At 70.0% G+C, this 110,501-nt stretch carries 116 protein-coding genes and 3 pseudogenes (2 of these 119 cut by a window edge); 55 read left to right on the plus strand and 64 right to left on the minus strand.

The window, feature by feature from the left end; genetic code table 11:
• Nucleotides 1-614, plus strand: the 3' portion of a protein-coding gene (locus M2283_RS28860) for a nucleotidyltransferase family protein (RefSeq protein WP_280879337.1). 130 nt of this gene lie to the left of the window's left edge; 614 of the gene's 744 nt are visible here — the last part of the coding sequence; its start codon lies beyond the left edge, outside the window; its stop codon occupies nt 612-614.
• Nucleotides 615-737: 123 nt separating this feature from the next.
• Here M2283_RS28860 and M2283_RS28865 read toward each other — a convergent pair whose 3' ends face one another.
• From M2283_RS28865 to M2283_RS28890, 6 genes are all read right to left on the minus strand, one after another.
• The gene (locus tag M2283_RS28865) at nt 738-2,357 is read right to left on the minus strand and encodes a DoxX family membrane protein (protein ID WP_280879338.1); all 1,620 of its coding nucleotides are present in this window, start codon (nt 2,355-2,357) and stop codon (nt 738-740) included.
• A gap of 117 nt (nt 2,358-2,474) precedes the next feature.
• Nucleotides 2,475-3,416 (minus strand): 23S rRNA (guanosine(2251)-2'-O)-methyltransferase RlmB, encoded by a 942-nt coding sequence (gene rlmB / locus M2283_RS28870; protein ID WP_280879339.1) that lies wholly within the window; start codon nt 3,414-3,416, stop codon nt 2,475-2,477.
• Nucleotides 3,417-3,524: 108 nt separating this feature from the next.
• Nucleotides 3,525-4,922: a cysteine--tRNA ligase gene (gene cysS / locus M2283_RS28875; RefSeq protein WP_280879340.1), complete on the minus strand. Its 1,398-nt coding sequence runs from the start codon at nt 4,920-4,922 to the stop codon at nt 3,525-3,527.
• 95 nt (nt 4,923-5,017) lie between these two features.
• Nucleotides 5,018-5,533, minus strand: coding sequence for a 2-C-methyl-D-erythritol 2,4-cyclodiphosphate synthase (gene ispF, locus M2283_RS28880; RefSeq protein WP_280879341.1), 516 nt, complete (start codon nt 5,531-5,533; stop codon nt 5,018-5,020).
• Entirely contained in the window at nt 5,523-6,275 is a 753-nt protein-coding gene (gene ispD / locus M2283_RS28885) for a 2-C-methyl-D-erythritol 4-phosphate cytidylyltransferase (RefSeq protein WP_280879342.1), read from the minus strand. Before ispD ends, ispF begins: the two co-directional genes overlap by 11 nt.
• A 296-nt stretch (nt 6,276-6,571) precedes the next feature.
• Nucleotides 6,572-7,054, minus strand: a complete 483-nt coding sequence (locus M2283_RS28890) for a CarD family transcriptional regulator (protein ID WP_003953493.1) — start codon at nt 7,052-7,054, stop codon at nt 6,572-6,574.
• A 627-nt stretch (nt 7,055-7,681) separates the two neighbouring features.
• On the opposite strand from M2283_RS28890, the gene M2283_RS28895 reads away from it, so the two are divergent.
• A complete protein-coding gene (locus M2283_RS28895) occupies nt 7,682-8,365 on the plus strand; it encodes a DUF461 domain-containing protein (RefSeq protein ID WP_280879343.1) in 684 nt (227 codons plus the stop codon).
• A 78-nt stretch (nt 8,366-8,443) separates the two neighbouring features.
• Here the strand turns inward: M2283_RS28895 and M2283_RS28900 are convergent, their stop codons facing one another.
• Both M2283_RS28900 and M2283_RS28905 read right to left on the minus strand, forming a co-directional pair.
• A complete protein-coding gene (locus M2283_RS28900) occupies nt 8,444-9,124 on the minus strand; it encodes a response regulator transcription factor (protein WP_015659563.1) in 681 nt (226 codons plus the stop codon).
• The gene (locus M2283_RS28905; RefSeq protein ID WP_280879344.1) at nt 9,121-10,383 is read right to left on the minus strand and encodes a sensor histidine kinase; all 1,263 of its coding nucleotides are present in this window, start codon (nt 10,381-10,383) and stop codon (nt 9,121-9,123) included. Before M2283_RS28905 ends, M2283_RS28900 begins: the two co-directional genes overlap by 4 nt.
• A 232-nt stretch (nt 10,384-10,615) precedes the next feature.
• Here M2283_RS28905 and phoU point away from each other — a divergent pair, with 232 nt between their 5' ends.
• The 3 genes from phoU (at nt 10,616) to M2283_RS28920 (ending at nt 12,270) form a co-directional block, all read left to right on the plus strand.
• Nucleotides 10,616-11,317: a phosphate signaling complex protein PhoU gene (gene phoU / locus M2283_RS28910; RefSeq protein ID WP_280879345.1), complete on the plus strand. Its 702-nt coding sequence runs from the start codon at nt 10,616-10,618 to the stop codon at nt 11,315-11,317.
• A gap of 237 nt (nt 11,318-11,554) precedes the next feature.
• Complete coding sequence (locus M2283_RS28915; protein WP_280879346.1) at nt 11,555-11,707, plus strand: hypothetical protein; 153 nt, start codon at nt 11,555-11,557, stop codon at nt 11,705-11,707.
• Nucleotides 11,708-11,793: 86 nt separating this feature from the next.
• On the plus strand, nt 11,794-12,270 hold the full coding sequence (locus M2283_RS28920) for a GNAT family N-acetyltransferase (RefSeq protein ID WP_280879347.1): 477 nt from the start codon (nt 11,794-11,796) through the stop codon (nt 12,268-12,270).
• Between the two features lie 32 nt (nt 12,271-12,302).
• On the opposite strand, the gene M2283_RS28925 is transcribed toward M2283_RS28920, so the two are convergent.
• The gene (locus M2283_RS28925) at nt 12,303-12,491 is read right to left on the minus strand and encodes a hypothetical protein (protein WP_280879348.1); all 189 of its coding nucleotides are present in this window, start codon (nt 12,489-12,491) and stop codon (nt 12,303-12,305) included.
• 197 nt (nt 12,492-12,688) lie between these two features.
• Here M2283_RS28925 and M2283_RS28930 point away from each other — a divergent pair, with 197 nt between their 5' ends.
• The gene (locus tag M2283_RS28930; protein ID WP_280879349.1) at nt 12,689-12,901 is read left to right on the plus strand and encodes a hypothetical protein; all 213 of its coding nucleotides are present in this window, start codon (nt 12,689-12,691) and stop codon (nt 12,899-12,901) included.
• A gap of 123 nt (nt 12,902-13,024) precedes the next feature.
• Here M2283_RS28930 and M2283_RS28935 read toward each other — a convergent pair whose 3' ends face one another.
• On the minus strand, nt 13,025-13,786 hold the full coding sequence (locus tag M2283_RS28935; RefSeq protein WP_280879350.1) for a phosphoglyceromutase: 762 nt from the start codon (nt 13,784-13,786) through the stop codon (nt 13,025-13,027).
• Nucleotides 13,787-13,971: 185 nt separating this feature from the next.
• On the opposite strand from M2283_RS28935, the gene M2283_RS28940 reads away from it, so the two are divergent.
• Nucleotides 13,972-15,231: an MDR family MFS transporter gene (locus M2283_RS28940; protein WP_280879351.1), complete on the plus strand. Its 1,260-nt coding sequence runs from the start codon at nt 13,972-13,974 to the stop codon at nt 15,229-15,231.
• Nucleotides 15,232-15,287: 56 nt separating this feature from the next.
• Here M2283_RS28940 and M2283_RS28945 read toward each other — a convergent pair whose 3' ends face one another.
• Nucleotides 15,288-15,749, minus strand: a complete 462-nt coding sequence (locus M2283_RS28945; RefSeq protein WP_280879352.1) for a DUF2000 domain-containing protein — start codon at nt 15,747-15,749, stop codon at nt 15,288-15,290.
• A gap of 49 nt (nt 15,750-15,798) precedes the next feature.
• Here M2283_RS28945 and M2283_RS28950 point away from each other — a divergent pair, with 49 nt between their 5' ends.
• Nucleotides 15,799-16,626: a helix-turn-helix transcriptional regulator gene (locus M2283_RS28950; protein ID WP_280879353.1), complete on the plus strand. Its 828-nt coding sequence runs from the start codon at nt 15,799-15,801 to the stop codon at nt 16,624-16,626.
• Between the two features lie 21 nt (nt 16,627-16,647).
• Entirely contained in the window at nt 16,648-17,295 is a 648-nt protein-coding gene (locus M2283_RS28955) for a class I SAM-dependent methyltransferase (RefSeq protein ID WP_280879461.1), read from the plus strand.
• A 1-nt stretch (nt 17,296) separates the two neighbouring features.
• Here the strand turns inward: M2283_RS28955 and M2283_RS28960 are convergent, their stop codons facing one another.
• Complete coding sequence (locus tag M2283_RS28960; RefSeq protein ID WP_280879354.1) at nt 17,297-18,976, minus strand: glycosyl hydrolase family 28-related protein; 1,680 nt, start codon at nt 18,974-18,976, stop codon at nt 17,297-17,299.
• Nucleotides 18,977-19,181: 205 nt separating this feature from the next.
• Between M2283_RS28960 and M2283_RS28965 the strand changes: the two genes are divergently transcribed.
• On the plus strand, nt 19,182-19,658 hold the full coding sequence (locus M2283_RS28965) for a hypothetical protein (RefSeq protein ID WP_280879355.1): 477 nt from the start codon (nt 19,182-19,184) through the stop codon (nt 19,656-19,658).
• A gap of 18 nt (nt 19,659-19,676) precedes the next feature.
• On the opposite strand, the gene M2283_RS28970 is transcribed toward M2283_RS28965, so the two are convergent.
• Nucleotides 19,677-20,177: a YbjN domain-containing protein gene (locus M2283_RS28970; RefSeq protein ID WP_280879462.1), complete on the minus strand. Its 501-nt coding sequence runs from the start codon at nt 20,175-20,177 to the stop codon at nt 19,677-19,679.
• 52 nt (nt 20,178-20,229) lie between these two features.
• Entirely contained in the window at nt 20,230-21,648 is a 1,419-nt protein-coding gene (locus M2283_RS28975) for a glycosyltransferase (RefSeq protein ID WP_280879356.1), read from the minus strand.
• 238 nt (nt 21,649-21,886) lie between these two features.
• Between M2283_RS28975 and M2283_RS28980 the strand changes: the two genes are divergently transcribed.
• From M2283_RS28980 to M2283_RS28990, 3 genes are all read left to right on the plus strand, one after another.
• Nucleotides 21,887-22,681 (plus strand): class I SAM-dependent methyltransferase, encoded by a 795-nt coding sequence (locus M2283_RS28980; RefSeq protein WP_280879357.1) that lies wholly within the window; start codon nt 21,887-21,889, stop codon nt 22,679-22,681.
• A gap of 174 nt (nt 22,682-22,855) precedes the next feature.
• Nucleotides 22,856-23,983, plus strand: a complete 1,128-nt coding sequence (locus M2283_RS28985) for a C40 family peptidase (RefSeq protein WP_280879358.1) — start codon at nt 22,856-22,858, stop codon at nt 23,981-23,983.
• Nucleotides 23,984-24,295: 312 nt separating this feature from the next.
• Nucleotides 24,296-25,597: a PP2C family protein-serine/threonine phosphatase gene (locus tag M2283_RS28990; protein WP_280879359.1), complete on the plus strand. Its 1,302-nt coding sequence runs from the start codon at nt 24,296-24,298 to the stop codon at nt 25,595-25,597.
• Nucleotides 25,598-25,668: 71 nt separating this feature from the next.
• On the opposite strand, the gene M2283_RS28995 is transcribed toward M2283_RS28990, so the two are convergent.
• The 4 genes from M2283_RS28995 to M2283_RS29010 all read right to left on the minus strand — a co-directional run bounded on the left by M2283_RS28995 (nt 25,669) and on the right by M2283_RS29010 (nt 28,882).
• Nucleotides 25,669-26,004, minus strand: coding sequence for a DUF2516 family protein (locus M2283_RS28995; RefSeq protein ID WP_280879360.1), 336 nt, complete (start codon nt 26,002-26,004; stop codon nt 25,669-25,671).
• A gap of 153 nt (nt 26,005-26,157) precedes the next feature.
• Nucleotides 26,158-26,853, minus strand: coding sequence for a hypothetical protein (locus tag M2283_RS29000; RefSeq protein WP_280879361.1), 696 nt, complete (start codon nt 26,851-26,853; stop codon nt 26,158-26,160).
• Nucleotides 26,854-26,965: 112 nt separating this feature from the next.
• The gene (locus M2283_RS29005; RefSeq protein WP_280879362.1) at nt 26,966-27,553 is read right to left on the minus strand and encodes a helix-turn-helix domain-containing protein; all 588 of its coding nucleotides are present in this window, start codon (nt 27,551-27,553) and stop codon (nt 26,966-26,968) included.
• Nucleotides 27,554-27,763: 210 nt separating this feature from the next.
• Nucleotides 27,764-28,882 carry an FAD-dependent oxidoreductase gene (locus M2283_RS29010; protein WP_280879363.1) on the minus strand — a complete coding sequence of 373 codons (1,119 nt, stop codon included), beginning with the start codon at nt 28,880-28,882 and terminating at the stop codon, nt 27,764-27,766.
• A 53-nt stretch (nt 28,883-28,935) separates the two neighbouring features.
• Between M2283_RS29010 and M2283_RS29015 the strand changes: the two genes are divergently transcribed.
• From M2283_RS29015 to M2283_RS29025, 3 genes and pseudogenes are all read left to right on the plus strand, one after another.
• The gene (locus tag M2283_RS29015; RefSeq protein ID WP_280879364.1) at nt 28,936-29,628 is read left to right on the plus strand and encodes a TetR/AcrR family transcriptional regulator; all 693 of its coding nucleotides are present in this window, start codon (nt 28,936-28,938) and stop codon (nt 29,626-29,628) included.
• Nucleotides 29,629-29,883: 255 nt separating this feature from the next.
• Nucleotides 29,884-30,078, plus strand: a pseudogene (locus M2283_RS29020) (ATP-binding protein); the annotation flags it as partial.
• Between the two features lie 28 nt (nt 30,079-30,106).
• Nucleotides 30,107-30,961 carry a GNAT family N-acetyltransferase gene (locus M2283_RS29025; protein ID WP_280879365.1) on the plus strand — a complete coding sequence of 285 codons (855 nt, stop codon included), beginning with the start codon at nt 30,107-30,109 and terminating at the stop codon, nt 30,959-30,961.
• A gap of 2 nt (nt 30,962-30,963) precedes the next feature.
• On the opposite strand, the gene M2283_RS29030 is transcribed toward M2283_RS29025, so the two are convergent.
• Nucleotides 30,964-31,701 carry a helix-turn-helix domain-containing protein gene (locus tag M2283_RS29030; RefSeq protein ID WP_280879366.1) on the minus strand — a complete coding sequence of 246 codons (738 nt, stop codon included), beginning with the start codon at nt 31,699-31,701 and terminating at the stop codon, nt 30,964-30,966.
• Between the two features lie 243 nt (nt 31,702-31,944).
• Between M2283_RS29030 and M2283_RS29035 the strand changes: the two genes are divergently transcribed.
• Complete coding sequence (locus M2283_RS29035; RefSeq protein WP_280879367.1) at nt 31,945-32,616, plus strand: DUF4097 family beta strand repeat-containing protein; 672 nt, start codon at nt 31,945-31,947, stop codon at nt 32,614-32,616.
• Between the two features lie 90 nt (nt 32,617-32,706).
• Here the strand turns inward: M2283_RS29035 and M2283_RS29040 are convergent, their stop codons facing one another.
• The 4 genes from M2283_RS29040 to M2283_RS29055 form a co-directional block, all read right to left on the minus strand.
• Complete coding sequence (locus M2283_RS29040; protein ID WP_280879368.1) at nt 32,707-33,246, minus strand: hypothetical protein; 540 nt, start codon at nt 33,244-33,246, stop codon at nt 32,707-32,709.
• Nucleotides 33,243-34,733: a rifampin monooxygenase gene (rox, locus tag M2283_RS29045; RefSeq protein WP_280879369.1), complete on the minus strand. Its 1,491-nt coding sequence runs from the start codon at nt 34,731-34,733 to the stop codon at nt 33,243-33,245. The genes M2283_RS29040 and rox overlap by 4 nt, the downstream gene beginning before the upstream one ends.
• A gap of 88 nt (nt 34,734-34,821) precedes the next feature.
• Nucleotides 34,822-35,316: an HAD domain-containing protein gene (locus M2283_RS29050; RefSeq protein WP_280879370.1), complete on the minus strand. Its 495-nt coding sequence runs from the start codon at nt 35,314-35,316 to the stop codon at nt 34,822-34,824.
• 179 nt (nt 35,317-35,495) lie between these two features.
• Nucleotides 35,496-36,119: an RraA family protein gene (locus M2283_RS29055; protein WP_280879371.1), complete on the minus strand. Its 624-nt coding sequence runs from the start codon at nt 36,117-36,119 to the stop codon at nt 35,496-35,498.
• A gap of 204 nt (nt 36,120-36,323) precedes the next feature.
• Here M2283_RS29055 and M2283_RS29060 point away from each other — a divergent pair, with 204 nt between their 5' ends.
• Nucleotides 36,324-37,220, plus strand: coding sequence for a nitroreductase/quinone reductase family protein (locus tag M2283_RS29060; protein ID WP_280879372.1), 897 nt, complete (start codon nt 36,324-36,326; stop codon nt 37,218-37,220).
• Nucleotides 37,221-37,273: 53 nt separating this feature from the next.
• Here M2283_RS29060 and M2283_RS29065 read toward each other — a convergent pair whose 3' ends face one another.
• From M2283_RS29065 to M2283_RS29085, 5 genes are all read right to left on the minus strand, one after another.
• A complete protein-coding gene (locus M2283_RS29065) occupies nt 37,274-39,370 on the minus strand; it encodes a HelD family protein (protein ID WP_280879373.1) in 2,097 nt (698 codons plus the stop codon).
• 41 nt (nt 39,371-39,411) lie between these two features.
• Entirely contained in the window at nt 39,412-40,047 is a 636-nt protein-coding gene (locus tag M2283_RS29070) for a TetR family transcriptional regulator (RefSeq protein ID WP_280879374.1), read from the minus strand.
• A gap of 37 nt (nt 40,048-40,084) precedes the next feature.
• Nucleotides 40,085-40,972 carry a hypothetical protein gene (locus M2283_RS29075; protein WP_280879375.1) on the minus strand — a complete coding sequence of 296 codons (888 nt, stop codon included), beginning with the start codon at nt 40,970-40,972 and terminating at the stop codon, nt 40,085-40,087.
• Nucleotides 40,973-41,054: 82 nt separating this feature from the next.
• Entirely contained in the window at nt 41,055-43,247 is a 2,193-nt protein-coding gene (locus M2283_RS29080) for a phosphotransferase (protein ID WP_432423137.1), read from the minus strand.
• Nucleotides 43,248-43,565: 318 nt separating this feature from the next.
• Complete coding sequence (locus M2283_RS29085) at nt 43,566-44,438, minus strand: winged helix-turn-helix domain-containing protein (protein WP_280879376.1); 873 nt, start codon at nt 44,436-44,438, stop codon at nt 43,566-43,568.
• 171 nt (nt 44,439-44,609) lie between these two features.
• On the opposite strand from M2283_RS29085, the gene M2283_RS29090 reads away from it, so the two are divergent.
• The gene (locus M2283_RS29090) at nt 44,610-44,792 is read left to right on the plus strand and encodes a hypothetical protein (protein WP_280879377.1); all 183 of its coding nucleotides are present in this window, start codon (nt 44,610-44,612) and stop codon (nt 44,790-44,792) included.
• Here M2283_RS29090 and M2283_RS29095 read toward each other — a convergent pair.
• On the minus strand, nt 44,783-45,490 hold the full coding sequence (locus tag M2283_RS29095) for an HAD family hydrolase (protein WP_280879378.1): 708 nt from the start codon (nt 45,488-45,490) through the stop codon (nt 44,783-44,785). The genes M2283_RS29090 and M2283_RS29095 overlap by 10 nt on opposite strands.
• A 29-nt stretch (nt 45,491-45,519) precedes the next feature.
• Nucleotides 45,520-46,401 (minus strand): winged helix-turn-helix domain-containing protein, encoded by an 882-nt coding sequence (locus M2283_RS29100; protein WP_280879379.1) that lies wholly within the window; start codon nt 46,399-46,401, stop codon nt 45,520-45,522.
• A gap of 216 nt (nt 46,402-46,617) precedes the next feature.
• Here M2283_RS29100 and M2283_RS29105 point away from each other — a divergent pair, with 216 nt between their 5' ends.
• Nucleotides 46,618-46,806, plus strand: coding sequence for a hypothetical protein (locus M2283_RS29105; RefSeq protein WP_280879380.1), 189 nt, complete (start codon nt 46,618-46,620; stop codon nt 46,804-46,806).
• Between the two features lie 39 nt (nt 46,807-46,845).
• Here the strand turns inward: M2283_RS29105 and M2283_RS29110 are convergent, their stop codons facing one another.
• Entirely contained in the window at nt 46,846-47,703 is an 858-nt protein-coding gene (locus M2283_RS29110) for a winged helix-turn-helix domain-containing protein (RefSeq protein WP_280879381.1), read from the minus strand.
• Between the two features lie 229 nt (nt 47,704-47,932).
• Between M2283_RS29110 and M2283_RS29115 the strand changes: the two genes are divergently transcribed.
• Nucleotides 47,933-48,115, plus strand: coding sequence for a hypothetical protein (locus tag M2283_RS29115; protein WP_280879382.1), 183 nt, complete (start codon nt 47,933-47,935; stop codon nt 48,113-48,115).
• Nucleotides 48,116-48,332: 217 nt separating this feature from the next.
• Here M2283_RS29115 and M2283_RS29120 read toward each other — a convergent pair whose 3' ends face one another.
• The 3 genes from M2283_RS29120 to M2283_RS29130 all read right to left on the minus strand — a co-directional run bounded on the left by M2283_RS29120 (nt 48,333) and on the right by M2283_RS29130 (nt 51,411).
• Complete coding sequence (locus M2283_RS29120; protein ID WP_280879383.1) at nt 48,333-49,586, minus strand: GNAT family N-acetyltransferase; 1,254 nt, start codon at nt 49,584-49,586, stop codon at nt 48,333-48,335.
• Nucleotides 49,587-49,694: 108 nt separating this feature from the next.
• Nucleotides 49,695-50,678 (minus strand): asparaginase, encoded by a 984-nt coding sequence (locus M2283_RS29125; protein ID WP_280879384.1) that lies wholly within the window; start codon nt 50,676-50,678, stop codon nt 49,695-49,697.
• Between the two features lie 103 nt (nt 50,679-50,781).
• Nucleotides 50,782-51,411 (minus strand): aerial mycelium formation protein, encoded by a 630-nt coding sequence (locus tag M2283_RS29130; protein WP_280879385.1) that lies wholly within the window; start codon nt 51,409-51,411, stop codon nt 50,782-50,784.
• Between the two features lie 157 nt (nt 51,412-51,568).
• Between M2283_RS29130 and dtd the strand changes: the two genes are divergently transcribed.
• On the plus strand, nt 51,569-51,994 hold the full coding sequence (gene dtd / locus M2283_RS29135; RefSeq protein ID WP_280879386.1) for a D-aminoacyl-tRNA deacylase: 426 nt from the start codon (nt 51,569-51,571) through the stop codon (nt 51,992-51,994).
• Between the two features lie 22 nt (nt 51,995-52,016).
• On the opposite strand, the gene M2283_RS29140 is transcribed toward dtd, so the two are convergent.
• From M2283_RS29140 to M2283_RS29170, 7 genes are all read right to left on the minus strand, one after another.
• Nucleotides 52,017-52,982 (minus strand): YgfZ/GcvT domain-containing protein, encoded by a 966-nt coding sequence (locus M2283_RS29140; protein WP_280879387.1) that lies wholly within the window; start codon nt 52,980-52,982, stop codon nt 52,017-52,019.
• Between the two features lie 10 nt (nt 52,983-52,992).
• Nucleotides 52,993-53,430 (minus strand): Fur family transcriptional regulator, encoded by a 438-nt coding sequence (locus tag M2283_RS29145; RefSeq protein ID WP_280879388.1) that lies wholly within the window; start codon nt 53,428-53,430, stop codon nt 52,993-52,995.
• Between the two features lie 148 nt (nt 53,431-53,578).
• Nucleotides 53,579-54,694: an RNA-guided endonuclease InsQ/TnpB family protein gene (locus M2283_RS29150; protein ID WP_280879389.1), complete on the minus strand. Its 1,116-nt coding sequence runs from the start codon at nt 54,692-54,694 to the stop codon at nt 53,579-53,581.
• An 81-nt stretch (nt 54,695-54,775) separates the two neighbouring features.
• A complete protein-coding gene (locus M2283_RS29155) occupies nt 54,776-55,351 on the minus strand; it encodes an FABP family protein (RefSeq protein WP_280879390.1) in 576 nt (191 codons plus the stop codon).
• A gap of 234 nt (nt 55,352-55,585) precedes the next feature.
• Nucleotides 55,586-56,545 (minus strand): hypothetical protein, encoded by a 960-nt coding sequence (locus M2283_RS29160; protein WP_280879391.1) that lies wholly within the window; start codon nt 56,543-56,545, stop codon nt 55,586-55,588.
• Nucleotides 56,542-57,495: a hypothetical protein gene (locus M2283_RS29165; protein WP_280879392.1), complete on the minus strand. Its 954-nt coding sequence runs from the start codon at nt 57,493-57,495 to the stop codon at nt 56,542-56,544. Before M2283_RS29165 ends, M2283_RS29160 begins: the two co-directional genes overlap by 4 nt.
• Nucleotides 57,492-58,229, minus strand: a complete 738-nt coding sequence (locus M2283_RS29170) for a hypothetical protein (RefSeq protein WP_280879393.1) — start codon at nt 58,227-58,229, stop codon at nt 57,492-57,494. Before M2283_RS29170 ends, M2283_RS29165 begins: the two co-directional genes overlap by 4 nt.
• Before the next feature lie 101 nt (nt 58,230-58,330).
• On the opposite strand from M2283_RS29170, the gene M2283_RS29175 reads away from it, so the two are divergent.
• Nucleotides 58,331-58,693: a DsrE family protein gene (locus tag M2283_RS29175; protein ID WP_280879394.1), complete on the plus strand. Its 363-nt coding sequence runs from the start codon at nt 58,331-58,333 to the stop codon at nt 58,691-58,693.
• Here the strand turns inward: M2283_RS29175 and M2283_RS29180 are convergent.
• From M2283_RS29180 to M2283_RS51985, 3 genes and pseudogenes are all read right to left on the minus strand, one after another.
• Nucleotides 58,687-58,875 (minus strand): DUF397 domain-containing protein, encoded by a 189-nt coding sequence (locus tag M2283_RS29180; RefSeq protein ID WP_280879395.1) that lies wholly within the window; start codon nt 58,873-58,875, stop codon nt 58,687-58,689. The two genes, M2283_RS29175 and M2283_RS29180, sit on opposite strands and share 7 nt — an antisense overlap.
• Before the next feature lie 35 nt (nt 58,876-58,910).
• Nucleotides 58,911-59,352: pseudogene (locus M2283_RS51980) on the minus strand (Scr1 family TA system antitoxin-like transcriptional regulator).
• Between the two features lie 72 nt (nt 59,353-59,424).
• Nucleotides 59,425-59,598 (minus strand): annotated as a pseudogene (locus tag M2283_RS51985) (helix-turn-helix domain-containing protein); the annotation flags it as partial.
• 191 nt (nt 59,599-59,789) lie between these two features.
• On the opposite strand from M2283_RS51985, the gene M2283_RS29190 reads away from it, so the two are divergent.
• From M2283_RS29190 to M2283_RS29210, 6 genes are all read left to right on the plus strand, one after another.
• Complete coding sequence (locus M2283_RS29190) at nt 59,790-60,191, plus strand: hypothetical protein (RefSeq protein ID WP_280879396.1); 402 nt, start codon at nt 59,790-59,792, stop codon at nt 60,189-60,191.
• Between the two features lie 185 nt (nt 60,192-60,376).
• A complete protein-coding gene (locus M2283_RS29195; RefSeq protein ID WP_280879397.1) occupies nt 60,377-61,117 on the plus strand; it encodes an LmeA family phospholipid-binding protein in 741 nt (246 codons plus the stop codon).
• Nucleotides 61,118-61,341: 224 nt separating this feature from the next.
• Complete coding sequence (locus tag M2283_RS51990; protein ID WP_350751515.1) at nt 61,342-61,422, plus strand: Ms5788A family Cys-rich leader peptide; 81 nt, start codon at nt 61,342-61,344, stop codon at nt 61,420-61,422.
• Nucleotides 61,423-61,546: 124 nt separating this feature from the next.
• The gene (locus tag M2283_RS29200) at nt 61,547-62,386 is read left to right on the plus strand and encodes a sulfurtransferase (protein WP_280879398.1); all 840 of its coding nucleotides are present in this window, start codon (nt 61,547-61,549) and stop codon (nt 62,384-62,386) included.
• Nucleotides 62,387-62,428: 42 nt separating this feature from the next.
• The gene (locus M2283_RS29205) at nt 62,429-62,716 is read left to right on the plus strand and encodes a DUF1416 domain-containing protein (protein ID WP_004986406.1); all 288 of its coding nucleotides are present in this window, start codon (nt 62,429-62,431) and stop codon (nt 62,714-62,716) included.
• A gap of 102 nt (nt 62,717-62,818) precedes the next feature.
• Nucleotides 62,819-63,079, plus strand: a complete 261-nt coding sequence (locus M2283_RS29210; protein WP_280879399.1) for a DUF3099 domain-containing protein — start codon at nt 62,819-62,821, stop codon at nt 63,077-63,079.
• Between the two features lie 226 nt (nt 63,080-63,305).
• Here M2283_RS29210 and M2283_RS29215 read toward each other — a convergent pair whose 3' ends face one another.
• The 3 genes from M2283_RS29215 to M2283_RS29225 are packed head-to-tail and all read right to left on the minus strand — an operon-like array spanning nt 63,306 to nt 65,655.
• A complete protein-coding gene (locus M2283_RS29215) occupies nt 63,306-64,451 on the minus strand; it encodes a hypothetical protein (RefSeq protein WP_280879400.1) in 1,146 nt (381 codons plus the stop codon).
• Nucleotides 64,452-64,453: 2 nt separating this feature from the next.
• Nucleotides 64,454-64,708: a MoaD/ThiS family protein gene (locus M2283_RS29220; protein WP_280879401.1), complete on the minus strand. Its 255-nt coding sequence runs from the start codon at nt 64,706-64,708 to the stop codon at nt 64,454-64,456.
• 56 nt (nt 64,709-64,764) lie between these two features.
• Nucleotides 64,765-65,655 carry an alpha/beta hydrolase gene (locus tag M2283_RS29225; RefSeq protein WP_280879402.1) on the minus strand — a complete coding sequence of 297 codons (891 nt, stop codon included), beginning with the start codon at nt 65,653-65,655 and terminating at the stop codon, nt 64,765-64,767.
• 180 nt (nt 65,656-65,835) lie between these two features.
• On the opposite strand from M2283_RS29225, the gene M2283_RS29230 reads away from it, so the two are divergent.
• The 6 genes from M2283_RS29230 (at nt 65,836) to M2283_RS29255 (ending at nt 71,678) form a co-directional block, all read left to right on the plus strand.
• Nucleotides 65,836-66,615, plus strand: a complete 780-nt coding sequence (locus tag M2283_RS29230; RefSeq protein ID WP_280879403.1) for a response regulator transcription factor — start codon at nt 65,836-65,838, stop codon at nt 66,613-66,615.
• A 115-nt stretch (nt 66,616-66,730) separates the two neighbouring features.
• Nucleotides 66,731-67,756 carry a LacI family DNA-binding transcriptional regulator gene (locus tag M2283_RS29235; RefSeq protein WP_280879404.1) on the plus strand — a complete coding sequence of 342 codons (1,026 nt, stop codon included), beginning with the start codon at nt 66,731-66,733 and terminating at the stop codon, nt 67,754-67,756.
• A 173-nt stretch (nt 67,757-67,929) separates the two neighbouring features.
• A complete protein-coding gene (locus M2283_RS29240) occupies nt 67,930-69,159 on the plus strand; it encodes a S1C family serine protease (protein ID WP_280879405.1) in 1,230 nt (409 codons plus the stop codon).
• Nucleotides 69,160-69,194: 35 nt separating this feature from the next.
• Nucleotides 69,195-69,383: a hypothetical protein gene (locus tag M2283_RS29245; protein WP_280879406.1), complete on the plus strand. Its 189-nt coding sequence runs from the start codon at nt 69,195-69,197 to the stop codon at nt 69,381-69,383.
• A 100-nt stretch (nt 69,384-69,483) separates the two neighbouring features.
• Nucleotides 69,484-70,215, plus strand: coding sequence for a response regulator transcription factor (locus M2283_RS29250; protein ID WP_123996621.1), 732 nt, complete (start codon nt 69,484-69,486; stop codon nt 70,213-70,215).
• Nucleotides 70,212-71,678, plus strand: coding sequence for a sensor histidine kinase (locus tag M2283_RS29255; protein ID WP_280879407.1), 1,467 nt, complete (start codon nt 70,212-70,214; stop codon nt 71,676-71,678). The genes M2283_RS29250 and M2283_RS29255 overlap by 4 nt, the downstream gene beginning before the upstream one ends.
• Nucleotides 71,679-71,941: 263 nt before the next feature.
• On the opposite strand, the gene M2283_RS29260 is transcribed toward M2283_RS29255, so the two are convergent.
• Nucleotides 71,942-72,124: a hypothetical protein gene (locus tag M2283_RS29260; protein ID WP_280879408.1), complete on the minus strand. Its 183-nt coding sequence runs from the start codon at nt 72,122-72,124 to the stop codon at nt 71,942-71,944.
• 176 nt (nt 72,125-72,300) lie between these two features.
• On the opposite strand from M2283_RS29260, the gene M2283_RS29265 reads away from it, so the two are divergent.
• Nucleotides 72,301-73,005 carry a response regulator transcription factor gene (locus M2283_RS29265; protein ID WP_280879409.1) on the plus strand — a complete coding sequence of 235 codons (705 nt, stop codon included), beginning with the start codon at nt 72,301-72,303 and terminating at the stop codon, nt 73,003-73,005.
• Here the strand turns inward: M2283_RS29265 and M2283_RS29270 are convergent.
• Nucleotides 72,995-74,779: an ABC transporter ATP-binding protein gene (locus M2283_RS29270; RefSeq protein ID WP_280879410.1), complete on the minus strand. Its 1,785-nt coding sequence runs from the start codon at nt 74,777-74,779 to the stop codon at nt 72,995-72,997. The genes M2283_RS29265 and M2283_RS29270 overlap by 11 nt on opposite strands.
• Nucleotides 74,780-75,257: 478 nt before the next feature.
• Nucleotides 75,258-77,066: a bifunctional metallophosphatase/5'-nucleotidase gene (locus tag M2283_RS29275; protein WP_280879411.1), complete on the minus strand. Its 1,809-nt coding sequence runs from the start codon at nt 77,064-77,066 to the stop codon at nt 75,258-75,260.
• Between the two features lie 157 nt (nt 77,067-77,223).
• Between M2283_RS29275 and mshD the strand changes: the two genes are divergently transcribed.
• Nucleotides 77,224-78,150, plus strand: coding sequence for a mycothiol synthase (gene mshD, locus M2283_RS29280; protein WP_280879412.1), 927 nt, complete (start codon nt 77,224-77,226; stop codon nt 78,148-78,150).
• 54 nt (nt 78,151-78,204) lie between these two features.
• Here mshD and M2283_RS29285 read toward each other — a convergent pair whose 3' ends face one another.
• From M2283_RS29285 to M2283_RS29305, 5 genes are all read right to left on the minus strand, one after another.
• Nucleotides 78,205-78,855 (minus strand): ABC transporter, encoded by a 651-nt coding sequence (locus M2283_RS29285; protein WP_280879413.1) that lies wholly within the window; start codon nt 78,853-78,855, stop codon nt 78,205-78,207.
• 118 nt (nt 78,856-78,973) lie between these two features.
• Nucleotides 78,974-80,503, minus strand: a complete 1,530-nt coding sequence (locus M2283_RS29290) for an ABC transporter permease (protein WP_280879414.1) — start codon at nt 80,501-80,503, stop codon at nt 78,974-78,976.
• The gene (locus tag M2283_RS29295) at nt 80,500-81,363 is read right to left on the minus strand and encodes an ABC transporter ATP-binding protein (protein WP_280879415.1); all 864 of its coding nucleotides are present in this window, start codon (nt 81,361-81,363) and stop codon (nt 80,500-80,502) included. The genes M2283_RS29290 and M2283_RS29295 overlap by 4 nt, the downstream gene beginning before the upstream one ends.
• Nucleotides 81,360-82,175: a zf-HC2 domain-containing protein gene (locus tag M2283_RS29300; protein ID WP_280879416.1), complete on the minus strand. Its 816-nt coding sequence runs from the start codon at nt 82,173-82,175 to the stop codon at nt 81,360-81,362. Before M2283_RS29300 ends, M2283_RS29295 begins: the two co-directional genes overlap by 4 nt.
• The gene (locus tag M2283_RS29305; RefSeq protein WP_280879417.1) at nt 82,172-82,726 is read right to left on the minus strand and encodes an RNA polymerase sigma factor; all 555 of its coding nucleotides are present in this window, start codon (nt 82,724-82,726) and stop codon (nt 82,172-82,174) included. The genes M2283_RS29300 and M2283_RS29305 overlap by 4 nt, the downstream gene beginning before the upstream one ends.
• Before the next feature lie 111 nt (nt 82,727-82,837).
• On the opposite strand from M2283_RS29305, the gene M2283_RS29310 reads away from it, so the two are divergent.
• From M2283_RS29310 to M2283_RS29350, 9 genes are all read left to right on the plus strand, one after another.
• Entirely contained in the window at nt 82,838-83,227 is a 390-nt protein-coding gene (locus M2283_RS29310; protein WP_432423140.1) for a GntR family transcriptional regulator, read from the plus strand.
• Nucleotides 83,224-84,129: an ABC transporter ATP-binding protein gene (locus tag M2283_RS29315; RefSeq protein ID WP_280879419.1), complete on the plus strand. Its 906-nt coding sequence runs from the start codon at nt 83,224-83,226 to the stop codon at nt 84,127-84,129. Before M2283_RS29310 ends, M2283_RS29315 begins: the two co-directional genes overlap by 4 nt.
• A gap of 205 nt (nt 84,130-84,334) precedes the next feature.
• Nucleotides 84,335-85,324 carry an ABC transporter permease gene (locus tag M2283_RS29320; RefSeq protein ID WP_280879420.1) on the plus strand — a complete coding sequence of 330 codons (990 nt, stop codon included), beginning with the start codon at nt 84,335-84,337 and terminating at the stop codon, nt 85,322-85,324.
• Complete coding sequence (locus M2283_RS29325; RefSeq protein ID WP_280879421.1) at nt 85,321-86,100, plus strand: hypothetical protein; 780 nt, start codon at nt 85,321-85,323, stop codon at nt 86,098-86,100. The genes M2283_RS29320 and M2283_RS29325 overlap by 4 nt, the downstream gene beginning before the upstream one ends.
• 316 nt (nt 86,101-86,416) lie before the next feature.
• Nucleotides 86,417-88,648 carry an RNA degradosome polyphosphate kinase gene (locus tag M2283_RS29330; protein WP_280879422.1) on the plus strand — a complete coding sequence of 744 codons (2,232 nt, stop codon included), beginning with the start codon at nt 86,417-86,419 and terminating at the stop codon, nt 88,646-88,648.
• Nucleotides 88,629-89,684, plus strand: coding sequence for a CHAD domain-containing protein (locus tag M2283_RS29335; protein ID WP_280879423.1), 1,056 nt, complete (start codon nt 88,629-88,631; stop codon nt 89,682-89,684). The genes M2283_RS29330 and M2283_RS29335 overlap by 20 nt, the downstream gene beginning before the upstream one ends.
• On the plus strand, nt 89,654-90,103 hold the full coding sequence (locus M2283_RS29340) for an NUDIX hydrolase (RefSeq protein ID WP_432423138.1): 450 nt from the start codon (nt 89,654-89,656) through the stop codon (nt 90,101-90,103). Before M2283_RS29335 ends, M2283_RS29340 begins: the two co-directional genes overlap by 31 nt.
• A 258-nt stretch (nt 90,104-90,361) precedes the next feature.
• Nucleotides 90,362-91,195, plus strand: coding sequence for a hypothetical protein (locus M2283_RS29345; RefSeq protein WP_280879425.1), 834 nt, complete (start codon nt 90,362-90,364; stop codon nt 91,193-91,195).
• A gap of 110 nt (nt 91,196-91,305) precedes the next feature.
• Nucleotides 91,306-91,485 (plus strand): hypothetical protein, encoded by a 180-nt coding sequence (locus M2283_RS29350; protein WP_280879426.1) that lies wholly within the window; start codon nt 91,306-91,308, stop codon nt 91,483-91,485.
• A 17-nt stretch (nt 91,486-91,502) separates the two neighbouring features.
• Here M2283_RS29350 and M2283_RS29355 read toward each other — a convergent pair whose 3' ends face one another.
• Entirely contained in the window at nt 91,503-91,853 is a 351-nt protein-coding gene (locus tag M2283_RS29355; RefSeq protein ID WP_280879427.1) for a metal-sensitive transcriptional regulator, read from the minus strand.
• 200 nt (nt 91,854-92,053) lie between these two features.
• On the opposite strand from M2283_RS29355, the gene M2283_RS29360 reads away from it, so the two are divergent.
• Complete coding sequence (locus M2283_RS29360) at nt 92,054-92,674, plus strand: DUF47 domain-containing protein (RefSeq protein ID WP_026151758.1); 621 nt, start codon at nt 92,054-92,056, stop codon at nt 92,672-92,674.
• Nucleotides 92,675-92,681: 7 nt separating this feature from the next.
• Nucleotides 92,682-93,680, plus strand: coding sequence for an inorganic phosphate transporter (locus M2283_RS29365; protein WP_280879428.1), 999 nt, complete (start codon nt 92,682-92,684; stop codon nt 93,678-93,680).
• 127 nt (nt 93,681-93,807) lie between these two features.
• Here M2283_RS29365 and pstB read toward each other — a convergent pair whose 3' ends face one another.
• The 4 genes from pstB to pstS form a co-directional block, all read right to left on the minus strand.
• A complete protein-coding gene (gene pstB / locus M2283_RS29370; RefSeq protein ID WP_280879429.1) occupies nt 93,808-94,584 on the minus strand; it encodes a phosphate ABC transporter ATP-binding protein PstB in 777 nt (258 codons plus the stop codon).
• A 50-nt stretch (nt 94,585-94,634) separates the two neighbouring features.
• On the minus strand, nt 94,635-95,699 hold the full coding sequence (gene pstA / locus M2283_RS29375) for a phosphate ABC transporter permease PstA (protein WP_280879430.1): 1,065 nt from the start codon (nt 95,697-95,699) through the stop codon (nt 94,635-94,637).
• The gene (gene pstC / locus M2283_RS29380; RefSeq protein WP_280879431.1) at nt 95,696-96,703 is read right to left on the minus strand and encodes a phosphate ABC transporter permease subunit PstC; all 1,008 of its coding nucleotides are present in this window, start codon (nt 96,701-96,703) and stop codon (nt 95,696-95,698) included. The genes pstA and pstC overlap by 4 nt, the downstream gene beginning before the upstream one ends.
• Nucleotides 96,704-96,841: 138 nt before the next feature.
• Nucleotides 96,842-97,972: a phosphate ABC transporter substrate-binding protein PstS gene (pstS, locus tag M2283_RS29385; RefSeq protein ID WP_280879432.1), complete on the minus strand. Its 1,131-nt coding sequence runs from the start codon at nt 97,970-97,972 to the stop codon at nt 96,842-96,844.
• A gap of 338 nt (nt 97,973-98,310) precedes the next feature.
• Between pstS and M2283_RS29390 the strand changes: the two genes are divergently transcribed.
• On the plus strand, nt 98,311-99,867 hold the full coding sequence (locus M2283_RS29390) for an FAD-binding oxidoreductase (protein WP_280879433.1): 1,557 nt from the start codon (nt 98,311-98,313) through the stop codon (nt 99,865-99,867).
• Between the two features lie 81 nt (nt 99,868-99,948).
• On the opposite strand, the gene M2283_RS29395 is transcribed toward M2283_RS29390, so the two are convergent.
• From M2283_RS29395 to M2283_RS29410, 4 genes are all read right to left on the minus strand, one after another.
• Entirely contained in the window at nt 99,949-100,641 is a 693-nt protein-coding gene (locus M2283_RS29395; protein WP_280879434.1) for a phosphatase PAP2 family protein, read from the minus strand.
• 221 nt (nt 100,642-100,862) lie between these two features.
• Entirely contained in the window at nt 100,863-101,870 is a 1,008-nt protein-coding gene (locus tag M2283_RS29400) for a bifunctional lytic transglycosylase/C40 family peptidase (RefSeq protein ID WP_280879435.1), read from the minus strand.
• A gap of 106 nt (nt 101,871-101,976) precedes the next feature.
• Nucleotides 101,977-102,738: a trypsin-like peptidase domain-containing protein gene (locus M2283_RS29405; protein WP_280879436.1), complete on the minus strand. Its 762-nt coding sequence runs from the start codon at nt 102,736-102,738 to the stop codon at nt 101,977-101,979.
• A 46-nt stretch (nt 102,739-102,784) separates the two neighbouring features.
• Entirely contained in the window at nt 102,785-103,270 is a 486-nt protein-coding gene (locus M2283_RS29410) for a MarR family winged helix-turn-helix transcriptional regulator (RefSeq protein WP_280879437.1), read from the minus strand.
• A 137-nt stretch (nt 103,271-103,407) separates the two neighbouring features.
• On the opposite strand from M2283_RS29410, the gene M2283_RS29415 reads away from it, so the two are divergent.
• From M2283_RS29415 to M2283_RS29440, 6 genes are all read left to right on the plus strand, one after another.
• Nucleotides 103,408-104,373: a quinone oxidoreductase family protein gene (locus tag M2283_RS29415; RefSeq protein ID WP_280879438.1), complete on the plus strand. Its 966-nt coding sequence runs from the start codon at nt 103,408-103,410 to the stop codon at nt 104,371-104,373.
• A 243-nt stretch (nt 104,374-104,616) separates the two neighbouring features.
• A complete protein-coding gene (locus M2283_RS29420) occupies nt 104,617-105,978 on the plus strand; it encodes a S53 family peptidase (protein WP_280879439.1) in 1,362 nt (453 codons plus the stop codon).
• 400 nt (nt 105,979-106,378) lie between these two features.
• Nucleotides 106,379-107,692, plus strand: a complete 1,314-nt coding sequence (locus tag M2283_RS29425) for a S53 family peptidase (RefSeq protein WP_280879440.1) — start codon at nt 106,379-106,381, stop codon at nt 107,690-107,692.
• 360 nt (nt 107,693-108,052) lie between these two features.
• The gene (locus M2283_RS29430) at nt 108,053-108,361 is read left to right on the plus strand and encodes a hypothetical protein (RefSeq protein WP_280879441.1); all 309 of its coding nucleotides are present in this window, start codon (nt 108,053-108,055) and stop codon (nt 108,359-108,361) included.
• Between the two features lie 180 nt (nt 108,362-108,541).
• Entirely contained in the window at nt 108,542-109,375 is an 834-nt protein-coding gene (locus M2283_RS29435; protein ID WP_280879442.1) for a hypothetical protein, read from the plus strand.
• A protein-coding gene (locus M2283_RS29440) for a hypothetical protein (RefSeq protein ID WP_280879443.1) crosses the window boundary here: on the plus strand, nt 109,365-110,501 show its 5' portion. Its footprint extends 189 nt past the window's final position; only the first 1,137 of its 1,326 coding nucleotides appear in the window; the start codon lies at nt 109,365-109,367; the stop codon falls past the right edge of the window. Before M2283_RS29435 ends, M2283_RS29440 begins: the two co-directional genes overlap by 11 nt.

The following is a 110,501-nucleotide window of genomic DNA, read 5'->3' on the forward strand; positions in this document are numbered from 1 at the left end:
CGATCATCGGCCATCAGCTGTCCTGGCTGGCCGAGGAGGGCGTCACGGACGTGGTGATCAGCTGCGGCCATCTCGCCGACGTCCTGGAGAAGTGGCTGGCGACCGCCGATCTGCCGGTGAACGTCAAAACGGTCATAGAGACCGAGCCGCTGGGGCGGGGCGGCGGTCTGAAGTACGCGGCCGCGCGTCTCCCCCACCCGGAGCAGCCCTGGTACGCCACCAACGGTGACATCTGGACCCGGTTCTCCCTGCGGGACATGGCGGACTTCCACGCCGAGCGGGACGCGGTCGCGACGCTGGCGCTCGCGCGTCCGCGGATTCCCTGGGGCGCGGTGAAGACGGACGGGTTCGGGCACATCACGGACTTCATCGAGGCGCCGCCGACGACGTACGAGATCAATGCGGGTGTGTACGTGTTCGCGCCCGGGTTCTCGGAGCTGCTGCCGGAGCGGGGGGATCACGAACGGACCACGTTTCCGCATCTCGCCCGGGAGCGGCGACTGGCCGGGTTCCCGATTCCGCACGGGGCGTACTGGCGGGCCATCGACACGGCGAAGGACCTGACGGAAGCGGCGAAGGAGCTGGCCGCTCTGGGGCGTCGAGAGACCACGTAAGCCATAAGCCATAAGCCAAAAGGGGTCCCGCGCCTGAGACTTGGCGCGGGACCCCTCGTATTTCTGCTCTTCGGGCGATGGTTCAGCCGGTGGGCTTGCCCAGGATCTTGCCCACCGGCTCCGCTACCCCAACAGGCCGCCCACCAGGCCCGGTTGGCCGGAGGACGTGCCTCCGGTGCCGGTGCCGCCTGTCGAGCCGGTGCCGCCTGTCGTGCCGCCGGAGGTGGGGCCGGAGCTGGTGCTCGGGGCGCTGCCGCCGGCGGGCGAGGACTGCTGGGGCGGGGCCTGGCCGCCGGTGCCCTGGGTCTGGCTCGGGGCGCCGCCGCCACTGGAGGTGGAGCGGGTCGCACCCGGCGTGGTGGCCGTACCGGACGGGGTGGAGCCGGCCGTCGCGCCCTGGGTGGGCGTGGTGGAGGCCGACGGCGACTTGCTGTGCTTCTTGCCGGGCTTCTGCGGGAGCGGGGAGCCGGGCAGTTCGTTGCGCGGGGCCTCGCCGGGTCCGGGGACGACCACGCGGTCGGCGTCGCGGACCGCGCCGCCCAGCAGGGAGCCGAGCAGCAGGGTGAGGCCGGTGACGATCGCGGTGACGAGGATGCCGCGGCGCAGCACGTACTGGCGCAGCTCCCAGATGTCGGCGCGGGGTCCGAGGCGGCGCCAGGCGCTGCCCGCGAGGCGGCCGTCGACGGAGTAGACGGGGGCGCCCGCGATGATCAGCGGGGACCAGGCGGCCAGGTAGATGATGTCGGGGGCGTCGTAGGCGGGGACGGTCTTCCAGCTGACGGTGACGATGAGCGCGGCCGACAGCAGCGCGCCGAAGACGGCGGCGACCCGCTGCCAGCAGCCCAGCACCGTCAGGACGCCGACGACGACCTGCGCGAAGGCGATGACGAGGCCGGAGCCGACCGGGTGGTGGAGGGCGAACTGGCGCAGTGGCTCGGCGACTTCCCACGGGTGCAGGGTGTTGAGCCACTTGACCATGGAGCCGCGCTTGCCGCCGTCGAAGTAGACGGGATCGCACAGCTTGCCCATGCCGGCGTAGATGGAGATGAAGCCGAGGAAGATGCGGAGGGGGAGGAGGACCACGCCGAGGTTCATGCGGCGGCCGGGGTAATAGGCGTGCCGGGCCGGGTCGACGCCGGGGCGCCGGGCCGGTCGGCCCTCCCCCGTGCCGTCCTCGAAGTCCTCGAACTCCTGGTCCCCGTAGGCGGGTTCCTCGTCGTAGGCGCTGCCGACGGGCCGCATGTCGGGCAACAGGCGGGTGCCGCCGGTGTCTTCGCGACTGCGCTGGGCGCCGACGATCGGGGTCTCGACGGTCTGGTCGAGCGAGTCGTAGACGTCGTCGTAACCGCCGACGTCCACGCGCGGGATGACCTGGGTGGCCCCGGCGTCGCCCGACGACTCGTCCGGATGGCCGACGCTGCCGCTGCGCACGGCCTGGAGCAGGCGGTGGGCGCCGGTGTCGTCGGGGGCGGCGCTGCCGCTCCACACGACGGGGCGGCGGCGCGGCGCGCGACCTGCGGCGGGGATCCGGGCGTTGTCCTCTGCGGGGCCCAAGTGCCGTGCGATCCGCGGCGATTGGGAACCTCGGGTCGAGGCGCCCAACTGCACGCGGAAGCTCGCATGATTGACGATGACCTGCGCCGGATCGCTCGGCACCTTCACCATGCTCAGCGCGGGAGCGTCGTCGAATCCCGACGGGCCGTCCCCCGTGGGTGTGCGGGGTGTTCTGGTGTCCACACTCATCTAACCGAGTGACGTGTGTTTAGGACACTGCTTTGACTGGGCGGATCTGTCCGGACTCCGTCAAGGTTGCCCTCCTCGCCCGGATTGACCCGCAAGGGTGAGGAGGGGCACGCCTGTTCAGGCCCTGCGGCGCGCCGCCTCGTAGAGGACGATCCCCGCAGCCACACCCGCGTTGAGCGACTCGGCGCCACCCGGCATCGGGATCCGCACCCGGTAGTCGCAGGTCTCGCCGACCAGTCGGGACAGGCCCTTGCCCTCGCTGCCGACCACGATGACGACCGGGCCGCCCAGGGCCGCGAGTTCGCCGATCTCGTGCTCGCCGTCGGCGGCGAGGCCGACGATCGCGATGCCCGCCTTCTTGTACGCCTCAAGGGCGCGGGTGAGGTTAGTGGCACGGGCGACGGGCGTACGGGCCGCGGCGCCGGCGGACGTCTTCCAGGCACCGGCCGTCATACCGGCCGCGCGCCGCTCCGGTACGACGACGCCGTGGCCGGCGAACGCGGAGACCGAGCGGACGACGGCGCCCAGGTTGCGCGGGTCGGTGACGCCGTCGAGGGCGACGATCAGGGGGTCCACACCGGCGTCGTAGGCGGCGTTCGCCAGGTCCTCGGGGTGCGCGTACTCGTACGGCGGGACCTGGAGGACGAGCCCCTGGTGGTTGAGGCCGTTGGTCATGCGGTCGAGCTCGGGGCGGGGGGCCTCCATGAGGTTGATCCCGCCGCGCTCGGCCGCGAGCTGGAGGGCCTCGCGGACGCGCTCGTCGTTGTCGATGAACTGCTGGACGTAGAGCATGGACGCGGGCACGCCCTCGCGCAGCGCCTCCACGACCGGGTTGCGGCCGACGACCAGTTCGGAGGTGGACCTGCCGCCGCGGCCGCGGGCCGTGGGGCGGCGTACGGCCTGCTTCGCCTTGGCGTTGGCGACGCGGTTCTTCTTGTGGCCCTTGCGCACCTCGGCGGGCGGGGTCGGGCCCTTGCCTTCCAGACCCTTGCGGCGCTGGCCACCACTGCCGACCTGCGCGCCCTTCTTGCCGGACATGCGGCGGTTGTTAGCGGCCATGACCTACCTGTCTGTATGAAGCGTTCGGACGTACGTATATGGATTGTGCCGCCCGGTGGGCCGGACGGCACAATCGATCAAGAGATCGGTCGGGAGGTCGGGAGCCGATCAGCGCGGCCCGAGGCTCCAACGGGGCCCCTGCGGACCGTCCTCGATGGCGAGCCCGGACTGCCCGAGCTGGTCACGGATGGCGTCCGCGGTGGCCCAGTCCTTACGGGCGCGGGCCGCCTCACGCTGGTCGAGCACGAGTCGTACGAGGCTGTCGACCACGCCGTGCAGGTCCTCGCCGCGGTCGCTCTCGCCGGCCCAGTGCGGGTCGAAGGGGTCCAGGCCGAGGACGCCGAGCATGGCGCGCACCTCGGCGAGGCGGGCCACGGCGGCTTCCTTGTCGTCGGCGGCCAGCGCGCTGTTGCCCTGCCGGACGGTGGTGTGCACGACTGCGAGGGCCTGCGGGACGCCCAGGTCGTCGTCCATCGCCTCGGCGAAGGCGGGCGGCACCTCGGCGGAGGGCTCGACGGAGCCGGCCTTCTCCACCACGCGCTGCATGAAGCCCTCGATCCGCGCGAACGCCGACTCGGCCTCGCGCAGCGACTCCTCGCTGTACTCGATCATCGAGCGGTAGTGCGGGGTGCCCAGGTAGTAGCGCAGCACGATCGGGCGCCAGGCCTTGACCATCTCGCTGACCAGGACGCTGTTGCCCAGCGACTTGGACATCTTGTCGCCGGCCATGGTCACCCAGGCGTTGTGCACCCAGTACTGGGCGAAGTCGTCGCCGTAGCCCTTGGCCTGGGCGATCTCGTTCTCGTGGTGCGGGAAGATCAGGTCGAGGCCGCCGCCGTGGATGTCGAAGGCGGGGCCCAGGTACTTGTGCGCCATGGCCGAGCACTCCAGGTGCCAGCCGGGACGGCCGCGGCCCCACGGGGTCGCCCAGGTCGGCTCGCCCGGTTTCGCGGCCTTCCACATGGCGAAGTCGCGGGGGTCGCGCTTGCCGGTCTCGCCCTCGCCGGAGGGCTGGAGCAGGTTGTCGAGCTCCTGCCGGGACAGCTGCAGATAGCCCGGGAAGGAGCGCACGTCGAAGTAGACGCTGCCGTCCACCTCGTAGGCGTGACCGCGCTCGATCAGGCCCTGCATCATCTCGACCATCTCGGTGACATGCCCGGTGGCCCGCGGCTCGTAGGTGGGCGGCAGGCAGCCGAGGGCGGTGTAGCCGTCGTTGAAAGCGCGCTCGTTCTCGTAGCCGATCGACCACCACGGGCGGCCCTGCTCGGCCGCCTTCGTGATGATCTTGTCGTCGATGTCCGTCACGTTCCTGACGAACGTCACCTCGTAGCCGCGGTAGGCGAACCAGCGGCGCATGATGTCGAAGTTGAGGCCCGAACGGATGTGCCCGATGTGCGGGGCGGCCTGCACGGTGGCACCACACAGGTAGATCGAGACACAGCCCGGCGTGAGCGGGATGAAGTCGCGAATCTGCCGAGCGCTGGTGTCGTACAGGCGAATAGTCACGACTCCAGGGTAGTGGGCCGCAGGCGATGCATTGCACCGGACTTGTAACATCACGCGCGCCCACGAGCGACCCGGTCGGCGCTGGTGATCCACACTCAGCCGGTGCGCACCACCAAGGCCGTGGCCACCGCCATCAGCCCCTCCTCGCGCCCTGGGAAACCGAGCCCGTCCGTCGTCGCTCCCGACACCGAGACCGGCGCCCCGGCCGCCTCCGACAGCAGCTTCTGGGCCTCGTCGCGCCGCTTGCCGATCTTCGGGCGCGGGCCTACGACCTGGACGGCGATGTTCCCGACGCGGAAGCCTGCCTCGCGGACGATGCGGGCGGCCTCCGTCAGAAGCGTGACGCCGGAGGCGCCGGACCACTCGGGGCGGCCGGTGCCGAAGTGCTGCCCCAGGTCACCGAGGCCCGCTGCGGAGAAGAGCGCGTTGCACGCGGCGTGCGCGACGACGTCCGCGTCGGAGTGACCGGCCAGGCCCGGCCCCTCGCCCTCCCACTTCAGGCCCGCGCACCACAGCTCGCGGCCCTCCTCGAAGGCGTGGATGTCGGTACCGATGCCGACCTGGGGCAGCGGGAGGGAGCCGTACGGATCAGCGGCCGTCTCAGAAGCCATCGTTGAGCCTCCTGCGGGCCAGGACCGCCTCCGCGAGGACCAGGTCGAGTGGGCGCGTCACCTTGAAGGCCTCCTCGTGACCGGGCACCAGCAGCACCGTCTTGCCGAGCTTCTCGACCATGCTCGCGTCGTCGGTGACGTCCTCGGTGACCGTCTCGTGGGCGCGGATCAGGGTGGCCCGGTCGAAACCCTGGGGCGTCTGTACGGCGCGCAGCCGGGCCCGCACCGGCGTGGCGACGACGGGCTCCGGCTCGCCCGGGGTGCCGGCCGGCTCGACCTCCTTGACGGTGTCGGCCAGCGGCAGCGCGGGCACGACGGCCGGCGCCCCGGCTCGTACGGCCTCGATCACCGCGTCCACCGTGTCCACGGGGACCAGCGGCCGGGCGGCGTCGTGCACCAGCACGATGTCGTAGTCGGGCGGCAGCGCGTCGAGGCCGAGCTTCACCGACTCCTGGCGGCTCTCCCCGCCCGGAACGACGAGGAAGTCGGTCCGGTCGGGCAGCGCGTGCGCGTCGAGGAGCGACTTGACCTCCGGCGAGCCGTCCGGCGGGGCCACGACGACGACCAGGGAGACGGCGCGGGACGCGGCCATCGCGCGCACCGCGTGGATCAGCATGGGGGTTCCGCCCAGCGCGCGGAGCGCCTTGGGGGCGCCCGGACCAAGGCGTACGCCCCGGCCGGCGGCCGGAATCACGGCAGCCGTCCGGGCTCCCGCGGGCGAAGTGCACGAATCGTCAGACATCGGTTCCTGTCAGGTTTGTGTGCTCGGCCTACGTGGGTATGGCCTGGGGAGTGCCGGGCGCGACGGCCCTGACCGGACCCTTCCGTGACCCTGGTCGAGCCGACTGCCCGGGCCCGGCACGCCAAGTATCGGGGGAACCTCCCCGAGTGGGACGTGCGAAGTCGTACGGAAGTCGTATGCAGGCGGAAGCGTCCGGGCATGAACATGCCGCAGCGCCCGGCGACAGTAAATACGTCATCGGGCACCGCGGCATTTCAATGTACTGAGTGCTGAAGCAGGCTTGCGCCTACATCAGTTCAGGACGCGAGAACCTCGTCGAGCAGGGCCTCGGCCTTGTCCTCGTTCGTGTTCTCCGCGAGGGCGAGCTCGCTCACCAGAATCTGGCGGGCCTTGGCGAGCATCCGCTTCTCACCCGCGGACAGTCCGCGCTCGCGCTCACGACGCCACAGGTCACGTACGACTTCCGCGACCTTGATGACATCGCCGGAGGCGAGCTTCTCCAGATTTGCCTTGTAACGACGGGACCAGTTCGTGGGCTCCTCGGCATACGGCGCGCGCAGCACCTCGAAGACCCGGTCCAGCCCGTCCTGACCGACCACATCACGTACGCCGACGAACTCCGCATTGTCCGCTGGCACACGTACCGTCAGGTCACCCTGGGCGACCTTCAGCACCAAGTAGGTCTTGTCCACGCCTTTGATCTGGCGAGTTTCGATAGCCTCGATCAGCGCGGCCCCGTGATGGGGATAGACCACGGTGTCGCCAACCTTGAACGTCATGTGACAGGTACCCCTTCCGTGGCTATCCAGAGTAACACGGAAACGGCGGGTTCTGAATGGCGTTTTCGCAGGTCAGGGCGCATCTCGGGGCTTGACAACTGCAACAGGAACGTGCTGCGGAGGCCGAACGGAAGAAGGTATTCGCAGGTCGGAGCGGCTCTCCGGGGGAGGAGAAACGCGCACGTTACACACATCCGGAGGCCCCGCCAAGTGGACTAACGTCCGCATATGTCCGCTTCCAAGTGTGCGACTTCCGCTACTCCGTTCGGTGCACGGAAGACGCTTCCGCGTCGATTCCGAAATTGATCACGGTCAGACTGTGCGGTCGGTTGATGCGTGGGTTGATGCGTGGGTTGTTGGGCCGCCGGAGATCCTTCGCGTGATCAATTCCGGGACGTCCGCGCATTCCTTCACGGAAAATTTGCGCGCCGTGCTCTGGCGTATCCGGGAAGGGGTTATGTGAATGCCGGACGTACGTACGGGCTACCCCTGCCGAGGGAAGCCGAGGCCCCGCGGGGGAGGGTCGGGTGCGGCGGTGCGGGAACGGCTCGGTAACCTAAGGCCGCTGACAGACACTTAGGGCGGCTTTATGAGCCGCCACGTTCGAGTCAAGGAGTTGCCGCCGCCGTGAGCAGCAGCCTTCGACGGGGCGCACTCGCCGCCGCCGCCATCGCGTTCTCGATCGCCTCGCTCGCCGCGTGCGCCGCCGGCAACGACGCCCAGACCCTGGAGGTCAAGCCGGACAACGCGGCGGTGACGGTGGGCGACATCAAGATCCAGAACGCCGTAGTCATCACCCAGCCCGACCTCGAGTCGACCGGCCCGGCCGTGATCTCCGCGACCCTGTTCAACAACGGCCGCACCGCCCAGACCCTGGACTCGATCACCCTCCCCGGCTCCGGCAAGACCGCCGAGCTCAAGCCGGCCAAGGGCAACGGTCCGCTGACCCTCCCGGCCGGCGGCCACGTCGTGCTCGGCGGCAAGGGGAACGCCTCCGCGGTCCTGGCCAGCAGCCGTGAGGCCGTTCAGGACGGCAACGCGCAGAAGGTCACCTTCACCTTCAGCACGACCGGCGACGTGAGCCTGCGTGCCTTCGTGGTGCCCGCCGACAACTACTTCAGCAAGTGGGGCCCGACCGAGATCCCCTCGGCCCCTGGTTCCACGCCCACGGCCACGGACACGGGCACGGGGAAGCCGAGCGACGACACGTCGGCCACGCCGTCGGACAGCGCGAGCGCGACGGCGACCGAGACCGAGGGCGGCACCCCGACGGACGCGGCCTCGGCCAGCGCGACGGCCTCCGGCAACTGAGCGGCCGTACGCAAGCCGAAGGGCGGGCCTCCTCCGGGAGGACCCGCCCTTCGTTCTTCACGGCTTACGGCTGTCGGCTTACGGCTCGAACTTGTAGCCGAGGCCACGCACCGTCACCAGATACCGCGGCGCGCCCGGGTCGGGCTCGATCTTGGCGCGCAGGCGCTTGACGTGGACGTCGAGGGTCTTGGTGTCGCCGACGTAGTCGGCGCCCCAGACGCGGTCGATGAGCTGCATGCGGGTCAGTACGCGGCCCGCGTTGCGCAGCAGCATCTCCAGGAGGTCGAACTCCTTGAGAGGCAGGTCGACCTTGGAGCCGGAGACGGTGACCACGTGACGGTCCACGTCCATCCGGACCGGACCGGCCTCCAGTGCGGCCGGAGTGACCTCTTCGGGCTCGCCGCGGCGGCGCAGGACGGCCCGGATACGGGCGACCAGTTCGCGGGACGAGAAGGGCTTGGTGACGTAGTCATCGGCTCCTATTTCCAGGCCGACGACCTTGTCGATCTCGCTGTCCTTGGCGGTGACCATGATCACCGGGACGTTGGAGCGGCCGCGCAGCTGGCGGCAGACCTCCGTGCCGGGCAGGCCCGGCAGCATCAGGTCGAGGAGGACGAGGTCGGCGCCATTGCGCTCGAACTCGTCGAGTCCGTCGGGCCCGGTGGTCGCGACGGCGACCTCGAAGCCCTCCTTGCGGAGCATGTAGGACAGGGCGTCGGAGAAGGACTCCTCGTCCTCGACGACGAGCACTCGGGTCACGGAAGGACCTCCGGGGCGGGAAGCGGTTCATACGGGGATGACTCTGGGTGTGAGTCTGGCTGACCGGCCTCGTCGTCGAGGTCCGGGTGCTGCTGTGCGCGGTCGCGGGCAGCCCCCGCCTCCGGCAGCCGCAGGGTGAACGTGGAGCCCTGTCCCTCAGAGCTCCACACCGTGACCTCCCCGCCGTGCGAGGCGGCCACGTGCTTGACGATCGCCAGGCCCAGGCCCGTGCCGCCGGTGGCACGGGAGCGGGCCGGGTCGACCCGGTAGAAGCGCTCGAAGATGCGCTCCTTGTCCTTGTCGGTGATGCCGATTCCCTGGTCGGTCACGGCCACCTCGATGTGGTCGCCGCCGGGCGCGGTCACCCGGCGGGCGGCTATGCCCACCCGGGTGCGTGCCGGGGAGTAGTTCACGGCGTTCTCCACGAGGTTGCCGAGCGCAGCGGCCAGCTGCCCCCGGTTCCCGTAGACGTGCAGGTCGGCGGTGCCGCCTGCGGCCATGGTGATCTGCTTGGTGCCGGCCGCGTGCCGGCAGCGGTCGATGGCCTCGGCGACCAGTTCGTCGACCCGGACCGGCTCGGCGTCCTCCAGGGGGTCGTCGTTCTGCACCCGGGAGAGGTCGATGAGCTCCTGGACCAGGTTGGTCAGGCGGGTCGCCTCGATCTGCATGCGCCCGGCGAAGCGCTCCACGGCCTCCGGGTCGTCGGAGGCGTCCATGACGGCCTCGGACAGGAGGGAGAGCGCGCCGACGGGCGTTTTCAGCTCATGGCTGACATTCGCGACGAAGTCGCGGCGTACCGCCTCTATCCGTCGGGCCTCGGTGAGGTCCTCGACGAGCAGCAGCACCAGCCGCGACCCGAGGGGCGCCACGCGTGCGGAGACGGCGAGCGCCTCCCCCCGCCCGGTGCCCCGCCTGGGCAGATCCAGCTCGACCTGCCGTATCTCTCCGTCTCTTCTGGTGTCCCGGGCCATCTGCAGCATCGGCTCGACCGAGAGCCTGCCACCGCGCACCAGTCCCAGGGCGTACGCCGCGGAGCTGGCCTTGACGACGGCGTCGGCCTCGTCCAGGACGACGGCCGAGGAGCGGAGCACGGACAGGACGGTGTCCACACCCGGCGGAAGCACCGGGTCCGTGTGCAGAGAGGTGCGAGTGGGGCGCTTCTGCTCCCGCTCGCTCCAGCGGAACGCCAGCATGGCGATGACACCGGTGAGTACCCCGGCGATCGCTGCCGCTGCGGCGACCGCCGCGTTCACGTCCATGCACCCAGGTTAGGCATGCGGTACGACATCCCCACAGCCATCGAGGTGCGACCTCGAACACTCGTCGCCCAGAGTTCACCTAGGAGCTAGGGGTGATTCATTTGAGAGGGCGGAAACGGACGCGTACAAGCCAGATCGTGGGAGCGTGGGTGCGAAGCGCCGGTTTTCGGAAACCTGACGCACGGGCCCCTGCCCCGGCAGCCCCGAAGAACACGTACGAGAGGGAACCCTGATGCGGGACGCGTACCACGAGGAACTTGATTCGATCGGCGACGGTCTGGTGGAGATGGCCCGGCTGGTCGGTTCGGCGATCGGGCGCGCCACGACCGCCATACTCGACTCCGACCTGAAGCTGGCCGAGAGCATCATCGAGGGCGACAAGAAGGTCGACGAGCTCCAGCACGACCTGGAGGCCAAGGCGATAGCCCTGCTGGCCCGCCAGCAGCCGGTGGCGACCGACCTCCGTATCGTCGTGACGTCGCTGCGGATGTCCGCCGACCTGGAGCGCTCGGGCGACCTGGCCCAGCACGTGGCGAAGCTCGCCCGGCTGCGCTTCCCGGAGCGCGCCATCCCGCACGACCTGCACGCGACCATCCTGGAGATGGGCCAGCTCGCGCAGCGTCTGATGGCGAAGGCGGCCGAGGTCATCATCACCAAGGACGTCGACCTCGCGCTCCAGCTGGAGTCGGACGACGACGAGATGGACCTGCTGCACCGCACCCTCTTCCAGCACCTCCTGGACGACCGCTGGAAGCACGGCATCGAGACGGCCGTCGACGTCACCCTCCTCGGCCGCTACTACGAGCGCTTCGCCGACCACGCGGTCGCCGTCGCCAAGCGCGTCGTCTTCCTGGTGACCGGCGAACACGCGGACGACCTCCAGCCCGACATCCAGCCGGAGATCCAGCCGGCGGGGGCGATCGAGGAGGCGTAGGGCTTTCGGCGGGGGCGGGCCGGCGAGGGGGACGTACCCCGTTCGGCGGCGGAGGCCAGGAGAGACGTAACCCTCCCGGTCTCCCCCTCCCCAGAAACTCACGCCCCTCGCGTCCCGGGCGTCACGCCATGCCACGCCATGTCGCTCCACGGGGCACGTGAGCGCCACCGTGCGCCGTTGATGCGCCCAGCGGAACGGGCATGCAATGGGCACAGGCACGAGCCTCTAGGAGGACCCATGGCCGAAGCCCCCACCACGCCCGACCCGACGCAGGAGCGCGAGACGGACCACCCCGCCGAGATCAAGAGCCTCCCGCTCTTCGGCGCATGCGGCTGCGGCTCGGGCTGCGGCTGCGGGTGCCAGTCGGGCAACCCCTGCCAGTGCGGCTGAAAACGTACGACGAGGAAGGGTCCCGGTGAGGTTGCCGGGACCCTTCCTCGTGGGCACTGTCAGTGGCCGGTGCCAGACTCGCGGGTATGGGCGAAGACGTGCGGCTGAGGGATGTCGAGGAAGGCGATCTGGAGGTCTTCTTCGCGCAGGAGCACGACGCGGAGGCGGTTCGGCGATCCAGGTTCGCTCCCCGCGAGCGGGAGAGATTCATGACCCACTGGGCCACGAAGATCCTGGGCGACGACACCGTCTTCGTGCAGACGGTCACCGTGGACAGCGAACCGGCGGGTCACATCGTGGCCTGGTGGGAACAGGAACGGCGGTTCGTCGGCTACTGGTTGGGCCGCCGGCACTGGGGCCGGGGAACGGGCACCAAGGCCTTGACGCTCTTCCTCCAACGGGAGAGAGCACGCCCCCTTTACGCCGACCCCTTCGCCGGAAACACGGGATCAGTACGGCTGTTGGAGAGACTCGGCTTCCAACGCACCGGCACGGTGCGGCACGGTGACGACGAGCACCTCATGCTCGTACTGGACGAGGAACACGGAGCCGACTGCTCCTGACGGAACCGCGGGGGCGTCACCCACAGCCACGGCTACCGCTTCCGCGCCCGATACCGCTTCATCAGCTCCACGATCCGCGCTTGGTCAGCCTGCGCGTTGAGCTCGGCCAACAAATCGTCGGGGCACAACTCGTAGAGGTCGCCCCACCATCGACGTCCTCGGTTGTCCCAAATCCGGTAACCACCCGGTACGCCCCGGGCAACGTAACGTCTCCTGCCCACAGTCCCCCTCCTCGCTGGATTCGATCACCCCGAGAGACCAGAGTGAAGGTGAAGGGGGGGCGAGCGGCCCTCTGGGGGTGCAGCCACCTACACCCTCGATCCGGTAGGTCACGCCATGGTTCCGGAGGGCGGCCGACGGCATCGTTGAACCCAACGGATCCCAGAGGTTCGCAGTCCCCAGCCGGAAGGAAAACGCCATGAAGTCGCTGCTCTCCTCCACGACGAGCACCACGCTGGACGACCCGACCGAGACCACCGGCGAGAACGCCCTCGCCCCGCTCCTCACCGCCTGGGACCTGGCCCACCCCACCGTCACCGACCCGGAGTGGCGCCACCTCCTGGACGAACTCGCCCACCCGCGGACCACCCAGGCGTTCCACCACCTGGCGACGGCTGCGGCTACGGCTTGAGCGCCTGCGCGGCGGCGTGCCGGCCGGCCGGCGTCGACATCAACTCCATCGACTGTTGCGGCTACCTCGACGCGAGAGGCCCCGGATTCCTCCGGGGCCTCTTTCCTGCTTGATCAGCTTGGGCTACTTCTTCTTGCCCTGGTTCTTGACCGCCTCGATGGCCGCCGCAGCCGCGTCCGGGTCGAGGTACTTGCCGCCCGGGGTGATCGGCTTGAAGTCGGCGTCCAGTTCGTAGGCCAGGGGGATGCCCGTGGGGATGTTCAGGCCTGCGATGTCCGCGTCCGAGATGCCGTCGAGGTGCTTGACGAGGGCGCGGAGGGAGTTGCCGTGGGCCGCCACCAGGACGGTGCGGCCGGCGAGGAGGTCGGGGACGATGCCGTCGTACCAGTACGGGAGCATGCGGACGACGACGTCCTTCAGGCACTCCGTGCGGGGGCGCAGCTCCGGGGGGATGGAGGCGTAGCGCGGGTCGGCCGACTGGGAGAACTCCGTGCCGTCCTCAAGGGGCGGGGGCGGGGTGTCGTAGGAGCGGCGCCACAGCATGAACTGCTCCTCGCCGAACTCCGCGAGGGTCTGCGCCTTGTCCTTGCCCTGGAGGGCGCCGTAGTGGCGCTCGTTCAGGCGCCAGCTGCGGTGGACCGGGATCCAGTGGCGGTCCGCGGACTCCAGCGACAGCTGGGCCGTGCGGATCGCGCGCTTCTGGAGGGACGTGTGGACCACGTCGGGGAGGAGGTCGGCGTCCTTCAGGAGTTCGCCACCGCGGACCGCCTCCTTCTCGCCCTTCTCGTTCAGGTTGACGTCCACCCAGCCGGTGAACAGGTTCTTCGCGTTCCACTCGCTCTCGCCGTGGCGGAGGAGGATCAGCTTGTACGGTGCGTCGGCCATGGGTCAGAGCGTAATCGACGGGTTCGGGGCGCAGGGTGCCCGCCCGGTGGGCGGGACGGCCAAGGGACAGTTGACGGGAATCGTTAATCGAGTGGTCATCCGGAGCCCCTCCTTCGTAAGTTGTGCCCGCGGCTTTAGCCACTTACCGGCTAGCGCTTACCGCTTGCGTCCGTGGGGGGACTCCTATGCCACTCGTCAGTCTGCGGCGTGCCGCCCGTGAGTCCGTCTCCGGGCTGCCCCGCGAGTTCTGGTGGCTGTGGACCAGCACCCTGGTCAACCGGCTCGGCGCCTTCGTCGCCACCTTCATGGCGCTGTATCTGACGCTGGACCGGGGCTACTCCGCCACCTACGCCGGTCTCGTCGCCTCCCTCCACGGGCTCGGCGGGGTCGCCTCCTCCCTAGGCGCCGGGGTGATGACGGACCGGCTCGGGCGGCGGCCCACCCTGCTGATCGCGCAGGGGTCCACCGCCGCGTCCGTCGCGCTGCTCGGCTTCATGCACGACCCCGTCGCCATCGCCGCGGTCGCCTTCCTCGTCGGCATGGCCTCCAACGCCTCCCGGCCGGCCGTGCAGGCGATGATGGCCGACATCGTCCGGCCCGAGGACCGGGTGCGGGCCTTCTCGCTCAACTACTGGGCCATCAACCTCGGCTTCGCCGTCTCCTCCATGGCCGCCGGGTTCATCGCCGAGTTCAGCTACCTCGCCGGGTTCCTGATCGAGGCCGGCATGACGGCGCTCTGCGCGGTCGTCGTCTTTCTCAAGCTGCCGGAGTCCCGGCCGCAGCGCACCCCGGCGGAAGCCGGTGCCAAGGACGACGTCCGGCTCGGCACCGTGCTGCGCGACGGGCGCTTCATGGGCGTGGTCGGGCTGTCGTTCCTCGTCTCCGTGATCTTCCAGCAGGGCTCGGTCGGGCTGCCGGTCGCGATGGGCGAGGCCGGGTTCACCCCCGCCGACTACGGCATGGCCATCGCCGTCAACGGTGTGCTGATCGTCGCGTTGCAGATCCCGGTCACCCGGTTCATCGAGCACCGCGATCCGCGGCGGCTGCTCGTCGTGTCGTCCGTCCTCGCCGGATACGGCTTCGGGCTCACCGCCTTCGCCGGGTCCGTCGGCGTCTTCGCGCTCACCGTCTGCGTGTGGACCCTCGCCGAGATCGTCAACGCGCCGACCCAGACCGGCCTCGTCGTCCGCCTCTCCCCCGTCCACGGGCGCGGCCGCTACCAGGGCATGTACACCCTGTCCTGGGCGGTGGCCGCGCTGGTGGCGCCGCTGATGTCCGGGTTCGTCATCGACCGGTTCGGGGCGGAGTGGTTGTGGGGGGTGTGCGCCGTGATCGGGACGGTGGCGGCGGTCGGGTACCACGTACTGATGCGGGGGCTGTCGGCCGAGGGAGCGGTGGCCGCCGGGGCGCCCACGGAGGCACAGGCCGAGGTCGGTGCCTCGTAGATCATCCGGGACGCGGAAGTCACGTGGACTGTGGACTGTGGACTGTGGACTGTGGACTAAGGGTGCATCCGCGCGCCCTTGATCACCTTGTCCACCGCGTTCTTCGGTCCGTACACCGCCAGCCCCACCACATCCAGCTCGGCCGTGGCGACGGCCCGTACCGCCGCCCGGTTGTCCCGGTCGTTGCCGGTGGCGAAGAGGTCCGACGTGAAGACGGCCCGGGGCAGCGCACGGCCGAGCGCCCTGCCGTGGGCGGCCACCAGGACCTCCTTCGTGCCCTCGAAGACCAGCACGGGCTGCCGGAACATCGGCAGGTACAGCACCCCGTCCGCATCCTCGTACGGCTCCCCGATCACCTCGGGATTCTGCGATCCCAGGCCGCTGACCAGGAAGGACGTGACGTTCAGCCGCTGCCAGGGCTCCAGGTCGTCCCGCAGCAGGACGGCGATCTTGGTGTCGAAGCGCACCGGTTCGGTGAACGTGTCAGTGGTCGTGTCGGCGGTCGCGTCAGTGCTCATACGTCGAGACTGCCGACCGCCTCACGACTTCGTCTTGTACGTTCTTTGCATGGCCCCGCAGCCCGGCCCGTCCCGCCCCGAACAGGAAGTCTCCGCCTGGCGGCCCCGCATCCCCGGCGTCGTCGAGGTGTTCCACGCCCACTTCACCGAGTACGCGTACCCGATGCACGTGCACGACGCGTGGACGCTGCTGATCGTGGACGACGGAGCCGTACGGTACGACCTCGACCGGCACGAGCACGGCACCCCGCACGACACGGTGACGCTGCTTCCCCCGCACGTCCCGCACAACGGCTCCCCCGCCACCCCGCACGGCTTCCGCAAGCGCGTCCTCTATCTCGACGGCACGCACCTCCCGGACGCCCTCATCGGTTCCGCGGTCGACCAGCCGGACCTCCGCGATCCCGAACTCCGGCTGCGCGTCGGCCAGTTGCACACCGCACTCGACCACCCCGGCGACGAACTGGAGGCCGAGAGCCGCCTGACCCTCATCGCCGAACAACTGCACGCCCGCCTACGGCCGTCCGGCACCCCCTCCCCCACACCGGGCCCCACCCTCGCCCGCACCCTCCGCGAACTCCTCGACGAGCACGTCACCGAAGGCATCTCCCTCGACGAGGCCGCGCGGCTCGTGCACGCCCATCCCGCCCATCTGGTACGGGCGTTCAGCGGTGCGTACGGCATCGCACCGCACCAGTACCTGATGTCCCGCCGCGTCGACCGCGCCCGCCGCCTCCTCCTCGACGGCCGCCCGCCGGGCGAGGTGGCAACGGTGACCGGGTTCTACGACCAGTCCCATCTCACGCGCCATTTCCGCAAGTTGGTGGGCGTGACGCCGGGCCGATATCCACGCGACGAACATCGACTCCGCGGCTAGCCTCGCGCCATGGAATCGCGCATGGACTGGCACGAGTGGCATGACGCCTACGACTCCCCCGACTCCTACCTCAGCCGCCGGTTGGCCCTCATCCAGGAGCGCATCCGGCTCGCCCTCGACACCGCCCCGCCGGGCCCGCTCACCGCGATCAGCCTCTGCGCGGGACAGGGCCGCGACCTGATCGGCGTACTGGCCGACCATCCCCGCGGCCCCGAAGTCCGCGCCCGGCTGGTCGAGTTGGACGAGCGGAACGTGGACGTCGCGAAACGGGCGGCCCGGGCCGCCGGCCTCCCCGGCGTCGAAGTCGTCGCCGGAGACGCCGCGTTGACGGATCAGTACGCCGATCTCGTCCCCGCCGACCTCGTCCTGGTGTGCGGCCTCCTCGGCAACATCTCCGACGCCGACGTCGAGCGCGTCCTCGACCACTGCACCGCGCTGTGCCGGCCGGGCGGCACGCTCGTCTGGACGCGCAGCCGCGACCTGGCTCCCGACCTCGTCCCCCAGGTCTGCGCCTGGCTGGAGGAGCGCGGCTTCGAGCGACTGTGGGTCTCCGACCCCTCGATCCCCCAGTCCGTCGGCGCCCACCGCTTCACCGGCGAGCCCCGCCGACTCCCCACCGGCACCCGCATGTTCGACTTCATCGGCTACGACGTCCTGCGGTGCACGTGAGTCACAACTCCCGCTGCGCCTCGTACAGGTTCCGTGGCCGTACGACATCCGTCGTGCCGTAGAGCTCCAGCCGTGCGTGCAGGTCGCCGGTGAAGTCGGGGACGTCGATCTGGTCGAACTCGGTGACCGTGTTGAGGCCGACCGTGGCGCTGTACGGCGCCAGTCCGTCGATCTTCATCAGGCCCGCGCGGGCGTTGGTGACGCGGACGTTCCAGTGGGTGAAGCGGGCGCCGAACAGCGGGCCGGCGATGGCGTCGCCGCCGTGGCGGCCGTTGTTCTCGACGGTGATGTCGGTGCGGACGTTGGCGAAGGGCAGGCCGCGGTGGCTGTCGAAGGTGCCCATGCGCATGTCGCCGCCGGACCAGACGTTGTAGGAGGAGAGGCCCTCGACGTTGATGCCGTGCAGCTGGGTGTCCGGCGAGGCGGGGACCGTGCGCTGTTCGATCGTGAAGTCCTCGATGAGGTTGTCGTGGGAGCCCTCGCGGCAGAAGTACGGGTGGTGGGAGCCCCGGCCCGCCACCGTCGTGCCGCGCAGGGTGCATGCCGACGCCGCCACCAGGCCGAAGCCGTTGTCCACGTGCCGGACCGTCACGTCGTCCACCCAGCAGTCGTAGGCGCATTGCAGTACGACGCCGTTGTAGCCCTTGTCGAGGAGGTGCGGGGATTGGGGGGTTTCCACTGCCTCCAGGGTCAGTCCCTCTACACCCGAGCCCGTCAACTCCCTTACATGGGTCACTAGTTGCGGGGTCCACTCCGGGCGTATGTCCAGTGGGAGCGGGCGTTCCAGGGTGACTCGGCGGCCGTGGATGTGGGTGACGCGGACCGGCCACTCGTAGGGGACGTACGAGGTCAGTTTCGTCTTGTCGTCCCAGTAGTACGCCTCGGGGCCCGGGCCGCCGCCCGACATGTGTTCCAGGAGGGTGTGGTCCGCGTCGTCGGCCAGACGGAGGAGGACCAGGGCGCCGGGGTGCAGGTGGGAGGGGTCCGCGACCTTCACGGTCCATGCGCCCTGGCGGGCCGGTTCCACCGTGGTCAGGGACTTCCACTCGTCACGCTTGTTGCCCGTCCAGCCCTCGAAAGGCCAGGCCTTGGCCCGGATCGCGGTGACCAGGGAGTTCCAACGGGCCTCCGGGGCAAGCCAGATGAGACCGCCCGCCCAGGACCAGGACGACTTGTCGCCGCCGTAGCGCGAACCGTAGACGCCGATCAGCTCGGTGAGGTTCTTGGTCGCGTACAGCTTCGTACGGCCGCTGCCGGCGCCGCGCAGGACGACGTTCGAGTGGCCGATGCGGATCAGGTCGTCGATGCGGAAGGTGCCGGGCGGGATGGTGACCGTGCCACCGCCGGCCCGACCGGCAGCGGCGATGGCACGGTTGATCGCGGGGGCGCAGTCGGTGACGCCGTCCGCCACCGCGCCGAAGCGGGTCACGTCGGCGACGACCCTGCGGCGTGGGAGACGGCGTGCACCAGCGTGGGCGCCGGCCCGTCCGACGTACGGGATCTGGGGGTGCGTGAACGGGGTGCGGGTGAACTCTCGCCAGATGGACGGGACTTCGCCCTTGGCCACAGTGGTGGCCCGCGCTGTCCCCGTTCCCGTTGTCGCCGCCAGTGCCACGGCCGTGGCTCCGCCGAGCAGGGTCCGTCTGGTGAAGTGTGCGGTGCTCTTGTCCGAGGTGCTCATGTCCCACCGTCCTTCCATGCGACTCTTCATGGATGTGAACGTTGTTCAGATGTGCGATGGCGGAGAGCATGTCATCGCCAACCCGTGGCGGGGAAGAGGTAGGGCGGAGTCAGTCCGCCGGAATTCCGTTCACCTATACGAACATCGGCTCGGGAGCTCGGTGGAAGGCCTCCGTCCGGTGATCGCCGCCGGTTAGCGTCACCTCATGGATGACACACAGGACGCACCGGAGCCTCAGACTCCTCGCGCTTTATCCACCACCAACCGCCGTTCTCTGCCCCTCAGACGCTTCTCCACCGCCGTCGCGGGCGCGACCGCCCTGGTCGCCCTCAGCGTCGGCGTCGCTCTCGCGGCGACCTCGGACGACGATCCCGCTCCCGAGCCGACCGTCTCGACCTCGTCGGGCCCGTCGGACCCGGACACCGGCAGCACGACCGGTGGCAGCACCGGCGGAGACGATCCCGTTCCGAGTCCGTCGCCCACGGATGTGGACGACCCGCCGACCCCCGGCGGCGATCCCTCGCCCACCGACGAGCCCTCCACACCGGCCGACCTCGACGAGTTGAACCGGCGGATCACCGAACTCGACCACAAGGTCGACCAGTTGCCCACCAAGAAGGAACTGGCCGACGCCCTGCGGGCGTTCGCCGACGAGCTCGATGAGAGCGGCGGCTCCCAGTAGTACGCCCCGATCCCTGGGTCAGTCGGCCGAGCGGCGCGTCAGGTGCTCGAACGCGTCCAGGTTCCGCGTCGACTCGCCCCGGGACACCCGCCACGCGTACTCCTTGCGGATGGCGGCGGCGAAGCCCAGTTCCAGCAGGGTGTTGAAGGCGCCGTCGGCCGCCTCCAGGACCTGGCCGAGCAGCCGGTCGAGTTCGTCCGGGGTGACGGTGACCAGGGGGAGGCGGCCGGTGACGTAGACGTCGCCGAGCTGGTCGACGGCGTAACTCACGCCGTACAGCTTGAGGTTGCGCTCCAGGAGCCAGCGGTGGACGCCGGACTCGTTCTCGTCGGGGTGGCGGATGACGAAGGCGTTGAGGGAGAGGGAGTGCCGGCCGACGAGGAGCGAGAGGGTCGTCGACAGCTTGCGGGTGCCGGGGAGCTTGATGACGTAGGAGCCGGGCTCCGGGCTCTCCCACTCCAACTCGTCGTCCTTCAGGACGGCTTCGATGACCGACGCGGCTCGCTGCGCCGCGGTCATCTCCGGGGCCGGCTTCCCCTCCGCCGAATTCCCCATCGCCGAATTCCGCGCATCACCCATGGTGGGAGCGTACGTGACGGCGGTGCGAGTGCATCGCGGCCGTGTAGACGTCCGCCGTGGCGGCGGCCGCGGTGTCCCAGCCGAAGGACTTGGCGTGCCGGGCGGCCGCCGCGCCCATGCGGTCCGCCAGCTGCGGGTCGTCGGCGAAATCGGCCAGCACGCGCGCGTAGGCGGCGGGATCGTGGCCCTGCACCAGGAAGCCGGTCCGTCCGTCGCGTACGGCGACCGGGAGGCCGCCGACCGAGGCCGCGAGCACCGGCGTACCGGCCGCCTGCGCCTCTATGGCGACCAGCCCGAAGGACTCGCTGTACGAGGGCATGACCAGCACCGACGCGGCCCGGAACCAGTCCGCGAGCTGGTCCTGGCCGACGGGCGGGCAGAACCGTACGACATCCGCGATGCCGAGCCGGGACGCCAGTTTCTGCAGGCCCTCCGGCTTGGCGAGGCCGCTGCCGCTGGGGCCGCCGACGACGGGGACCAGCAGGTGGGAGCGGAGTTCGGGGCGCTCGTCGAGGAGGACGGCGATCGCGCGCAGCAGGACGTCCGGGGCCTTCAGGGGCTGGATGCGGCCCGCGAAGAGCGGGATCAGGGCGTCCTGCGGGAGGCCCAGGCGGGCGCGGGCGGCGGCGCGGGCGGTGGCAGCGGAGGACGCGGTGGGGGCGCTCTCCGCGGGGCCGAGGTCCACGGCCCCCGGGAACAGCGTGTCGAGGTTCTTGGGGAACGGACAGAAGCGGTCGAGGTTGACGCCCGGGTGGACGACCGCGACCTTGCCGAGGTCGGCGCAGTAGTGCTGGACGAGTTCGTCGGCCTCGCCCGCCGTGTTGGCGATCAGCCGGTCCGCGGCGGCGACGATCTGGGTCTCGCCGATGACGCGGGCGGCGGGCTCGGGGGTGTCGCCGGCGGCCAGGTTGGCGTTCTTGACCTTGGCCATGGTGTGCATGGCGTGCACCAGGGGGACGCCCCAGCGCTGGGCGGCGAGCCAGCCGACGTGGCCGGAGAGCCAGTAGTGCGAGTGGACCAGGTCGTAGTAGCCGGGGCGGTGGCCGGCCCACGCCTGCATCACGCCGTGTGTGAACGCGCAGAGCTGGGCGGGGAGTTCTTCCTTGGCGAGGCCCTCGTAGGGGCCCGCGTCGACGTGCCGGACCAGGACGCCGGGGGCCAGCTCGACGGTCGGCGGGAGGGCGGCCGTGGTCGCGCGCGTGAAGATCTCGACCTCGATGTTGATCGCGGCGAGGCGCTGCGCGAGCTCCACGATGTAGACGTTCATGCCGCCGGCGTCGCCGGTGCCCGGCTGGTGCAGCGGTGAGGTGTGCACGGAGAGCATGGCGACGCGGCGCGGGCGACGGTGCAGCCGAAGCCGCGAGGACGCCGCCTGTGAGCGACGCCCGAGCCTGCCGACGTACTGGCTCACGTGGCGTTCCTCCTCGCTGCGGGCATGCCTGAGGGAGGACCTGAAGCGCCCTCCAAGGGAGGCAACAGCGGAGGAAGGCATTCCCATTCCAGGGGCGCCGACTTTTGCCGAGTCATTACCGACTGTCGCTCAACCGTTCGATGCGTGAGTGCGTCGAGTGCCCCAAGGGGGACGACGGGGGTGTTGGGTCACGTGCCGCCGCCTGCCCGCCTCCACGCAGCCACCTACCCTCGTACGTATGACAGCCCGCGCAGCACACCGCCCCGTGGGCACGGTCACGCGCGGGACCACGAACCCGAACCGGCTGCGCCGCATGGACCGCTGGATCGCGACCGCCCACGGCGCCGAACTGCGCCGCGCCGACGACCCCGTGGCCGTCGACCTCGGGTACGGGGCGGCGCCCTGGACGGCCGTCGAACTGCTCGCCCGGCTGCGGACCGTGGCTCCACGCGCGCGTGTCGTGGGCGTGGAGATCGAGCCGGCCCGGGTCGCGGCGGCGAAGCCGTACGAGCGCGACGGCCTGGTCTTCCGGCACGGCGGCTTCGAGATCCCCCTCCCCCGGCGGCCGCTGCTGATCCGCGCCGCCAACGTGCTGCGCCAGTACGACGAGTCGGAGGTCGCCGCGGTCTGGGAGCGGCTGTGCGCGCGGCTCGCGGACGGCGGTCTGCTCGTCGAGGGGACCTGTGACGAGATCGGGCGCCGGCACGTCTGGGTCGCCCTCGGTCCGGAGGGGCCGCGGACCGTCACCTTCGCGACCCGGCTGGGCTCGCTTGAGCGCCCGTCGGACCTCGCCGAGCGCCTCCCCAAGGCGCTCATCCACCGCAACGTGCCCGGCGAACCGGTGCACGCCTTCCTGCGCGACTTCGACCGCGCCTGGGCCGCCGCCGCGCCCTACGCCTCCTACGGCGCCCGCCAGCGCTGGATCCGCTCGGTGCGGGACCTGGCCGGCGACTGGCCGGTGACGGACGGGCCGGGGCGGTGGCGGCAGGGAGAAGTGACGGTGGCGTGGAGGGCGTTGGCGCCGGCGGACTGACCTGGCGGGAACGATCTCGGTGAGTCGTTCGTCACAAAGGCGGGGAGATCGAATACGGGAGCGAGAAGGGGGAAATCCGACTTCCGTACACCTCTGTCGATTTGCGCGCGACCGTGGCACGATCCCCGGGCGGCCGTAAGTTACTGACGGTAAATCAGATCTGGGGGCAGAGGTATGGGACCGGGCAAGCGCACCCTCCCGCTGACCGTGGGCAAGTGCAGTGCGTACGCGTGCGTGACCTTGGTCTGTGCGGTCACCGTGCTGGCCACCTCAGGCACCGCGTTCGCGAGCCCCACACCGGCCCCGTCGGCCTCCTCTTCCTCCTCGACCTCCGCGAGTTCCCCCACGGCCTCGACTCCCGCGCCGAACAAGGACCTTGAAGCCGTCCGCGAGAAGCTCGACACCCTCTACCACGACGCCGCGGTCGCCACCGACTCCTACAACGCGGCCGAGGAGAAGGCCCAGCAGCAGTCGGCCGCGATCGTCGATCTGGCGAACAAGATCGTGCAGGGCAAGAAGAAGCTGGACGAGTTGAAGGAGCGCGCGGGCGCCGCGGCCGCCGCCCAGTACCGCAACGGCGGACTGCCCGACGAGGCCCACCTGTTGCTCAGTGACAATCCGCAGCAGTTCCTCGACGGAGCCGGCCGGGTGCTGCAGGGCCAGCGCGCCACCAAGGGCCTGATCGCCGAAATGACCCGCACCCAGCAGGACTTGGAGCAGTACGCCGCGGACGCCTCCACCCAGTGGAAGCAGCTGGAGGCCAACCGCAAGGCGAAGGGCGCGGCCCGCAAGAAGATCAAGGCACGGATCGCGGCGGCCGAGAAGCTTGAGTCCAAGCTGGCGAAGGCGGAGAAGAAGCGCCTCGCCGAGCTGGAGGAGGAGGCCGCCTACCAGGCACAGACCTCCTGGCTCAGCTCCGGAATCCTCGACGAGATCAACGGCAAGGCGTCCGCGCAGGGCAAGAAGGCGGTCGCGTTCGCCACGGCACAGATGGGCAAGGCGTACGAATGGGGCGCCGAGGGCCCCAAGACGTACGACTGCTCGGGACTGACGTCCCAGGCTTGGCTGAACGCCGGGGACCCCATCCCGCGTACGTCACAGGAGCAGTGGAAGCAGCTCAAGCACATCGATGTGAAGGACATGCGGCCCGGCGACCTGATCATCTACTTCGACGACGCCAGCCATGTCGGGATGTACATAGGCGACGGCGCCATCGTGCACGCCCCTCGGCCGGGGCGGACGGTGACGGTCACGGGGGCGGGGTCGATGCCGATACTCGGGGTGGTGCGGCCGGACGCGTAGATCCGGGGCGGGCGAGGTGTGGGGCGGGTGGAGCGCGAGTCCTGGACGCCCCGCCGCCTGAGACCGCGGTCACGTGACCCACGGCACCCCCGCCCGCTCCCAAACCCCCCGCCGACGTGATGTTCGTCATCCCCCCAGGTGGGGCACCCTGTCCAACTGCGGTACAGAACGCGGCATATGACAGCGGCGGGTGTGCGGGCGACGTGGCCCACACCATTCCGTTCGCCCGCCGAATACCGCTATGGTCCCCGTCGGTGGATCGAGGTCCCTCGCCCCACCGCGCCCTCGGGGGGAGGGAAGGAACCCAAGACGATGCCCGTACCCATACCGCGGCAGAGAGCGATCCCGGCCGCGGAGAGTGGTCAGGCGCAGGCCGTGCTCACAGACGGCCCTTCCAAGGAAGAGACCCCGCGCAAGGAAGCCACGGTCGACAACAACGCCGCCACCCACCTGACGCTGCTGCTGATCGAGGACGACCCCGGCGGCGCCACGGTCGTGCCCGAACTCCAGGACGCGACCGGCCGCCCGTTCCGGGTCCGCAGCGCCCGCAACCTCACCGAGGCCGAGCGGCTGCTGACCGACGACGTCCACTGCATCCTGCTGGACCTCGCCCTGTCCGAACCCGGCCAGGGCGCGGACGACGACGAGCTCGCCGTACTGAGGCAGGTCCTGGAGCTCGCGCCCCGGCACGCCGTGCTCGCGCTCACCGCGTCCGGTGACGCCGAGCGCGGCGCCGAAGCCGTGCGCGTGGGCGCGCAGGACTATCTCTTCCGGGACGAGCTGGACGCCCGTCTGCTGAGCCGGGCGATCCGGTACGCCGTGGAGCGGAAACGTTCCGACACGGCCGAGCGCCGGCTCGCCGAGGGCCGCGTACGCGCCCAGGAGAACCGCCGGCTGGAACGAGGGCTCCTGCCGACGCCGCTCCTTGAGGGCTCGTCCCTGCGCTTCGCCGCCCGCTACCGCCCCGGCCGCTCGCGCGCGCTGCTCGGCGGTGACTTCTACGACGTCGTACGCACCCCCGACGGCACCGTGCACGCCATGATCGGCGACGTCTGCGGCCACGGCCCGGACGAGGCCGCGCTCGGCGTGGAACTGCGCATCGCCTGGCGCGCGCTGACCCTGGCGGGCCTGTGCGGCGACCAGCTGCTGGGCACCCTGCAACAGGTGCTGGAGCACGAGCGCTCCGACGACGAGATCTTCGCGACCCTCTGCACGGTCGACATCGCACCGGACGGCCACCGCGCGGGCCTCTGCCTGGCCGGCCACCCGTCCCCGCTGATCGCCCGCCCCGGCCGCCCCGCGAAACTGCTCCCCTACGACAACAACGGCCCCGCCCTCGGCCTCCTGCCCGGCGCCCGCTGGCCCCGGATGCAGGTCGAACTCGGCCGCGAGTGGAGCCTGATGCTCTACACCGACGGTTTGATCGAGGGCCGCATCGGCGCGGGCCGCGAACGGCTCGGCCAGGACGGCATGGTGGCGATGGTGCGCAGGCAACTCGCGGAGGGGCTGCGCGGAGAGGCGCTACTGCGGTCGTCGGTCAACGAGGTGCGGGAGCTGAACGGCGGCGAGCTGACGGACGACGTGGCCGTGCTGCTGCTGGACCGGGTGCCGTAGGCGGGGCGGGGTTCTGGGCCGTACGGGATTGGATGCCGTACGGCGTCCTGTCCCGTACGGCACCCAGGTGCTTACCGTCCGCCGTTGTACGGCCCGTACGGACCGTCGCTGCTCGAACCACCGCGCCGGCTGCGGCCGCCGCCGGACAGGCCGCGCAGCGCGGGGCGTACGTCGACCATGTACACGATCGTCGCGACGAGCCCGATGATGGGCAGGAACGACAGGATGTTGAAGATCAGGTTCACCACGAAGGCGAGCCCGAGGACGATCAGCCAGAAGACCTTGGTCTTCTTGTCGGCCGCGCGGTAGGCGTCCTCGCGGCGCGTGGCGGCGTCGATCAACGCGAAGCCGCTGAACAGGATCAGGGCCACACTCAGCAGCCACATGAACCCTGCGAACCCCTGCATCAGCACTACGTCCACCACCAGACTCGGCTTGTCTTTACGCCGCTCACCGTACCCGTTCCCACCGGCCCTCTACCCGAAGAACGGGCCGGGCTCTCATGGAGTGCCCGGCCCGGCTCGACTACGTGCCCTGCTCAGTGCTTGGTGCTCAACGGACTACTTGGCGGGCGGAGTCGTCTTCTTGGCCGTCGTCTTGCGGGCGGGAGCCTTCTTGGCGACGGGCTTCTTGGCGGTGGCAGCCGCGGGAGCGGCCTGGGCGGCGACCGGCTTGGTGGCGGCGGGCTTGGCGGTGGCGGGCTTGGCGGCCTCCGCCTTCTCCTCCTTGACCGGGACCGGCGTCGGCTCGGGCTCGACGGCGATCGCCAGTTCCTCGATCTCGTCGGCGGCCTCGCCGCGCCAGGTCTTCACGGCCTGCTCGCCGTGCTCGGCGACCTTCTCGTAGGCCTCACGGGCCTTGACGGCGTACTCGGCGGCGACGCCGACACCGCGCAGCGCGAAGTCCTGCGCGCTCTCGCCGAACTTCTTCAGGTCGGCGTCGAAGGTGGCGCCGAGCTTCTTGAAGTCGCCGTCGAGGGAGTTGATGAACTCGTTGACCTTGGACTGCAGGGTCTCCTGCGCCTCCTTGGCCTTGGCGGAAGCCTCCTTGGCACGGGCAGCGGCCTTCTCCTGCACGGCCTTCGGGTCCGCGGTGCCACGGGCGGCCTCGAAACGGGCCGGGGCCTCGGTGCGCAGCTGCTCCACCAGTCCGGGCACCTTCTTGGCCTGCTGAAGGGCCAGGTCGGCGGTGCCGGCGGCGAAGTACAGCGGCGTCGGGTCGCTGAGGGTCTTACGGAGATCGTCGGTGATGGCCATGGTGATGGTCCTCCCGGGTCGCTTTCAGCTGAGGGTTTTGGGTTCCCGCGTAACAGGAGCCCGGCCGATCGCTCGCTACGTGCTGGCTAGCCACTAACCACCAGCCACTGGATCAACCGGCCGACTGCTGCGGGTCGGCATCGCTGCCGCCGTCCGCACGGGTGCGGGTCGTACGGGCCTTACGGGTACGTCGCTCAGGGGCGTCGGCGGCCGGCTGAGCGGCTGCCGCGTCGTCATCGACGAGGTCAGCGCTCTGGACCGCGTCGACGGCCGGGACGACATCTACGATCTCGACCTCGTCCTTGTCGTTGAGGTCGACCTCGACGTCGGCGTCGCCCTCCGTCCCGATCCCGAACCCGTTCTCCTTGCGGAAGGACTCGTAGATCTGGAGCAGGACCTGCTTCTGCCGCTCGTTCAGCGTGGGATCGGCGATGATGACGGCACGCGTCTCCACCTCGTCCCGGTCCCGCTCGGCGTCGAGAATGCCGGCCCGGACGTACAGCGTCTCGGCGGAGATCCGCAGCGCCTTGGCGACCTGCTGCAGCACCTCCGCGCTCGGCTTGCGCAGCCCGCGCTCGATCTGACTCAGATACGGATTGGACACCCCGGCGGCATCGGCGAGCTGCCGCAGCGACAGCTGCGCGGTGCGCCGCTGGTCCCGCAGATACTCACCAAGATTGCCGACGTTGAGCGATGCCATGGCCCCACTGTGCATCACCCGCGCTAACTATTGCAAGCAGACGCTTGCAAAAGTGCGCCATGCCACTTGAACGGCCGTGGGTATCTGGACCTGGGTGACCGTTCCGTGCGTTCGCCCAGCGGTGGTTTTGCCGGAAGGGACCGCGGCGGTGCCGTACTGTCCCGTGAATCCGCGGCGAGCCGTTGGTGCTGGTGCTCTCGCGCTTGGCGGTCAGGATGGCTGGACCTGGTCGAAGAGGGCGAGGGCTTCGGCGGGGTCCGGGCTCACGAGGCGTTCCAGACCGGCCGTCGTGATCTTCGCCCACCTGCCGGCCCGCGCCCACATCTGCACCTCGAAGGCCCGGACGGCCTCGTCCAGATCTTCAGGGCCGGTGGCGATGGACTCGGCGAGCTCGGCGCCTTCCAGCATCGCGAGGTTCGCGCCCACCCCCAACGGGGGCATCAGATGGGCGGCGTCGCCCAGCAGCGTCACCCCGGGGACGTGGGTCCAGGTGTGGGACACGGGCAGGACGTAGAAGGGGCGGTGGACGAAAGCGGTGCCGTGGCGAAGGAGGTCGAGGACGGGAGCGGCCCAGCCGTCGAACAGAGCCAGCAGGCTCGATCGCACGGCCTCGACGTCGGCCAGGTCCAGGTTCGTGTGCCACTCCAGCGGCGCACGGAATTTGGTGTACACCTTCACGTGGCCACCGCTGTTGCGCTGGGCGACGAGGCTTCGGTTCACACCGTACACAGCCACTGAACCGTCGCCGATCAACCGGGCGAGGTCAGGGTGGCGGATGTCGACGTCGTCGAGGGAGGTCTCGACCGAGGTGACGCCGGTGTAGTGCGGCGTCACCGACGAGACGGCCGGGCGGACCCGGGACCAGGCGCCGTCCGCGCCGACCACGAGGTCGAACGTCTCTTGCCGTCCGTCCGCGAAATGGACCCGTACGCCGTCCCGGGCCCCCGGCACCACCTCCGTCACGCCCTGCCCCCACTGGATGTCGAGAGGACCGAGCAGCAGGTCACGGAGTTGTCCGCGGTCGATCTCGGGATTGGCCCGGTCGTCCGGACGGGGTTGCCAGTCGCGCAGCACGGTCCCGTCGGTGTCCAGGATGCGCATGGCCTGCCCCTCGGGCCGGGACAGTACCTCGAACTCCGCCCGTAGCCCCGCCTTGTCCAGCGCGAGCTGGCCCAGCCCTTCGTGCAGGTCCAGCGTGCCGCCCGGGGGGCGGGCGTCGGGGGCGGGATCGCGTTCGAGGACGGTGACGGGGTGGCCATGACGGTGCAGGACACGGGCGAAGGTAAGGCCGGCAGGGCCGCTCCCGACCACTGCGATGCGATGTCTCATGCCGATACACTGTATTGCTCGTATACGGTGCATCGCAACGGTACGGTGTGAGCATGACTGTCTGGGACCGGCCGGAGCCGCCGACTCGCCCCGTGCCGCTCGACCGGGAGCGGATTGTCGCCGCCGCCATCGCACTGGCCGACGAGGGCGGGCTGGAGGCGGTGTCCGTGCGCAAGGTCGCGGCCCGCCTGGACGCCGGCCCGATGCGGCTGTACGGATACATCTCCACCAAGGAGGAGCTGTTCGACCTCATGGTGGACGAGGTCCAGGCCGAGATTCTCCCCGAGGAGCAGCCCGGCGACGGGCGGGAGGCGCTGCGCATCCTCGCCCACCGCACCAGGCAGGCCGCTCTCCGTCACGAATGGCTGGCCGACCTGCTCGGCGGCCGCCCGGTCCTGGGCCCGAACGGCCTCGCCGTGGCCGAGGCCACGTTGGCCGCCCTCGACGGCCTCGCCGACATCGACACCGTCATGCGCGCCGTGGAGACCGTCAGCGCCTACTCCACCGGCGCGATCCGGCGCGAAATCGCGAACCTGCGGGCCGAGCGCGCCACGGGCCTGTCCAAGCACGACTGGCAGCGCGCCTCCGGCCCGCATCTGACGAGAATGCTGGCCACGGGCCGCTTCCCTGCGCTGACCAAGGCCGTGTACGACGGCACGGACGTGGACGCCGAGACATCCTTCGCAACCGGCCTGGACTGGGTCCTCGACGCCGTGGCCGCCAAACTGACCCGGCCACCGACGTGACGCTCGGCTCCTGCCGAATGTGAGCGAGGTCGGGGTCGGAATCCACGGGCCGTGCGGGGCTTGCGCCACCACCACTTCATGACACGGGCCAGCGACGGGGGATCGCGCCGGACTGCGTAACCACCCGGACGAGGGGTTTGGTCCCATTCGAGCTGCCCAGTCCCTGCAGGTCTGCAGAGTGGATACATGGGGCTGGGTGTGCTGGAGGGGGCGAAGCCGTCACACGCAGACGGCTTCGAGGTCGGCTGGCGGGACGACCAGGAGACCCTTCGCGGGCGCATCGCGGGCGACACCGTCGTCGGCCCCGACTCCTCGTTCCGTCTCCGATACCTGGAGCCGTACGCCGAGGCGGCCCGCACGTGGTTGCACGGTGAGGCCGAGGTCGTCGACACCACGTATCTGACGCCTGCCGAGGCCGCGTTGCAGATTGCGGAGGCCGTCAAGAATTGAGGTCCTCCGCTCTGGGGAGTGATGACGCATGCGACCGGATGACTGGTACCTCACCGAAGACGTCGACGACTTCCTCGCCCGCGCCGGAGACTTCCTGCGCTCGCACCCCGGCCTGCACGTCATGCAGCTGACCTGGGCGGAGAGGGTACGAAAGCGTGGGGCGGAGGCGTTCGCGGGCGCACCCCTCTTCGGCGTACTGGAGGAGGCGGGCGAGGTGCAGGCCACCTTCTACCGCCTCCCGCCCGGTTCGCTCGGCCCCTCCCCGCTCACGCCCGAGCAGGCCGACTCCCTCGCCGCCCGCCTGGCCGACCTCGGGCACTCCCTGCGCTCCGTCAGCTCGGGCCAGGACACGGCCACCGCTTTCGCCGAGGCATGGCAGCGGCACACCGGGGCGACGCCGACGATCCGTGCCACACAGGTTCGTCTGTACGGCCTCGGCACACTCACCCCGCCGGAGCCGCTGCCGGCCGGCCGGGCTCGCGTGCTGGGCGAGCAGGATCTGGACGAAGTCATGTACTGGTGCGGCGAGTTCGCGAGGGCCGTCGGCGAGGACGTCTCCATCAACGCCGACACCTGGGCCGACACCCGCTACGCCGACAAGCGCTACACCCTCTGGGAGACCCCGGACGGCACCCCCGTCTCCGTCGCGGGCATGAACCCGGTGATCGGCGGCCAGATCCAGGTGGACGTCGTCTACACCCCGGCCCACCTGCGCGGCCACGGCTACGCGGGCGCCGTGTCGGCCGAGGTGAGCCGGGCCGCGCTGGCCGCGGGCGCGAAAGATGTCGTCCTGTTCGCGGACGTCGCCAACCCGACCAGCAACGCCCTTTACCAGCGCCTCGGTTATCGCACGCTCACCGAATGGGCGGCGTACGACTTCTAGATCTACGACTTCTCGATCGGGGGCGTTTCAGGCTTCGCGTAGAGGATGTCGCGGGCCTGCTCCGCCGCACGCGTGAGGTTCTCGGAGACGAAGTCGAGGAAGCGGGCGATGTTTTCGAGGCGGACGGCGGCCGGGGTGCCCGGGCCGAGGACGGCGACGCCCTGCCGTGCGGTGCCGACGAGTTGGGCGGTGGACCGGGCGCTGGCCATCATCGAGTCGTACCAGACGTCGTCGTCGACGAAGTAGCGCTCGCGCCGCCGTTCGTCGCGTTCCCTGCGGACCAGGCCCTGGCTCTCCAGGAACGCGATCGCCTTGGAGATGGATGCCGGGCTGACCTGGAGGCGCTGGACGAGTTCGGACGCGGTGAGGCTGCCCGCGTCGGTGGTGTAGAGGCAGGTCATCACGCGGGCCGTCATCGGGTTGGACAGGCCCGACTGCATGAGGACGGTGGTGAACACCTCCTCGTACTCGCGCACCGCCTCCGCGTCCCGCCCGTGCGGCTGCGGGGGCGTCTGCGCGCTCCGGGGCGCGGCCGGCTTGCGGCGGTGGGCGCGGTGTTCGGTGGCGCGGTGGGCGAGGTCCGCGCGGTAGGCGGTGGGGCCGCCGTTGCGCATCACCTCGCGCGTGACCGTCGAGGTCGGCCGGTCGAGGCCCCTGGCGATCTCGGCGTAGGCAAGCCCGTCGGCCAGCCCCAGCGCGATCTGCTGACGCTCCTGCTGAGTGAGCCTGCCTCCCGGCATCACGGCCTCCTTCGTGCGTACATACGGTGCCGTGCGGTGCGACGGTGCCGCGAGCGTAGCGTTCGCTTTCATTTCATTGCAACGGATGGAGTGAGCGACGTTGCATTCGACTTCATTCCATTGCAATGAAATAGCAGCTTTAACCTGCAGAGATGCAAATCATGCGCAACAAGTTCGTTGCCAGACCAGTGAATGCAACGTAGCGTTTCTCTCATCGGAAACAAGGAATCCAAGGAGCGCACGATGCAGAAGTTCGACACCACCGCCCCGATCTCCGCCGTCCTCGACATCCCCGCGGGACTCATCCGGTTCATCGCCGCCGACCGGGCCGACACCACGGTCGAGGTCCTGCCCGCGGACCCCTCCAAGAGCCGTGACGTGAAGGCGGCGGAACAGATCACGGTCGCATACGACGATGGCGTGCTGCGGATCGAGGCCGCACCGGCGAAGAACCGGGTCCTCGGCTCGTCCGGATCCGCCGAGGTGACCGTCCAACTGCCCGCCGGCTCCCGTATGGAGGCGAAGGCGGCCAGCGCCGAGTTCCGGGGCGTCGGACGGCTCGGCGATGTCGTGTTCGAGAGCGCGCAGGGCACGGTCAAGCTGGACGAGGCCGCGAGCGCGCGCCTCACCCTCCTCGCCGGTGACATCTCGGTCGGCCGGCTGGGCGGTCCCGCGGAGATCAGCACGCAGAAGGGCGACCTCCACCTCGCCGAGGCCGTGCGCGGCACGGTCGTGCTGCGCACCGAGAAGGGCGAGATCTCGGTCGGCGCCGCCCGGGGCGTCTCCGCCTCCCTCGACGCGGGCACCAGCTACGGCCGGATCCACAACTCCCTCCAGAACGCCGACGGCGCCGGCGCCGGCCTGGAGATCCACGCGACCACCGCGTACGGCGACATCACCGCCCGCAGCCTCTGAGCAGGTGCGGTGAGGTGAGGTTGCCGGCCCGCATGGACGCGACGCACCCGGAAGAGGCCCGCCCTACGGCCCCTTCCGGGTGCGTCCGGCTCAGCCCTGGTCAGGCACCCCGGCCCGTCCCTGGACCGCCCGCCACCGCGGCGCCTCGTCGTCCGGGACGTCCGGGGAAGCGAAGTGGAAGGGCACACCGAGGTGTTGGGCCAGGGCGTGTCCCGCCTCGGCGGCTGCGGTGCCTGGCGAGGTCCCATCAGGGCGGTGGTACACGGTCGCCAAGTGCCCTTCCCCAGAAGGCCCGGACGGGTTGTTCAGGATCGCGACCAGGACCACGAACCAGTCGTGGACGGTGTCGCCGTCCCAAAGAGCCTCGATCGCGGCCACCCGCCCCGGGTGCGCGGCCGCACGCGCCGCCAGCGAGGCGACATCGAGCGGATCGGGCTGCGCACGCCGCACGCGGTCGCCGAGAAACTCGTAGCGACCATGCACCACCCGCTCCGCCTCGATCAGTCCCAACCCCAGTGGCCGCAACGCCTCCCACACGGCCTTGACCGCGAGCAGCCGGCGGTCGCACAGGACGTTCGCGTCGACCTCCTGGCGGGTCCGCTCCTCCAGGTAGGCCCACCAGCCGCTCACTGGCCGCTCCAGCCGCTCACCGGGCGCACCGACCGCTCACCGGGGCCGAACCACCTCGGCAGCTGCCCGAGCAGCTCCCCCTGGTCCTCGCCGGCCCACGCCACATGGCCGTCCGGCCTCAACAGCACGGCAGGCGCGTCGAGTTCCTCGCTCACGTCGACGACGTGGTCGACCCGGTCCGCCCAGCCCTCCACCGAGAGCTCGCCGGTCTGGTCGAGGAGCAGGCCGCGTCCCTCGTGCATGAGTGAGTAGAGGCGTCCGTGCTTCAACTCCACGTCCCGCATGCGCCGGCCGAGCAGTTCATGGCCCTCGCCGAGGTCGTAGCGGACGTCGACGGCGGTGATGATCCCGGTGATGTACCGGTTCACCTCCTCGAAGTCCATCAGCTTGGAGAACAGCTCGCGCAGCGCGGTCGGACCCGGTTCGGATCCCAACATGGTGATCTGCGCACGGGTGTTGTCCAGGACGCGGGCCGCCACCGGGTGCCGTTCGGTGTGGTAGCTGTCCAACAGCCCTTCCGGGGCCCAGCCGTTGACCTCGGCGGCCAGTTTCCAGCCGAGGTTGAAGGCGCCCTGGACACCGAGGTTGAGGCCCTGTCCGCCGGTCGGCGGGTGGATGTGCGCCGCGTCGCCGGCCAGCAGCACCCGGCCGACCCGGTAGCGCTCGGCCAGCCGGGTGGCGTCGCCGAACCGGGACAGCCACTGCGGTGAGTGCACGCCGAAGTCGGTGCCCCCGAACGCCCGCAACTGCTTCTTGAACTCGCCGAGGGTCGGCGGGTTCGCACGGTCCTCGGCCACCCCGTCGGCGGGCACGACGACGCGGTACGCCCCGTTCTCGACGGGCGCGAGGCCGTACCGCAGTTGGGTCTTGTGGACTTCCGCGACGACGGTGGTGATCGTCTCCGGATCCGCGGTCGCCTCCATCACCCCCAACAGCGTCTCGACCTTGGCGGGTTCACCGGGAAACCCGACACCGAGCAGCTTGCGCACGGCACTTCGGCCGCCGTCGCAGCCGACGAGGTAGCGCGAGCGGAGGTGCGTACCGTCCGCCAACTCGACAGTCGCACCGGCCGCTTCTGCATCCCCGTCCCCGTCCCCGTCCCCGGACTGGCTCAGCCCGACCACCTCACAGCCCCGCCGGATCTCCGCACCGAGTTCGAGGGCGCGTTCTTCGAGGAGCCGTTCGGTGAGCGGCTGAGGGGTGGCGACGCCGAACGGGTGCGCCGTGTCCAGGCGGTCCGGCCACGGCTTCACGATGCCGCCGAAGAGCCCGCCCGCCTGGAACTTCCTGCTGACCGCGAGGAACCGGTCGAGGAGGCCGCGCTGATCCATGATCTCGACGCTGCGCGCGTGCAGACCCTGCCCGCGGGACTCCCCGGTCCGCTCGGTCAGCTTCTCCAGCACGACCACCCGCACGCCGTGCAGCCGCAACTCACAGGCCAGCATCAAGCCCGTCGGTCCGCCACCGACCACGATCACGTCGATCATGAAATCCCCCTGCGTTCAACACGATTGCCCTTACGTCGAGGGCAGCGGACGATCATCGCAACTCAGCGATTTGCGCAGCGCGCCCACCTCACCGCCTGGCCCGACTCGCTCCGATCCACTCCTCCAGCACGCTGAAGTCCGCGTCGGTGAGCCCGCGCCGGTGGTCGACGCGGTGCAGCAGGGCCCGTTCGGGATGGTGGCCGGCGACCCAGGCCCGGTCCGCGTCGGTGATCTCGTCGTCGACCCAGACGAAGGGCCGCCCGGCCGCCCAGTCCACCAGGGGCCGCGTCTTCCAGTGCAGCGGCGCCGGGAACTCCTCCTCGTCCGGCCAGTCCACCAACGGCAGTTGGGGCAGACCGAGCCACGGCGCGAGGCAGACGTTCGCGTCATCCATCCAGGTCGTGGCCCACACCAACTCGCAGTCCAGCGCAGCCAGTCGAGCCCCGAGCGCCGGATCCACACGGCTCAGCAGTGGATGCGAGTCCCGCACCCCCGGCACCTCGAAGCGCGGCGCGTACGCCGGATAGGCCCCGGCCGCGCCGAACGGGAGCAACGTTCCGTCGACGTCGAGGAAGAGAAGCATCAATAACAGGATCGACCAGGAGGGGGGTCGGCGAAAGCGGTACGGCGACTATGGCGACCACGGCGGCAGACGGCACGTGTACCGCGGGGCGGATACGACGGACGGGCTGGGCTCCGGCCGATCAGCCCTCGGACCCTCGCCCGTCAGCTCCCGCTCTCTCCCCCTCCCCCTCTCGCCCGTCAGCCCTCGAATCCCCGCTCCGCCAAGATCTTCTCGACCCGAGCCCGATGCGCCGCCTCCCAGTCGTCCAGCGTCCCGTCGGCCTCCTTCGCCAGCTTGGCCAGGGCCGCGTCCAGCACCTCGGCCCGCCGTGCGGCCGGCACCGCCACCACGCCCTCCTCGTCGGCCACGATCACATCGCCGGCCTCGACCCGCACCCCACCGCAGGTCACCGGCTCGCCCAGCGGTGCTACGGCCGCCTTGGCGCCCGGGATCGGGATGACACCCCGCGCGAACACCGGGAACCGCGCCTCCCGCACCTCGGCGAGGTCGCGGATCAGCCCGTCCAGGACGAAGGCCGCGACGCCCCGGCGCTGGGCGATCGCGCAGACGTTGCCGCCGGCCAGCGCCCAGTCGAGGTCGCCGGACTCCACGACGATCACCGAGCCGGGCTCGGCGCGGTAGATGGCCGTGTGGAGCATCAGGTTGTCGCCGGGTGCGCAGCGCACGGTGTACGCGGGTCCGGCCACCCGCCCGACCGGCCCCCACAACGGCCGGATGCCGAAGTCCATGATCCGGTCGCGGTCGAGGAGTTCGCCGAGGGTGGTGGTGGGAATGCGCTGGAAACCGGTGGCGTCAGTCATGCACCGGACGCTACCGTCCCTCCCATGACTGCCGGGTCGGCCTTGAGCCGTGAGCGAGTCGGGTACCCGGCCTCTGAGTGAGGCCGGGGCGGGTCAGAGGCCCGCCGTCTCTTTCTCTTCGCGTTCCGCATCACCGGAACACCAACGGAACACACCGGAGCACCTCCGGAATCCAGCGACAGAGAAAGAGAAGAGAGAGAAGACTTGCCCGACGCCAACAGCGAATCCAATGCCGTCGCCACCTCCAACGGTGTCAACGACTTCAACAAGCAGGTCATCGACGAGTTCCGCGCCAACCGCGGCCGTGTCGGCGGCTACTTCGAGGGCGCCCGCCTGCTCCTGCTGACCACCACCGGCGCCCGCACCGGCACCCGCCGCACCACCCCCGTCGGCTACCTCCCCGACGGCGGCGAACGCGTCCTGGTCATCGCCTCGGCCGGCGGCTCACCCCGGCACCCGGACTGGTACCGCAACCTCCTCGCCGACCCCCAAGTCACCGTCGAGAGCGGGGTGTTCACGTACGAGGCGCAAGCCGTCGTACTGGACGGCGAGGAACGGGACCGCGCCTGGGCGCGAGCGGTGGAGGCCGACCCGGGCTGGGCGGCGTACCAGAAGAAGACCGATCGCCTGATCCCGGTGGTCGCCCTCTACAACACCACGCAGTCCGGCCCGGGGAACATCAACGCGTCCCCGATCGGCGAGGCGATCAAGGTGGTCCACGACGCCTTCCGCCGCGAACTCGCCCTGATCCGCGAGGAGATGAGCAAGGCCGACGGCGGGGGCGCCCTCGGCGCCCAACTACGCGTCAACTGCCTGACCTTCTGCCAGGGCCTGCACAACCACCACACCGGCGAGGACCAGGCCCTCTTCCCGTTCGTGGCCGACCGCCACCCCGAGACGGCGCCGGCCATCGCGCGACTGCGCGAGGAACACGAGCAGATCGCCACGCTCGTAGAGGAGTTGCGCCGAACCCTTGCCGCCGAGACCGGGGCCCCGGGCACGGCGCGCGCCGAGGTGGAGCGACTGACGCTCGCGCTCGAAGCCCACCTGGATTACGAGGAAGGGGAGTTGATCCCGATCCTCGACGGTTCGGCAGCCTGAACCACCGGGCGGCCGTTGCAATCCTGCCCCTTCCTGAGAACGGTGTCCCGTCCTCAGAACGGCAACGGCCGCCCGTGCACCACCTCCAGCCGCGACACCGCCCGGGTCAGCACGACATACAGCCGGTGCAACCCCCGCGCCTCCGCCTCCGCGATCGCCGCCGGCTCGACGGCGACGACATGGTCGTACTCCAACCCCTTGACGAGAGAAGCCGGTACGACGGTCACCCGGGCCCGCAGCTCATCCATCCCACCCACCCCGACCCCGGCCGCACCGAGCGCACCCCGCACCCACTCCACGTCCGCATCCGCGGCGACGACCCCGACCGACCCTTCCCGCCCAAGCGCATCGCGTACGGCGGTCACGACCACCCCCGCCACATCTCCGCCGTCCCCGACCTCGCGCACCCTCAACTCCCCGTCCCGGCGAAGGGACTTGCCCGGCGCCACGTCGACGTCGAGCCGGGTCAGCAGCCGGTTGGCCAGGGTGACGACGGCTTCGGGCACGCGGAAGCCGATGGTCAGCGGTACGACGGCCGCGTCAGGCTTGCCCAGGTGCCGCAGGGAGGTGTCCCAGGAGCGCGCCGCCCAGGGCGTGGTGCCCTGCGCCAGGTCGCCGAGGACGGTGAGCGAACCGAAGGACGCGCGCCGTGCGATGGCCCGGCACTCCATCGGGGAGAGGTCCTGCGCCTCGTCGACGACGATATGGCCGTATCCCTCGGGGTGTTCGACGAGCCCGGCCACCTCGTCGAGCAGGACGAGATCGGCGGCCGACCAGCGCGCCGACTTCCACGACCGCGGTGGCCGCTCCCACAGCACGGCCTCCTGCTCGTCGGCATCCAGCAACCCGTCGGCCGCCACGCTCAACACCTCCTGCTCGCCGAGAAGTTGGGCGACGACCTCCTCGGGCCGCACCCGAGGCCACACGGCATCGACGTACGCGGAGACCGCCCGCGCCCGCGAGATCTTCTGCACCCACGCACCCGACCGCGGCCCGCTCCGCCGCTCGGCCTGCAACTGCACACTCCGCACGACCCGCGACCGCACCCGCTCCCGCCCGATCCCGTAAGGCGGTTCCTCGGCCCGCACCCCTTCGACGATCCGCGCGAGTTCACCGGCGCCCACCCGCCACTGATACGAACCGTCCGGAATGGCAAGGGAGTTGACCACATCTCCGGAGACATGGGCGTACAGCGTGCGGCGCAGCACCTCCGCCATCCGGGCATCGTGCTTGACGACGGCGGCCCGCTCGCTGTCGGTCCCCCGCACAGGATGGCGGGCGATCTCCTCCCCCAGGGTCGACTGGCGTACGCCGGTCTCGCCGAGGGCCGGGAGCACCTCGGAGATGTAGGAGAGGAAGGTGCGGTTGGGGCCGAGGATGAGGAGGCCGGCGCGGCGGATGCGCTGGGCGTGGGTGTAGAGGAGATAGGCGGCCCGGTGGAGCCCGACGGCGGTCTTGCCGGTGCCGGGGGCGCCCTGCACGCACACCGACAACCCGATGTCCCCGCGTACGAGATCGTCCTGTTCGGGCTGGATGGTCGCGGCGATGTCCCGCATGGGCCCGACGCGGGGCCGTTCGATCTCGCGGGCGAGCATGTGTCCGGTACCCGACTCTCCCCGCCCCAGCCGCTCGTCCTCCATCCCGGTGAGGTCGACCGAGTCACCCTTGCTCCCCGGCGCCCATCCGAAACGCCGCCGCACCTCGACGCCCTGCGGATCGCGGGCGCTCGACTGGTAGAAGGCACGGGAGACGGGGGCGCGCCAGTCGACGACGAGGGGTGGGGCGGCGGGGTGTTCGGAGATGCGCAGTCGGCCGATGTAGTAACGCTGGCCGATGTGATGCCGCTGCCGGGCTGCATCAGTGCTGTGGGCATCAGCGCCGTGGGCGAAGTCCAACCGTCCGAAGAACAACGGCCCTTGCGGAAGTTCCCCCAACTCCTTGGCCTTGCTGCGCAGCTGATAGCCGAGCACCTCGGCATCGGCACCGGAGGCGGAGACGTCCTCGCCGGTGACGACGTGTTCCTGGGCGCCGGCGACCATGGCGTCGAAGGCGGTACGGCAGCGGTCGTGGTGGGCGCGTTCGCGGTGGAGGGATTCTTTGAGGGCGGAGTGAGCGGCTCGGGCGGGGTCGGTGGGGTGGGCTGACGTCATGGGACGACCGTACCCAAAAAAACGTAACCGAGTTATAAATTTTACCCAGTCTCAGTCTCGGTCTCATCCTGGCTGAAGTGCGGCAACCCGGCCGCGAGCAGCCCGAACGCCCGCTCCGCCGCGGCAACCGCATCCGCCCGCACGTCCTCCACGCGCTCCCCGTCGGCGATCCGCCGCCAGTTCTCCATCGCGAGAATCCGCCGCACGGCAACGATCTGCCCAGCCGCAAGCCGCGCGTCCAGCCCGCCGCCGAGCGCCTCGGCGAGCGTGTCCTCCGCCTGCTCCTGGTAGCCGTACACGCGGGCGACCAGGGCGGGAGTCCCGTAGAGGAGGGAGTGAAATGCGAGCACGTTCGGATGCTCATTCAGCCCGGTGACGGGGTCGCACCGCGCGAGCCCGTCGAGAAAGTGCCGCCGCAACGCGCGGATCGGCACGTCCTCCGCCTCGACGACCACCCGCGCGGCCTCGTCCTGATGATCGGCGATCCGGTGCAGGACGAGGTCTTCCTTCGCCGGGAAGTAGCGGAACAACGTCGGTTTCGAGATCCCGGCCGCGGCGGCGACCTCGGCGACGGAGACGGCGTCGAAGCCCTTCTCCATGAACATGCGGATGGCGATGTCGGAGACGTCTTGGTACATCCGCTGTTTTTTGCGTTCGCGGAGGCCGGGGGTGGTCATGGGTGGGAGCCTAACCAGCCGTCCGATCCTGCATGGGTCAGGCAGCCGTTCCTCGCCGCCACTCGGGCACCTTCGCGAGCGCCCAGAGGTCGTCGAAGTGCTTGTTCCAGATGGTGACGGCCTCTCCCGCGGCAGCGGTCCCCTCCCGGGACCAGACGTTGAGGTCGGTCCGATAGCCCTTCGGATCGTAGAACTCCGGGCCCATGTGGATCAGTCGCGTGCGCGCCGAGAGGTCGTAGAGGCCCTGCAGGACCTGCTCCCGGTTGAAGATGCAGATCTTGTCGCGCGGGATACCGGGGTAGAAGCGGTACTCGCACTCCACAGACACCCGGCTGGTCGCAGTGAGCCGCTCCGCGAGTTCCGAAAGGATGCCGTCGTACTCACGGCAGCGCTGCTCCACCCGCTTGCGGAAGTCGGGATCATCCGTCGGACCACCGTCATCACCGACCCTGGCGGGCACGATCATCGGCTGCCCGAAATCCGGTACCAGCATCCGGATCAACACCCGCCGGGTTGGTCCCGGGTCGTCGAAGAGGCCTTCGAGTTGGTGGTACAGGGTGTGATACAGAGTCTCGCCCGTATAGCCGAGAAAGCTGATCTCCACTCTGCGTGCCTGGAATGCCTCGCTGACGAAGCTGCCCAGTTGGCTGGAGTTCACGAGAGCACGTGTCGGCACCCGGATGGACGAGACCAACTCCTTCACCTGGTCGTACAGCACGTAGCCGACGAGGCTGAGTAACGCCCCGCCCAGATAGGCCTTTCCCTCTAGGGCGTCGCCGACCGGCTTGACGAACTGCGCGGTCAGTCCCGTGACGAAGATCCCGAGCAGCAGAAACCTCGTTACGACGGATTCGAACCGTTCCTGGTAGCGCCTCAGGTGCCGACCTAAGCCGTTCTCGGCCTGCCTGTTCCCCCGCTCGGCCATGCGCACCCCTCCCCCGTCGGCGTGTCCTGGGCACTGTCATGTGCCCACGGACATACCGGCCTGTGGTGGAGTCATGGTCTCCCTATGCCAGGGCGGCAGCAAGATACGGGTTCGCCGCCGGGCGGCGCCGCAGGCCCAGGGACGCGGTGGCCGCGGCGAGGGTCATGGCGTACGAGTCCACAGCGCGCCGGACGTTCGGGGCGTCCAGGCTTGCGCCCGTCACCAGCCGGTCCAGGTCGACATATGCGGACCGTACGATCTCGATCCACCGGTAGACACGCCAATCCTGCCGCCACGCTGTCGTGTGCTCGGGTGGCAGTAGCCGTTCCCACCGGCTGAACATACGATCGCGGATCTCGGGCCGGGTGGGCGTCAGATGCATGTGGCGGACCAGGTCGTAGAGAGGGTCGCCGACTAGCGCCATCTCCCAGTCGATGATGGTCAGCGCTAGGTCGTCATCGCGGCGGACGAGGTTCCACGGGTTGAGGTCTCCGTGCAGCAGCGCCGGCGCCCGGTCACTCACCGTGTGCCGAGCCAGGATCTGCGCCAGCACGCCCGCGTCGGGCAGCCCCAGGAAGCGGGCCAATTGCTGTGACTGCTTGGGCAGTTCCCCGACCATGGCCACCAACTGTTCGCACAGCCACTCGTAGAAGCGTCCCTGACCGGCCAGCGGGTCGACCTGGAGAAAGTCCACCTTCGTCAGAGCACGGAGCTGATCGACGAGCTTGTCCGCCTCGCGTGGCAGCAGTCCGTGCACCGGATGGTTGGGAGGGCGTTCGGTGTCGCTCGGTCCCTCATAGGTGTGGATGGCGAAGGGCTGTCCGTCATGGCTCCAGCCCAGGGCGAGGATCTTCGGCGCGGCCACGCCAACACCCGACTTCTCGATGGTTCGTAGAACGGCGTGCTCGCTCAGGAAGAAGCCGCGTTCGCGTCTGCGGACGTCAGCCACCATGCGCCGCACCACGACGCTGGAGTCAAAGCCCGACACGCCAACCACCGTGTTCAGGTGTGCGGTTCCCTTGAACACCCTGCTGGCCGGCGCCGCGCCCTCTGCCAAAAGGGCGTCCTGCACTGCCTGTTGAGGGAAGTCGTCGCGCTCCGGCACGCGTTCGTCCCGGTCCCAGTCGAACGCCCCGGCGCTGAAGCTGCGGCCGCCGCCGAAGCGAGCGGCCGCCCAGCGGAGGAGGATCTGCTTGATCTGCCGCTCACTGGGGACGTTGCTCAGCCTCAGCGGCTCCGCTGCCGCCTCCAGTGCCCGCCATACCGATTCCGTTGCCGCGTCAAGGTGCTTCTGATCGGCGGAGCCCTCCAGCGAGCGTGCGGCGCGCATCACGTCCGGGTAGACGGACTGCGCCCGCTCAAAGGCGACGTAGTGACGGAGATCCCTGGCCACACCGTTGACGGCAGCGGGGCGGACCTCCCGCATGGCGTCGACCCACGAATCGATGACCTCGTCCCACTGGTGCGCCGGATACTGCATCCGGACCAGGTGTGTGGCCAGGTCGTGCAGGGGGTCACCGTAGGTGGCCAGTTCCCAGTCGACGCAGATCAGCGGGTGATATCCGCCGTACGACATGATGACGTTGTCGCGATGAAGGTCCGCGTGGAGCAGGCTGTAGGGGCGCCGCGCCATGGCCGGTACTCGGTCGGCCAGGCGGAGCAGGGCGTCCTCGGGGATGCCGAGCGCCGCGAACAGGCCTCCGAAGTTGTGCCAGTTGGGGCGCCGGATCTGCTGGTCGGCCAGCTGCGCGAGCGTCTGCAGGAAGCCACGGCTGTCGTTGTGGTTGCTGGGCCAGCTGGCCGGCAGCGCCGGCAGCGCTCCGCTGCGTACCTGCGCCGTCTCCGCCAGGAGGGCCGCCAGCGCCTTAATGAGCAGGGTGTCGACCGGCTTGCCGTTGCCGCAGACGCTCGAAAGAGGTACGCCTTCCACATAGCTGTGGATGGCGAAGCCGTCCCCTTCGAAGAGGCACTCCGGCACGTTGGGCAGGACGCCCTTGATGGCGCGCAAGATCTCCGCCTCGTTCTGCCACGTCCTGATCACCACCGGCAGCGCGTCGGAGCGCCGGACCCGCACGATGACCGACGTACCGGGAGCACGGGCCACCAGATGCGCCATGGGCTGCGTCAGCGGCAGCACGTGGTTCTGATTGTGGAAGCCGTTGCTCGCCTGCCCCAGTTGCTCGGCACGCCCCAGGAACGCCTTGTAGACGGCGTCCGGCCGGACCCGGGCGACATGCCCCACAGCCGGAAAAGGGGAGACAGACGGTGTACCCACTGGCCGCTCCGGGGTATGTGACTCGACGGGTGGAAAGGGTCGGGGCCCTCTAAACGCAGCGTGATGCACAAAAGACCCGGAGTGACAGTGGAAATGGCCACAACGGGTGGTTTGCCACACATCTGTACCCGGACGCTCAGGGCTGGCGTGTTCGCCTAGCCCCTATTACGCACGAACGTGAGTGGTTACTCAGTCGAGGTTCGGGGATCGTAGCGCATGGAACCCCTGCCCCGATCACCACCCCCCTCCTACCGTGGCACACTATGTGACCAGCGAGAACACACTCGGTCACATGCCCGAGGCGCAAGCGGATTGCCCCTACTCGGCAAGCAGGTCCCATACCGAGTCGAACCACGTCTGCATGGTGTCCACGAATACGGATCCGGGTGACTCAGGATCATGGTCCTTCACGTGATGCGTCAGCGTTGCTCCGAGGCCGAGGACGTCGAGGGCCGTGACCACCTCTCCGTCCGGCCCGAGCTGCATCGGACGCTCGATCACTTCGTACATTCCGTGCAGGACTTCAACCCCGTTGAGCAGGTAGAGCTTGAACGTGGGGATCAGCGGCGCGTGGCGAACCTGCACGTCGACGGAGTCCACCAGTCGCTCAGTCTGCAAGTCCTCCAGCAGCCCCTGTAGTGAATCGGTGGCCCGCTGCGTGATGGCCTGCAGCCGCTCTCGTGGGCGGGGGTCGTCCTTGTCACCTTTGACACGCGGATAAGGCAACGGCATCGACTCGTCAGGCAGGAGCATGCGTAGGGCGATGCGCTCCGGTCTGATCACACCGCCATGGATGCGCTCGCCCTGGAGTCGGATGTGCATGTCCAGCGACTCCGACGTCAAAGTCTGTACGTCCAGGGTGACTTCGGGCGCTTCGAAGGCCTCGCTTATGAGGGGCCCCAGCGTCATGCCGCGCCGCGTCCGGGTGGCCCTGGGGGTCGAGGACTGTATGCGCTGGATTCTGATGACGCGTGAGCCGCTGCCCTGCCGGGACTCGATCCATCCCTCGTCCACCAGTTCCCGAATGGCCCGCTGGACGGTGTCCCGGGAGACCCCGAACTCCTCGGCGAGATCACGCTGGGACGGCAGGAAGGAACCCCGCACGTACGTCCCGTCGGTCATCCGGACACGCAACTCGTCCGAGACCCTTTGGAACTCCCTGCCACCGCCCTCGGCGCTCTGTCCGTCCACACTCCGACCGTACCCGCACCCTTCCACCAGCACACCAATTTCAGTCAACTCTCGGCCAACCTGACCGGCCGGTTAAGGGATCAGCCGGGGTGGGCACATCCACTTCAAGTCAACCAGTCCAATTGGACGGGTAGTTGATCGGTTCACCGGAAGTGGAAGGGAGGTGGGGGCATGCTCCTGTTGCAGTCACTTGGAGGGCTCGCCGAGCTCTTCATAGGCATGCTGGCGCAGGCGAGGCTCGGCGTCGTCGGTGTGGTGCTCCTGTTCCTGATCGGCGTAGGCATCCGCGCGCGGCACAACGGGCTGGTCTTCTGGGCCGCCGCGCTCTTCACCCTGCTGATGGTTCAGGCTTGACTCCGCAGCGTGCGCAGCACCGGCAACAGCGAATCCACGATGTTCAGCGCCCCCGCGTCCTTGAGCAGTTGGAACTTGTACTCGTTACGCGCGTAGCCAAGGAACGGCACTCCGGCCCGCTCGGCCGCGTACAGGTCGGTGGGGGCGTCGCCGATCATCAACGCGGCGGAGGGGGCGGCGCCCATGGCGTTCAGGGCGCGGTTGAGGCAGTGCGGGTCCGGCTTGAGGAGGTCGAGTTCGCCTGTGCGGCCGTAGACGTGCGGGGCGAAGCAGCCGGCCAGGCCGCGGTCGGTGAGGTAATTGGACACCGTGCGGGGGGAGTTGTTGGTGGCGACCGCCAGTCTGCTGCCGACGGCGGACCAGGTGCGTATGAGCGGATCCGCGTACGCCGTCGGCATGGCGGAGATCACCGCCTTCAGCTCTTGCTGGGTGAGTCTCTCCTCCAGTTCCGCCACCAGATCGCTGTGCGGGTGGCGTCTGTTGACCGCGTAGAGCACGACCATCGGGTCCGGATGGCCTCGCTCCTCCTCGGTCAGCAGTCCGCGCAGGCCCTGCCCCTCCAGCCAGTCGACGAGTTCCTTCGCCACCTGCTCCGCCTTGTGTCCCGCGAAGAGTTGGCAGATCGGGCCGTCGAAGTCGAACAGGACGAAGCGGGCGTTGGTGATCAGTTCTCGCAGGTTCCCTGTCTCTACCGTCACCAGTTCAGTCTGCGTCGTATCAGGAGTCACTAGGAGAGTGTCAGGTCAGTGGTGATGGTTTCCCAGAGGGCGTCGAACCACTTCTGGGATTCCTCCACAAACGCCGCGTCCCGCTGACCGGCCCGGGTCTCGAAGGAGAAGAGGAGGGACTTGGAGCCGAGGGCGTCATACATCTCCAGTGTCTGGCTCTCGTACTCCTCCTCCCGTGCGGTCAGGACGTAGTACCCGAGCAGGACCTCTTCCTGGTTGAGGATGTACAGCTTGACCGGCGGGGTGAAGGGGAGGGCCCGGAAGGCGACATGGACGTCGATGCCGTGCGTGGAGCGCAGGGCCTGCAAGTTGTGACGGAGAACGTGGATCTGTGCGTTGCGCATCGCCAACCACCGTTGGTGGACCGCGCCTTCCTCGCCCGGCTCCTCCTCCACCAGCCTCGGAAACGCCAGGTCGATGTCGCGCGACGGCAGCAGGATGCGGACGTCGATGGACTCGGGGCGGGCGGTGCCCTCGTGGATCTGGCGGACCGATTCGCCGAGGGCGATCATCAGGGTCTCCGCGGTGTGGCATACGACGTCTATGCGGACGTGGGGCAGGGCGAACGCCTGGGTGAGGCGCGGTGCCAACCCCACCATCGTCGGCTGTGGCTCCCCGCTCGTCGCGGGGGGTTCAGCGATGCGAGGCGGACTGCCCTTGCTGACGTTGCTCAGGAGGCCGTCCTCCTGGAGGGCTCGGAGGGCCTGGCGGACGGTGCCGCGTTCCACACCGAACTCGTCGGCGAGTTCGGCCTGGGTGGGCAGGCGGTCTCCGGCTTTGAGGTCGCCGGTGCGGATGCGGTCCCTGAGGATGTCGGCGATCTCCTGGGGGGAGAGCTTTCTGCTGCCGTTCACTGCCACGTTCTCCTGTGTCACGACCAAACGCTACAACTCGAATCCATCTACGGGGAGTTGTTGGTGACTTGTTTATGAGTAGGTACCAAGTGGGGATAACTTAGGTGGAGTTGGTTGCCAACTTGGTTGAGTTGGCGGAAGTTTTGCTTCCTTTAACCGTCTCACCGTCCACCCCGCCTCATCGCCCCACCGCACCACCCCCCACGCACCGTCCCGCCCGCGAAGCCTGAAGGGGGAACCACCGTGCCTGTCCTCGCTCTCCTCTCCGCCGTCTTCGTCGTCGGCATCGAGCAGACCCTCCAGTGGAAGTACGGCGTCACCGGGATCATCGGGCTGCTCATGCTCACGATAGGCATCAAGGCCAAGAACCCGGCCGTCAGCTCCATCGGCGCCGTAGTCCTCGCCCTGCTGGTCACGGGCCCGGCTCTATGAGCGGAGCACCAACCGTCCGGCCTCTCACCGTGGGAGACGTCAGGTCGTGAGCGTCAGCTCCGAACTGATCGTCTCCCACAGCGCGTTGAACCACAGGTGGGACTGCTCGACGAAGGTGGTGTCGCGCAGGCCGGCACCCTGCGCGAAGGAGAACAGCACGGACTGCGTGCCCTCGGCGTCGTACATCTCCAGGTGCTCCTCGCCGATCTCCTCCTCGCGCCGCGTGAGCGTGTAGTACGCGAAGAGCGCCTCCGTGCCGTTGACCAGATACAGCTTCACCGGCGGGGTGAAGGGCAGGGCGCGGAAGGTGACGTGCACGTCGATGCCGTGCGTGGCGCGTAACGCCAGCAGGTTGTGCTGGAGCACCTGGCCCTGGGCATTGCGCTGGGCCAGCCAACGGCGTTGCAGCCGGTCGTCGGTGGAGTCGTCGTCCACGGGGGTCGGGAACGCCAGGTCGATGTCCCGCGACGGGAGCAGGACGCGCACATCCACCTTGGCCGGATTTAGCTGTCCCGCGTGGATCTGGCGCAGCGGTTCGCCCATCGCCAGGGTCAGCGAAACCGAGGTCAGACACAGGGCGTCTATCTCGACATGAGAGGTCGCGAACGCGGCCGCCACGCGGGGAGCGAGGGCGACGGTGGTGAGCTGCGGGGGCGCTGCGGGGCCGGTCAGGGCGTTGCCGAGTCCCGGGTCGAGGGCCACGGTCGCGGGGCTTCCCTTGGACACGTTGGTCAACAGGTGCTCGGACTGCAGAATCCGCAGCGCCTGGCGCACGGCACCCCGCTCGACGCCGAACTCGTCGGCCAACCTGGCCTGGGTGGGCATCCGTTGGCCCGCACGCAGCGCGCCGCTGGCTATCCGGGCGCGCAGCTCGTCGGCCACGTCGTGATGGGACATCTGTGGCCGCTGTGACCTCGTCCGCCCATTGACGGAGCCGTGTTTCGGGTCCACGACCAAACACTACAACTTCCCGCCATCTTTGGGCAGTTCCCCCGAAGGTGGTTATGAGACGCTTCCAAGCGGAGATAAGTAAAGTGAAGTTGGTCGCCAACTTGAGCAACATGGTCAAACTTCAGGAGGGTTGGCCACCGGGGTCCGCCTCCCCGTCCCGAAGGAGGGACCGTTCATGCCGCTCGCACTCTTCGTCGCCGCCCTCGCCATCGGTTTCGAGCAGCTCGTCCAGTGGCGGTACGGCCCGATGGGCATCATCGCCATCGTCGCGCTGACCGTCGGACTCAAGGCCCGCTCCACCCTGATCAGCGGCATCGGAGCGGTCATCCTCGTGATGCTGCTCGCGCAGTCCGGCTGAGCCGACACAGTCCGGCTGACCGGGCTCCCTTCCGGAGGGGAGCCGGGAGCTTGGTCAGTCTGCACCAACCGCACAGCCACAACTGAACACCGACAACTGAACAGTTCCACCGGCACAGCCACAACTGAACAGGCACAACCGCACAGCCACAACTGAACAGCACAGCTACGGATGAGTACCGCAACAGCCCTGAATCACCGTCGGAAGAAGGGAGACCTCAGAACATGTCCGGGCACCAAGGACGCCTGGACGTACGCAGCAGGGCGTCGGCCGACCGGCCGGCGCCCGCTCGTTCTTCCCGCACCCGGCCCAGCGCGGCAAGCCGCACCGCCGACTCGTCACCGAGCCACAGCGTCGCCAACTCGGCCACGTCGAGGGAGAGTTCGGCGCTCTCGGTGGTCGGCACGCAGGACGAGCCCTGCGGCGACGCCTCCAACCGGTAGCGCCCGCCCGTAAGGCCGGCCCGGTCGGCCACCTCAAGGACCAGGGACCCCGTCCCCTCGTACGTACGCGCCTCCAGCGCCCGTACGACATCCAGGATCCGTACCCAGAACCAGTCCGACTGCGTGGTGATGCGGGCGGCGCGCGGGTCGGGCAGGAGGAGGGGGAGCAGGTCGTCGGGGGCGCGGGGGCCGGACTTCACCTGGGTCACCCAGTCGATCGAGCAGAGGTAGTGCCACAGGGCCCGCTCGGCGGCCGGCGTCGCCGCGCTCAGCCAGCGCACGGTCGCCGTGTCCAACGGCTGCTTGGCGTCACCCCAGTTGTCGTCCACCTCGTAGGCCGCGAGGCCCTCGACCGTGCCGTCCGGCGCGCGGTACGCGACGAAGAACGGGACCGTCCACTTCGGTTCGACGCGTACGGCGCCCGTCCTGAGCTGCCACCACCAGTCGTCCCGGCTGACGGCACCCGGCAGCCCGCGACGCACCCGCTCATGCAGCTCCGGGCCGATCTTGCGTACCTCCTCGGGCTCCAAGAGGTCGATGCGTCCGCCGTCCGCCGGGCCGGACCAACGCCGGTCGAGCCCGGTGCGCGGCACGTCGACGACCCACTCGGCCGTCGAGGCGGCGGGCCCGAAGCCGTAGCGCCCGTAGATCGGGTACTCGGCGGCGATCAACGTAGCCACCACATCGCCCCGCTCCTTCGCGGCCGCGAGATCCTGGTTCATCATGCGCGTGAGCAGTCCGCGCCGGCGATGAGTGGCCGTGACGGTGACACCCGTGACGGCGTCGGCGGCCACCGGGGCACCCCCGACCGCCGTGACCTCCTGCGCGAACGACCGGAACGTCGCCACACACCGATCCCCGTCGAACGCCGCCAGATACCGCCCCGCCTCGAACTGCGTACGCCGAGCCGCCAACTCGGCCTCCCCCACCACCGGTTCCCGAAGGAACCCGGTGTTCACCGCACGCAGCCAGTCGGGAAACTCGGCCTCGGTGATCGGACGGACGTCGATATTCGCGGGTCGGCTCATGAGATCACCGTAGATCTACGGCGGTGAGGTCGTCGCGCGGATTTTCGAGACGCACCCTGGACACAGGGGCCTCCCCCTGGGAACCCGCCCGGACACCGGGCCCCCTCCTCAGAACCCCGCCCGAATCTCCCCCACCTCTCGCCCACCGCCCGACAACGGCACCCGCCCGATCCGCTCCACCACCGGCGACTCGACCCCCAGCAGGGTCAGCGCCCGGGCCAGTACCGGCCGCAGTGCCCGTACCGCCCCGTCCTCGACCTTGAAGGCGAGGGCGCGGCCGTCCGGGAGGGCGACCGCCTGGACGCCGTCCGCGCCCATCTTCGAGAGGACGCCCGGGACCTCGCGCATGAGCCAGGTGTCGTGGCGGTGGGTGCCGGCGACGTATTCGGGGTGGGCGCGCATGGCGTCGGCCACCCGGCGTTCGGGGGTGTCGGGGGCGGACAGGACGAAGGTGCGGTAGGCGCGGGCCAGGCCGGTCAGGGTGATCGCCATCAGGGGCGCCCCGCAGCCGTCCGTGCCCGTCGCCGCGACCCGCTCGCCCGACGCTTCCTCCACAACCCTGTGGATGAGTTGCTGGAGCGGGTGGGCCGGGTCCAGGTAGGTCTCCAAGGGCCAGCCGCGCAGGGCGGACGCGGCGAGCATCGCGGTGTGCTTGCCGGAGCAGTTCATGGTGACGCGGTCGCGTACGGCGCCGGCGGCGAGGTAGGTCTCGCGCTCCGCCTCGTCCAGCGGGAGGTCGGGCGGGCACTGGAGTTGGCCCGCGTCCAGTCCGTGCTCGTCGAGCATCTTCTGGACGAGGTCACGGTGGAAGGGTTCGCCCGAGTGGCTGGCGGCGGCCAGTGCGAGCCGTTCGCCGCTCAGGTCGAGGCCTGCCCGCAGTACTCCGGCCGCCTGCATCGGCTTGTTGGAGGAGCGCGGGAAGACCGGCTCCGTCACCTCGCCCAGCGCCAGTTCCACCGCCCCGTCCGCGTCCAGGAGGACCAGGCTGCCCCGGTGCCTGCTCTCGACGAACCCGGAGCGGACGACCTCGGCGAGGACCGGAGGTATGCCGGAGGGGGAGGGAGAAGGGGAGACGGATGCGGGGACGGACATCGGCGGTGGCCTTCCGGAGAGGGTCCCGGGTGAGCCCTGACACACCCGGATGGAGCGGACCCGCCCGGAGGCCCGGCGCACCCGGGATCGCCGGGGCCCCGCCTCACATCAGCAGGTCGTCGACTTGCGCTTCCCCTTCACGGTACCTGCGGGCGATCTCCCCGCTGCAGCCGTCCGCCGTGCGCTGCAGCCGCTGCCGGCGCCGGGAGACCTGCTGCTCGTAGCGCACGAGGCGGCCCATCGCCGTGTTCAGTTCCAGGTCCGTACGGGCGTCCAGGTCCGACAGCTCGACCTCCGCGAGCATGTCCGCGGCCAGCAGCCGGTACTCCTCGCCGTGCGGCGTACCCAGCGTCACGTGGCGGGCCGAGGAGCGGTGCCGGGCCGGGGCGTCGGTCAGGATCTCACCGAGCCGCTCGACCACGACCATGGAGGCGGCGCCCGCCGGGGAGCGCCGGGCCAGTTCCGCGCGGAGGATGTCGATACGGCCCTGGAGCAGCCGCCGTACATAGCTGAGGTCGGCCTCGTCGCGCTGCGCGTCGCGGCGCAGCGTGCGCAGCTCGGGCAGGCTCAGCACGGTCAGGTCGGGTTCGGGCGGATCGGCGGGCAGACCGGTGCTGTCGATGCGCTGTCCTGGGCTGTCGGTGCGCTGCGTGGGCGGCCGTAGCGGTGTGCGGTGCTCGTCACGGATCAACGAGACCGCCCCGGGTGGCTGCCCGGTACTCGGTGTGCTCATGTGCCTCTACCGTCCCCTCGACCGGATGTGGAAGCATCGTGCCACCCCAAGTGGCCGCTATGTGACCGAGTGCCCCCGATCGGCCCCAGATGGGGGGTTAAGGAGCAAAAAGAAGCCGGCTTCGAATGGTTCCGGCGGGCACGGCATCATGGTCGGCATGCGAGCAGTGGTGCAGAGGGTCGACGGCGCGAGTGTTGTCGTAGAAGGCGAGACGGTCGGGGCGATCGAGGGCGAGGGCCTGTGCGTCCTGGTCGGCGTCACGCACGAGGACACCAAGGAGAAGGCGGCCCAACTCGCCCGCAAACTCTGGTCCGTTCGCATGCTGCACGACGAGAGGTCGTGCAGCGACATCGACGCCCCGCTCCTGGTCATCAGCCAGTTCACCCTGTACGGCGACGCCCGCAAGGGCCGCCGCCCCACCTGGAACGCGGCCGCCCCCGGCGACATCGCCGAACCCCTGGTCGACGAGGTCGTCGCCCAACTCCGCGCCCTGGGCGCGACGGTGGCGACGGGCCGCTTCGGCGCGCAGATGCGGGTCTCACTGACGAACGACGGCCCGTTCACGGTCCTGCTGGAGATGTGAGCGTCGCCCCGCCCCTGAAAACCTACGGCTCTACGACGACTTCCTGGGCCGCGGCCGTGGCGTCGGCGAGCAGCCGCGCGTCCAGGGGCACGTTCCGCTTCACCAACGCGAGGGCGATCGGGCCCAGTTCGTGGTGCCGTACGGCCGTCGTGATGAAGCCGATCTTGCGGCCGTCGGGCCCCTCGTCGGCGACCCGGAGTTCCGTGCCCGCGGCGGGCAGATGGACCTCGCTGCCATCGAGGTGGAGGAAGACCAGCCGGCGCGGGGGCTTGCCCAGGTTCTCGACGCGGGCGACGGTCTCCTGGCCGCGGTAGCAGCCCTTCTGCAGATGGACCGCCGAGCCGATCCAGCCCAGCTCGTGCGGGATGGTGCGGTGGTCGGTCTCGAAGCCGAGGCGGGGCTGGTGGTGCTCGACGCGCAGGGCCTCGTAGGCGAGGATCCCGGCCGGGGGGCCGGCCTTCGCGGCGAAGGACTCCAGCTCGGTGCTCGGCACGAAGAGATCACGGCCGTAGGGCGTCTCGCGTACGACGACGCCTTCGGGCACCTCGGCGATGGACCCGGCGGGCAGGTACACCACCGCGAACTCGTCGCTCCGGTCGGCGACTTCGACCCGGTAGAAGAACTTCATCGACTCCAGGTAGGCGATCAGCGCCTCCTGGGTGCCGGGCTCCACGTGCATCCAGACCGTCGTGCCGTCGTCGACCAGATACAGGGCGTGCTCGATGTGGCCGTGCGCGGAGAGGATCAGCGCCTCGGTGGCGAGGCCGGCCGGCAGGTCGCTGACGTGCTGGGTGAGCAGCAGGTGCAGCCAGCTCAGCCGGTCCGCACCGGTGACGGCGACGACACCCCGATGGGAGAGGTCGACGAATCCGGTGCCGTCGGCGAGGGCACGCTGCTCGCGGAACAGGTCGCCGTAGTGGGCGGCGACGCTTTCGTCCACGCCCTCGGCGGGAACCGCGCCGGGCAGGGACAGCAGAGGGCTCTTCATGCGCACAAGCCTACGACTCGGTAGTTGAACTCTTGAGCGAGCAGTCCCGGCAGCGACCGAAGATGGCGAAGTGCTTCATGTCGGTCTCGAAGCCGAAGGTCTCGCGGAGCTTGGCCGTGAACTCGCCGGCCACCGCCACGTCCGTCTCGATGACGTTGTCGCAGTCCCGGCAGACCAGGTGGATGTGATGGTGTCGGTCCGCGAGGTGGTACGTCGGCGCCCCGTGCCCGAGATGCGCGTGGCTGACCAGCTGGAGCTCCTCCAGGAGCTCCAGGGTCCGGTACACGGTGGAGATGTTGACCCCCGACGCGGTCTTCCGTACTTCGCCGAGGATGTCGTCGGGGGTCGCGTGCTCCAGGGTGTCCACGGCTTCGAGCACGAGTTGCCGCTGCGGCGTCAGCCGGTAGCCGCGCTGCCTGAGGTCACTCTTCCAGTCGGTGCTCACCACACTGGAAGTGTAGGACTACGTCAGCCACCCGGGCAGGCGTCCCGGGTTTGCAGCTCGGTCCGTCGACGGCTTCGACGACCCGGCCGCGTCCAGCCTCACACCACGAGTGCGAGAGCAGGGGCCGCTGACCTGGCCCGCGGACCCACACTCACCAGCCGCGTGCGGCGATGTTGTGGGACGCATTCAGATCCGCGTGCTCAGCGAAGCCGCAGTATCCGCAGACGAACACGGCCTGTGACGGCCGGTTACGCCTGTCGACGTGATGACACCGGGAGCATTCCCGGCTGGTGTGGGCCGGATCGACTTGGACGACCGGCACCCCGACCCGCTTGGCCTTGTAGGCGATGAACTGGCCGAGCCGATGAAAAGCCCAGGAGTGCAACCTGACGCGCTGGGGCTTCTTGAGCCGTACCCGCTCGCGGATGCCGCCCAGATCTTCCAGAGCGATCCCACGACCAGTGCGTTGAGCCTCCGCCAGGATGCACTTACTGATCTTGTGGTTGATGTCGCGAGCCCGGCGCGCTTCCCGCCCCGCATGTCGTTTCGCCCGCCGCTTGGCAGACTTGGTGCCCTTCCGCTGCAGCTTGCCGCGGAGTTTCCGGTCCTGTTCGCGGCACCGATTCAAGCGGCGTCCACGGTGTCGTTTCCCGGTGGAGGTCGTGGCGATGTTCACGATCCCCAGGTCCACGCCGATGAGCCCGGCAGGACTCTTGTTCTCGTCGACTTCGGGGATCTCGCAGGTCGCTGTCAGGTACCACTGACCGTTTCGGTACAGCAGATCCGACTCGCCGCGTCGGTAGCGGGCCAGCAACTCCACCTGCTTCGGATGCCCCGCAAAAGCGATGCCCTTCAACCGCCCACCGACAGTCCAGGTCGACACCGTGGCGGCGCTCACCTGCCAGGACAGACAGCGGTCGTCGAACGGCTGGGCCGCCCCCGAGCCGAACGTGATCGGCTTCGAGGTGGACCGGGCACATCGTTCAGAACCGGGCGCACCCAGATTCCCCGCCCACACCTTTGCCTTCAGGGCGGCGTAGGCGTCGGCGACCTTCCGCACCACATGGAGCGCGGGCTGCGCCGACAGCCCCCGCGCCCGGAGATCCGCGTAGGCGCTGGCCTGCAGGCCCGCCCGGGAGGTCACCTGCTGAGTGAACGCTTCGGAGGACAGCCAGTTGGCCGCCTCGTTGCAGGCACGCAGGGTTGCCTCAAGCGCCGACGCCTGCTCGGGCGTCGGCAGGAGCTTGACCCGCACCGCCAACTTCATGATGCAGAACGCTAGGCGGCAGCCCGAGCCGCGTCCCGCCGATCCACATCCGTCACTCGAACAGGTGACCAAGGGCGGGGACTACTTGAAGAAAGCGATCCCGTCGTCCGGCATGTCGTCCGGGAGGGCCTTCGCCCAGCGTTCGACGTCTTCCGGGGTGACGACCTTCTTGAGGTGGGCGGACATGTAGGGGCGGAGCTCGACGTCGGGGGTCTGCTTCTCGCCGACCCACATGAGGTCGCTCTTGACGTAGCCGTAGAGGCGCTTGCCGCCGGTGTAGGGGCTGGAGGCGGCGGTGCGGGCGACGGCGTCCGTGACCAGGTCGATCTGGGGCTTCTGCTTGGCCAGCTCGCCGTACCAGATCTCGATGACGCCGTCGTCGCGGGTCATCGTGACCTCGACCTTGCGGTCGGCGTCGATGCGCCAGAAGCCGGACTCGGACTCCAGCGGGCGGACCTTGTTCCCGTCGTTGTCCAGCACCCAGGTGTGGGAGTGGTACTCCAGGAAGTCCCGCCCGTCGTGGCTGAAGGTGACCTCCTGGCCGAAGTTGCACTTCTCGGAGCCGGGGAAGTCGTGCACGCCCGCACCGGCCCAGTCGCCGAGCAGGAAGACGAGGGGGACCAGGTCCTTGTGAAGGTCGGACGGGATCTCGATCATGGGATCGGCAGTTCCTTTAAGGCTTTATGGGGATCAGCGCTGGCCCTGGTACAGCTTCTTCACGGTCAGCCCGGCGAAGGCGAGGACGCCTACGCAGACAAGGACGAGCAGGGCTTCGAAGAATGCCTCAAGCACGGGGGGCTCCTCGGACGATCGGAAGTGGGCGGTACTGAGCCGGGCCCCAGCTTAGTCGGCCGGGGCCCGGCTCTCTCCGCGAGGTACTCCCTGCGCGGCTCAGCCCAGCAGCTGGCTCTGCAGGGCGACCGTCTGCCGGAAGGGCACGGCCTTCGCGCCGCCCTTGCGGGACTCCACGACCAGGGCCAGGACGTCACCGGCGGACAGGTACGCCTGCCGGACGTGCTCGGCGCCGTACGGCTTGGTCTCGACGTACGCGGAGTACGGGATCTTCTCCAGCCGCGCCGCGTCCGGGTAGTCCTCGTCGAAGACGGAGTCGGGGGCGCCGCGCAGCGCGTAGCCCGGGCTGCTGTACGGGGCGATGTTCGAGCTGAACATCTCGTCCACGACCGCGGCCGTGCCGAACTGCAGCAGGTACACGCGCGTGTGCGTGCCGTCCGGGGTGGTCCAGCCGCGGGCCGCGATGTGCCGCAGGCCGACGTCGGTGAACTTCTGCGCCAGCTCGGCACGGTCGTCCTTCTCGGCGTACTCCGCCAGGAAGTCCTTCGTCGCCAGCCACCCGTCCTCGCCGCGCAGCTTCTTGTCCTGCGTCGCCCCCTTCGGCGCGGGCAGGACGAGGGCGCGCAGGTCGGCGTAGTGCGCGCCGGCCTTGTTCGCCTCGGCGAAGGGCGCCGGGCTGCCGGAGGGCAGCGGCGGCAGGGTGAGCGTCGGGTAGTCCCACCGCCCGTCCGACGCGGTGGCCAGTCCGGGTACGTCCGTCCGCTCCATCCCGGTGATCCCGTACGCCGTCCCCGCCCCGACCGCCGCGAACACGACGACGGCGGCCGTCCAGCGCAGCATGCTCCGCAGGGCTCGGCGGTCCTTCTTGGGGGCGGCGATTTCAGGTTCCGGTAGTGCGAGGGCCGATTCCGGTACGGGGATCAGCTCGGGTACCGGGGGCGGCGCGGCCGGCATCGGCGGCGCCGTCACGGGCTCGGCCGGTGCGGACGCCTGCTCGGCCGGCGCAGCCTCCTGCTCCGCTGCCGGCACCGGTGTCTTCTGTTCCGTCTGCTCGGTCATACCGCTTCCCCCGGCTCCGCGATGCGGTCGAGCTGTTCGCTCGTCAGCAACGCGACCCCCTTGGTGTCGAGTGGCTTGGGCCCGTCCGCGGTGACGGTGACCATGACGTCTCCGATGCGCGCGGAGCAGATCATGCCGCTGAGGTCCGCCTTGTCGTCCTTGGGCGGCAGGAAGCACTTGGCGTCCTTGTAGCCCTTGACGGCGGGGCCCTTGCGGAAGACGTCGAGGCTCTCGAAGAGTGCGTTCTGGAGCGCCGAGAGGTTCTTGGCCTGGGCCTGGCTGTCCATGCGGGTCAGCAGGACGCTGACGGCGAAGATCCCCTCGTTGTCACTGACGCTGCTGGGCTCGGAGTTGAGGTAGCTGCGCATCGCCATGCCCTTGATGGGGTGCTTGTCGTACTGCTTCTGCAGCTGTGTGCGCTGGGAGCGGGGCAGGTCGCTGAGCGACTCCTTGCGCAGGGCCGAGGCCTGGGCGCCGCTGAGTTCCGCGTCCGACCCGAACTCCCCGAGATCGGGCCCACGGCTCCAGCCGTCGGTCCCGAACGGGACGAGCATCCCGCCGAGGCCGTTCACGGACGCGACCTTGGGCCGGCTCCCCGCACCCTGCCCGTCCAGCCTCCGCGACGGGAACTTCCACTCCGGCGCCTCCGCGTCACGGTCGGCGTTGCGCACGGTGATGACGGTGTACACGACCCCGGCGACCACAGCGGCGGCGAGCAGCACGCCCGCCGTGACGGCGACGACACGACGCCGACGGCGAGGGTTCCTGGCGGACGGCTCGGGAGCGGTCGCCGTCCCGGCGGGCTCGACGGGCCCGACCTCACCGACGGGACCGGACTCGGCGACGGGAGCGGCGTCGGCGGCAGGACTCGCCTCATCGACGGGACCGACCTCGGGGGCAGGAGCCGCCTCACCGACGGAGTCGACCGGCTCGTTCTCGTTCTCGTTCACAGCCGCTCCATCTGCCGCTTGGCCAGGTCCATGATCTTCGCCTTGGGGATCGGCTTGGTGTCGTAGACCCAGATCTCGATGGCGACGTCGCCGCGGGAGGCGGTGGCCTCGGCGCTGTACACCGGCAGGTACCCCGCCTCGGTGTGCGGCTTGGTGTGGACGTACGCCATGCCCTCGCCGGTGCCCGGCACGGACCAGCTGTCGGTGCCGGACTTGTTGTCGGCCCAGTACTGGTTGTTCTCCACCACGTCGGCCGCCGCGGCGGACTCCTCCTGGCGGAACTGGAGCAGCCTGATCTCGACGGTCTGGTGGCCGGACTCCCAGCCGGTGATCGCGGCACGGCGGAACTCGTAGCCGACCAGCGTGCCGAACATCTCGTCCGGCTTCTCGTACGTGTCGGCGTAGGCGGCCAGATCCATCCAGCCGTCGTCGGCGGGCAGCCAGTCCGCCTTCTTCGCGCCGCCCGGCTTCTTCAACAGCAGCTTGCGCAGATCGCCGTCGACCTTCACCTGACGGTCCTGCGCGGCCGACAGCGGCTCGGGGCCCGGGCCCTTCGCCTGCGCCAGCACCGGCTGGGACAGCGAGGCCAGCTTCGTCGGCTCGCGGTCGGCCTGGATCAGATAGCCGACGCAGGTCCCCGCGACGACGCCGAGCACAGTGGCTCCGGCGATCAGCAGGGCGGTACGGCCACGACGCCGGCGCGCGGTTGGCTCCGCCGGTTCGGGTACTTCCAAGACGTCCCCCACAGAACGTGTAGCGCACATGCCATATGTACGCGCACAGAAGACTCTCGGGTCACGTCCGTAGTTGCGGAGGCGTTGATTACGATTCGGCCATGGCGAAGAAGCTCGTGATCAAGGTGACGGCCGGCGCGGACGCCCCCGAACGCTGCTCCCAGGCTTTTACGGTGGCTGCCGTGGCCGTGGCCAGCGGGGTCGACGTCTCCCTCTGGCTGACCGGCGAGTCGGCGTGGTTCGCGCTTCCGGGGCGCGCGGCGGAGTTCGACCTGCCCCATGCGGCGCCGCTGCCCGATCTGCTCGACTCGCTCCTCGCCGGCGGCAAAGTGACCCTGTGCACCCAGTGCGCGGCCCGGCGGGACATCACGGAGAAGGACGTCATCGAGGGCGTCCGGATCGCCGGGGCGCAGGTGTTCGTCCAGGAGGCGATGGCGGACGAGACGCAGGCCCTCGTCTACTGAGCCGCCACGAAGTGCGCCCACGCGTCCGCTGAGAAAACGAGGGCGCCTCGGGCGGGGTCCTTGCTGTCGCGGACCGGGACGACGGAGGGGTGGTCGGGGGCGACCTCGACGCAGGCTCCGCCGTCCGAGTTGCTGTAGCTGCTCTTGCGCCAGGTGACGTTGCTCAGGTCGATGGCTCGCATGGCGCTTCCTCCAGCATTCGCACGATGAACTGCCGCTATTCATCCGGGGACTGGGCCAAATCGCGTACCCGATCGTATCGGAGCTGAAGGCGTTCGACCGCTGCGGATTCCTGGACCAACTCGCCGGAGTATCCGGTCTCGATCCACGCCACGGTCTGGCCGTCCCGGCCGCGCAGAAACATCGTGTCGGTGTTCGTCAGTCCGTGGACACCTGCGGACAACGGCAGCACCTGGATCGTGACGTTGGGGCGGCACGCCGTCCTCCAACAGTAGCTCGCGACGCCCCATGCGTGCCTCGACCTGCGCGCTCAGCTCCTCACCGGCGAGACCACCAGCGGCGAGCAACTCCCTTGCGTATGCCGGAGTTTGGAGGACGCCAGGCAAGTTGGACGTGGCGTAGTGCCACATACTCACCGCCTCCGCCTCAAGCACCATGTACCGCCGATAGCGCTCCCTGAACTGCGTCGGATACGCCATCGCCAGTTCCCAGAGCGCCAGCAACAGCCCCGGGGTCCCGTAATACACATCCAGCGCCTGTACGACCTCCGGGCTCCCGAGCGTCTGCCCGTTCTCCAGCTTGCCGAACAGGGACCAGTCCCAACCCAGCTGCTCACCGAGGTCCCGCAGACTCACCCCCTTGGCCGCCCTCAGTAACCGCAGCTCCTCCGCGAACCGTTGCCTGGGTTCCTGACTGCGCCCCGTGATGACTCGCCTCAGCGGCACCGCACCCCTTCATCCCTCCATGTACCCGGCGGCTGTGGAATTTGTGGAATTAGCGCCGTCAGGCGATGAAGAACGGCCAGTCAACGGCGCATCGGCCCCACTTCCGGGCCATCCTCGTATCGACCCGGTATACGCAGAGTAGTACAACTGCCCGTATTTCGTATAGATGTTGGGCAAAGGGAGCAAAGCGCATGCGCCAGGAATCGACCCCCACCCGCCACGAACCCGGCACCCTCCTCTTCGACCCCTCGACCAACAAGGTCGGCGAGTACCGCGACCGCGTTGGGCCGTACGTGATGCTGCGCCCCGTGGGCGGGGGTCGGGAGTGGCAGGCCGATCCGGCGTTGCTGCGGCCCGCGACCACGCGGGAACGGCTCAGCGCCGGCGTCCGCGCGGCGAACGACCGGAGTCAGACGCCCCCGCCGCCGGACCCCGAGGACATGCGCCGACCGCCCGCGCCCGTCCCCGGCTGTGCCACCTGCGACGAACTGGACCGGCTGCGCCAGGCCGCCCGCGCCGCACACGACCGCAGCGCCGAGACCGACGCCAACGTCCTGCTGCGGCAGCACCGGCGCGAGGAGCACCGGCCGTGACCTGCCAGGTGTCATGCGCCTTTCGCCCCGTCCTGACGGGGCGTCCTGTCACAGCTGATCGACAATCCGCCTGCGTTCGTAGGCCACGGGGTTAATCTCACGCTGGGCGGCCACCCGGTCGTCATGACCGTCGTAAACGACCGTCGCACCCGTCGTCTTGATGACCGCCTAGGTAGGGGACCCGAATGCGCGCCCTGCGAATACTTCTGATCGTCGTCGTGATCCTGGGCGGCCTCTTCGTGATCGCGGACCGGGTCGCCGTGCACTTCGCCCAGGGCGAGGTCGCGGACAAGCTGAAGACCACCGAGAACCTGGCCTCCACCCCGGACGTCTCCATCAAGGGCTTCCCGTTCCTCACCCAGGTCGCCTCCGGTGAGCTGAAGGACGTCGAGATCGGTATCAAGGACTACGAGGCCGACACTGGCAACACCGGGACCGCCGGCCCGCAGACCATCCGTATCGACAACCTCAAGGCCCAGATGAAGGGCGTCGACTTCTCCGGCGACTACAGCTCCGCCACCGCGTCCACCGCGACCGGCACCGCCACCATCGCCTACGACGAACTGCTCAAGGCGGCCAAGTCCGAGCCGACGCAGGTCTTCACCGGCGTCAAGGCCCAGGTCATCGGCCTCTCCGACGGCGGCAACGGCAAGATCAAGGTCGACGTGAAGGTCTCGGCGCTCGGCCAGTCGCAGACGTACCCCGTGCTCAGCACGGTCACCGTCGCCGGCGACACGGTCAAGGTGCACGCCGACAACCTGCCCAAGCTCGTCGTCGATCTCGCCGACTCGCAGATGCGCTCGATCACCGACTTCCAGCAGACAATCGACGAGCTGCCGGGCGGCGTGAAACTGGACAGTGTGCAGGCCGCCCAGAGTGGTGTGGAGATCGCGGTGAAGGGTTCGAACGTCAAGCTGGCCGGGTAGGACGGCCCGATAGTGCGAGGGTCGTTCCTCAACGGGCGGTGTCCGACAGGCGAGACGACGCCGTCCGTACCGTAGAGGCGATGATGGACACATCCGGCCCGTGGTCGTGCGGGAGCGGGCCCGGCGGCCTCGTTCGCTGATCGCATCCCATATTGCGGACGATCGCGTCTCACGATTTGACACGCCGGTGACATGTCCGGCTTTCCGTCCCTACGATCGTCGTCATGAAGCGACAGGCGGATCTCACGAAGCGGCGGGCAGTCGACCTGTGCCGCGTCGCCGCCATGCTCTGTCGCCCCTTCTGAGCGGGAGCGTACGGCTCTCGCATCCCCCCGCCCTGATCAGGGCATCTGTGCGCACGCCCTCGTACGAGCACGCGCACCCCTCGCACTCGCACACCCCGCCGTAACTGCCCGGAGGAGAAAGAGCATGAGCCGCAGCGACGTCCTGGTCGACGCCGACTGGGTCCAGGACAACCTGGACAACGCCGACATCGCGATCGTGGAGGTGGACGAGGACACGTCCGCCTACGAGAAGAACCACATCCGTAACGCGATCCGCATCGACTGGACCAAGGACCTGCAGGACCCGGTCCGCCGCGACTTCATCGACCAGGAGGGCTTCGAAAAGCTCCTGTCGGCGAAGGGCATCGCCAACGACACGCTGGTGATCCTCTACGGCGGCAACAACAACTGGTTCGCGTCCTACGCCTACTGGTACTTCAAGCTCTACGGCCACGAGAACGTCAAGCTCCTCGACGGCGGCCGCAAGAAGTGGGAGCTGGACGCCCGCGAGCTGGTGGAGGACGTGCCCGAGCGCGCGACCACCGACTACAAGGCCAAGCCGCAGAACACCGCGATCCGCGCCTTCCGTGACGACGTCGTCGCCGCGATCGGTGCGCAGAACCTGGTCGACGTGCGCTCGCCCGACGAGTTCTCCGGCAAGCTGCTCGCGCCGGCCCACCTGCCGCAGGAGCAGTCGCAGCGTCCGGGTCACGTCCCGTCCGCGCGCAACATCCCGTGGTCGAAGAACGCCAACGACGACGGCACCTTCAAGTCGGACGACGAGCTCAAGGAGCTCTACGCCGAGGAGCAGGTCGACCTCGCCAAGGACACCATCGCGTACTGCCGTATCGGCGAGCGCTCGGCCCTGACCTGGTTCGTGCTGCACGAGCTGCTCGAGGTCGAGAACGTCAAGAACTACGACGGCTCGTGGACCGAGTACGGCAGCCTCGTCGGCGTGCCGATCGAGCTCGGCGCCAACAAGTAGGACCACCGACCGACCCCTTCATCACCCCTCAGGAGAGACGACATGTGCGGAGCGAAGGCCGGCGGCCCGGACGCCTCGACGATCAAGCCCGGTGAGACCACGATCCAGGGCCAGGTGACGCGTGACGGCGAGCCGGTGACGGGCTATGTCCGGCTCCTGGACTCGACCGGTGAGTTCACCGCGGAGGTTCCGACCTCGGCGACGGGGCAGTTCCGCTTCTACGCGGCCGAGGGCACGTGGACCGTTCGCGCGCTCGTGCCGGGTGGCACGGCCGACCGCACGGTCGTCGCCCAGCAGGGTGGGCTGGCAGAGGTCGCGATCGCGGTCTGAGGCGGTACGCGAGAGCGGTACCCGAGCAGTACCTGATAGGCCGGAGGGCCGCACCCCGTCGGGGGTGCGGCCCTCCGCGCCGTTCGGGCCTACGCTGGACTTATGTTGGCACGACGGCGTCATGTCTACTTCGCCATGATGGGCACGTGCATCGGGCTCTTCGTCCTGGCCTGGGGCGTCGTGCGCCTGTGGTCCGTGCCGGTCGCCGTGGGCATGTGCGTGGTCGCCATGCTGATCCCGCCGGTCGCCGCGATGGTGGCGAACCGGCGAGGCCCGGACGACCGCTGGTGGGACGACCCGTCCGGCGACCCCAAGTCCGACGACTGGTGGGACGAACTGGACGGCAAGAAACGGCGTCCCTGAGCCGCGGGGCCCGGGCTTGCCCGTCGCGCGCGTGCCCTGGGGCCTGCGCCCCCAGACCCCCGCTTCGGCCCTGAAGGGGCCTCGTCCTCAAACGCCGGACGGGCTGAGAAATGCGACCCGCGTCGAGAAGGCGCCGTCCCCACGGGTGGGTCGGGGATCGGGACGGCAATCGCTCGGCCTCGGACGCCGGACGGGCTGACAGATGCGGGCCGGCGCCAAGACTGGATTACGCCAGTGCCCGACCCAGCACCCACACCACCGGTGCCGCCGTGGCCAGCGGCAGGGCGACGCCCGCTGTGAAGTGGACGAAGCGGGACGGGTAGTCGTAGGCCGCTACTCGGTGGCCGATGAGGGCGCAGGCCGCCGCTGCCGCGCCCAGCAACGCGCCCTTGGGGCCGTAGTCCGTCAGGCCGCCTACCGCGATGCCCGCGCCGGCCGCGGCCAGGAGCGAGACGATCAGGGAGGCCGGGGTCGGTAGTGGGAGGGCGCGGGCCAGGATGGCTACCGCTGCCGCCGCCGCGCCTACCGTGACCGCTTCCGGGTCGGCCGCCAGGTAGCCCGTCGCGATGATCGCCAGGGCCGCTGACGCGACGCTCGCCATCAGGCCGTACATCCGCTCGTCCGGGTCGGCGTGGGAGCGGAGTTGCAGGACCAGGGAGAGCAGGACCCAGACGCCCAGGGTGCCGAGGATGGCCGCCGGGCCGTTCTCGCGGCCCGCCGTCAGCAGGGCCACGTCCGCCACCAGCGCGCCCAGGAACGCCAGCGCGATGCCCTGGCGGGCCGGCCACATGCCGTTCAGGCGGAACCAACCCGCCGCCGTGACCCCCTGGAGTGCGATCAGGGGGATGAGGAGGGCGTACGAGCCTGCCGCTGCCGTCGCCGACAGGAGGACACCCAGCAGCGCCGTGAGGGCCGCCGGCCGCATGCCCGGGTCGATGATCGGGGAGCGGCCCTCCAGGCGGGCGCGTTGGGCGTCCGTGATGCGGGCGTTGCCCGCGACGGTGGCCGGGCCGTAGGTGGCGGCGGAGGCGTCCGTCGCGGGAGGTTCGGGGGCGGGGGGCGGCGCGGGTGCCATCGGTGCCTGCTGCCAGGGCTGGGGCTCGTTGCCGTATGCGCCGTGGGGCGGGGGTGTCTGCGGGGGCAGGTATGCCGTGTCCGCCGGGGCCACCGGCTGGTGGACCTGGGTCTCCCAGGTCTGGCCCTGCCACTGCTGCGTGTACTGCTGGGCGGCGTGCGGGTCGTCGTAGCCCTGCTGGCCCGGCCACTGCTGCTGCGGCTGCTGCTGGGGTTGCTGCGGCGGCTGCTGTTGCTGGGGTTGCTGCTGGTACGGGTCGTAGCCCTGGTACCTGGGGTCGTACGGCTGGTCGGTCATCGTCACCCTCCTGCGAACGGCGGGAGCACCTCGACCGTGCCGCCGTCGGCCAGCCGTACCGTCTCATGTCCGCGGGTGCCCACGGGGTCACCGTCGATGAGGAACGAGCATCGGCGCAGGACGCGCGCGAGTTCGCCGGGGTGTCGCCCACGCACGGCGTCGAGCGCCTCGGCGAGCGTGCCCGCGTCGTACGGCTCCTCGGCCACCCCGGCCGCGGCCTTCGCGGCGGCCCAATAGCGCACCGTCACCTTTGGCATCCGGATACCGGTTCCTCTGTCGGTCGGCTGTGTACTCGGCTGTGTACCCCGTCAGGCTAGCCCGCCTTGGCGACAGCCCAGTCCCCGATGCGGTCCAGCAGCTCGTCGCTGACCGCGTGTTCCGCGTGGCCCATGGGTTCCATCCACAGCTCGGCGTGGCCGGCGGCGGCCTCGGCCAGCATCTTGGGGTGGTCGACCGGGAAGTAGCCGTCGCGGTCGCCGTGGACGATGAGGAGGGGGGTGGGAGCGATCCTCGGGACCGCCTCGACCGGGGAGAGCGGGACCGGGTCCCAGTCGCGGTGGTGGATTCGGGTGTGCAGGCCGTAGCGGCTCACCAGGCGGCCCTCGGGGCGCGTCACCAGCCAGTGCAGGCGGCGCATGGGGGCGGTGCCTCGGTAGTACCAACGGGCCGGCGCACTCACCGAAACCACCGCGTCCGTACGCGCTTCCGTGCGCCCCGCGCGCCCCGAACCGTCCGCGTCACCCTGTCCGTCTCCGCCGCCGTACAGCGCCGCGTGCCGCAGCACCACCGAACCGCCCATCGAGAAGCCGACGGTGACCACGCGCGCGTGGCCGAGTTCACGTGCCCACGCGACCGCCGCCGCCAGATCGAGGACCTCGCGGTCGCCCACGGTGGAGCTCCCGCCGGACGCCCCGTGACCCCGGAAGGAGAAGGTGACCACGGGCGCGTACTGCGCGAACGCCTCCGCCACCCGCCGTACGTGCGGCTTGTCCACGTCACCCGTGAAACCGTGGGCCACGACGAACGCGAGATCAACGGACGATGGCGTGGAAGCGTCGTATACGGACGTGCACGGGTCGTATACGGAATCGATCGTCACCCCGTCGTCGGTGTGCAGAAACGTCCGCAAAGGTGTACGTCTGATCGTCTCAGAGTTCGGACGAATGGTGGAACGTGCCACATGACCTGCCGGACCAGTGCTCATGTGGGCTATTCTGCTCGGCAGAGGACTCGGGCAGCGAAGCCCCCGGGTCCTTTTGTGCTTTCGGAAGCGTTGTATACGAAGCGGGAAACGCAAGGTGACCGCTGGTGTACGGGTCTTCGGGAGCACAGCGCAGTGCCGCACCGCACACGTCCTCGCAGGGACCGAGGAGGAACCAGACGTATGAGTTCTCTGCTGCTCCTGACCAATGCCCTCCAGCCGTCGACGGAGGTGCTCCCCGCCCTCGGACTGCTGCTGCACAACGTGCGGGTCGCCCCGGCCGAGGGCCCCGCTCTAGTCGACACCCCAGGTGCCGACGTCATCCTCATCGACGGCCGGCGGGACCTCCCGCAGGTGCGCAGCCTGTGCCAGCTGCTGCGCTCCACCGGCCCCGGCTGTCCACTCATCCTGGTCGTCACCGAGGGCGGCCTCGCGGCCGTCACCGCCGACTGGGGCATCGATGACGTGCTTCTCGACACGGCCGGTCCGGCCGAGGTCGAGGCGCGGCTCCGGCTCGCCATGGGCCGGCAGCAGATCGTCAACGACGACTCCCCCATGGAGATCCGCAACGGCGACCTGTCGGTCGACGAGGCGACGTACAGCGCGAAGCTCAAGGGCCGGGTCCTCGACCTGACCTTCAAGGAGTTCGAGCTGCTGAAGTACCTCGCGCAGCACCCGGGCCGCGTCTTCACGCGCGCTCAGCTGCTGCAGGAGGTGTGGGGCTACGACTACTTCGGTGGCACCCGGACCGTCGACGTCCACGTACGACGGCTGCGCGCCAAGCTCGGACCCGAGCACGAGTCGCTGATCGGGACCGTCCGGAACGTGGGTTATCGATTCGTTACCCCCGAGAAGGTCGACCGTGCCGCCGAGGAGGCCAAGGCCAAGGCGGCCCGGGCAAAGGCGGAGGATGCGGACGAGACACCCGCCCTGGAGGACACCGAGGTCCACGTCGAGGCGTAGCGGAGGTGTGGGCAGGGCATGGTCCCCCTACCGGGGACGCTCCCGGGGCCGGGAGCAGCGAGGCAAGCTTCCTCACGCCCTGCCCAGAGCGGGTCTCTCCGCGTAGACTCCGCGCGTGGCCAAGGTAACCAGGGATGATGTGGCGCGGCTGGCGGGTACGTCGACTGCCGTGGTCAGCTATGTCATCAACAACGGACCCCGGCCGGTCGCCCCGGCCACGCGCGAGCGTGTCCTCGCCGCGATCAAGGAGCTGGGGTACCGACCCGACCGAGTCGCCCAGGCGATGGCGTCCCGGCGCACGGACCTCATAGGCCTGATCGTCCCGGACGCCCGCCAGCCCTTCTTCGGCGAGATGGCACACGCGGTCGAACAGGCCGCCTCCGAGCGCGGCAAGATGGTGCTGGTCGGCAACTCCGACTACATCGGCGAGCGCGAGGTCCACTATCTGCGCGCGTTCCTCGGGATGCGCGTCTCCGGACTCATCCTCGTCAGCCACGCGCTCAACGACAACGCCGCCGCGGAGATCGATGCCTGGGACGCCCGGGTGGTCCTGCTGCACGAGCGGCCCGAGGCCATCGACGACGTCGCCGTCGTCACCGACGACCTGGGCGGCGCCCACCTCGCCGTGTCCCATCTCCTGGAGCACGGCTACGAGTACGTCGCCTGTATGGGCGGCACCGCCGAGACGCCCGCCGTCGGTGACCCGGTCTCCGACCACGTCGAGGGCTGGCGGCGCGCGATGGAGGAGGTCGGCAAGCCCACCGAGGGCCGGCTGTTCGAGGCGCCGTACAACCGCTACGACGCCTACCGGATAGCGCTGGAGATCCTCGGCGGACCCCGGCGCCCGCCCGCGATCTTCTGCTCCACCGACGACCAGGCGATCGGCGTGCTGCGCGCGGCGCGCGAGCTGCGCATCGACGTGCCGGGCGAGCTGGCGGTGGCCGGCTTCGACGACATCAAGGAAGCGGCCCTGACGGACCCGCCGCTGACAACGATCGCATCGGACCGCTCGGCGATGGCCCGCGCGGCCGTGGACCTCGTCCTCGACGACGGACTGCGGGTGGCCGGCTCCCGGAGCGAGCGGCTGAAGGTGTTCCCCTCCCGACTGGTGACGCGACGCTCGTGCGGGTGCGCGGCCTGATCGTCTGAGGGGTTCGTCCGGCCGTATGAGGGGTTTCCGCGGCCCGTATGAGGGCTTTCTGAGAGACCCCTCCCCGGTGCCTGGGTCGGCTTTATATCGGGCATACGAGGTTCTGCCGGGCTTCTCAGCGGGCACTCAGGGAGCTCTCATGGTCGGGCGACATGCTCATTGTCATGACCGAGAGCCTCCGCCGCAGCGGCGAGTACGAGAACCCGTACCAGGGCGAGCAGCAGCAGAACGCGTACGCCCAGCAGCAGAACGCCTCCTCCCCTGTGAACCCGGAGTGGCCGCCCCCGCCCGCGCAGCCGCCCGTTCACCAGCAGCCGGTCCAGCAGCCTCCGGTGGAGCCGGTCACCGTCGAGCCCGGCACGACGGTCTGGCCCGCCCAGTCCTCGCACGCCTCCGCTCCGGCCGGCTTCACCGCCGACGGTGCCGGGGCCGGGTACGGCGGTGACGGCAACGGCGGCGGTACGGCCGTGATGACCGCCGTACCCGCCGAGCCGGGCGGCGCCGCGCCGCACGCGAAGAAGCGGACCCGGGGCCCCATCGCCCTGCTGGCCGCCGTCGCGATCGTGGCCGCCGCGGTGGGCGGCGGTACCGCCTACGCCTTCCAGGAGCTGGCCGGCACCGACACGGTCGCCACCAGCTCGACGACCACCAGCGTCGTGCCGTCCAGCAAGAAGGGCGACGTCGCCACCATCGCCGCGACCGTCAGCCCGAGCGTGGTCGAGATCAGCGCCACCTCGAACGCCGGTCAGTCCACCGGCGCCGGCGTGATCATCACCAGCGACGGCGAGATCGTCACCAACAACCACGTCATCTCCGGCGCCAGCACGATCAAGGTGCAGACCAGCGACGGCAAGAGCTACACCGCGAAGGTCGTCGGCACCGACAGCAAGAAGGACCTCGCCCTGATCAAGCTGGAGAACGCCTCCGGCCTCAAGGCGGCCACCCTCGGCAACTCCGCCGGTGTGCAGGTCGGCGACCAGGTCGTCGCGATCGGCTCCCCCGAGGGCCTGACCGGCACAGTCACCAGCGGCATCGTCTCCGCCCTCAACCGTGACGTGACCGTCTCGACCGACGAGAGCCAGAGCCAGGGGCAGGGCCAGGGCGACGACCAGTGGCCCTTCCAGTTCGGCGGCCAGCAGTTCAACGGCGACACCGGCTCGTCCACCACGACCTACAAGGCGCTGCAGACCGACGCCTCGCTCAACCCGGGCAACTCCGGCGGCGCGCTGATCGACGCGAACGGCAACATCATCGGCATCAACTCCGCGATGTACTCGGCCGCTTCGTCGGCCTCCTCCACCGACGCCGGCAGCGTCGGCCTCGGCTTCGCCATCCCGATCAACACCGTCAAGTCCGACCTGGCCACACTGCGGGCCGGCGGCAGCGACAGCTGACCTTCGTTTCCTCGGCAACCAGCAGGGAGTACGTCATGAAGATCCAGCAGGTTTCGCACACCGGCGCCGCCACCGGCGCGGCCGACTCCGGCCTCGCCCTCGCGGTGGCGTACGAGCTGCACGCACCGGCGACCCGGGCCCCCGAGGTGGCGGTCGCGCACGGCGCCGGCCGCCGCGCCACGGCCCCGGCCCGCGCCCGTCGCCGCACCGCGACCCGCGGCTGAGTTCCGTCCCGCTCCGCCCTTTACGCACCCGCAGGGAAACATGCGAGGCTGATGACATTCAGCCCATGTCGTCCCACCGCACCCGAGGAATCCGAAGCCCATGAGCCCCGCCGATGGCGACCGTGACCCCCAGCGCATCCTGATCGTCGACGACGAGCCGGCCGTGCGCGAAGCACTCCAGCGCAGCCTCGCCTTCGAGGGGTACGACACCGAGGTCGCCGTGGACGGCGCGGACGCCCTGGAGAAGGCCACGGCCTACCAGCCCGACCTGGTCGTCCTCGACATCCAGATGCCGCGCATGGACGGCATGACCGCCGCGCGCCGCATGCGGGGCGCGGGCACGACGACACCGATCCTCATGCTGACCGCCCGTGACACGGTCGGCGACCGCGTCACCGGGCTCGACGCGGGCGCCGACGACTACCTCGTCAAGCCCTTCGAACTCGACGAACTCTTCGCCCGCATCCGCGCGTTGCTGCGGCGCAGCTCCTACGCTGCCGCCGCGGGCGCCGCCCAGGAGGACGAGGCACTCACCTTCGCGGACCTCCGGATGGATCTGGCGACGCGGGAGGTGACGCGGGCGGGGCGGCCGGTGGAACTGACCCGGACCGAGTTCACCCTGCTGGAGATGTTCATGGCGCATCCGCGCCAGGTGCTCACGCGCGAGCAGATCCTGAAGGCGGTCTGGGGCTTCGACTTCGAACCGTCGTCGAACTCGCTGGACGTGTATGTGATGTACCTGCGCCGGAAGACGGAGGCCGGGGGTGAGCCTCGGCTGGTGCACACGGTGCGGGGTGTGGGGTACGTGTTGCGGCAGGGTGGGGCGGAGTGAGGAAGGTTCTACGCCGGTTCCAGACACTGCCGATCCGGGCCCGGTTGTCGATGCTGGTCGCTGCGGCTGTCGCGTTCGCGGTGGCGGCGGTGTCGGTTACGTGCTGGTTCATCGTGCAGGGGAAGTTGTACGACCAGATCGACAACGAGCTTCAGACCCAGGCCGCCCGCCCGCAGCAGCGCAGCGTCATGGACGCCATCAACAACTGCAACCAGACCAATCCCTCGACGACCGACGAGGGCGGGCTGCGCGCGCCGTCCGAGTACTACTTCCAGCTGATCAAGTCGAACGGCGAGTCCTGTGTCCCCTCGGACTCTCCCGGCACGGTCAAGGCCGTCGGCGCCGACACGAACGTCGCCAAGAAGCCCAACGACGGCTACGGCTCCCTGCACAACGGCACCGACACCGACGGCAAGGACGTACGGGTACTGACGGTCCCCCTGGTGACCTTCAATGAAGCCGGCCAGCAAGTGGTGGTCCAGGGCGTGGCCGTTCTGTACGCCTTCCCGCTGAAGGGCACGCAGTCCACTCTCAACGAACTGGCTCTGATCCTCCTCGCCGTCTCCGGCGTCGGAGTGCTCGGCGCCGGCGCGGCCGGGCTCGCCGTGGCCCGCGCGGGCCTGCGACCCGTCGACAAGCTCACCGAAGCCGTCGAACAGGTCGCGCGCACGGAGGACTTGAGCATCCGCATCCCGGTCGAGGACGACAGCGAGGACGAAGTCGCCCGCCTCTCCCGCTCCTTCAACTCGATGACCTCCTCCCTGGCCAGCAGCCGCGAGCTCCAGCAGCAGCTGATCGCGGACGCCGGTCACGAACTGCGCACCCCCCTCACCTCCCTCCGTACGAACATCGAACTCCTCACCCGCAGCGAGGAGACCGGTCGCCCCATCCCGGAGGCGGACCGCAAGGCGCTGCTCGCCTCGGTGAAGGCGCAGATGACCGAACTGGCCGCCCTGATCGGCGACTTGCAGGAGCTGTCCCGCTCCGAAGGCCAGCGCGGCGAACGCGTGCAGTTCGTGTCGATGCAGGACACCGTCGAGGCGGCGCTGCGAAGGGCCCGGCTGCGCGGACCGGAGTTGACCATCAACGCCGACCTCCAGTCCTGGTACGTCCGGGCGGAGCCGTCGGCGTTGGAGCGGGCGGTGGTCAACATCCTCGACAACGCGGTGAAGTTCAGCCCCGAGGGCGGCACGATCGAGGTGCAGCTCGGCGACGGCGTCCTGACCGTCCGCGACCACGGCCCCGGCATCCCCGCCGAGGACCTCCCGCACGTCTTCGACCGCTTCTGGCGCTCCCCCAGCGCCCGCGCCCTCCCCGGCTCCGGCCTCGGCCTGTCCATCGTCGCCCGCACGATCCAACAGGCCGGCGGCGAGGTCACCCTGGCCCACGCACCCGGCGGCGGCACGGTGGCGACCGTACGGGTGCCCGGGGCGCCGACACCGCCGCCGGCCGACCCGCAGTAGGCGCGGGGGCGGATGCCAGGGGTGTCGAGCGCGAGTACGGGCGGCGCAGACCCGTGTCGTGGGGACGGCGCGACTTCCTGGTGATCACCGTGGGCTACCTGGTGAGTTCGACCCCGCGGGACTCCACGACGCCCGGTGGGCCAGGGCGCTCTTCCTGGGATCCCTGCTGACGCTGCTCGGCGTAGCCGCGGCGGCGGGCCTGGCACGACGTCTACGACATCCGGATCGAGCCCGCTCCGACGCGGCGCGAGGACGGCCCGCGCCTACCGACCTTCCTCTACGACAACGACGGCCGCCGCGTCCAGCTCCTCCAGCTCGACGACCGGCAGTCGCCGGACCTCGACACCGAGGTCGCCGATCCGCGTACCGCCGCCGCCCGGCACCGCGGCACCGGCTGGGAGCCGCGCCCCGGGGCCGAGGACCGCGTCCGGCGTCGCGTGGGACACCGCACGGCGTGGGTGCGGGCGCTCAACGGGGCTCTGTTCGTCCTGCTCGCCGCCCTGCCGCACTGGTGTTGGGAGTCCCAGGTGCCCTGGTATCTGCGGGAGACCTCACCGGTTCCCCCAGCTCACCCATAACCGCCTGCCAGGTCCCGCACAGCCGCTCGCCCCACCGTGTTCGAATGGCGCGGAAGATTCTGCTGGCCGACGACGACGAGGCCGTGCGAGACGGGGTCGGGCGGCTGCTGAGGTTCGAGGGGTACGAGACCGTCCTCGCGGGGGACGGCCGGGCCGCTCTCGACCTGATCGGGGTGCCCGAGGGGGAGCCCGATCTCGTCCTGATGGACGTGACCATGCCGGAGCTGGACGGGCTGGCCGCGACGCGGCGGATCCGGGCCTCCGGGTGCATGGTCCCGATCCTGATGCTCACCGGCCGGCACGCGGTCGGCGACCGGATCGTCGCCCTCGACAACGGCGCCGACGACTACCTGATGAAGCCCTTCGCCACGGAGGAACTCCTCGCCCGGGTACGGGCGTTGCTGCGCCGCGCCCCGCGCAGGTCCGCCGCCGATCCGAAGCGGGACCAGCGGCTCGACTTCCAGGACCTCGCGATGGACCTGCGGACGCGGACCGTCACCCGTGACGGCCGGCCGCTCGGGCTCACCAAGACCGAGTACCTGCTGCTCGAATACCTGATGCGGCATCCGGCGAGGGTGCTCAGCCGATCGCAGATCCTCAAGGACGTCTGGGGCTTCGACTTCGAACCGACGTCGAACACGCTGGACGTGTACGTGATGTACCTGCGGCGCAAACTGGAGAGCCGCGGCGAACCGCGGCTCATCCAGACCGTGCGGGGGCTCGGCTACTCGCTCCGGGTCACCACCTGAGGATCATCGTCTCGTCCAGCGCCGGCGGCAGGTCCGCCACCGCGTCCGGCAGCGGTTCGGCGAGCGCCGTGTAGGCGCCGTCGGCAGCCAGGAGTTCCTTGTGAGAGCCGGACTCCACCAGCCGGCCGCGGTCGACGACCAGGATGCGGTCCGCGTCCGGCGCGAGGCTCAGATCGTGCGTGATCATGATCGTCGTACGGCCCGCCATCAACTTGCGCAGGGGCTGCACCACTTGGCGGGCGGCCACCGCGTCCAGGCCCGCCGTCGGTTCGTCCAGGACGAGGACCGGTGCGGAGCGGAGCATGGCGCGGGCGATGGCGATGCGCTTGAGCTGGCCGCCGGAGAGGGCGGCCGTGCCGGGGGCGAGGTGGGTGTCGTAGCCCTCGGGCAGGGCGGTGACGAAGTTGTGCGCCGCCGCCTCGCGGGCCGCCTGCTCGATCTCCGCGTCGCTCGCGCCGGGGCGCCCGCAGGCGATGTTCTCGCGGATCGTGCCGTTCAGGATGAGCGTCTCCTGGGGCAGCAGCGCCACCTTCTCGCGCAGGAACTCCAGCCGCAGGTCGCGCAGCGGGACGCCGTCCAGGGTGATCACGCCCTGCGAGGGGTCGTAGAAGCGGGTCAGCAGTTTGGACAGGGTGGACTTGCCGGCGCCGCTGGCCCCGGTGACGATCACCAGCTCGCCGGGTCCCGCGCGGAAGGTGACGTCGCGCAGGGAGGCGCGGAGGGACTCGGGGTAGCGGAAGGAGACGTCGTGGAAGCCGACCCAGCCGCGCACGGGCCACTCGGCGACCGGTTCCGCGGGGTCGGTGACGGCCGGGCGGGTGTCGAGGATCTCGTTCAGGCGCTGGGCGCCGGCGGTGGCGGCGGTGAGGGTGAGGCCGAGCTGGCCGAGGCTGCGGACCGGCGGGTAGAGGTAGCCGATGAAGGCGGCGAAGGCCAGCAGTTGTCCGAGGGTCATGCGGCCCGCGGAGATCTCCCACACGCCGAGGCCGATCACCGTGAGGACGCAGAGCGTCTCTACGACCTCGACGAACTGCTCGTACATCTCGCTCAGTCGGGCCCCGCGGACCGATGCCTTCATCCAGGCCCGGGCCTCGACGTCGAGCCGCTTCTCCTCGTCGCGGCGGCGGTTGTAGGCCTGGGTGAGGACGACGTTGCCGAGGGACTCCTCGACCACGGACGTGATCGCGCCGTCGGCGACCCGTTCGTCCCGGGAGGCGTTGCGGATCCGGCCGGAGAAACGGCGGGCGGCGAGCAGGAAAAGGGGCGCCAGGACGAAGGTGACCAGGGCCAGGTCCCAGCGCAGATAGAGGGCGGCGCAGGAATAGAAGACCGCCGAGAAAGCGGCCGAGACCGTGCCGACCACACCGGAGACGACCATCTGCTCGATGGCCTCGACATCGCCGGTGAGCCGCTCGACGAGGTCGCCCTGGCGGTGCTTCTGGAAGAAGTCGGGGGGCAGGTCCTGGACATGCCGGAAGACGCCCGCGCGTAGCCGCAGGACGAATCTCTCCGCGGTCCAGGTGGCAAGGGAGTTGCCGAGGTAGCCGACCAGTGCGCCGAGTGCGGCCACGGCCAGCCAGGCGCCGGCCGGGCCCCAGAAGGCGGAGAGCGAACCGGCCTTCAGGGCGTTGTCGGTGAGCTCCGCGAACAGCAGGATCGAGGCGGTCTCGGCGAGCGCGGACACCACCACGCACCCGATGATCGCCAGCAGCCATCTGCGGTCGCCGCGGGTCAGCGGCCAGAAGCGCCGGAAGGCCTCGCGCACTTCCCTCATGGTCTACAACTCCCTTTTCGGGATCGGGGCCGGACATGGCCGAGGCGGGGCCCCGGTCGGGCGACTCTCCGACCGGTGACCCCGCCTCGTGGCGGGCCTCAGCCCTTGTGCGCGACGGGGCGCTTGGGGGCGGGCTTCTTCGGCGCCGGCTTCTTGGGGGCCGGAGCGGGCTTGTGGGCCTTCTTTACCGGGGTGATCTTATGGAAGCTCATCGCGGTCTCCTCAGGTTTCGGTTTCGGTTTCGGTTTTGCGTGTCGTTCGTTCTCGACATGGAAAACACTACGGCATTTCCGAAGCCAAAAAAGCCTTTCCGCCTTAGACCTCGATAAGGATAGATAGGAATTGCCTCTGAAAATAAACTCTCAGAGAAATCGCGGAACCGAACCCCCACTCACACAGGTTTTATGCAGCACATGCGAAAGGCGACCGCGTCGAGAAACGCGGTCGCCTTCGGAGATGTCGCAGGTGGAGCGAGAGACTACTGCACGATCGTGATCCGGTTCGGCGTCGGCGGCGCGAGCGGGCTGCTCGCCGACGAGTTGGCCGTCATGTACTGCTCCAGGGCCGTCAGGTCGTCCGTACCGACCAGGTCGCCGGTGCCCAGGCCGAGCGTGGTGAAGCCGTCGCCGCCGCCCGCGAGGAAGCTGTTGGTGGCGACGCGGTAGGTGGCGGCCGGGTCGATCGCCACGCCGTTCAGCTTGATGGAGTCCGTGACGACCCGGTCCGCGCCGGTCTTCGTCAGGTCCAGCGTGTAGGCCAGGTTGCCGGACGGCTGCAGGATCTTCGGCGCGCTCGCGTTCGACCCGCTGACCTGCTCCTTGAGCACCTGGATCAGCTGGGCGCCGGTGAAGTTCTGCAGGTTCACGGTGTTGGCGAACGGCTGCACGGTGAAGCCCTCGGCGTAGGTGACCACCCCGTCGCCCTCGGCGCCCGTGGTCGCGTAGGTGAGGCCCGCCCGGACCCCGCCCGGGTTCATCAGCGCGAGGTCGGTCTCCGCGTCGAGCGTCCTGCCGTACGCCAGTTGCGCGTCCGCGATCAGGTCACCCATCGGGGACTCGGTGCCGGTGCTCGGGACGTCGGCGGAGATGTAGCCGATCGCGCGGTTGCCGATGGGAGCGGCCAGGGTGTTCCACCTGCCGATCAGGCTGGTCATGTCGGCCGCCTTGGGGACGGTCCGGGTGACCACGTGGTTGGCCGACTTGACCGACGTACGGGCGATGTCACCGGTGCGACGGTCATAGGTGAGCGTGGTGTCCGTGTAGAGCCGGCCGAAGGACGCGGCCGAGGTGACCATGCGGGGGTTGCCCGCCGGGTCCGGGACCGTGCAGACGTACGCGGCGTGCGTGTGACCGGTGACCAGGGCGTCGACCGACGGCGAGATGTTCTTCGCGATGTCGACGATCGGTCCGGAGACACCGCTGCCCGCGCCCGAGGCGTCGCAGTTGTAGTTGTACGAGCCGGAGGCGGGCAGGCCGCCCTCGTGGATGAGCGCCACGATGGACTTCACGCCCTGCTTCTGCAGCTCCTTGGCGTACTTGTTGATCGTCTCGACCTCGTCCTTGAACTTGAGGCCCTTGACGCCCTCGGCGGAGACGACACCCGGGGTGTCCTCCAGGGTCACGCCGATGAAGCCGATCTTGACGTCCTTCTTCTTCCAGACGTAGTACGGCTTGAGGATCGGCTTGTTGGTCTTCTCGTCCAGGACGTTGGCCGCCAGGTAGGGGAAGTCGGCGCCCTTGAACTTCTTGTCCGTGTAGCAGCCCGCGGTGGGGTGGCAGCCGCCGTTCTGCAGACGGGCCAGTTCCTTGGCGCCCTCGTCGAACTCGTGGTTGCCCACCGAGGTGACGTCCAGGTCCAGCTTGTTCAGCGCCTCGATGGTGGGCTCGTCGTGGAAGAGGCCCGAGATCAGCGGGGAGGCGCCGACCATGTCGCCGCCGGCCGCGGTGACGGAGTACGCGTTGCCCTTGCGGGCCTCGCGCAGATGGGTGGCGAGGTACTCCACGCCGCCCGCGTCGATGGTCTTCGTGGTGCCGTCCGCCTGGAGTTCGGTGACGCGGCCCGACGAACCCGCCGGGGGCTCCAGGTTGCCGTGCAGGTCGTTGAAGGACAGCAGCTGGACGTCCTGGTAGCGGCTCGGCCGCGGCTTGCCGTGGTGACCGTGCCCGCTGTCGTGCGCGTCCGCCGGGATCGCGGCACCGAGGGCGCCCACGGTGGCGAGCGCGGCGCCCGCGGTCAGGATTCGGTACGCCCGTCTGCGGCGCGGATACGGCTGGGAAGTGGCTGGCATGCGCCCCCCTGTGGGTCTGCTGAGGAAGTGGCCCCGTCCGGGCGCAGCCTAGGGTCAACGCGCGTAGCGCGACAGGGGTTTCCGGGTTACATCCTGGTTTCCCTTTGCCCTTCTCTTTGCGGCCACTTTGCCGGTACCTCCGCTTACCCTCATACGCATGACCAGCGACGACACCGCCGGGTCCGACGGGACCCGCACCATCGAGAACCTCACCGCGCTCACCCCGCAGCAGACCGAGGCGGTGCTCGCGCTGCTCGCCGAGGCCGCCCGGCAGGACGGACAGCAGGCGGTGTCCGAACAGGGCCGGCTCCAACTGCGCGGCGGCGAGCGCACGGGCGTGACCCACCTCCTGCTGAGCGTCGGCGACGAGCTCGTCGGCTACGCGCAGTTGGAGGACACCGACCCGGTGGAGGCGCCGGCCGCCGAGCTGGTCGTGCACCCCGCGCACCGCGGGCACGGACACGGGCGGGCGCTGGGCTCGGCGCTGCTCGGCGCGTCCGGCAAGCGGCTGCGGGTGTGGGCCCACGGCGGCCACTCCGCCGCGCGGCACCTCGCGCAGGTCCTGGGGCTCACGCTCTTCCGCGAACTGCGGCAGATGCGGCGCCCGTTGACCGACCTGGACCTGCCCGACCCGGTGCTGCCCGAGGGCGTCACGGTTCGTGCCTTCCGGCCCGGCGTCGACGACTCGGCCTGGCTCGCGGTGAACTCCGCGGCGTTCGCCCACCATCCCGAGCAGGGGTCCCTCACGCAGCGGGACCTCGACGACCGGATGGCGGAGGCGTGGTTCGATCCCGCCGGGTTCTTCCTCGCCTTCCGCGGCGACGAACTCATCGGCTTCCACTGGACGAAGGTCCACGCGGAGGAGGGGCTCGGCGAGGTGTACGTGGTCGGGGTGCGGCCGGGGGCGCAGGGCGGCGGTCTGGGCAAGGCCCTGACGACGATCGGGCTTCGCCATCTCGCGGGTGAGGCGCTGCCGACGGCGATGCTTTACGTGGACGCCGATAACAAGGCGGCGGTGTCTGTGTACGAGCGGTTGGGGTTCGTCACGTACGAGACGGATCTGATGTACCGCACGGAGACGTGAGCGTCACCGGGGGCTGCGCCCCCAGACCCCGCTTCGGCCTGAACGGCCTCGTCCTCAAGCGCCGGACGGGCTGAAAGACACAGACCGACGTCTCACTCGCTCCGGCATGCACAGTCCCCACACCACCACCGCCCCCGCCAGCACCATCGCCCACCGATCGTGCGCCGTCGCCCACCGCTTGTCCTCCACCGCCACGAACAGCGCCCAACTCTCCGGCAGCAGCAGCGGGGTGAGGATCGCGAGGACCAGGAGGCCGGCCGCGACCGCCTGCCCCGGTTCCGCCTGGTCCGTCAGCCGGATCGCGGCCGTCGCTCCGGCGAGCGCGAGCGCGCAGGCCGCCCCCGCCTCCAGGGTGATGTCACCGACCGGAGGGCGGACGGACGACGGGACGAGCAGCAGCACCGCCGTCCACCACGAGGCGACGACCGGGAGGACGAGCGCTAGCCGCAGCCCGGCCCGCACCGGTCGCCGTACCGGCACCGCGGCGGTGGTGTGCCGGGCCGGGTCGTCCAGGACGAAGGCCAGCCCTAGGGCGATGACGAGGGCGGCGGTCCGCAGGAGGTTGACGGTCAGCCAGGTGGACGGCGCGTCCGCGATGCGGGTCACCCCGGCGAGCAGCAGCGCCAGGGCACCGCTCGCCAACAGCGCCCGCCAGGGCAGGGACCGCCATACGGGGAGCGTCAACTCCCGGATCAGGCCTCGCACTTGTCGCCCCCTCTCGTGAACGCGCCGCCGTCACGCAGCGAGCCGACAACCGCCCGCCTGCTCGCCCCGGCACCCGAGACGCGGGGCACCCACCCTGCCGGGAGCCTCAACTCACCGATCAGCCCTCGCACTTCTCGTCCTTCTCCTTCGGCACCGGCACACCCAGCAGCTCGGCGGCGCGCGCGGACGTCACCTTCGGGGAGGTCAACTCCGCCCAGTGCGCCTTGACCTGGGCGGCGACCGTCGCGCGGGGCTTGCCCAGCAGTTCGCGCACGACGGTCGTCGGGGCCGCGCCCATGGACAGCGGTTCGGTCCGGGAGACGACGATGGCCGAACCGGTGTCGCTGTCGTCGAGGCGGACGTTGCGCAGGGACTGCACCGGGTCGTCCTGGCCGGCCAGGGCGAGCCACATGACGGTGACCATGCGGCCGTCGCACAGCGCGCTCATCCCCTTCTCGTCGCCCGCGACCAGCACACCGGCGACGGCGACCGAGAACTCGGGGACGCGGTTGCCGCCCCAGGCGGTGCCGACGGTGACCTGATGGGGGGCGGTGGCCGGGTCGATCGCGCCGTCGCCGGTCAGGCCGTAGCGGGCCTCGATCCGCTGCCGTACGACGAGGGGCTGGTCGTGGGCGGTGCCGCCGGCCAGGGACCTGACCTCGTCCACGGCCTTGGCCCAGATGGCGGTCCGTGCCGTCCACTCCGGGAAGACGCAGTACGTCGATCCGTCCCGCTCGGCGCACTTCTGCGTCTTCTCCGGGGCGTTCGTGGCCTGTTCGCGGGCCGCCTGCGTCCGGCCGGGGAGGTCCACGGTCTGCGCGACACCGCCCGTCACCGCGAGGGCGAGTGCCCCGGCGGCGGCCACCCCGACCAGCCAGTTGCGCCCGGCGACCAGGACGGCGAGCAGCACCACGGTCAGCGCGAACCCGGCGAGGTAGAGGGCGTGCCAGGCGGCCGGGCGGCCGATCAGGTCGGAGGGGAGCGTGCTGCTGCTCGACTCGCTGACGATCGGCGCCAGCCAGCGCGTCCCGCGCTCGCCGGCCCCGGCGGGGAACGCCCCGGCGACGAACAGGAAGAGGAACAGCACGATGGCCAGCGGCGCGGCCATGGCCGACGGCATCAGGCGGGCCAGCAGCACACCGATCGCGCCGAACAGCAGCACCGTCAGCGGTCCGACGAGCAGTTCGGCCGGTGAGCCGCTGCCGACCGTGCCCGACTGCACTGCCGCCCAGCCGAACTGGCCGAGCACGACCAGCGCGGTGACCAGCGCCGCCGCGACGACGGACAGCGCGTGCGCCGCCGTACGCCAGCCGGGCGCCAGGACGAGGACCTCGAAGTGGCGTTCCGTGTCGTACCGCTTGGAGCGCAGCACCGCGTGGTTGGCGGACAGCAGCACCGCGAGGGCAACGAGCAGCGGGGCGGCCTGCGTTGCGCGGTCGACGTCCTGGAGCGCGGGGTAGCCGCCCTCGAAGTCGGGGGCGCGCCACACGGTCCAGCCGAGGTAGGCGGCGAACGCGACCAACACCGGGATACGGAGCAGCAGTCGGCGTGCCTCGAACAGGGTCAGGGCGATCATGGCCGCCCAGGAGCGGCGGGGACCGGGGGTCCGCACGGCCGCGGGGGCCTCTTGTGTCAGTACCGCGCTCATGCCGTCGCCACCTCCGCGCCCTTGCCGTCCAGGGTGAGCAAGTAGCCGTCTTCCAGGCTGGGTTCGACCAGGTCAGCGCCGGGCGGTGGGTCGCCGACGTTGCGGAAGGAGCCGACGCCGGTGCGCCAGCCCGCCTTCGCTCCGGGGTCGCGTTCGGCGCTGTTCCACACGTGTCCGGCGGCCCGCGCGGTCAGCTCGGCGGGGGTGCCGTCGAAGCGGACGGTGCCGGCGGCCATGACCAGGACCCGGTGGCAGAGCATCGCCACGTCCTCGGTCTGGTGGGTGGACAGCAGCACGGTCCGGCCCTCGCCGGCCCGGGCGATCAACTCCCGGAAGCGCATGCGCTGTTCGGGGTCCAGACCGACGGTCGGCTCGTCCAGGACGAGGAAGCCGGGGTCGCCGACGAGGGAGGCGGCGAGCGCCACCCGCTGCCGCATACCGCCGGACAGCTTCTTGATGCGCTTGCCGCGCACGTCGGCGAGGTCGACCTCGTCCAGCACGCGCCGCACCTCGCGGTGGCGGGCGGTCCGGTCGGTCAACTCCTTGAGGATCGCCACGTAGTCGACGAACTCGAAGGCCGTGAAGTCCGGGTGGAAGCCGGGCGTCTGCGGCAGATAGCCGAGCCGGCGCCGCACTTCCTGCCGCCCTGCCGCGCTGCCGGGGTCGTGCCCGAGCACGGTGAAGGCGCCGCGGTCCGCGGACACGGCGGTGGCCAGCACCCTCAACAGAGTGGTCTTTCCGGCCCCGTTGGGCCCGAGCAGCCCGGTGACGCCCTGGGTCAGCCGCAGCGACACGTCGTCGAGGGCGCGGGTACCGCCGTAGTGGAGGCTGAGCCCCGAGGCGGAGACGGTGGGTGTCATACGGCACTCCTGGAGAAGAAGACGTCGAAGCGGTCGCGGGCGAGGAAGAGCAGGCCCGCGGCGAGGGCGGCCACCGCGGCGGCGGCGCCCTGTCCGGCGGCGGTGAACTGCACGAGCGGTCCGTCGCCGCTCTCCCGGGCGATCGCGAGCAGGCCGATCCACACCCCGCCGACCAGCGAGGGCGCGAGAACCTGCCCGAGCCGCGGGGTGAGCGCGAGCCCGGTGGCGGTGAGCGCGAGGGCGGGCAGCAGCCAGGCCAGCGCGCGCAGTCCGTAGGCCGGCAGGGCGAGCGTGGCCAGGAGGTTGAGCCCGAGTCCGGTGACGAGCACGGCGACCGTACGGATCATCAGCAGCCGGAAGCCGTGCACGGGCGAGACGACCGCCATCTCGTACGTCGGGTCCAGCACGGGTCCGTACGCCAGCGCGACCCCGGCGAGCGGGAGCAGCGGCGCGAGGGCGAGAAACGCGGTGGGCGAGTCAGCCGTGTAGACCACGCCGACGGTCGCGACCAGCAGGAACACCATGGCCGCGAGCCACGAGCGGCGCAGTACCGGGGTGGCCGCGAGCAGCCGTGCGGTGTGGTCGGCGACCCCGGCCCGCACCAGCAGCCGCTCCCACAACCCCGGCCTGGGCGCGTCGAGTTCGGCGTCGATCCGGTCCCAGCCGGCGTCGACGCCCTCACTGACGGAGGCGAGCACGCCCCGGCACTCGGCGCAGCCGGTCAGGTGCGTGTCGGCGGACCAGAGCAGGGGCGGCGCCAACTCGCCCTGGGCGTAGGCCCGTAGGTCCTCGGCATCCACATGCCATGTCATGCCAGCGCCTCCCGCAGTTGCTTGCGGGCGCGCATCGCCCGCGTCTTTACCGTGCCGGCCGGAATCCCGAGCAGGACGGCCGCCTCCCGGGTGGTCAGCCCGTCGATGACCGTGGCCTGCAGGACGGCCCGCAGTTCCGGCGAGAGCCGGACGAGCGCGCCCGCCAGGTCCCCGTGCTCCACCCCCGCGAGCACGCGTTCCTCGGCGGACGCCTCGTCGCGGTGGCGCAGCCGGGCCAGCGTCTGCCGCAGCCGGCCGCGCGCCCCGTCACCGCGCAGCGCGTCGACCAGCCGCCGCGACCCGATCCGCCACAGCCACCCGGCCGCGTCACCGGTGCCGGCGGCCTCCTCCCGATAGCGGGCCTTGCCCCGCCACACCGCGAGGAACGTCTCCTGTACGACGTCGTCGACGACCCCGGCGTCGGCGCAGCGGCCGCGCAGCCGGGCGGTCAGCCAGGGGGCGTACCGGCGGTACAGCTCCTCGAAGGCGCGCCGGTCGGAGTCCGCGGCGATGGCCCGCAGCAGCTCCGCGTCGCTTCTCGTTTCGCTCACGTCTCCTCTTCGCACCGGCCCGCCCGTCCGGTTCACGAAACCACGCTTGACTTTCCGGCCCTCCCTACACCACCCTTTCACTACTCAATTAGTGAAAGGGTGGTGGAACGGGTGGTCGAGTACCGCATCGACCGGCGCTCCGGCGTCTCCACCTACGTCCAGATCGTCCAGCAGACCAAGCAGGCCCTCCGGCTGGGCCTGCTGGAACCGGGGGACAGACTGCCCACCGCACGCGAGGTGGTCGAGGCCACCGCGATCAACCCCAACACGGTCCTCAAGGCCTACCGGGAGCTGGAGCGCGAGGGCCTGGTCGAGGCCCGCCGGGGCCTGGGCACCTTCGTCCGGCGCTCACTGGGCACCGCCCCGGCCGCCGAGTCCCCGCTCCGCGACGAACTGGACGCCTGGGCCGGGAGGGCCCGCGAGGCCGGTCTCGACCGGGACGACATGGCCGCGCTCTTCACCGCCGTACTCGAAAAGCACTTCCAGGGAGACCTCACATGACCGACACCGCGGGCCTCGCCATGGAGGCGGCCGATCTGGGCAGGCGTTTCGGCCGGGCCCGGCTGTCCCCGGCCTGGGCGCTGCGCGGCTGTGCCTTCCAGTTGCCCGCCGGCCGGGTCTGCGCGGTCGTCGGCCACAACGGCGCCGGCAAGTCCACGCTGCTCGCCCTGGCCGCCGGGCTGCTGGTCCCGACCGAGGGCACGATCCGCGTGCTGGGCACGGACCCGGCATCGGCGCGGGCCCGCGTGGGTTTCGTCTCGCAGGAGAAGCCGCTGTACCCGCAGCTCACCATCGCGGAGACGCTCCGCATGGGCGCCGACCTCAACCCCGATCACTGGGACGCGGCGACCGGCGAGCGGATCGTGGCCGACGGCGACCTCGACCCGAAGTCCCGCATCCGCGCCCTCTCCGGCGGCCAGCGCACCCGAGTAGCCCTCGCCCTGGCCCTGGCCAAACGCCCCGACCTGCTCCTCCTCGACGAGCCGATGGCCGACCTCGACCCGCTGGCCCGCCACGAACTCATGGGCGTCCTCATGTCCCAGGCCGCCCAGCACGGCACCACGATCGTCATGTCCTCCCACGTCGTGGCCGAACTGGAGGGCTCCTGCGACCACCTCCTGCTGATCGGCGCGGGGCGCGTCCGCTTGTCCGGCGAGATAGACGACGTCCTGACGGCCCACGCCCGGCTGTCCGGCCCGGCGGGCACGCCCCTCGCCCCGCACACGGTCATCGAGTCCCGCACGACGGGCCGCCAACTGACCGCCCTGGTCCGCAAGTCGGGCCCCCTCCCGACAGACCTCCACCCGGCCACCCCCTCCCTGGAGGAACTGGTCCTGGGCTACCTGCGCAATCCGGGGACGTCGGTCACGACGACGTCCCCGAGCGAGAAGGCGGCGGCATGACGACGCCGTTCCACCGCCCCATCGCACCCGCAGCCACCACCCGCGGACCCGCAGCCGCCGACGGCGAACCCGCCCCACAGGGGCCACCCGCACCCGACAACGAATTCTGCACGGCTGGTGCGGGTGGGAACTCCAGGGCCGATGGCGAAGCCGAGGCCGAAGTGGCGCCCACCACCACCCCGTCCCATCACAAGAAGGCCGCGATATGACCGCCCTGTCCGTATCCGTCAACACCGGGCACCCGACATCGCCGCGCCTGCTGAGGTGGCTGGTCCGACTGCACCGCCCGGCCCTGTGGAGCTGGCTCGGCATCGTGGTCGTACTCAGCGGCGCGTTGCTGTGGCTGGGAGGCCCGCTCACCGACGCCTCGGCCGCGGCCTGGCGACAGTTCAACGCGTGCGGGATGGGCACGTGCCACTACGACCAGGACTCGATCACCCGCTACAAGGACGCCTACAACTACCTGACGTACGCCGTCCTCGTAGTGCCCTTCGCCGTCGCGGCCTGGGCCGGCGGATCACTCGTAGGCCGCGAAATGGAGAGCGGCACAGCCCAGCTGGCCTGGACCCAGGGCGTGAGCCCCACGCGCTGGCTGGCCACCAAGCTCGCCGCCCCGGCCGTCCTGGTCGCCGCGGGCACCGGCCTGCTCGCCCTGCTGCACCACTGGGCCTGGTCAGCGGGCGAGGGCCGGATCGACACGACGAAGCCCTGGTCCAGCTTCGAGACCTTCTACGCCAACGGGCCCGTGCCGGTCGCCCTGGCCCTGACCGGCCTGGCCGGCGGCGCCCTCATCGGCCTGATCGCACGGCGGTCGCTGGCCGCACTCGTCGGCGGCCTCTGCTTCACCGCCTTCGCGTGGTCCGCCACCCAGCTCGCCATGCCCCACCTGTGGCCCACGGCCACCAGCGTCACCAGCCTGCGCCACAACGGCCCCTCCGGCGCGGGCATCACGCTCTCCTCAGGCCTGCTGACCTCCGGCGGCGACCGTATCGCCGACCCGTACTGCGGCAGCGACCTCTCCCTGCAGTGCAAGGACCTGTACACCAGCCTGGACGCCGTCTCCTTCTACAAGGACTACCACCCCGAGTCCCACTTCTGGCCCCTGCAGCTGATGGCCTCCGGCGTGCTCCTGGTCCTCGCCGCCCTCCTCACCCTGGCGGTCTTCCGCCTGCTGAAGCACCGGACCGCGTCATGACCGCCGCCCGTCTGCCCCGCGTGGTGCTGCGCCTGCACCGCACGGCCCTGATCGTGTGGACCCTCTTCGTCCTGGGCGCCGTCGCCTTCCTGGTCTGGCTCAACGAGGTCGAAGCGGACCGCGTGCAGGCGCAGACGACGTTGTGCAGGCACGCCAGCACCTACTGCGCGAACGTCTTCGCCTCGCTCGACTACAGCTCGCCCATGGGCTGGATCAGCAGCGTCGTCTACTACAGCTTCTGGGGCGTCGCCGCCTGGGCCGGCGCCGCCCTGATCGGCCGCGAACTGGAGAGCGGCACCGCACAGCTCGCCTGGACCCAGGGCGTGAGCCCCACCCGCTGGCTCGCCACCAAGCTCGCCCTGCCCGCGCTGGCGCTGACGGTCGGCGGCACGCTGTTCGTGTTCGTCTTCCGCTGGGGCTGGTCGGCCCACCGCGACCTGATGGGCGACGACTGGACCTTCAACGACGTCTTCGCGGCCCGCGGCCCGGCCCTGGTGGCCTGGAGCCTGTGCGCCCTCGCGGTCGGCACCCTCACCGCGCTCCTGCTGCGCCGCTCGCTGCCGGCCCTGGCCGTCTCGGTCTCCGTGATGGTCGTACTCAACCGGTACATGGAGAAGCACCGCACGGACCTGTGGCCCAACACGCCCACCGACCGCAGCCGGCACCCCGCGTCCCACTTCTGGCCCATGAACCTGATCGAGACCGGCATCCTCCTCACGATCGCCGCCCTCAGCACGACCGCCGCCTTCTGGTCGCTGCGCCGCCGCACGGCCTGAGTACCGCGTTCGCGTACGTCCTTTCCACGGGGAAGGGACGTACGTATCCTCCGCAGGCGGCTCCCAGCGGGCCATTACGCCGCGTCGGCCGACGTGGACGCCCGGGAGCCGCCTCGCGATATCCCGCACGCCATGTCGCCGTAACCAACGGTTCAGACGGGCTTGCGAGGCTCGGCCAATGACGCCCGCCGTGCCAGAGCCTTCGCCGCCCCCAGAGGCGACCGCGGGGAACGGGGACGCCCTGCTGCCCTTGGCCGCACTCCCGCCCGCCGCTTCCGACGCGCCCGTAAGGCCGGTGGCGCGAAAGAATGGGTCCATGAGTCAGCCGAACCCCCAGGCACAGGTCCAGCACGCGCAGCCCTCCGTGGGCTCCATAGCCGCGCACCGCCCGCACACGGTGTCCGCCGCGGTCTCCGACCTGGAGCCCGACATCGACGCCGACCTCGACGAGTACGAGGAGTCGCCGTACGACGGGCCCCAGCTGCCGCAGGGCCGCTTCCTCGACCGGGAGCGCAGCTGGCTGGCGTTCAACGAACGCGTCCTCGAACTCGCCGAGGACCCGAACACGCCCCTCCTGGAGCGGGCGAACTTCCTCGCGATCTTCGCCAGCAACCTGGACGAGTTCTTCATGGTCCGGGTGGCCGGCCTCAAGCGCCGTATCGCCACCGGCGTGGCCACCCGCTCCGCCTCCGGCCTGCAGCCGCGCGAAGTGCTGGAGATGATCTGGGCCCGCTCCCGCGAGCTGATGGCACGGCACGCCGCGACCTACCACGAGGACATCGCCCCCGCGCTCGCGGAGGAGGGCATCCACCTGGTCCGCTGGAGCGAGCTGACCGAGAAGGAACAGGCCCGCCTCTTCACACTGTTCCGGCACCAGATCTTCCCGGTCCTCACGCCGCTGGCCGTCGACCCCGCGCACCCCTTCCCGTACATCTCGGGTCTCTCGCTCAACCTCGCGGTCGTCGTCCGCAACCCCGTCAGCGGCCACAAGCACTTCGCCCGCGTGAAGGTGCCGCCGCTGCTGTCCCGCTTCCTGGAGAGCTCTCCGGGCCGCTACGTCCCCGTCGAGGACGTCATCGCCGCCCACCTGGAGGAGCTGTTCCCGGGCATGGAGGTGCTGGAGCACCACACCTTCCGGCTGACCAGGAACGAGGACCTGGAGGTCGAGGAGGACGACGCCGAGAACCTGCTCCAGGCGCTGGAGAAGGAGCTCATGCGGCGCCGCCTCGGGCCGCCGGTGCGTCTGGAGGTCGAGGAGTCCATCGACCGCGAGGTGCTCGACCTGCTGGTGCGCGAGCTGAAGATCAGCGAGGCCGAGGTGTACCCGCTGCCGGGTCCGCTCGACCTCACCGGCCTCTTCCGCATCCACCGCCTGGACCGCCCCGAGCTGAAGTACGGGAAGTTCATCGCCGGCGTGCACCGCGATCTCGCCGAGGTCGAGTCGGCCTCCTCGCCGGACATCTTCGCCGCCCTGCGCAACCGGGACGTGCTGCTGCACCACCCCTACGACTCGTTCTCGACCTCCGTGCAGGCCTTCCTCCAGCAGGCCGCCGAGGACGACGACGTCCTGGCCATCAAGCAGACCCTGTACCGGACCTCCGGCGACTCCCCGATAGTCGACGCGCTCATCGACGCCGCCGAGTCCGGCAAGCAGGTCCTGGTGCTGGTCGAGATCAAGGCCCGCTTCGACGAGCACGCCAACATCAAGTGGGCGCGCAAGCTGGAAGAGGCCGGCTGCCACGTGGTCTACGGCCTGGTCGGCCTCAAGACCCACTGCAAGCTGTCCCTGGTGGTCCGCCAGGAAGGCGACACGCTACGGCGCTACAGCCACGTCGGCACCGGCAACTACCACCCCAAGACGGCCCGTCTCTACGAGGACCTCGGCCTGCTCACGGCCGACCCGCAGGTCGGCGCGGACCTCTCCGACCTCTTCAACCGGCTCTCCGGCTACTCGCGCCGCGAGACCTACCGCCGCCTCCTGGTCGCCCCCAAATCCCTGCGGGACGGCCTGATCGCGCGGATCAACAAGGAGGTCCAGCACCACCGTGCCGGACGTCCCGCGTTCATCCGTATCAAGGTCAACTCGATCGTCGACGAGGCACTCATCGACGCGCTGTACCGGGCGTCCCAGGCAGGCGTACCGATCGACGTGTGGGTACGCGGCATCTGTGCCGTCCGCCCGGGCGTCACGGGCCTCTCGGAGAACATCCGGGTCCGCTCGATCCTCGGCCGCTTCCTGGAACACTCCCGGGTCTTCGCCTTCGGCAACGGCGGCGAACCCGAGGTGTGGATAGGCAGCGCCGACATGATGCACCGCAACCTCGACCGCCGTATCGAGGCCCTGGTCAGGGTCACCGACCCGGCCCACCGCGCAGCCCTGAACCGGCTGTTGGAGACCGGCATGTCCGAGACCACCGCTTCCTGGCACCTCGGCCCGGACGGCGAATGGATCCGGCATGCCACCGACGCGGACGGTGGGCCCCTGCGCAACATCCAGGAGATGCTCATAGACGCCCGGAGGCGCCGGCGTGGCACAGCAACACCTTGACCCGACGGACCCCACGGCCGGGACCGCCCCCACCGGGGACGCCCTCGCGGGCTACCTGCGGGCCCAGGCCACGGAGTTCCTCCGCGCCCTGCGGCTGCACCGGGAGACCGGCAGCGGCCCCAACGGCACGGCGGAGGCCGTCGACGCGGCGCGCGCCCTGCGCCGCTCGGTCCGCCGCATCAGCGGCAGCCTGCACACCTTCCGTCCCCTGCTGGAAACCGACTGGTCGGAGAGCCTGCGCCCCGAACTCGCCTGGCTGTCCGGCACGTTGTCGATGGAGCACGCCTACGCGGCCCGCCTCGACCGGCTGCTGCTCGCGCTGCACCGGCTGTCGGGGGCGGCGGTGTTCCCCGCGCAGTCCGCGGGCGGCCCGGCCCCCGCCGCCCGGTCCGACCTGACGAGCGCGGAGCGCGGCAACCTCACCGTGGGCGCCGCCAAAGCGGGCGCGCTCCTCGAACGGCAGCTCACCCTGGCCCGGACCCGGGCCCACAGCACCGCCCTGCAGGCGCTCGGCTCCTCCCGCTTCCACGCCGTCGCCGACAAGGTCGCCGTCCTGGCCAGCGAGGTCCCGCTCACCCCGACCGCCGCCGGCGCCGACCTGAGCCCGCTGGCCACCGCGGCCCAGGAACGGCTCACCGACGCCGTGACCGGACTGCCGCTGGTCACCGCCGGGCACCCCTACAACGCGGAGGCCCTGATCCACGGCCTCTCCCCCGACCCGGCCCCGCATCCGCAGGACGCCCCCTGGCACCAGGTCCGCCTACTGCTGCGCCTGCACCGCTACTCCCGCGAGGTCCTCCTCGGCGACACCGCCCTGGTCGACGTCCGCCTGCTCGACGCGGGCCAGGCCCTGGACCGGCACCGGGACGCCTCGGAGGCGGCCGCCGCCGCGGCCTCGGCGGCCCGCACCCCACGCATCGCCCCGGCGACGGCGTACGCCCTCGGCGTGCTCCACGCCGACCAGCGCCACGAGGTCGAGGGCGCCCGTTTCGTCTTCCAGCAGGCATGGCAGAGGCAGGAGGTGCGCGCCAGTTGACCCAGACCGACAACACCCTGATCCAGGCGGCCGGCGGAGTGCTGTGGCGGCACTCCCCCGTCGACGCCGAGCTTGAGGTCTGCCTGGTCCACCGGCCGAAGTACGACGACTGGTCCCACCCCAAGGGCAAGCTGAAGCGCGGGGAGGAACCGCTCGCGGCGGCCCTGCGCGAGGTCGCGGAGGAGACGGGGTACACGGCGGATCCGGGTACGGAACTGTCCACCGTGCGCTACTTCGTGGCCGGGCGCCCCAAGCAGGTGCGCTACTGGGCGGCCGAGGCCGTCTCCGGCGGGTTCGCCCCGAACGAGGAGGTGGACCGCATCCTGTGGCTCTCCCCCGGCGCGGCCCGCAGCCGCCTGACCCAGTTCCGTGACCGGGGCCTGGTCGACGAACTGCTGACGACCCTGCGTCACGCCTGAACGTTCAGGTGCCCCTCGGCGTCCGTCCTGGCCCTGCTGCGGGCTCTGCGGGCCGGCCCGCGCCAGCCGCAGGTGCAGCGGGCGAAGCAGAACCTGCCCTGTTCGACGGTCGTCGTCCGATGTTCCTCGTGCGGCACACCGACAACGCTACCCATGCCGGGTAAAGCGCTGGTATGCGCGTGACGGCACCCCCCACCTCTCGTTAAGCGGAACGACAGGGGGCCCGTGCCGGGCGGGCCGGCTGGGGGTGGGCAGGCCATGGCGGAACGGCAGCACAGGATGAGCGGAGCGGTCGCCGCGGGGGTCTTCGTCTGTGTCGGCTCCCTCGCCGCGAGCGGCTGTTCCGGTGCCGGCGCCACCGCCGACGCCCGCACCTCCGACCCGGTCGAGACCCTGCACCGGGCCGCCGGGACCCTGGTGGACGCGGGCAGTTCGAAGGCGCGGACGTCCATGGAGATGGCCACCGGCGGCACCCGGGTCACCATCCGCGGCGAGGGTGTCTACGACTACCGCCGCCAGGTCGGCCGGCTCCAGGTACGTCTGCCGCAGGACCCGGCCGGCCACACCGAGCACCGGCCCATCACCGAACTCCTCGCACCCGGCGCCCTGTTCATGAAGAACCGGGGCGCCGGAGTCCCCGCCGACAAGTGGGTCCGGGTGGAGACGGCCGCGCTCTCCGACGGGAACCTGGTGACCGGCGGCGCCACCGACCCCTTCGCCGCCGCCGAACTCCTGCGCGGCACCCGCACGGCGACCGATCTCGGCCGCACCGAGCTGGCCGGCACGAAGGTGCGGCACTACCGGGGCGTCGCCGACCTCGCGCTCGCGGCGCGGGGCGCCTCCCAGGGCACCCGGGCCTCCCTCGCCGCGGCGGCGAAAGGGTTCGCCACCGCCGAGGTGCCCTTCGACGTCTATCTCGACGACGAGGGCCGCATCCGCAAGATCAGACACCGATTCGGCTTCGTCAACGGCCGGCAGAAAGGTAACGTCGCGGTGGCCTCGACGACGCTGCTGTACGACTTCGGGGCCCCCGTCGACGTATCCCTGCCGAAGGCGAGTGACATCTACGCCGGGAAGATCGCAGAGGGGTGAGGGCGTGCGCGTGGATCAGTGACGGGCGTCAAGAACTAGCCCTTCCGTGCCATGCGCGGTGTGTAGGCCGCTCCCTACTCTAGGAAGTCGGTGACGGCAGAGAAGAGGTGATGCACGTGGCTCCGGTCGGCGGTACGGCAGTTCAGGACCACGTGGCCCTCGCCGAGATCGAGCTGTGCGGAGACCTGATCATCGCGGCCTCGGCCGCGCGCGAGGACCGGCTCAGCATGGATTGCATCGACGAGGTGCTGAGAGTGGCCGAAGAACGCGAGGAGTCGTTCGGCGGTTGAGCTGGGGCCGGGCGTGCTCAGGTGCGCAGCAGCCGGCCGATCGCCTTCGTGGCCTCCTCGACCTTGGCGTCGATCTCGTCGCCGCCCTTGACGGCCGCGTCGGCGACGCAGTGCCGCAGGTGTTCCTCCAGGAGCTGCAGCGCGAAGGACTGCAGGGCCTTGGTGGAGGCGGACACCTGGGTGAGTATGTCGATGCAGTAGGTGTCCTCCTCGACCATGCGCTGCAGGCCGCGGATCTGGCCCTCGATCCGGCGCAGCCGCTTGAGGTGCTCGTCCTTCTGCTTGTGATAGCCGTGCGTGACGTGCTCGTGGCCGCCGCTCCCGATGTCCTCGGAGGGGGCCGTGGCGCCGGCTTCTGTCGTCGTCATCGCGTCCTCCACGTCACGGGGCGATCACATACCCCTGCTGGGTATATGGTAACGAACTTTGCTGGGTATAGGGCCCTTGGTAAGCCCTCGTGCTGATCACTGTGCCCGATGGGCGACACTGGTGGGCGGCCCATTAGCCGTGGCCGGATGATGCCCTTAGCATCAGCCTGACCGAAACCGATGCAATCCGAGGACCCCTTGTGCGCTTTCGTCTGACCCCCAGGGAGACGAGCTTCTACGACATGTTCGCCGCGTCCGCGGACAACATCGTCACGGGCTCGAAACTCCTGATGGAACTGCTCGGGGCGGACACCGCCGGCCGGGCCGAGATCGCAGAGCGCATGCGGGCGGCGGAACACGCAGGCGACGACGCCACGCACGCCATTTTCCACCAGCTGAACTCCTCCTTCATCACGCCCTTCGACCGCGAGGACATCTACAACCTCGCGTCCTGCCTCGACGACATCATGGACTTCATGGAGGAGGCCGTCGACCTCGTCGTCCTCTACAACGTCGAGGAACTCCCCAAGGGCGTCGAGCAGCAGATCGAGGTGCTCGCTCGCGCGGCGGAACTGACCGCCGAGGCCATGCCGAACCTGCGCACGATGGACAACCTCACCGAGTACTGGATCGAGGTCAACCGGCTGGAGAACCAGGCCGACCAGATCCACCGCAAGCTGCTGGCCATGCTCTTCAACGGCAAGTACGAGGCCATCGAGGTGCTGAAGCTCAAGCAGATCGTGGACGTCCTGGAAGAGGCGGCGGACGCGTTCGAGCACGTGGCGAACACGGTGGAGACCATCGCCGTCAAGGAGTCCTGAGGCGTCGATGGACACCTTCGCTCTCATCGTGACCATCGCGGTCGCGCTCTTCTTCACGTACACCAACGGCTTCCACGACTCGGCGAACGCGATCGCCACGTCCGTGTCGACGCGGGCGCTGACCCCACGGGCGGCGCTGGCCATGGCCGCCGTGATGAACCTGGCCGGTGCCTTCCTCGGCTCCGGTGTCGCCAAGACCGTCAGCGAGGGCCTGATCGAGACGCCCGAGGGCTCGAAGGGGATGGGCATCCTCTTCGCGGCGCTGGTCGGCGCCATCGTCTGGAACCTGGTCACCTGGTACTTCGGCCTGCCCTCCTCGTCCTCCCACGCGCTGTTCGGCGGCATGGTGGGCGCGGCGCTGGCGGGCGGCACCGACGTTCTCTGGCACGGCGTGGTCGACAAGATCCTCGTACCGATGTTCGTCTCGCCGGTGGTCGGCCTGGTCGCCGGCTATCTGGTGATGACGGCGATCATGTGGATCTTCCGGCGGTCCAACCCGCACAAGGCCAAGCGGGGCTTCCGGATCGCGCAGACGGTGTCCGCGGCCGGCATGGCCCTGGGCCACGGTCTGCAGGACGCCCAGAAGACCATGGGCATCGTCGTGATGGCACTGGTGATTTCCGGCCACTCCACGTACGGCGACCCGATCCCGGTCTGGGTGAAGATCGTCTGCGCGTTGATGCTGTCACTGGGCACCTACGCGGGCGGCTGGCGCATCATGCGCACGCTGGGCCGGAAGATCATCGAGCTCGATCCCCCGCAGGGCTTCGCCGCCGAGACGACCGGCGCGGCGATCATGTTCACCACCGCGTACCTCTTCAAGGCCCCGGTCTCCACGACCCACGTCATCACCTCCGCCATCATGGGCGTCGGCGCCACCAAGCGCGTGAAGGCCGTGCGCTGGGGGGTCGCCAAGAACATCGTCCTGGGCTGGTTCATCACGATGCCGGCGGCGGCACTGGTGGCGGCGGGGGCGTTCGGGATCGTGAACCTGGCGTTCCTGTAGGACCTCGGGGCGCGGCCCCGGCAACGACGACGGGCCCGCCCCCGGGAGCCAGGGGCGGGCCCTTCATCGACCTCGCGGTGGCACCGCCATGCAGCACCGCGAGGGGTCCTTCCGGCTCGGGTTCGGCTCAGCCGAATCGGCCGGAGATGTAGTCCTCGGTCGCCTGGACCGACGGGTTGGAGAAGATCCGCTCGGTGTCGTCGATCTCGATCAGCTTGCCGGGCTGACCGACGGCGGCCAGGTTGAAGAACGCCGTACGGTCCGAGACACGCGCCGCCTGCTGCATGTTGTGCGTCACGATGACGATCGTGAAGCGCTCCTTCAGCTCACCGATCAGGTCCTCGATCGCGAGGGTGGAGATCGGGTCGAGGGCGGAGCAGGGCTCGTCCATCAGCAGCACCTTCGGCTCGACCGCGATCGCGCGGGCGATGCACAGACGCTGCTGCTGGCCACCGGAGAGTCCCGAACCGGGCTTGTTCAGCCGGTCCTTGACCTCGTTCCAGAGGTTCGCGCCCTTGAGCGACTTCTCGACGATGTCGGAGAGCTCGCTCTTCTTGTACGAGCCGGCGAGCTTCAGGCCGGCCGCGACGTTCTCGAACACGGACATCGTCGGGAAGGGGTTGGGCCGCTGGAAGACCATGCCGACCTCGCGCCGCACGGCCACCGGGTCGATCCCGGCGCCGTACAGGTTCTCGTCGTCGAGCATGACCTTGCCCTCGACCCGGCCGCCCGACGTGACCTCGTGCATCCGGTTCAGGGTGCGCAGGAACGTGGACTTGCCGCAGCCGGACGGGCCGATGAAGGCCGTGACGGTACGGGGCTCGATGGTCATCGAGATGTCCTCGATGGCCCGGAAGGACCCGTAGTAGGCGCTGAGCCCGCTGACATCAATTCGCTTGGCCATGAAGATCACTGCTTCTTTCGAGGGGGGAGTCTGGTCGCTGTATGGCCGCGTCAGCGACCGGACTTCGGGGCCTTCCAGCGGGCGATGCCGCGAGCCACGAGGTTGAGGATCATCACGAAGGCGATCAGCGTGAGCGACGCCGCCCAGGCTCGGTCGTACGCCGCGTTGGCGCCTGCGCTGTTCGCGTACTGCTGATAGATGTACAGCGGCAACGACTGCTGCGCACCCTCGAAGGGGTTGTTGTTGATGAACCGGTTGCCGAACACCAGCAGCAGCACCGGCGCCGTCTCACCCGCGATACGGGCGACCGCCAGCATGATGCCGGTGGTGATGCCGCCGATGGAGGTCGGCAGGACCACCTTCAGGATGGTGCGCCACTTCGGGACGCCGAGCGCGAGGGAGGCCTCGCGCAGCTCGTTCGGGACGAGCTTGAGCATCTCCTCGGTGGAGCGGACCACGACCGGCATCATCAGGATCGCCAGGGCCAGCGAACCGGCGAAGCCGAAGGGCTCCATGTCGAAGATCAGCATGATGCTGAGGATGAACAGTCCCGCGACGATCGAGGGGATACCGGTCATCACGTCGACGAAGAAGGTGATGGCGCGGGAGAGGTTGCCCCGGCCGTACTCCACCAGGTAGACGGCGGTGAGCACGCCGATCGGCGCCGCCATGATCGTGGCGAGACCGACCTGCTCCAGGCTGCCGATGATGGCGTGGTAGATGCCACCGCCGGGCTGGTTGTCGGTGACGATGCCCATCGAGTGGGTCAGGAAGTAGATGTCGAGGACCTTCGTGCCGCGCGCGACGGTCGTCCACACCAGGGAGATCAGCGGCACCAGGGCGATCAGGAAGGCCACCCAGACCAGCCCGGTCGCGATCCGGTCCTTGGCCTGCCGGCGTCCCTCGACCCGTGCGGAGATCCCGTACGTGCCCACGAGGAAGAGCAGACCGGCGATCAGGCCCCACTGGATCTTGCTGTCCAGGCCGGCGACCAGACCGATGACGACGGCCAGGACCACGGAGCCACCGGCGAACGCGAACGGGGACCACTTCGGCAGGGTCGCGCCGCGCAGCGTGCTGGGGGCGCGGTCGACGACGGGTGCTGGATTGCTCATGCGTTGGCCCCCGAGTACTCCTTGCGGCGGGCGATGATCATGCGTGCCGCGCCGTTGACCAGCAGGGTGATGACGAACAGGACCAGACCGGAGGCGATGAGCGCGTCACGGCCGAACTCGTCCGCCTCGCCGAACTTGCTGGCGATGTTCTGGGCGAAGGTGCCACCGCCCGGGTTGAGCAGGCTGCCGTGGATCAGGAAGTCCGGGGAGAGCACGGTCGCCACGGCCATCGTCTCGCCGAGCGCGCGCCCGAGGCCGAGCATCGAGGCGGAGATGACGCCGGAGCGGCCGAAGGGCAGAACGGCCATCCTGATGACCTCCCAGCGCGTGGCGCCGAGGGCCAGGGCCGCCTCTTCGATCATCTGCGGAGCCTGGCGGAAGACCTCGCGGCTCACGTTGGTGATGACCGGCAGGATCATGATCGCGAGCAGGATGCCGACGGTGAGCATCGAGCGCGGGGCGCCCTCGTCCCACGAGAAGAGGCCGGACCAGCTGAAGTAGTCGTTGAGCCAGCTGAACAGGCCCGTCATGTGCGGTACCAGGATCAGCGCGCCCCACAGGCCGTAGACGATCGACGGCACGGCGGCGAGCAGGTCGATCACATAGGCGATGGGACCGCTCAGCCTGCGCGGGGCGTAGTGCGTGAGGAACAGCGCGATGGCCACGGCGATCGGTACCGCGATGACCATGGCGATGATCGAGGAGATCACCGTGCCGTAGGCCAGGACCGCGATACCGAAGCTCGGCGGCTGGAGGCTGGTGTTCCACTCGAAGGTGGTGAAGAAGTTCGTGTGGTCCTTGCTGATCGCGAGCGAGGCGCGATAGGTGAGGAAGACCGCGATCGCGGCCATGATCACCAGCAGCAGGATGCCCGACCCGCGGGAAAGACCGAGGAAGATCCGGTCTCCGGGTCGGGTGACGCCGCGGGCCGTTGCCTTCTGCTCGGGCTCCGTCGGCTGTGGTGTGGGGGGTGGGGCGTCGGTGTTCTTTGTCGTTATGTCCATCGGGTTCTCCGGTCTGCGGAACCGCACGCGAGGTGCGGCTCTGCGAAGCCGTACGCGACCGTACGGCTCGTGGCGGCGGTGCACCGGACGGTGCGGTCCGGCCCCGGTTCAGGCCCGGGGCCGGGCCGCACGCTCAGATCAGCTCAGGCCCGAGATGGTGGTGCGGACCTTGGCGATGATGTCGTCGGGGATCGGGGCGTAGCCCAGGTCGGGGAGCAGGGCCTGACCCTCCTCCGAGGCGATGTAGGTCAGGAACGACTTCGTGGCGGGCAGGGAAGCCGCCTTGTTGCCCTTGTCGCAGACGATCTCGTAGGTGACGAGGGTGATCGGGTAGGCGCCGTCGGCCTTGGTGGCGTAGTTCAGCTCCAGCGACAGGTCGCTGCCCGTGCCCACGACCTTGGCGTCGGCGATGGCCTTGGTGGCGCTCTCACTGCTGGCCACGACCGGGGCGCTGGCGCCGGTGTCGATGCTGACGGCCTTCACACCGTCGGCGACGTAGGACAGCTCGAAGTAGCCGATGGCGCCGTTGGTCTGCTTGACCTGGGCGGCCACACCGGAGGACTGGGCGGCGGCCTGGCCACCCTTGGCCTGCCAGGCCTTACCGCCGGAGTACTTCCAGTCGTCGGGCGTCGTGGCCTTCAGGTACTTGGTGAAGTTGTCCGTGGTGCCGGACTCGTCCGAGCGGTGGAACGCCTGGATCTTGAGGTCGGGAAGGTTCGCGTCGGGGTTCAGCTTCTTGATCGCCGCGTCGTTCCACTTGGTGATCTTGGCGTCGAAGATCTTCGCGAGGGTCGGGGCGTCCAGGACCAGGTTGTCCACGCCGGACACGTTGTAACCGACCGCGATCGGGCCGCCGACCATCGGGAGGTCGATGCCCTGGCCGCCGGAGCAGACCGACTTGGAGGCGGTGACCTCTTCGGGCTTCAGCGCCGAGTCGGAACCGGCGAAGGCGAGCTGCCCCTGGGTGAAGGAGGTGACACCGGCACCGGAGCCGCCGGCCTTGTAGTTGATCTGCACACCACAGGCCTTGGTGAACTGGGCGACCCAGGCGTCGATCGCGTTCTTCTGCGCGGACGAACCGTCGGAGAGCAGCTGGCCCTTCGCGTCGTCACACTTGATCGAGCCGGCCTGCGTCGAGGACGAGGCGCTGCTGCCGCCGTCGCTGCCGCTGCTGGTGTCGTCGGAGCCGCACGCCGTGAGGACCAGGGCGCCGGAGGCGGCGAGTGCACCGAGGGCGATGGCCCGCCGATTCATGCGCTGAAGCTTCACTGAGGGAGTTCCTTCCAATGCTGCCGTCCTGAATCGGCGGCGTGCGAAGACTGAGTGACGCGGACACCCATTCGAGATGTGCCCGTCATCGGTAAGGCCGAAATTAGGCAGATCAGGTGAAGGCGCCTATGGCCGGAAATGAACGGGAGGTGAACCCCTGCGGACGGTGTGGTTAGGTCACGGAACGCTTACGGGGAGGGCACACAGAGATCCCGGCGCGATCGTTACACAGCCCTACGCGCGTAGGGGGCCCTGACGTCCGTACGGAGTGTCGACCAAGTGGAACCCGTGAGACCGGTGGTTCGTCTCGTTCCACGGAAGCCGACAGGAGGCACAACATGCAACGGCGTACGTTCATCGGAGGCGGCGCGGCCGCGGTGGCGGCGGTGGCCACGACCGCGTGCAAGGGCGGCGCCACGAGTTCCGGCACGTCCACGGACTCCGGCTCCTCGTCCGGTACGTCGGCCCGGGCCGCCGGCACCTCGGCCGCCCCCGCGAACTGGGCCGCCCTCGGCCGTGACCTCGACGGCACACTGGTCCGCCCTGGCGACGCCAAGTGGGCCACGGCCCGCCAGTTGTACAACACCCGCTTCGACGGACTGAAGCCCGCGGCGGTCGCCTACGTCGCCCACACCGACGACATCCGTACGACCCTGGCCTACGCCCGCGCCCACGGCGTCCAGGTCGCCATCCGCAACGGCGGCCACTCCTACGGCGGCTGGTCCTCGGGCAACGGCAAGCTCATCGTCGACGTCTCCAAGCTCAACTCCGCCCGGGTCAGCGGCGGCCAGGCCGTCGTCGGCGCCGGCTCCAAGCTGATCGACGTCTACCGCGCGCTCGCCGCGAAGGGCGTGACGATACCGGCGGGCTCCTGCCCCACGGTCGGCGTCTCCGGTCTGGTGCTGGGCGGCGGCCACGGGGTGGTCTCCCGGGCGTACGGCCTGACCTGCGACAGCCTCACGCAGGCGACGCTGATCACGGCGGACGGCAAGCAGCTGGTCGCGAACTCCAGCACCAACAAGGAGCTCTTCTGGGCCCTGCGCGGCGCGGGCAACGGCAACTTCGGCGTGGTGACCGAGCTGCACTTCAGGACCCACCCGGCGCCGCAGGCCGTCTCCGGCTATCTGACCTGGCCGTGGGCGAAGGCCGCCGCGGTGATCAGGGCCTGGCAGGAGTGGGGCCCGGACCAGCCGGACGAGATCTGGTCCTCGCTCCACCTGGAGAACTCGGGCGGCAACCCGTCCGTCTCCGTCGCCGCGTTCTCACTGGGCACGTACACCGAGCTCCAGAACGCCGTGGACCGTCTCGCCCAGCTGATCGGCGCCGACGCGAGCAGCGTCTCGCTGCGCCGGCGCGGTTACGAGGAGGCCATGGAGATCTACGCCGGCTGCTCCTCGTACTCCGCGCAGGCGCAGTGCCATCTGCCGGGCTCAACCCCGGGGCGCAACGCGCAGGGCGCGCTCGCCCGGGAGACGTACGTCGGGCGCTCCGACTTCTTCGACCGGTCGATCTCGGCGGCCGGTATCCAGACCCTGCTGTCGCAGATGACGTCGGTGCGGGGTGGGTCCGGCAGCATCGCGCTCACCGCGCTGGGCGGGGCGATCAACCGGGTGTCTCCGACGGCGACGGCCTTTGTGCACCGCAGCTCGCGGATGCTGGCCCAGTACATAGTGTCCTGGCAGCCCGGTACGTCCGGCAGTGCGGCTCAGTCCTGGCTGTCCGGGGCGCACGACGCGATGAAGCCGTACGCCTCCGGCGCGGCCTACCAGAACTACGCGGACTCGGCGCTGAAGGACTGGCGCAAGGCGTACTACGGGGACGCGGCCGGGCGGTTGGCCAAGGTGAAGAAGCGGTACGACCCGGATCGGTTCTTCACGTATGCGCAGGCCGTCTGAGGCTCCGTCGGGCCGGTCGTTTTCTGTCCGCGGGTGCTTCGTGGCTTGTCGCGCAGTTCCCCGCGCCCCTTAAGAGGCGCCTCAAGCCGCCAGGTCTCTCTCCTCCACGCCCGCCGCCTCCGTGCGGGTGCCCGGGATCAGGAGGGGGCGGCGCCGCGAGCGGATGAGCCTGCCCGCCCGGGGCGCCCGCTCCACGGCCTGCGTCACCGGCGTCAGCAGGGCCATCGCCAGGGGGGAGAGCAAGAGGGCCACGGCCGTGCCCAGGGCGAAGCCGCCGATGACGTCCGTCGGGTAGTGGACGCCCATGTAGACGCGGCAGAAGCCCTCCAGGAGGGCCAGGCCGATGCCGATCAGGCCGAACTTCCGGTGGGCCACGAAGAGGCCCACGCCGATGGCCATGGTGATGGTGGCGTGGTCGCTGACGAAGGAGTAGTCGGTCTTGCCCGAGACGAGGACGTCGAGGCCCTCGTGGGTGAGGAAGGGGCGGGGACGTTCCACGAAGCCCCGTATCGGGATGTTCACCAGGACGGCGACGGCGGCCGCGAGCGGGGCCCAGACGAGGGCGGCCACGGAGGACGCGGCCTCGGCGCCGCCGCGTCGGCGGACCGACCACCAGCAGGCCAGCACGAGCAGGACCATGGCGATCAGCAGCCCGTACTCACCGACGTACTCCATGCCCCGGTCGAACCAGTGCGGGGCGTCCTTGGCGAGGCCGTTGATGTCGTAGAGCAGGTCGACGTCGGGGTTCGACCCGGATTCGGCGAGTCCAGCCATCGTGCTGCGGCCCCTTCGTCGTCTGCTGCTTCCGGGCGCACTCCTTCGTGCGCCGCGCCTACCCACCCCCGTGGATGTGGATGTAGTTCACGCCGTAGATCACTACGACAACAGGAACGCACGGTCCCGGTTAATACGTTCCACCCTCCACCGAATGATCACCCAGACGTTATCGAAGAGAGACACATCTCCCCAGCTCAGGGGGTGGGTTGACGCTCCGCTCACACCGTCGTGGGGAGTGCTTTCGCGCCATCTTCGGTGACCCGGGTGGCGCCGAAGTAGTCGGGGGTGTCGATCGGGTCGAACCGGATCACGGCCCCCGTCCGGGGCGCGTCGATCATGTACCCGCCACCGACATAGATACCCACGTGCCGGATCGCCCGGGAGTCGGTCAGGTCGTCCGAGAAGAAGACCAGATCGCCGGGGAGCAGCTCGTCGCGCGAGGGGTGCGGGCCCGCGTTGTACTGGTCGTTGGCGACCCGTGGCAGCGTGATCCCGACGCTCTCGTAGGCCGCCTTCGTCAGCCCCGAGCAGTCGAAACGCCCGCCCTCGGCGGCTGTTCCGTTGCCGCCCCACAGGTACGGCGTGCCGAGCTTCTTCTGCGCGTAGTAGATCGCCCCGGCCGCCTGCTTCGACGGATCGACCCGGCTCACCGGAGCCGCGAAGCTCTCCTCCAGGGTCGTGATCGTCTTGACGTAGTTCCGGGTCTCCGCGTACGGCGGCACACCCCCGTACTTGATCACCGCGTAGGAACCGGCGTTGTACGAGGCCAGCATGTTTTCAGTCAGATTCCCGGGGACGTCCTTCACGTACGAGGCGAGTTGGCAGTCGTAGGAAGCGGCCGACGGAATCGCGTCCTCCGGATCCCACACATTGCGTACGCCGTCTCCGTTGCCGTCGATCCCGTGCGTGGCCCAGGTGCCCGGGATGAACTGCGCTATCCCCTCGGCCGCCGCCGGGCTCTTGGCGTTCGGGTTGAACCCGCTCTCCTGGTAGAGCTGCGCGGCGAGCAGGGCCGGGTTGATGGCGGGGCACAGGTTGCCCCACTTCTGCACGATGGTCTGGTACGCGGCCGGCACCGCGCCCTTGGCCAGTGCCTTGCCGCTGCCGCCCACGCCGTTCGCGAGGTTCCCGGCGACGATGTACACCCCGACGACGAGCAGCGTCACGAAGGACAGGCCAGTGCCGGCGGCGACGCCCGCCACGATCCATCCCTTACGCACCGTCAACCGCCCCTCGCCGCCCAGGAGTCCGCGCCCAGGTCAGTGTAGGGGTGGCACCTGTCTTCCGGGGTGATCACGAGAAGCGGAAACCGGACAATACGTAGGCGTTGATCTACGGGTCCTGGGCCGCGTCCTCGTACAGCTCCGCCGACTCCTTGCCCAGCACCACGCTGTAGGAGATGTCGGCCGTGGCACCGCCCTGTTCGTGCCCGCCGAGGATGCCGACGACCTGTCCGTCGCCGTTGACCCAGGGGCTGCCGCTGGTGCCGCCGGTGAAGTCGGGGCAGGCGATGCGCTGTTGGGTACGGCTGTGCGCGACCGGCTTGTTGGTGCAGCTGACCGGCGCCTCGCGGGAGTCGGGATACCCGGTCATGGTCACCGCCGTGGCACCGGTCGCCGTCCCCGCCCTGAACCGGTTCCCGCCGACCACGTCCTCGACGCCCCGCCCGCCCCGGTCGTCGAGCACGGCGAACGCGACGTCGCTGTCCTCGTCCTGCCCCTCGGCCCAGCCGTCGGGCAGGAACCGTCTGCGGACGCTCCACACCCCGTGCGGCGCCGCGCCGCCCCGGTATCCCGGCACGAACACGAGGTCCCCGCCGTCGTCCAGGCAGTGCGCCGCGGTGACGATCACGTCGTGATGCGCGCTGCGCACGACAGAAGCGGTGCAGAAGTGACCGCCGGCGAGGCGGGACGCCCGGTCCGCGTCGAACAGCGCCCCGACCCGCGCGCTCTGCTTCGTCGCGGCGGCGACCGCGGTCACACCGAGCGGCCCGGGACCGTCGTCGGCGCGGGCCAGCGAGGCCGAGGTGACGGCCGGCACGAGCAGCGCGACCGCGACGAACACAGGGCTGCTGATGCGTGAGATGCGCTTCATCGGGCCCCACTCTGACCTAAGAAGGTGAGAATCCGGTCCGCCCTTCTCACCGTACCGGGGGCCTCCCGGCCTCGCCTGCGGGTGCCGCCGCCAGCAGTTTCGCCGCCAGCGCCCGCAGCTGCGCCCGCTCCCCCGCCGTCAGCGCCTGGGCCAGCTCGCCGATCGCGCGGTCGATCTCGGCGCCGCCCTCCTCGGCCAGCTCCCGGCCGGCCGGGGTCAGGCTCACCAGGACGCCGCGCCCGTCGTGCGGTGACGGCACCCGCAGCACCAGCCCCCGCTTCTCGGCGCGGGTGACCAGGCCCGTCATCGAGGACTTGTCCAGGCCGAGATGCCGGGCGAGTTCGAGCATGCCCGGCCGCCGGTCCCGCAGGATCCCGAGCAGCCGGACCTGGACCAGCGAGAGATCGTGCGCGGCCGCGACCCGCGTCAGCACGCCCTGCACCAGAAACGACAGCTGGACCAGGGCGTCCACGGTGTTCAGGGGCTCGTCGGAATCGTTCCGGACCTCGTCTGGCAGGTGACCGGCGGTCATGGCGTCGCCTCCTCCACTTCTCCTAGTACGTGACACAAACCACTTGACCTAGTACGTGCCGCAAACTAACTTCAAAGTAGTACGTGCCACCAACCATACGTCGCCCATCCCGCGGCCACCCACCCCAGGAGCCCCTCATGCACGCAGCCGTCGTCCACTCCTTCGACACCCCGCCCCGCTACGACACCGTCGACACCCCCCGTCCCGAAGGCGAGCACCAGGTCCTGGTCGACGTCTTGGCCGCGGGCCTGCACCCCCGCGTCCGCTCCTCCGCCGACGGCACCCACTACACCTCCGACGGCACGCTCCCCCTCATCCCCGGCATCGACGCGGTCGGCCGCACCCCCGACGGCGGGCTCCTCTACTTCGTCGCTCCCGACGACGCCCCCGGCACCATGGCCGAGCAGGCCGTCGTGGACCGGCGCCGGGCCGTCGCACTGCCGCCGGACACCGACCCGATCGCCGTGGCCGCCGCGATGAACCCGGCCATGTCGTCGTGGATCGCCCTGCGCCGCCGCGTCACGTTGCCGTCGAACGCCCGGGTCCTGGTGCTGGGCGCGACCGGCAGCGCGGGCCGGCTCGCGGTCCAGATCGCCAAGCACCTCGGCGCCGCCCACGTCGTCGCCGCCGGCCGCGATCCCGAACGCCTCGCCCTCCTGCCCGACTTGGGCGCCGACGAGACCGTCTCCCTCTCGGCCGACCCCGACCGGGTCGCCGCCGACCTCGCCCGCACCGCCGCCGACGCGGACGTCGTCATCGACTACGTCTGGGGCCCGGTCGCCGAACAGGCGATGCCCGCCCTCCTCACCGCCCGCCCGGATCGTGCCAAGACCCTCGCCTGGATCCAGATCGGCTCGATGGCGGGCACCGAACTCACCCTGCCCTCCGCCTACCTCCGCGCGGCCGACCTGCGGATCATGGGCAGCGGCCAGGGCTCGGTCAGCACCGCCGGCATCCTCGCCGAACTCCCCTCCCTCGCCGAGCGGATCACCGCCGGGACCTTCGCCGTGGACCCGCTCACGGTCCCGCTCGCCGAGGTCGAGAAGGCCTGGGGCGGTCCGACCTCCCCCGGCCAACGGATCGTGCTGACCCCCGGCGCCTGACCCCACTCACCTGTGTCCCGGCTGTGCGCCGGGTCAAGTCACCCCCATTCCCCCTCCATCGCACCGCCATTGATCAGTAAGCCCACAGGCTCCTTCGGTAATGCGGAAGTCAGGATTCCGAAACGTGTCTTGTTTGTCGCGTACTCAACAAGCAATGGTCTACGCGGGTCGCCGCCCCTGCCGGGAACCCCTGGCAGTCCCCCCACCGCAGGCCTCTGCCCACCCCTCCCAGGAGGCTTTACGTTGCGTACGTCCACCCCCAACACCCCCCACATACGCGCCAGATGGACCCGCATCGGCTCGGCAGCCGCTGCCACCACCGCGCTCGTCCTGGCCGGTCTCGGCACCGCGGTGCACGCGAGCGCCGCAACTCCCGCCGCGCACAAGGCCAGTGCCAAGGAGATCGCCGCGGCGGTCGCCAAGGCCCACGTCACGTACACGTCGGCCTGTGACGCCACCCCCGCCAAGGGCTACGCGTCCTGCAACGCCCTGCGCGTCACCTCCGGCACCACCGCGTTCCAGGAGGCGCAGGCCGCCAAGAAGGGCGTGACGCCCAAGTCGGTCTCCCCCAAGGCGGCTTCGGCCACCCCGACCGGCTACGGTCCGAGCGACCTCCAGTCGGCCTACGGCCTGACCTCGGCGTCCTCCTCCGACGGCGCCGGCGAGACGGTCGCCATCGTCGACGCGTACGACGACCCCAACGCCGAGGCGGACCTGGCCACTTACCGCTCGTACTACGGCCTCTCGGCCTGCACGACGGCCAACGGCTGCTTCAAGAAGGTCAGTCAGACGGGCTCCACGACCTCGCTGCCCACCGCCGACAGCGGCTGGGCCGGTGAGATCTCGCTCGACCTCGACATGGTCTCGGCCATCGCCCCGAAGGCGAACATCCTGCTGGTCGAGGCGAAGTCGTCGAGCATGGCCAACCTGGGCACGGCGGTGAACGAGGCGGTCAAGCTGGGCGCCAAGTTCGTCTCCAACTCCTACGGCGGCTCGGAGTCCTCCTCCGACACCTCCTACGACTCCTCGTACTTCAACCACGCGGGCGTCGCCATCACCGTCTCCGCGGGCGACGAGGCCTACGGCGCGGAGTACCCGGCCGCCTCCAAGTACGTCACCGCGGTCGGCGGCACCAAGCTGTCGACGTCGTCCAACAGCCGCGGCTGGACCGAGTCCGTCTGGAAGACCAGCAGCACGGAGGGCACCGGCTCCGGCTGCTCCTCGTACGACGCCAAGCCCAGCTGGCAGACCGACACGGGCTGCACCAAGCGCATGATCTCCGACGTCTCGGCGGTCGCCGACCCGGCCACCGGAGTCTCCGTCTACGACTCCTACGGCGACGACGGCACCGGCTGGAACACCTACGGCGGCACCAGCGCCTCGTCCCCGATCATCGCGTCGGTGTACGCCCTCGCGGGCACCCCGGGCAGCAGCGACTACCCGGCCCAGTACCCCTACAACGCGGCCGGCACGTCCGCCCTCAACGACGTGACCAGCGGCAACAACGGCTCCTGCACGACGAGTTACTTCTGCACCGCGACGTCGGGCTACGACGGCCCGACCGGCTGGGGCACCCCCCAGGGCCTGGCCGCCTTCACCGGCTGAGCGGGTCCGCAGTACGGCAGCACCTCCCCGTCGGGTCACGGGGAGCCGCCCGAAGGGGAGTACGTGGGGACTCCTCGGCGGCATCGGAAGGAAACGGGTCACGGCAGCCGGCCGCGGCCCGTTTTCCCTTGCGCCCGACGGTGCGTTTCCCTTTGCGTCCGACGGCGTGTTTTCCCTTGAGCCCGCTGTGAGTTGAGTCAAGCGTGCGTCACCCGCGGTCCATTCGCCGGCCCCGGTTCGGTAAGGCGGAGGTCAGGATTCCGGACGCCTCTTGTTGTCGCGTACTCAACAAGCGCATCGTCGTCGCAGGCCGCCGCCCGTCGCCGGGACCCCACACCGACGGCATCGCACCCGCACCGCCCCTGTTCCACCCCACCAAGGAACATCAGGAGGCTGCACGATGCGTTCCACTCTCCCCGACAGACCCTCCGTACGCAGCGGTTGGCGCCGGCTCGGCACCGCTGCAGCGGCCACCGCCGCACTGCTCCTCGCCGGCTTCGGCACCGCCGTCCAGGCAGACGCGGCCTCCTCGGCCGCCACCGCGAAAGCGACCTGGACCGCGACCCCCTGTGCCACGCCCCAGCACAAGGGCGAACTCGCCTGCAACTCCTACCGGGTCACCGGCGGGCTCACCGCCTACCAAAAGGAACAGGCCAAAATTACGGGCGTCACGCCGAAAGCGGCCGACGCCGCCACCCCGTCCGGCTACGGCCCCACCGACCTCCAGTCGGCCTACGGTCTGACCTCCGCCGCCGCCTCCAACGGCGCCGGCGAGACCATCGCCATCGTCGACGCCTACAACGACCCCAACGCCGAGGCCGACCTGGCCACTTACCGCTCGTACTACGGCCTCTCGGCCTGCACGACGGCCAACGGCTGCTTCAAGAAGGTCAGTCAGACCGGCTCGACGACCTCCCTGCCCGCGTCGGACACCGGTTGGGCCGAGGAGATATCCCTCGACCTCGACATGGCCTCCGCCGTCTGCCCCAACTGCAGCATCCTCCTGGTCGAGGCGACCTCCGCCACCATGGCCAACCTCGGCACCGCGGTGAACCGCGCGGTCACCCTGGGCGCGAAGTACGTCTCCAACAGCTACGGCGGCTCCGAGTCCTCCTCGGACACCTCCTACGACTCCTCGTACTTCAACCACACGGGCGTCGCCATCACCGTCTCGGCAGGCGACAGCGGCTACGGCGCCGAGTACCCGGCGGCCTCCAAGTACGTGACCTCGGTGGGCGGTACGGCCCTGTCCAAGGCCACCTCCACCACCCGCGGCTGGAGCGAGACCGTCTGGAAGACCAGCAGCACCGAGGGCACCGGCTCCGGCTGCTCCTCCTACGACACCAAGCCGACCTGGCAGACCGACACCGGCTGCACCAAGCGCACGATCTCGGACGTCTCCGCGGTCGCCGACCCGGCCACCGGAGTCTCCGTCTACGACTCCTACGGCATCACCGCCGGCTGGTACACCTTCGGCGGCACCAGCGCCTCGTCCCCGATCATCGCGGGCGTCTACGCCCTGGCCGGCACCCCGTCCACCTCCTCCTACCCGGCCTCCTTCCCCTACGCGAAGGCCGGCACCTCGGCCCTGAACGACGTGACCAGCGGCAACAACGGCACCTGCTCCACCACCTACCTGTGCACCGCCCAGTCGGGATACGACGGCCCGACCGGCTGGGGCACCCCGGAGGGCGTATCGGCCTTCACCGGCTGACCGACTGACCCTCCGTCACCGAACGGGCCGCGGCAACCAGCCGCGGCCCGTTCGCCGTGCCGGGATACCCTTCACCCGGAGAACATCGGCGCGACCGCTCACCCGACCGACCGTCAGAAACGGCCCTGGTCATAGAAGGGGTCAACGACGGAACCACACGACAGGTTTCGCTCAGGCCTCATTGCCCGGCGTAACCTGCCGTGATACACAGAGTGACCGTACGAGGTATTCGTACGAAACCCGCCAACCAATGCCGTCAAGTCGACATACGACGGCGCCATTGTCGGCGAGAATGAGCTGACCTCTGCGCCATGGCAGGGGCCGCGGAACCGGAACTACCGAACAGGGGCGGTGACTTACATGCTCTTTGCGGCCGACAAGGGAGACATCAACACCATCATCGGCGGGATCGCTCCGGACTGGGGCCCCTTCGGCAGCCTGGGCAACGAGGCCAAGGTGATGATCGAGGTCGTGATGGCGGTCGCCATCCTGCTCTGCCTCGCCCTCGCCATCTGGGGCGCCGCCAAGCAGCGCATCGGCGCGACCGCCCTCCGGGACACCTTCAGCGCGGAACAGGGCAAGGGCCTCATCATCGCCGGTCTCACGGGAGTCTTCATCATCGGCTCCCTGGGCACGCTCTTCACCATCGTGTACGGCATGGCCGTCTGACAGGCGTGTTATCCCTCGCCCTCCGGGCACGCCCGGTAACCGTCTACCCATCCGCCCCGTCGTGCCCACCGGCTGAGGTTGCGTCTCCCTGATGTCGAGTCACCACACCGCGCCCGCGCGGACCCCAGCACGGCTACCGTCGTATGCGTATGACTACGAGGCGGAGAGGGCGTACGCGGCATGAGTCTCGGAGACGACCACGAGCCCTCCGGGGGTTACGGCGGCACCGGTCAGACCCGCACCCGACTCCCGGAGGGCACCAGCGACGTCTACGGCGGCGCCCGCAGAACCGGCCGCTCCTCCTCCCGCAGCCTGGTCACAGTGGTCGGCGTGGTCGTCCTCCTCATCGCCGCAATCGCATTCGCGAACCGCGGCGGAGACGATTCCCCTGCGGATACCGGAGCGGCTGACAAGCCGAAGACGTCGACGACGGCGGCGAGCGGCGAGAAGGCCGTGCAGTCGAAGGCGGCGGGGATCCCGACGGGGTACACCCATGACGGGACGGGTGCACAGAGCGCGGCGGCCAACTACTCGGTGGCGCTGGGCTCGGCGGACATGTTCAACACGAACAGACGGCACCAGATCGTCAGCACTGTCTACGCCCCCGATGTCGCCACTGCCCGGCAGACCGACCTCGACAGCGCGTACTCCAGTGAGAAGTTCCTGACCAATATCGGTCTCAGCAAGGACGGCACCGCGCCGAGCGGCCAGACCTTCGTCTCCCGTGTCATCCCGGTGGGCACCAAGGCCACGTCGTCGAGTGCGAGCGCCGCCAGCGTCGAGGTCTGGTACACGTCGCTCTTCGGTCTGTCCGGCGAGAGCTCGACCAACCCGGTGTCCGAGAGTTGGTACACCACGACGTACCAGCTGAAGTGGATCGACAACGACTGGAAGGTCACCGACTTCCAGCAAAAGGACGGACCCGTGCCGGTCGGGCGCGATCAGCAGGCCTCCACTGCCGACGACATGACGAAGGCCGTAGAGGAGTACGGAGGGTTCACGTATGCGCGCTAACCACCGCTTCCTCAAGGTCACCGCCGCCGTCGCCGCCGTCCAGGCCACCGCTGTGCTGCTGGCCACCCACGCCGTCGCGGCCCCCACACCGAACCCGACGACGAGCAATGACCCTTGTGACCTCATCCGCGGCCCCGCCAAGGACTACTGCGAACGCGGCAGCAACGACAAGGGCACCGGCGGCTCCACCTCCATCGACCCCACCGGCACCCTCGACCCGCTCTCCTCCTTGGCAAAGGGCTGTGCCGACGCCGCCTCCTGGACCATCGACAAGCTCAGTACCGCCGTGAAGGACACCGCGAACGTCGACTTCACGAACGCCAAGTTCCTGCAGCAGTACGCCGTCGTGTTCGCCGCGTCGACGATCCTGACCCTCCTGCTGTGGCTGCTGGCCGTGGCCAAGCGAGCCGTGCGCGGGGTCCCGTTGACCACCGCCATCTCGGAGGCGATCGGCTTCCTGTGGCTGACGGTGATCGCGTCCGCGTTCACGCCCCTGATCCTCTACACGATCGTGTCCGCGACCGACGGCGTCACCGACGTCCTCGCCAAGACCACCGGCAACCAGACCGACACCTTCTTCGGCACCTTCTCCGGCGCCCTCGGCAAGGGCGAGGACATCGGCGGCGGCCCGATCATGCTGATCGTCGTCTCCCTGGTCAGCATCCTCGCCGCCGGAGTCCTCTGGCTGGAGCTCGTCATCCGTGCCGCCCTGCTCTACGTGGGCGCCCTGCTCGGCACGGTCGTCTACGCCGGCCTGGTCGACAAGAACCTCTGGGGCCACGTCCGCCGCTGGGCCGGCATCATGATCGCCGTCATCCTGGTCAAACCGGTCATCGTGATCGTGCTGGGCCTGGCCGGCGCCCTGTCCTCCGACAACGGCCCGGACTCCTTCTCCGCCGTCGTCTCCGGCCTCGCGATCATCCTGCTCGCCATCTTCGCCAGCGCGATGATCTACCGCTTCGTCCCCGGCTTCGGCGACGAGATCGCGAACGGCCGCAACAACCGCATCATGCAGGGCGCCGAGGGCAAGGCCGCCGCGGTCATCAGCTCCCCGGCGACCATGGTCGCGCAGGGCATCAAGACGCACAGCGCCCGCGCGAACGACGGCGGAGGCGGCGGCCAGTCC

The organism is Streptomyces pseudovenezuelae (genome assembly GCF_029892565.1).
Lineage (GTDB): Bacteria > Actinomycetota > Actinomycetes > Streptomycetales > Streptomycetaceae > Streptomyces > Streptomyces pseudovenezuelae_A.

Coding starts and splice junctions, on each gene's coding strand:
- M2283_RS29155 (WP_280879390.1), bottom strand. CDS start 55,351: ATGATCGAGATCCCGTCCGACCTTCACAAGGACCTGGTCCCCCTCGTC.
- M2283_RS29345 (WP_280879425.1), top strand. CDS start 90,362: ATGGCGGAACGGCAGCACAGGATGAGCGGAGCGGTCGCCGCGGGGGTC.
- M2283_RS28990 (WP_280879359.1), top strand. CDS start 24,296: ATGCCCGTACCCATACCGCGGCAGAGAGCGATCCCGGCCGCGGAGAGT.
- M2283_RS29160 (WP_280879391.1), bottom strand. CDS start 56,545: ATGACCGAGCAGACGGAACAGAAGACACCGGTGCCGGCAGCGGAGCAG.
- pstA (WP_280879430.1), bottom strand. CDS start 95,699: ATGAGCAATCCAGCACCCGTCGTCGACCGCGCCCCCAGCACGCTGCGC.
- M2283_RS29195 (WP_280879397.1), top strand. CDS start 60,377: ATGCGCGCCCTGCGAATACTTCTGATCGTCGTCGTGATCCTGGGCGGC.
- M2283_RS29225 (WP_280879402.1), bottom strand. CDS start 65,655: ATGAGCACTGGTCCGGCAGGTCATGTGGCACGTTCCACCATTCGTCCG.
- M2283_RS29275 (WP_280879411.1), bottom strand. CDS start 77,066: ATGCCAGCCACTTCCCAGCCGTATCCGCGCCGCAGACGGGCGTACCGA.
- M2283_RS29300 (WP_280879416.1), bottom strand. CDS start 82,175: ATGACATGGCATGTGGATGCCGAGGACCTACGGGCCTACGCCCAGGGC.
- M2283_RS29120 (WP_280879383.1), bottom strand. CDS start 49,586: ATGAGCCGACCCGCGAATATCGACGTCCGTCCGATCACCGAGGCCGAG.
- M2283_RS29340 (WP_432423138.1), top strand. CDS start 89,654: ATGGCAGAGGCAGGAGGTGCGCGCCAGTTGACCCAGACCGACAACACC.
- ispF (WP_280879341.1), bottom strand. CDS start 5,533: ATGGCTTCTGAGACGGCCGCTGATCCGTACGGCTCCCTCCCGCTGCCC.
- M2283_RS29175 (WP_280879394.1), top strand. CDS start 58,331: ATGGCGAAGAAGCTCGTGATCAAGGTGACGGCCGGCGCGGACGCCCCC.
- M2283_RS29210 (WP_280879399.1), top strand. CDS start 62,819: ATGTTGGCACGACGGCGTCATGTCTACTTCGCCATGATGGGCACGTGC.
- M2283_RS29065 (WP_280879373.1), bottom strand. CDS start 39,370: ATGACGTCAGCCCACCCCACCGACCCCGCCCGAGCCGCTCACTCCGCC.
- M2283_RS29390 (WP_280879433.1), top strand. CDS start 98,311: ATGCAACGGCGTACGTTCATCGGAGGCGGCGCGGCCGCGGTGGCGGCG.
- M2283_RS29010 (WP_280879363.1), bottom strand. CDS start 28,882: ATGAGACATCGCATCGCAGTGGTCGGGAGCGGCCCTGCCGGCCTTACC.
- M2283_RS29075 (WP_280879375.1), bottom strand. CDS start 40,972: ATGGCCGAGCGGGGGAACAGGCAGGCCGAGAACGGCTTAGGTCGGCAC.
- M2283_RS29410 (WP_280879437.1), bottom strand. CDS start 103,270: ATGACCGCCGGTCACCTGCCAGACGAGGTCCGGAACGATTCCGACGAG.
- dtd (WP_280879386.1), top strand. CDS start 51,569: ATGCGAGCAGTGGTGCAGAGGGTCGACGGCGCGAGTGTTGTCGTAGAA.
- M2283_RS29325 (WP_280879421.1), top strand. CDS start 85,321: ATGACCGCCGCCCGTCTGCCCCGCGTGGTGCTGCGCCTGCACCGCACG.
- M2283_RS29125 (WP_280879384.1), bottom strand. CDS start 50,678: ATGTCCGTCCCCGCATCCGTCTCCCCTTCTCCCTCCCCCTCCGGCATA.
- M2283_RS29395 (WP_280879434.1), bottom strand. CDS start 100,641: ATGGCTGGACTCGCCGAATCCGGGTCGAACCCCGACGTCGACCTGCTC.
- M2283_RS29205 (WP_004986406.1), top strand. CDS start 62,429: ATGTGCGGAGCGAAGGCCGGCGGCCCGGACGCCTCGACGATCAAGCCC.
- M2283_RS29050 (WP_280879370.1), bottom strand. CDS start 35,316: ATGCTTCTCTTCCTCGACGTCGACGGAACGTTGCTCCCGTTCGGCGCG.
- M2283_RS28905 (WP_280879344.1), bottom strand. CDS start 10,383: ATGGACGTGAACGCGGCGGTCGCCGCAGCGGCAGCGATCGCCGGGGTA.
- M2283_RS29215 (WP_280879400.1), bottom strand. CDS start 64,451: ATGACCGACCAGCCGTACGACCCCAGGTACCAGGGCTACGACCCGTAC.
- M2283_RS28970 (WP_280879462.1), bottom strand. CDS start 20,177: ATGACCGCGGCGCAGCGAGCCGCGTCGGTCATCGAAGCCGTCCTGAAG.
- M2283_RS29355 (WP_280879427.1), bottom strand. CDS start 91,853: ATGACGACGACAGAAGCCGGCGCCACGGCCCCCTCCGAGGACATCGGG.
- M2283_RS29320 (WP_280879420.1), top strand. CDS start 84,335: ATGACCGCCCTGTCCGTATCCGTCAACACCGGGCACCCGACATCGCCG.
- M2283_RS29035 (WP_280879367.1), top strand. CDS start 31,945: ATGCAGAAGTTCGACACCACCGCCCCGATCTCCGCCGTCCTCGACATC.
- M2283_RS29130 (WP_280879385.1), bottom strand. CDS start 51,411: ATGAGCACACCGAGTACCGGGCAGCCACCCGGGGCGGTCTCGTTGATC.
- M2283_RS29000 (WP_280879361.1), bottom strand. CDS start 26,853: ATGGCCATCACCGACGATCTCCGTAAGACCCTCAGCGACCCGACGCCG.
- M2283_RS29030 (WP_280879366.1), bottom strand. CDS start 31,701: ATGCCGGGAGGCAGGCTCACTCAGCAGGAGCGTCAGCAGATCGCGCTG.
- M2283_RS29415 (WP_280879438.1), top strand. CDS start 103,408: ATGCACGCAGCCGTCGTCCACTCCTTCGACACCCCGCCCCGCTACGAC.
- M2283_RS29115 (WP_280879382.1), top strand. CDS start 47,933: ATGCCGCTCGCACTCTTCGTCGCCGCCCTCGCCATCGGTTTCGAGCAG.
- M2283_RS29005 (WP_280879362.1), bottom strand. CDS start 27,553: ATGGCATCGCTCAACGTCGGCAATCTTGGTGAGTATCTGCGGGACCAG.
- M2283_RS28950 (WP_280879353.1), top strand. CDS start 15,799: ATGGCCCCGCAGCCCGGCCCGTCCCGCCCCGAACAGGAAGTCTCCGCC.
- phoU (WP_280879345.1), top strand. CDS start 10,616: ATGCGGGACGCGTACCACGAGGAACTTGATTCGATCGGCGACGGTCTG.
- pstB (WP_280879429.1), bottom strand. CDS start 94,584: ATGGCCAAGCGAATTGATGTCAGCGGGCTCAGCGCCTACTACGGGTCC.
- M2283_RS29315 (WP_280879419.1), top strand. CDS start 83,224: ATGACCGACACCGCGGGCCTCGCCATGGAGGCGGCCGATCTGGGCAGG.
- M2283_RS29015 (WP_280879364.1), top strand. CDS start 28,936: ATGACTGTCTGGGACCGGCCGGAGCCGCCGACTCGCCCCGTGCCGCTC.
- M2283_RS28980 (WP_280879357.1), top strand. CDS start 21,887: ATGACAGCCCGCGCAGCACACCGCCCCGTGGGCACGGTCACGCGCGGG.
- M2283_RS29365 (WP_280879428.1), top strand. CDS start 92,682: ATGGACACCTTCGCTCTCATCGTGACCATCGCGGTCGCGCTCTTCTTC.
- M2283_RS29430 (WP_280879441.1), top strand. CDS start 108,053: ATGCTCTTTGCGGCCGACAAGGGAGACATCAACACCATCATCGGCGGG.
- M2283_RS29330 (WP_280879422.1), top strand. CDS start 86,417: ATGAGTCAGCCGAACCCCCAGGCACAGGTCCAGCACGCGCAGCCCTCC.
- M2283_RS28965 (WP_280879355.1), top strand. CDS start 19,182: ATGGATGACACACAGGACGCACCGGAGCCTCAGACTCCTCGCGCTTTA.
- M2283_RS28915 (WP_280879346.1), top strand. CDS start 11,555: ATGGCCGAAGCCCCCACCACGCCCGACCCGACGCAGGAGCGCGAGACG.
- M2283_RS29265 (WP_280879409.1), top strand. CDS start 72,301: ATGGCGCGGAAGATTCTGCTGGCCGACGACGACGAGGCCGTGCGAGAC.
- M2283_RS28940 (WP_280879351.1), top strand. CDS start 13,972: ATGCCACTCGTCAGTCTGCGGCGTGCCGCCCGTGAGTCCGTCTCCGGG.
- M2283_RS29150 (WP_280879389.1), bottom strand. CDS start 54,694: ATGAAGTTGGCGGTGCGGGTCAAGCTCCTGCCGACGCCCGAGCAGGCG.
- M2283_RS29140 (WP_280879387.1), bottom strand. CDS start 52,982: ATGAAGAGCCCTCTGCTGTCCCTGCCCGGCGCGGTTCCCGCCGAGGGC.
- M2283_RS29245 (WP_280879406.1), top strand. CDS start 69,195: ATGAAGATCCAGCAGGTTTCGCACACCGGCGCCGCCACCGGCGCGGCC.
- M2283_RS28945 (WP_280879352.1), bottom strand. CDS start 15,749: ATGAGCACTGACGCGACCGCCGACACGACCACTGACACGTTCACCGAA.
- M2283_RS29295 (WP_280879415.1), bottom strand. CDS start 81,363: ATGACACCCACCGTCTCCGCCTCGGGGCTCAGCCTCCACTACGGCGGT.
- M2283_RS28935 (WP_280879350.1), bottom strand. CDS start 13,786: ATGGCCGACGCACCGTACAAGCTGATCCTCCTCCGCCACGGCGAGAGC.
- M2283_RS28995 (WP_280879360.1), bottom strand. CDS start 26,004: ATGCAGGGGTTCGCAGGGTTCATGTGGCTGCTGAGTGTGGCCCTGATC.
- M2283_RS29220 (WP_280879401.1), bottom strand. CDS start 64,708: ATGCCAAAGGTGACGGTGCGCTATTGGGCCGCCGCGAAGGCCGCGGCC.
- M2283_RS28960 (WP_280879354.1), bottom strand. CDS start 18,976: ATGAGCACCTCGGACAAGAGCACCGCACACTTCACCAGACGGACCCTG.
- M2283_RS29090 (WP_280879377.1), top strand. CDS start 44,610: ATGCTCCTGTTGCAGTCACTTGGAGGGCTCGCCGAGCTCTTCATAGGC.
- M2283_RS28865 (WP_280879338.1), bottom strand. CDS start 2,357: ATGAGTGTGGACACCAGAACACCCCGCACACCCACGGGGGACGGCCCG.
- M2283_RS28955 (WP_280879461.1), top strand. CDS start 16,648: ATGGACTGGCACGAGTGGCATGACGCCTACGACTCCCCCGACTCCTAC.
- M2283_RS29435 (WP_280879442.1), top strand. CDS start 108,542: ATGAGTCTCGGAGACGACCACGAGCCCTCCGGGGGTTACGGCGGCACC.
- M2283_RS28890 (WP_003953493.1), bottom strand. CDS start 7,054: ATGACGTTCAAGGTTGGCGACACCGTGGTCTATCCCCATCACGGGGCC.
- mshD (WP_280879412.1), top strand. CDS start 77,224: ATGACCAGCGACGACACCGCCGGGTCCGACGGGACCCGCACCATCGAG.
- M2283_RS29290 (WP_280879414.1), bottom strand. CDS start 80,503: ATGAGCGCGGTACTGACACAAGAGGCCCCCGCGGCCGTGCGGACCCCC.
- M2283_RS29270 (WP_280879410.1), bottom strand. CDS start 74,779: ATGAGGGAAGTGCGCGAGGCCTTCCGGCGCTTCTGGCCGCTGACCCGC.
- M2283_RS29190 (WP_280879396.1), top strand. CDS start 59,790: ATGCGCCAGGAATCGACCCCCACCCGCCACGAACCCGGCACCCTCCTC.
- M2283_RS51990 (WP_350751515.1), top strand. CDS start 61,342: ATGAAGCGACAGGCGGATCTCACGAAGCGGCGGGCAGTCGACCTGTGC.
- M2283_RS29025 (WP_280879365.1), top strand. CDS start 30,107: ATGCGACCGGATGACTGGTACCTCACCGAAGACGTCGACGACTTCCTC.
- M2283_RS28920 (WP_280879347.1), top strand. CDS start 11,794: ATGGGCGAAGACGTGCGGCTGAGGGATGTCGAGGAAGGCGATCTGGAG.
- M2283_RS29405 (WP_280879436.1), bottom strand. CDS start 102,738: ATGAAGCGCATCTCACGCATCAGCAGCCCTGTGTTCGTCGCGGTCGCG.
- M2283_RS29250 (WP_123996621.1), top strand. CDS start 69,484: ATGAGCCCCGCCGATGGCGACCGTGACCCCCAGCGCATCCTGATCGTC.
- M2283_RS29240 (WP_280879405.1), top strand. CDS start 67,930: ATGACCGAGAGCCTCCGCCGCAGCGGCGAGTACGAGAACCCGTACCAG.
- M2283_RS29180 (WP_280879395.1), bottom strand. CDS start 58,875: ATGCGAGCCATCGACCTGAGCAACGTCACCTGGCGCAAGAGCAGCTAC.
- M2283_RS29425 (WP_280879440.1), top strand. CDS start 106,379: ATGCGTTCCACTCTCCCCGACAGACCCTCCGTACGCAGCGGTTGGCGC.
- rlmB (WP_280879339.1), bottom strand. CDS start 3,416: ATGGCCGCTAACAACCGCCGCATGTCCGGCAAGAAGGGCGCGCAGGTC.
- M2283_RS29055 (WP_280879371.1), bottom strand. CDS start 36,119: ATGACTGACGCCACCGGTTTCCAGCGCATTCCCACCACCACCCTCGGC.
- rox (WP_280879369.1), bottom strand. CDS start 34,733: ATGATCGACGTGATCGTGGTCGGTGGCGGACCGACGGGCTTGATGCTG.
- M2283_RS28930 (WP_280879349.1), top strand. CDS start 12,689: ATGAAGTCGCTGCTCTCCTCCACGACGAGCACCACGCTGGACGACCCG.
- M2283_RS29110 (WP_280879381.1), bottom strand. CDS start 47,703: ATGTCCCATCACGACGTGGCCGACGAGCTGCGCGCCCGGATAGCCAGC.
- M2283_RS29200 (WP_280879398.1), top strand. CDS start 61,547: ATGAGCCGCAGCGACGTCCTGGTCGACGCCGACTGGGTCCAGGACAAC.
- M2283_RS28985 (WP_280879358.1), top strand. CDS start 22,856: ATGGGACCGGGCAAGCGCACCCTCCCGCTGACCGTGGGCAAGTGCAGT.
- pstC (WP_280879431.1), bottom strand. CDS start 96,703: ATGGACATAACGACAAAGAACACCGACGCCCCACCCCCCACACCACAG.
- M2283_RS29350 (WP_280879426.1), top strand. CDS start 91,306: ATGCACGTGGCTCCGGTCGGCGGTACGGCAGTTCAGGACCACGTGGCC.
- M2283_RS29230 (WP_280879403.1), top strand. CDS start 65,836: ATGAGTTCTCTGCTGCTCCTGACCAATGCCCTCCAGCCGTCGACGGAG.
- M2283_RS29070 (WP_280879374.1), bottom strand. CDS start 40,047: ATGACCACCCCCGGCCTCCGCGAACGCAAAAAACAGCGGATGTACCAA.
- ispD (WP_280879342.1), bottom strand. CDS start 6,275: ATGTCTGACGATTCGTGCACTTCGCCCGCGGGAGCCCGGACGGCTGCC.